This window comes from Thalassospira sp. GB04J01 (assembly GCF_000751115.1).
In the GTDB taxonomy this organism is placed as follows: domain Bacteria; phylum Pseudomonadota; class Alphaproteobacteria; order Rhodospirillales; family Thalassospiraceae; genus Thalassospira; species Thalassospira lucentensis.
Genome location: NZ_CCDX020000013.1, coordinates 1 through 115,343, shown reverse-complemented (window position 1 = coordinate 115,343; position 115,343 = coordinate 1). Strand labels below are relative to the sequence as shown.

Annotated in this window: 107 protein-coding genes, 1 tRNA gene and 1 other RNA gene (1 of these 109 running past the window's edge); 50 read left to right on the top strand and 59 right to left on the bottom strand. The window is 53.3% G+C overall.

Features of this window, described 5'->3' with window-relative positions; genetic code table 11:
- The 3 genes in view from AMM48_RS14375 to AMM48_RS14365 are tightly spaced (at most 50 nt apart) and all read right to left on the bottom strand, a layout consistent with a single transcriptional unit that may run on beyond the window.
- Positions 1-943, bottom strand: partial view of a tripartite tricarboxylate transporter permease gene (locus AMM48_RS14375; RefSeq protein WP_102784591.1) — the 5' portion only. It extends 557 nt beyond the left edge of the window; only the first 943 of its 1,500 coding nucleotides appear in the window; it begins with the start codon at positions 941-943; its stop codon lies off the left edge, out of view.
- Between the two features lie 17 nt (positions 944-960).
- Positions 961-1,491 (bottom strand): tripartite tricarboxylate transporter TctB family protein, encoded by a 531-nt coding sequence (locus AMM48_RS14370; protein WP_102784590.1) that lies wholly within the window; start codon positions 1,489-1,491, stop codon positions 961-963.
- Between the two features lie 50 nt (positions 1,492-1,541).
- The gene (locus tag AMM48_RS14365) at positions 1,542-2,531 is read right to left on the bottom strand and encodes a tripartite tricarboxylate transporter substrate binding protein (protein ID WP_102784589.1); all 990 of its coding nucleotides are present in this window, start codon (positions 2,529-2,531) and stop codon (positions 1,542-1,544) included.
- A gap of 412 nt (positions 2,532-2,943) precedes the next feature.
- Between AMM48_RS14365 and AMM48_RS14360 the strand changes: the two genes are divergently transcribed.
- Positions 2,944-3,849 carry a LysR family transcriptional regulator gene (locus tag AMM48_RS14360; RefSeq protein WP_101301146.1) on the top strand — a complete coding sequence of 302 codons (906 nt, stop codon included), beginning with the start codon at positions 2,944-2,946 and terminating at the stop codon, positions 3,847-3,849.
- Positions 3,850-3,918: 69 nt separating this feature from the next.
- Here the strand turns inward: AMM48_RS14360 and AMM48_RS14355 are convergent, their stop codons facing one another.
- A complete protein-coding gene (locus AMM48_RS14355) occupies positions 3,919-4,551 on the bottom strand; it encodes a LysE family translocator (protein WP_102784588.1) in 633 nt (210 codons plus the stop codon).
- Between the two features lie 50 nt (positions 4,552-4,601).
- On the bottom strand, positions 4,602-5,318 hold the full coding sequence (locus AMM48_RS14350) for a SprT family zinc-dependent metalloprotease (RefSeq protein WP_101301142.1): 717 nt from the start codon (positions 5,316-5,318) through the stop codon (positions 4,602-4,604).
- Positions 5,319-5,617: 299 nt separating this feature from the next.
- Between AMM48_RS14350 and AMM48_RS14345 the strand changes: the two genes are divergently transcribed.
- From AMM48_RS14345 to AMM48_RS14335, 3 genes are all read left to right on the top strand, one after another.
- On the top strand, positions 5,618-6,838 hold the full coding sequence (locus AMM48_RS14345; RefSeq protein ID WP_102784587.1) for an argininosuccinate synthase: 1,221 nt from the start codon (positions 5,618-5,620) through the stop codon (positions 6,836-6,838).
- Positions 6,839-6,970: 132 nt separating this feature from the next.
- Positions 6,971-7,717: a tRNA pseudouridine(38-40) synthase TruA gene (gene truA / locus AMM48_RS14340; RefSeq protein WP_102784586.1), complete on the top strand. Its 747-nt coding sequence runs from the start codon at positions 6,971-6,973 to the stop codon at positions 7,715-7,717.
- Between the two features lie 370 nt (positions 7,718-8,087).
- Positions 8,088-9,791 (top strand): Cache 3/Cache 2 fusion domain-containing protein, encoded by a 1,704-nt coding sequence (locus AMM48_RS14335; RefSeq protein WP_102784585.1) that lies wholly within the window; start codon positions 8,088-8,090, stop codon positions 9,789-9,791.
- Positions 9,792-9,835: 44 nt separating this feature from the next.
- Here the strand turns inward: AMM48_RS14335 and AMM48_RS14330 are convergent, their stop codons facing one another.
- From AMM48_RS14330 to AMM48_RS14315, 4 genes are all read right to left on the bottom strand, one after another.
- Positions 9,836-10,558, bottom strand: coding sequence for an LrgB family protein (locus tag AMM48_RS14330; RefSeq protein ID WP_102784584.1), 723 nt, complete (start codon positions 10,556-10,558; stop codon positions 9,836-9,838).
- Positions 10,558-10,935: a CidA/LrgA family protein gene (locus AMM48_RS14325; protein ID WP_101301129.1), complete on the bottom strand. Its 378-nt coding sequence runs from the start codon at positions 10,933-10,935 to the stop codon at positions 10,558-10,560. The genes AMM48_RS14330 and AMM48_RS14325 overlap by 1 nt, the downstream gene beginning before the upstream one ends.
- Before the next feature lie 246 nt (positions 10,936-11,181).
- Positions 11,182-11,517, bottom strand: coding sequence for an arsenate reductase (glutaredoxin) (arsC, locus tag AMM48_RS14320; RefSeq protein ID WP_102784583.1), 336 nt, complete (start codon positions 11,515-11,517; stop codon positions 11,182-11,184).
- A 68-nt stretch (positions 11,518-11,585) separates the two neighbouring features.
- Positions 11,586-12,302 carry a regulatory protein RecX gene (locus AMM48_RS14315; RefSeq protein WP_102784651.1) on the bottom strand — a complete coding sequence of 239 codons (717 nt, stop codon included), beginning with the start codon at positions 12,300-12,302 and terminating at the stop codon, positions 11,586-11,588.
- Positions 12,303-12,396: 94 nt separating this feature from the next.
- Between AMM48_RS14315 and AMM48_RS14310 the strand changes: the two genes are divergently transcribed.
- The 5 genes from AMM48_RS14310 to AMM48_RS14290 all read left to right on the top strand — a co-directional run bounded on the left by AMM48_RS14310 (position 12,397) and on the right by AMM48_RS14290 (position 17,379).
- Positions 12,397-13,191 (top strand): ABC transporter permease, encoded by a 795-nt coding sequence (locus AMM48_RS14310; RefSeq protein WP_165792299.1) that lies wholly within the window; start codon positions 12,397-12,399, stop codon positions 13,189-13,191.
- Between the two features lie 246 nt (positions 13,192-13,437).
- Entirely contained in the window at positions 13,438-14,595 is a 1,158-nt protein-coding gene (locus AMM48_RS14305; RefSeq protein WP_102784582.1) for an aspartate aminotransferase family protein, read from the top strand.
- 26 nt (positions 14,596-14,621) lie between these two features.
- Positions 14,622-15,539, top strand: coding sequence for an ornithine carbamoyltransferase (gene argF / locus AMM48_RS14300; RefSeq protein WP_102784581.1), 918 nt, complete (start codon positions 14,622-14,624; stop codon positions 15,537-15,539).
- A 161-nt stretch (positions 15,540-15,700) separates the two neighbouring features.
- Positions 15,701-16,660, top strand: a complete 960-nt coding sequence (locus AMM48_RS14295; protein WP_102784580.1) for an Hsp33 family molecular chaperone HslO — start codon at positions 15,701-15,703, stop codon at positions 16,658-16,660.
- Between the two features lie 122 nt (positions 16,661-16,782).
- Positions 16,783-17,379: a hypothetical protein gene (locus AMM48_RS14290; protein ID WP_102784579.1), complete on the top strand. Its 597-nt coding sequence runs from the start codon at positions 16,783-16,785 to the stop codon at positions 17,377-17,379.
- Between the two features lie 90 nt (positions 17,380-17,469).
- On the opposite strand, the gene AMM48_RS14285 is transcribed toward AMM48_RS14290, so the two are convergent.
- The 4 genes from AMM48_RS14285 to acs all read right to left on the bottom strand — a co-directional run bounded on the left by AMM48_RS14285 (position 17,470) and on the right by acs (position 23,522).
- Positions 17,470-18,324 (bottom strand): universal stress protein, encoded by an 855-nt coding sequence (locus AMM48_RS14285; RefSeq protein WP_102784578.1) that lies wholly within the window; start codon positions 18,322-18,324, stop codon positions 17,470-17,472.
- A 31-nt stretch (positions 18,325-18,355) separates the two neighbouring features.
- Entirely contained in the window at positions 18,356-19,873 is a 1,518-nt protein-coding gene (locus tag AMM48_RS14280; protein ID WP_102784577.1) for a SulP family inorganic anion transporter, read from the bottom strand.
- 421 nt (positions 19,874-20,294) lie between these two features.
- On the bottom strand, positions 20,295-21,377 hold the full coding sequence (locus AMM48_RS14275) for a tartrate dehydrogenase (protein WP_102784576.1): 1,083 nt from the start codon (positions 21,375-21,377) through the stop codon (positions 20,295-20,297).
- A 201-nt stretch (positions 21,378-21,578) separates the two neighbouring features.
- Entirely contained in the window at positions 21,579-23,522 is a 1,944-nt protein-coding gene (acs, locus tag AMM48_RS14270; RefSeq protein ID WP_102784575.1) for an acetate--CoA ligase, read from the bottom strand.
- A 505-nt stretch (positions 23,523-24,027) separates the two neighbouring features.
- On the opposite strand from acs, the gene rmuC reads away from it, so the two are divergent.
- Both rmuC and def read left to right on the top strand, forming a co-directional pair.
- Complete coding sequence (gene rmuC / locus AMM48_RS14265) at positions 24,028-25,533, top strand: DNA recombination protein RmuC (RefSeq protein WP_101301102.1); 1,506 nt, start codon at positions 24,028-24,030, stop codon at positions 25,531-25,533.
- 200 nt (positions 25,534-25,733) lie between these two features.
- Positions 25,734-26,252 (top strand): peptide deformylase, encoded by a 519-nt coding sequence (gene def / locus AMM48_RS14260; protein ID WP_022733924.1) that lies wholly within the window; start codon positions 25,734-25,736, stop codon positions 26,250-26,252.
- Positions 26,253-26,290: 38 nt separating this feature from the next.
- On the opposite strand, the gene AMM48_RS14255 is transcribed toward def, so the two are convergent.
- Positions 26,291-26,608, bottom strand: a complete 318-nt coding sequence (locus tag AMM48_RS14255) for an XRE family transcriptional regulator (protein WP_102784574.1) — start codon at positions 26,606-26,608, stop codon at positions 26,291-26,293.
- A 44-nt stretch (positions 26,609-26,652) separates the two neighbouring features.
- Positions 26,653-27,102 (bottom strand): type II toxin-antitoxin system RelE/ParE family toxin, encoded by a 450-nt coding sequence (locus AMM48_RS14250; RefSeq protein WP_244271240.1) that lies wholly within the window; start codon positions 27,100-27,102, stop codon positions 26,653-26,655.
- A 117-nt stretch (positions 27,103-27,219) separates the two neighbouring features.
- Here AMM48_RS14250 and fmt point away from each other — a divergent pair, with 117 nt between their 5' ends.
- Together fmt and AMM48_RS14240 are read left to right on the top strand one after the other, a co-directional pair.
- Positions 27,220-28,146 carry a methionyl-tRNA formyltransferase gene (fmt, locus tag AMM48_RS14245; protein WP_102784649.1) on the top strand — a complete coding sequence of 309 codons (927 nt, stop codon included), beginning with the start codon at positions 27,220-27,222 and terminating at the stop codon, positions 28,144-28,146.
- The gene (locus AMM48_RS14240; RefSeq protein WP_102784573.1) at positions 28,146-28,703 is read left to right on the top strand and encodes a GNAT family N-acetyltransferase; all 558 of its coding nucleotides are present in this window, start codon (positions 28,146-28,148) and stop codon (positions 28,701-28,703) included. The genes fmt and AMM48_RS14240 overlap by 1 nt, the downstream gene beginning before the upstream one ends.
- A gap of 5 nt (positions 28,704-28,708) precedes the next feature.
- Here AMM48_RS14240 and AMM48_RS14235 read toward each other — a convergent pair whose 3' ends face one another.
- Positions 28,709-29,692 carry a LysR family transcriptional regulator gene (locus AMM48_RS14235; RefSeq protein ID WP_102784572.1) on the bottom strand — a complete coding sequence of 328 codons (984 nt, stop codon included), beginning with the start codon at positions 29,690-29,692 and terminating at the stop codon, positions 28,709-28,711.
- A gap of 140 nt (positions 29,693-29,832) precedes the next feature.
- Here AMM48_RS14235 and AMM48_RS14230 point away from each other — a divergent pair, with 140 nt between their 5' ends.
- Positions 29,833-30,015 (top strand): hypothetical protein, encoded by a 183-nt coding sequence (locus AMM48_RS14230; protein ID WP_022733920.1) that lies wholly within the window; start codon positions 29,833-29,835, stop codon positions 30,013-30,015.
- A gap of 209 nt (positions 30,016-30,224) precedes the next feature.
- Here AMM48_RS14230 and AMM48_RS14225 read toward each other — a convergent pair whose 3' ends face one another.
- The 6 genes from AMM48_RS14225 to AMM48_RS14200 form a co-directional block, all read right to left on the bottom strand.
- Positions 30,225-31,532 carry an MFS transporter gene (locus AMM48_RS14225; RefSeq protein WP_102784571.1) on the bottom strand — a complete coding sequence of 436 codons (1,308 nt, stop codon included), beginning with the start codon at positions 31,530-31,532 and terminating at the stop codon, positions 30,225-30,227.
- 181 nt (positions 31,533-31,713) lie between these two features.
- Positions 31,714-33,729: a TRAP transporter permease gene (locus AMM48_RS14220; RefSeq protein ID WP_102784570.1), complete on the bottom strand. Its 2,016-nt coding sequence runs from the start codon at positions 33,727-33,729 to the stop codon at positions 31,714-31,716.
- A gap of 5 nt (positions 33,730-33,734) precedes the next feature.
- On the bottom strand, positions 33,735-34,244 hold the full coding sequence (locus AMM48_RS14215) for a DUF1850 domain-containing protein (protein WP_022733917.1): 510 nt from the start codon (positions 34,242-34,244) through the stop codon (positions 33,735-33,737).
- Positions 34,241-35,206, bottom strand: a complete 966-nt coding sequence (locus AMM48_RS14210) for a TAXI family TRAP transporter solute-binding subunit (protein WP_022733916.1) — start codon at positions 35,204-35,206, stop codon at positions 34,241-34,243. The genes AMM48_RS14215 and AMM48_RS14210 overlap by 4 nt, the downstream gene beginning before the upstream one ends.
- Positions 35,207-35,732: 526 nt before the next feature.
- On the bottom strand, positions 35,733-37,127 hold the full coding sequence (locus AMM48_RS14205; protein WP_244271239.1) for a sigma-54 dependent transcriptional regulator: 1,395 nt from the start codon (positions 37,125-37,127) through the stop codon (positions 35,733-35,735).
- Entirely contained in the window at positions 37,124-38,839 is a 1,716-nt protein-coding gene (locus tag AMM48_RS14200; RefSeq protein WP_102784569.1) for an ATP-binding protein, read from the bottom strand. Before AMM48_RS14200 ends, AMM48_RS14205 begins: the two co-directional genes overlap by 4 nt.
- A 315-nt stretch (positions 38,840-39,154) precedes the next feature.
- Between AMM48_RS14200 and AMM48_RS14195 the strand changes: the two genes are divergently transcribed.
- The 9 genes from AMM48_RS14195 (at position 39,155) to AMM48_RS14155 (ending at position 47,785) form a co-directional block, all read left to right on the top strand.
- Positions 39,155-39,871 carry a response regulator transcription factor gene (locus AMM48_RS14195; protein WP_022733912.1) on the top strand — a complete coding sequence of 239 codons (717 nt, stop codon included), beginning with the start codon at positions 39,155-39,157 and terminating at the stop codon, positions 39,869-39,871.
- 54 nt (positions 39,872-39,925) lie between these two features.
- Positions 39,926-41,578 (top strand): stimulus-sensing domain-containing protein, encoded by a 1,653-nt coding sequence (locus AMM48_RS14190; protein WP_244271238.1) that lies wholly within the window; start codon positions 39,926-39,928, stop codon positions 41,576-41,578.
- Positions 41,579-41,689: 111 nt separating this feature from the next.
- A complete protein-coding gene (locus AMM48_RS14185) occupies positions 41,690-42,130 on the top strand; it encodes an HPr kinase/phosphatase C-terminal domain-containing protein (RefSeq protein WP_102784646.1) in 441 nt (146 codons plus the stop codon).
- Between the two features lie 18 nt (positions 42,131-42,148).
- Positions 42,149-43,105 (top strand): RNase adapter RapZ, encoded by a 957-nt coding sequence (gene rapZ, locus AMM48_RS14180; RefSeq protein ID WP_244271237.1) that lies wholly within the window; start codon positions 42,149-42,151, stop codon positions 43,103-43,105.
- 19 nt (positions 43,106-43,124) lie between these two features.
- Positions 43,125-43,529 carry a PTS sugar transporter subunit IIA gene (locus AMM48_RS14175; RefSeq protein ID WP_022733908.1) on the top strand — a complete coding sequence of 135 codons (405 nt, stop codon included), beginning with the start codon at positions 43,125-43,127 and terminating at the stop codon, positions 43,527-43,529.
- Between the two features lie 75 nt (positions 43,530-43,604).
- Positions 43,605-43,880, top strand: a complete 276-nt coding sequence (locus AMM48_RS14170; protein ID WP_022733907.1) for an HPr family phosphocarrier protein — start codon at positions 43,605-43,607, stop codon at positions 43,878-43,880.
- Between the two features lie 116 nt (positions 43,881-43,996).
- Positions 43,997-45,748 (top strand): phosphoenolpyruvate--protein phosphotransferase, encoded by a 1,752-nt coding sequence (ptsP, locus tag AMM48_RS14165; protein WP_181951578.1) that lies wholly within the window; start codon positions 43,997-43,999, stop codon positions 45,746-45,748.
- 253 nt (positions 45,749-46,001) lie between these two features.
- Positions 46,002-47,297 carry an adenosylhomocysteinase gene (ahcY, locus tag AMM48_RS14160; RefSeq protein WP_102784643.1) on the top strand — a complete coding sequence of 432 codons (1,296 nt, stop codon included), beginning with the start codon at positions 46,002-46,004 and terminating at the stop codon, positions 47,295-47,297.
- A gap of 116 nt (positions 47,298-47,413) precedes the next feature.
- Positions 47,414-47,785 (top strand): 5-carboxymethyl-2-hydroxymuconate isomerase, encoded by a 372-nt coding sequence (locus tag AMM48_RS14155; RefSeq protein WP_102784568.1) that lies wholly within the window; start codon positions 47,414-47,416, stop codon positions 47,783-47,785.
- Between the two features lie 23 nt (positions 47,786-47,808).
- On the opposite strand, the gene AMM48_RS14150 is transcribed toward AMM48_RS14155, so the two are convergent.
- Entirely contained in the window at positions 47,809-48,744 is a 936-nt protein-coding gene (locus AMM48_RS14150; protein ID WP_102784567.1) for a DUF294 nucleotidyltransferase-like domain-containing protein, read from the bottom strand.
- A 178-nt stretch (positions 48,745-48,922) separates the two neighbouring features.
- On the opposite strand from AMM48_RS14150, the gene AMM48_RS14145 reads away from it, so the two are divergent.
- Complete coding sequence (locus AMM48_RS14145; RefSeq protein ID WP_102784566.1) at positions 48,923-49,252, top strand: DHCW motif cupin fold protein; 330 nt, start codon at positions 48,923-48,925, stop codon at positions 49,250-49,252.
- A gap of 3 nt (positions 49,253-49,255) precedes the next feature.
- Here the strand turns inward: AMM48_RS14145 and AMM48_RS14140 are convergent, their stop codons facing one another.
- From AMM48_RS14140 to AMM48_RS14115, 6 genes are all read right to left on the bottom strand, one after another.
- Positions 49,256-50,599 (bottom strand): TrkH family potassium uptake protein, encoded by a 1,344-nt coding sequence (locus tag AMM48_RS14140; RefSeq protein WP_181951577.1) that lies wholly within the window; start codon positions 50,597-50,599, stop codon positions 49,256-49,258.
- A 5-nt stretch (positions 50,600-50,604) separates the two neighbouring features.
- The gene (locus AMM48_RS14135) at positions 50,605-51,270 is read right to left on the bottom strand and encodes a TrkA family potassium uptake protein (protein ID WP_102784565.1); all 666 of its coding nucleotides are present in this window, start codon (positions 51,268-51,270) and stop codon (positions 50,605-50,607) included.
- Positions 51,271-51,361: 91 nt separating this feature from the next.
- Positions 51,362-52,888, bottom strand: a complete 1,527-nt coding sequence (locus AMM48_RS14130; protein WP_102784564.1) for an altronate dehydratase family protein — start codon at positions 52,886-52,888, stop codon at positions 51,362-51,364.
- Between the two features lie 29 nt (positions 52,889-52,917).
- Positions 52,918-54,198 carry a TRAP transporter large permease gene (locus AMM48_RS14125; protein WP_022733898.1) on the bottom strand — a complete coding sequence of 427 codons (1,281 nt, stop codon included), beginning with the start codon at positions 54,196-54,198 and terminating at the stop codon, positions 52,918-52,920.
- The gene (locus tag AMM48_RS14120; RefSeq protein ID WP_022733897.1) at positions 54,198-54,710 is read right to left on the bottom strand and encodes a TRAP transporter small permease; all 513 of its coding nucleotides are present in this window, start codon (positions 54,708-54,710) and stop codon (positions 54,198-54,200) included. The genes AMM48_RS14125 and AMM48_RS14120 overlap by 1 nt, the downstream gene beginning before the upstream one ends.
- A gap of 83 nt (positions 54,711-54,793) precedes the next feature.
- Positions 54,794-55,786 (bottom strand): sialic acid TRAP transporter substrate-binding protein SiaP, encoded by a 993-nt coding sequence (locus tag AMM48_RS14115; RefSeq protein WP_102784563.1) that lies wholly within the window; start codon positions 55,784-55,786, stop codon positions 54,794-54,796.
- A gap of 122 nt (positions 55,787-55,908) precedes the next feature.
- On the opposite strand from AMM48_RS14115, the gene AMM48_RS14110 reads away from it, so the two are divergent.
- A complete protein-coding gene (locus AMM48_RS14110; protein WP_146030414.1) occupies positions 55,909-56,793 on the top strand; it encodes a GntR family transcriptional regulator in 885 nt (294 codons plus the stop codon).
- A gap of 24 nt (positions 56,794-56,817) precedes the next feature.
- Here AMM48_RS14110 and AMM48_RS14105 read toward each other — a convergent pair whose 3' ends face one another.
- Positions 56,818-58,263, bottom strand: a complete 1,446-nt coding sequence (locus AMM48_RS14105; protein ID WP_240626356.1) for an HD domain-containing protein — start codon at positions 58,261-58,263, stop codon at positions 56,818-56,820.
- 76 nt (positions 58,264-58,339) lie between these two features.
- On the opposite strand from AMM48_RS14105, the gene AMM48_RS14100 reads away from it, so the two are divergent.
- Positions 58,340-60,886: a PAS domain-containing sensor histidine kinase gene (locus tag AMM48_RS14100; protein ID WP_244271236.1), complete on the top strand. Its 2,547-nt coding sequence runs from the start codon at positions 58,340-58,342 to the stop codon at positions 60,884-60,886.
- 119 nt (positions 60,887-61,005) lie between these two features.
- Here AMM48_RS14100 and AMM48_RS14095 read toward each other — a convergent pair whose 3' ends face one another.
- Positions 61,006-61,962 carry a D-glycerate dehydrogenase gene (locus AMM48_RS14095; RefSeq protein WP_102784561.1) on the bottom strand — a complete coding sequence of 319 codons (957 nt, stop codon included), beginning with the start codon at positions 61,960-61,962 and terminating at the stop codon, positions 61,006-61,008.
- Between the two features lie 45 nt (positions 61,963-62,007).
- Positions 62,008-62,583 (bottom strand): hypothetical protein, encoded by a 576-nt coding sequence (locus AMM48_RS14090; RefSeq protein WP_101301075.1) that lies wholly within the window; start codon positions 62,581-62,583, stop codon positions 62,008-62,010.
- A gap of 160 nt (positions 62,584-62,743) precedes the next feature.
- Here AMM48_RS14090 and AMM48_RS14085 point away from each other — a divergent pair, with 160 nt between their 5' ends.
- A complete protein-coding gene (locus AMM48_RS14085; protein WP_244271235.1) occupies positions 62,744-63,406 on the top strand; it encodes a hypothetical protein in 663 nt (220 codons plus the stop codon).
- 65 nt (positions 63,407-63,471) lie between these two features.
- Here AMM48_RS14085 and AMM48_RS14080 read toward each other — a convergent pair whose 3' ends face one another.
- From AMM48_RS14080 to AMM48_RS14065, 4 genes are all read right to left on the bottom strand, one after another.
- Entirely contained in the window at positions 63,472-64,953 is a 1,482-nt protein-coding gene (locus AMM48_RS14080; protein WP_102784560.1) for a DUF4139 domain-containing protein, read from the bottom strand.
- Between the two features lie 211 nt (positions 64,954-65,164).
- Positions 65,165-65,731 carry a flagellar assembly protein FliW gene (locus tag AMM48_RS14075; RefSeq protein ID WP_146030413.1) on the bottom strand — a complete coding sequence of 189 codons (567 nt, stop codon included), beginning with the start codon at positions 65,729-65,731 and terminating at the stop codon, positions 65,165-65,167.
- 32 nt (positions 65,732-65,763) lie between these two features.
- Positions 65,764-67,137: an adenylate/guanylate cyclase domain-containing protein gene (locus tag AMM48_RS14070; RefSeq protein WP_102784558.1), complete on the bottom strand. Its 1,374-nt coding sequence runs from the start codon at positions 67,135-67,137 to the stop codon at positions 65,764-65,766.
- Positions 67,121-67,855: a Crp/Fnr family transcriptional regulator gene (locus AMM48_RS14065; protein WP_101301067.1), complete on the bottom strand. Its 735-nt coding sequence runs from the start codon at positions 67,853-67,855 to the stop codon at positions 67,121-67,123. Before AMM48_RS14065 ends, AMM48_RS14070 begins: the two co-directional genes overlap by 17 nt.
- A 387-nt stretch (positions 67,856-68,242) precedes the next feature.
- On the opposite strand from AMM48_RS14065, the gene AMM48_RS14060 reads away from it, so the two are divergent.
- The 7 genes from AMM48_RS14060 (at position 68,243) to aroQ (ending at position 75,091) form a co-directional block, all read left to right on the top strand.
- The gene (locus AMM48_RS14060; protein WP_102784557.1) at positions 68,243-69,268 is read left to right on the top strand and encodes a DctP family TRAP transporter solute-binding subunit; all 1,026 of its coding nucleotides are present in this window, start codon (positions 68,243-68,245) and stop codon (positions 69,266-69,268) included.
- 111 nt (positions 69,269-69,379) lie between these two features.
- The gene (locus AMM48_RS14055; protein ID WP_102784556.1) at positions 69,380-69,862 is read left to right on the top strand and encodes a TRAP transporter small permease; all 483 of its coding nucleotides are present in this window, start codon (positions 69,380-69,382) and stop codon (positions 69,860-69,862) included.
- Complete coding sequence (locus tag AMM48_RS14050) at positions 69,859-71,127, top strand: TRAP transporter large permease (RefSeq protein ID WP_102784555.1); 1,269 nt, start codon at positions 69,859-69,861, stop codon at positions 71,125-71,127. The genes AMM48_RS14055 and AMM48_RS14050 overlap by 4 nt, the downstream gene beginning before the upstream one ends.
- A gap of 11 nt (positions 71,128-71,138) precedes the next feature.
- A complete protein-coding gene (locus AMM48_RS14045; RefSeq protein ID WP_102784554.1) occupies positions 71,139-71,987 on the top strand; it encodes a shikimate dehydrogenase in 849 nt (282 codons plus the stop codon).
- A gap of 9 nt (positions 71,988-71,996) precedes the next feature.
- The gene (locus AMM48_RS14040) at positions 71,997-72,650 is read left to right on the top strand and encodes a GntR family transcriptional regulator (RefSeq protein WP_102784553.1); all 654 of its coding nucleotides are present in this window, start codon (positions 71,997-71,999) and stop codon (positions 72,648-72,650) included.
- 88 nt (positions 72,651-72,738) lie between these two features.
- Positions 72,739-74,616, top strand: coding sequence for a sugar phosphate isomerase/epimerase and 4-hydroxyphenylpyruvate domain-containing protein (locus AMM48_RS14035; RefSeq protein WP_102784552.1), 1,878 nt, complete (start codon positions 72,739-72,741; stop codon positions 74,614-74,616).
- 22 nt (positions 74,617-74,638) lie between these two features.
- Complete coding sequence (gene aroQ / locus AMM48_RS14030; protein ID WP_022733878.1) at positions 74,639-75,091, top strand: type II 3-dehydroquinate dehydratase; 453 nt, start codon at positions 74,639-74,641, stop codon at positions 75,089-75,091.
- Between the two features lie 120 nt (positions 75,092-75,211).
- On the opposite strand, the gene recR is transcribed toward aroQ, so the two are convergent.
- The 4 genes from recR to ffs all read right to left on the bottom strand — a co-directional run bounded on the left by recR (position 75,212) and on the right by ffs (position 78,391).
- Complete coding sequence (gene recR / locus AMM48_RS14025; RefSeq protein ID WP_102784551.1) at positions 75,212-75,805, bottom strand: recombination mediator RecR; 594 nt, start codon at positions 75,803-75,805, stop codon at positions 75,212-75,214.
- Between the two features lie 118 nt (positions 75,806-75,923).
- Positions 75,924-76,247 carry a YbaB/EbfC family nucleoid-associated protein gene (locus AMM48_RS14020; protein ID WP_022733876.1) on the bottom strand — a complete coding sequence of 108 codons (324 nt, stop codon included), beginning with the start codon at positions 76,245-76,247 and terminating at the stop codon, positions 75,924-75,926.
- Positions 76,244-78,139, bottom strand: a complete 1,896-nt coding sequence (locus AMM48_RS14015) for a DNA polymerase III subunit gamma/tau (protein WP_102784550.1) — start codon at positions 78,137-78,139, stop codon at positions 76,244-76,246. The genes AMM48_RS14020 and AMM48_RS14015 overlap by 4 nt, the downstream gene beginning before the upstream one ends.
- Before the next feature lie 157 nt (positions 78,140-78,296).
- Positions 78,297-78,391, bottom strand: an RNA gene (gene ffs, locus AMM48_RS14010) — signal recognition particle sRNA small type.
- 193 nt (positions 78,392-78,584) lie between these two features.
- On the opposite strand from ffs, the gene nudC reads away from it, so the two are divergent.
- Complete coding sequence (gene nudC, locus AMM48_RS14005; RefSeq protein WP_102784549.1) at positions 78,585-79,511, top strand: NAD(+) diphosphatase; 927 nt, start codon at positions 78,585-78,587, stop codon at positions 79,509-79,511.
- Between the two features lie 127 nt (positions 79,512-79,638).
- Positions 79,639-80,403 carry a transporter substrate-binding domain-containing protein gene (locus tag AMM48_RS14000; RefSeq protein WP_102784548.1) on the top strand — a complete coding sequence of 255 codons (765 nt, stop codon included), beginning with the start codon at positions 79,639-79,641 and terminating at the stop codon, positions 80,401-80,403.
- A gap of 52 nt (positions 80,404-80,455) precedes the next feature.
- Here the strand turns inward: AMM48_RS14000 and AMM48_RS13995 are convergent, their stop codons facing one another.
- Both AMM48_RS13995 and AMM48_RS13990 read right to left on the bottom strand, forming a co-directional pair.
- Positions 80,456-80,824 (bottom strand): DUF1636 domain-containing protein, encoded by a 369-nt coding sequence (locus AMM48_RS13995; RefSeq protein WP_102784547.1) that lies wholly within the window; start codon positions 80,822-80,824, stop codon positions 80,456-80,458.
- A 58-nt stretch (positions 80,825-80,882) separates the two neighbouring features.
- Positions 80,883-81,761: a LysR substrate-binding domain-containing protein gene (locus AMM48_RS13990; protein WP_102784546.1), complete on the bottom strand. Its 879-nt coding sequence runs from the start codon at positions 81,759-81,761 to the stop codon at positions 80,883-80,885.
- Positions 81,762-81,904: 143 nt separating this feature from the next.
- Between AMM48_RS13990 and AMM48_RS13985 the strand changes: the two genes are divergently transcribed.
- The gene (locus tag AMM48_RS13985) at positions 81,905-82,513 is read left to right on the top strand and encodes a glutathione S-transferase family protein (protein ID WP_102784640.1); all 609 of its coding nucleotides are present in this window, start codon (positions 81,905-81,907) and stop codon (positions 82,511-82,513) included.
- Positions 82,514-82,637: 124 nt separating this feature from the next.
- On the opposite strand, the gene AMM48_RS13980 is transcribed toward AMM48_RS13985, so the two are convergent.
- Entirely contained in the window at positions 82,638-83,306 is a 669-nt protein-coding gene (locus AMM48_RS13980) for a glutathione S-transferase family protein (protein WP_102784545.1), read from the bottom strand.
- Between the two features lie 166 nt (positions 83,307-83,472).
- On the opposite strand from AMM48_RS13980, the gene AMM48_RS13975 reads away from it, so the two are divergent.
- The gene (locus tag AMM48_RS13975) at positions 83,473-84,186 is read left to right on the top strand and encodes a TetR/AcrR family transcriptional regulator (RefSeq protein ID WP_102784544.1); all 714 of its coding nucleotides are present in this window, start codon (positions 83,473-83,475) and stop codon (positions 84,184-84,186) included.
- Positions 84,187-84,205: 19 nt separating this feature from the next.
- Here AMM48_RS13975 and dapE read toward each other — a convergent pair whose 3' ends face one another.
- The 3 genes from dapE to AMM48_RS13960 all read right to left on the bottom strand — a co-directional run bounded on the left by dapE (position 84,206) and on the right by AMM48_RS13960 (position 87,267).
- Positions 84,206-85,345, bottom strand: coding sequence for a succinyl-diaminopimelate desuccinylase (gene dapE, locus AMM48_RS13970; protein WP_102784543.1), 1,140 nt, complete (start codon positions 85,343-85,345; stop codon positions 84,206-84,208).
- Positions 85,346-85,473: 128 nt separating this feature from the next.
- Positions 85,474-86,319: a 2,3,4,5-tetrahydropyridine-2,6-dicarboxylate N-succinyltransferase gene (gene dapD / locus AMM48_RS13965; RefSeq protein WP_101301039.1), complete on the bottom strand. Its 846-nt coding sequence runs from the start codon at positions 86,317-86,319 to the stop codon at positions 85,474-85,476.
- A 252-nt stretch (positions 86,320-86,571) separates the two neighbouring features.
- On the bottom strand, positions 86,572-87,267 hold the full coding sequence (locus AMM48_RS13960) for a pyrimidine 5'-nucleotidase (protein ID WP_102784542.1): 696 nt from the start codon (positions 87,265-87,267) through the stop codon (positions 86,572-86,574).
- 416 nt (positions 87,268-87,683) lie between these two features.
- On the opposite strand from AMM48_RS13960, the gene AMM48_RS13955 reads away from it, so the two are divergent.
- A complete protein-coding gene (locus AMM48_RS13955) occupies positions 87,684-89,369 on the top strand; it encodes an EAL domain-containing protein (RefSeq protein ID WP_102784541.1) in 1,686 nt (561 codons plus the stop codon).
- 131 nt (positions 89,370-89,500) lie between these two features.
- Here AMM48_RS13955 and AMM48_RS13950 read toward each other — a convergent pair whose 3' ends face one another.
- The 5 genes from AMM48_RS13950 to AMM48_RS13930 all read right to left on the bottom strand — a co-directional run bounded on the left by AMM48_RS13950 (position 89,501) and on the right by AMM48_RS13930 (position 93,922).
- Complete coding sequence (locus tag AMM48_RS13950; protein WP_158246472.1) at positions 89,501-90,346, bottom strand: transporter substrate-binding domain-containing protein; 846 nt, start codon at positions 90,344-90,346, stop codon at positions 89,501-89,503.
- A gap of 342 nt (positions 90,347-90,688) precedes the next feature.
- Entirely contained in the window at positions 90,689-92,314 is a 1,626-nt protein-coding gene (locus tag AMM48_RS13945) for a phosphoenolpyruvate carboxykinase (RefSeq protein WP_102784539.1), read from the bottom strand.
- A 209-nt stretch (positions 92,315-92,523) separates the two neighbouring features.
- Positions 92,524-93,297, bottom strand: coding sequence for a DUF2470 domain-containing protein (locus AMM48_RS13940; RefSeq protein ID WP_102784538.1), 774 nt, complete (start codon positions 93,295-93,297; stop codon positions 92,524-92,526).
- Between the two features lie 80 nt (positions 93,298-93,377).
- The gene (locus AMM48_RS13935) at positions 93,378-93,596 is read right to left on the bottom strand and encodes a DUF1289 domain-containing protein (protein ID WP_102784537.1); all 219 of its coding nucleotides are present in this window, start codon (positions 93,594-93,596) and stop codon (positions 93,378-93,380) included.
- A 128-nt stretch (positions 93,597-93,724) separates the two neighbouring features.
- The gene (locus AMM48_RS13930) at positions 93,725-93,922 is read right to left on the bottom strand and encodes a CsbD family protein (RefSeq protein ID WP_022733855.1); all 198 of its coding nucleotides are present in this window, start codon (positions 93,920-93,922) and stop codon (positions 93,725-93,727) included.
- A 251-nt stretch (positions 93,923-94,173) separates the two neighbouring features.
- Between AMM48_RS13930 and AMM48_RS13925 the strand changes: the two genes are divergently transcribed.
- Positions 94,174-94,794, top strand: a complete 621-nt coding sequence (locus AMM48_RS13925) for an RNA methyltransferase (protein WP_102784536.1) — start codon at positions 94,174-94,176, stop codon at positions 94,792-94,794.
- A 151-nt stretch (positions 94,795-94,945) separates the two neighbouring features.
- Here AMM48_RS13925 and AMM48_RS13920 read toward each other — a convergent pair whose 3' ends face one another.
- The 3 genes from AMM48_RS13920 to AMM48_RS13910 form a co-directional block, all read right to left on the bottom strand.
- Positions 94,946-97,198, bottom strand: a complete 2,253-nt coding sequence (locus tag AMM48_RS13920; RefSeq protein WP_102784535.1) for an anthranilate synthase component I — start codon at positions 97,196-97,198, stop codon at positions 94,946-94,948.
- A 236-nt stretch (positions 97,199-97,434) separates the two neighbouring features.
- Positions 97,435-98,418 carry an ion transporter gene (locus AMM48_RS13915; protein ID WP_102784534.1) on the bottom strand — a complete coding sequence of 328 codons (984 nt, stop codon included), beginning with the start codon at positions 98,416-98,418 and terminating at the stop codon, positions 97,435-97,437.
- A 92-nt stretch (positions 98,419-98,510) separates the two neighbouring features.
- Positions 98,511-99,155 carry a phosphoribosylanthranilate isomerase gene (locus AMM48_RS13910; protein ID WP_102784533.1) on the bottom strand — a complete coding sequence of 215 codons (645 nt, stop codon included), beginning with the start codon at positions 99,153-99,155 and terminating at the stop codon, positions 98,511-98,513.
- 154 nt (positions 99,156-99,309) lie between these two features.
- On the opposite strand from AMM48_RS13910, the gene ubiE reads away from it, so the two are divergent.
- The 3 genes from ubiE to AMM48_RS13895 are packed head-to-tail and all read left to right on the top strand — an operon-like array spanning position 99,310 to position 102,122.
- The gene (ubiE, locus tag AMM48_RS13905; RefSeq protein ID WP_101301703.1) at positions 99,310-100,083 is read left to right on the top strand and encodes a bifunctional demethylmenaquinone methyltransferase/2-methoxy-6-polyprenyl-1,4-benzoquinol methylase UbiE; all 774 of its coding nucleotides are present in this window, start codon (positions 99,310-99,312) and stop codon (positions 100,081-100,083) included.
- A 13-nt stretch (positions 100,084-100,096) separates the two neighbouring features.
- Positions 100,097-101,659 carry a 2-polyprenylphenol 6-hydroxylase gene (ubiB, locus tag AMM48_RS13900; protein WP_022733849.1) on the top strand — a complete coding sequence of 521 codons (1,563 nt, stop codon included), beginning with the start codon at positions 100,097-100,099 and terminating at the stop codon, positions 101,657-101,659.
- 22 nt (positions 101,660-101,681) lie between these two features.
- Entirely contained in the window at positions 101,682-102,122 is a 441-nt protein-coding gene (locus AMM48_RS13895) for a GNAT family N-acetyltransferase (protein ID WP_102784532.1), read from the top strand.
- 122 nt (positions 102,123-102,244) lie between these two features.
- Here the strand turns inward: AMM48_RS13895 and AMM48_RS13890 are convergent, their stop codons facing one another.
- On the bottom strand, positions 102,245-103,903 hold the full coding sequence (locus tag AMM48_RS13890) for a HAMP domain-containing methyl-accepting chemotaxis protein (protein WP_102784531.1): 1,659 nt from the start codon (positions 103,901-103,903) through the stop codon (positions 102,245-102,247).
- A gap of 459 nt (positions 103,904-104,362) precedes the next feature.
- Between AMM48_RS13890 and AMM48_RS13885 the strand changes: the two genes are divergently transcribed.
- From AMM48_RS13885 to AMM48_RS13870, 4 genes are all read left to right on the top strand, one after another.
- Positions 104,363-105,946 (top strand): tetratricopeptide repeat-containing glycosyltransferase family protein, encoded by a 1,584-nt coding sequence (locus AMM48_RS13885; RefSeq protein ID WP_102784530.1) that lies wholly within the window; start codon positions 104,363-104,365, stop codon positions 105,944-105,946.
- Between the two features lie 183 nt (positions 105,947-106,129).
- Positions 106,130-106,606, top strand: a complete 477-nt coding sequence (gene gpt, locus AMM48_RS13880; RefSeq protein ID WP_181951576.1) for a xanthine phosphoribosyltransferase — start codon at positions 106,130-106,132, stop codon at positions 106,604-106,606.
- Positions 106,607-106,669: 63 nt separating this feature from the next.
- Positions 106,670-107,827 (top strand): PQQ-dependent sugar dehydrogenase, encoded by a 1,158-nt coding sequence (locus tag AMM48_RS13875; protein WP_102784529.1) that lies wholly within the window; start codon positions 106,670-106,672, stop codon positions 107,825-107,827.
- Positions 107,828-107,919: 92 nt separating this feature from the next.
- Positions 107,920-107,993: transfer RNA gene (locus tag AMM48_RS13870), tRNA-Gly, on the top strand.
- Between the two features lie 24 nt (positions 107,994-108,017).
- On the opposite strand, the gene AMM48_RS13865 is transcribed toward AMM48_RS13870, so the two are convergent.
- The 3 genes from AMM48_RS13865 to AMM48_RS13855 all read right to left on the bottom strand — a co-directional run bounded on the left by AMM48_RS13865 (position 108,018) and on the right by AMM48_RS13855 (position 109,937).
- Positions 108,018-108,599: a sigma-70 family RNA polymerase sigma factor gene (locus tag AMM48_RS13865; RefSeq protein WP_102784528.1), complete on the bottom strand. Its 582-nt coding sequence runs from the start codon at positions 108,597-108,599 to the stop codon at positions 108,018-108,020.
- Between the two features lie 6 nt (positions 108,600-108,605).
- The gene (locus tag AMM48_RS13860) at positions 108,606-109,064 is read right to left on the bottom strand and encodes an ArsI/CadI family heavy metal resistance metalloenzyme (RefSeq protein WP_102784527.1); all 459 of its coding nucleotides are present in this window, start codon (positions 109,062-109,064) and stop codon (positions 108,606-108,608) included.
- A gap of 147 nt (positions 109,065-109,211) precedes the next feature.
- Positions 109,212-109,937, bottom strand: coding sequence for a thermonuclease family protein (locus AMM48_RS13855; RefSeq protein ID WP_102784638.1), 726 nt, complete (start codon positions 109,935-109,937; stop codon positions 109,212-109,214).
- A gap of 216 nt (positions 109,938-110,153) precedes the next feature.
- On the opposite strand from AMM48_RS13855, the gene AMM48_RS13850 reads away from it, so the two are divergent.
- Both AMM48_RS13850 and AMM48_RS13845 read left to right on the top strand, forming a co-directional pair.
- Positions 110,154-111,611 (top strand): TrkH family potassium uptake protein, encoded by a 1,458-nt coding sequence (locus AMM48_RS13850; RefSeq protein ID WP_240626353.1) that lies wholly within the window; start codon positions 110,154-110,156, stop codon positions 111,609-111,611.
- Positions 111,612-111,822: 211 nt separating this feature from the next.
- A complete protein-coding gene (locus AMM48_RS13845) occupies positions 111,823-112,830 on the top strand; it encodes an aspartate-semialdehyde dehydrogenase (RefSeq protein WP_022733839.1) in 1,008 nt (335 codons plus the stop codon).
- Between the two features lie 86 nt (positions 112,831-112,916).
- Here the strand turns inward: AMM48_RS13845 and AMM48_RS13840 are convergent, their stop codons facing one another.
- A complete protein-coding gene (locus tag AMM48_RS13840; protein WP_244271234.1) occupies positions 112,917-114,350 on the bottom strand; it encodes a sensor domain-containing diguanylate cyclase in 1,434 nt (477 codons plus the stop codon).
- A gap of 571 nt (positions 114,351-114,921) precedes the next feature.
- Here AMM48_RS13840 and AMM48_RS13835 point away from each other — a divergent pair.
- Positions 114,922-115,343: potassium transporter TrkG (locus AMM48_RS13835; protein ID WP_279627492.1), on the top strand; the 422-nt coding region annotated here is incomplete at its 3' end.

Genomic DNA, 115,343 nt, shown 5'->3' with positions numbered 1-115,343 from the left:
GAAGCGGGATCATGGTCGCACCACAGGCACCGTTATTGGCCGATTCTGATGCGGCGATGCCTTCCAGTTCGCCTTCGCCAAACTTGTCACCGTTTTTCGATGTCCGGCGCGCCTCGCTATAGGAGAAAAAGGCCGCCGTTGACGGGCCAATGCCTGGAATGGCGCCAAGGATCACACCAATGACCGACCCCCGGCAAATCGATTTGATCGATCCACGGACTTCCGAAAGGGTCAGGCGGTTATCGCCAAGCTTCATGGCCTGACTGTTGTCTTCCGGGCGGAACACGATCATTTTGATCAGTTCAGGCAGGGCAAACAGGCCAATTAGCACCGGCACCATGCCAAGGCCCGATTTCATGTCCTCGGACAGGGCAAACCGGTAAGACCCATAAATGTCTTCACCAACCGTTGCCAGCAACAGACCAAGACAGGCCGCAATGATGCCCAAAACCAGCGAACGGCCGGAAATACTCGCCACAATGGTCAGCGAAAACGCCATCAGCATAAAGAATTCCGGCGGACCAACGCGCAGCGCAAACATCGCCAAAGGCATGGCCAGGAAGAACAGCGAAATGTTCGAAATAAAGTCGCCGATACAGCTTGAAATCAGCGCCATGTTCAGCGCCTTACCACCTTTGCCCGCACGGGCCAGCGGGTAACCGTCAAGAACGGTGCAGGCTGCTGATGCGGTGCCGGGCGTCTTGATCAGGATGGCGGAAATCGACCCGCCATAGGTTGACCCTTTATAAAGCGCCACCAAAAGCAAAAGACTGGTCACCGGCGGCAGATAAAACGTAAACGGCAGTGCCAAGGTCACAGCCATCGTCCCGGTCATGCCCGGGATGGCGCCGATAATCACGCCCCCCCAAATCCCGGCAAACATCGCCAAGAAGTTCGGTAACGTTGCCACAGACTGGAAGGCGAAAAGCAATTCATTCCACATAACGATGGGGCTTTCGATCAGATCAGGGTTACGAGGTCAGAAAGACTGTTGGAAAACAGCATGCCTTCGGGGAAGGGCGTATGGGTGACTTCGGTAAAAAGCAGATACAGCAAAACCGGGAAAATGATCGTCAGACCAATCATCCAGAACTTGTTGCCGAAATTACCGGTCATCAGGAACAGAATGCCGAGCAAAAGAACGGTTGCGGGCACAAAACCGATCACCGGCAGGCCATAAACAAAGGCGACAAACAGAACCAGCAACAAGGCAAAACGGGTTATGAAAACCTTGTTTCGGTTCACATAGAAACCAAGGCTTGTGACCTGCTCACCGCTGGCTTTGCGCGATTTTGGAAAGGCCAGAACAAGGGCCAGAATGCCCATGACAAGGCCAATCACGGCAACAACGCGCGGCCACATATCAGGTGGCGGGGCAAAGCCGGGAATGAAAGACGGAACCTTCACATAGATCGGGATCAGAACGAACAGGACGATGGCAAAGAATACCGTCGCGACCAGTCCAGCATAGAAATCGCGATTTTGGTTCATGGTTCCGTCTCGCATTTAAGGTCGAAAATTACAGGACGTTAAAAAACGTCTTACTGGATGTAGCCGAACTTTTTGGCCATGCCGTTATAAAGTTCGAACTGGCTTTTGACGTAAGCCGACGGATCGTCATCACCGATGACCGAGGTCGAGCCACGTTTCGCTGCAAGGTCGAGCCACTGTTCGTCGGTTGCAACATTGCCAAGGACTTCGGTCCATTTTGCCACAACATCTTCCGGAAGACCTTTAGGCGCATACAGACCGCTCCAGCCGCCAACCTGACCAGCTTGCGCATAGCCGAGTTCTTTGGCCGTCGGGACGTCCGGCAGGGCTGCCATACGTTTTGGCGAATAGACCATCAGCGGACGCATTTTACCGGCTTCGATGTGGGGCATCAGGGAGCCAGCGGCAATTGCCAGAAAATCAACGTGACCGCCAAGAAGGGCTGCGGCCAAAGCAGAGCCGCCTTTGTATGGCACGAGGGTGGATGCGGTCAGCGGGTCAAGATCAAGATCAGACAGAAGTGCCTGAACCGAGAAGCCATCAATCGCGGTGGGGCCGGATGCGGCATAGGTGGTTGCGCCGTCGCTGTCTTTAATCTTGGCAATCAGATCATCAACGGTCTGGACGTCGGAATTGGCATTCACGGCCAGGATCATCGGGGTCGATTCGAGAATACCCAGGAAGGTGTAATCGTCCCATGCGACCGGGCTGTCTTCGTAGACTGCCGGATACAGCGCCATGCCAACGCGTGACAGCAAAAGGGTGTAACCATCGGGTTTCTGTTCGGTCACGAAACGGGCACCGTTCATGCCGCCATTACCGGTCTTGTTGACAACCACAATCGGCTGATCATCGGTGTAATGACGTGCGGTCTCGGCAAGTGCACGACCTGCCAGATCTGACGCACCACCGGCACCATAAGGCACAACAAGCGTAATGGCTTTTTCAGGATAGGCATCTGCCTGGGCGGTCGAAATCATGGTGGTTGTCGCAAGGATGGCGGCGGCTACGCCGGCTGCTTTTTTGAGCTTTTGAAACATTTTCATGTCTCCCTGGGTGGTGGTGGCAGTATTGCCGGAGAGGCTCAGGACCTATTAATTTGGTTCGAATGGTTGACCGGATTTGTGCGGATACGCGGAGCAAAACCGTAGGAAGATATGCATCTTTCAAGGTTTTGCGACAAAGTAGCCCGTGCAAATCCGGCCAATCCAAAGGACAGACGTTATATTTGCAACCTCCTGCGTCAAACCCCTTGGCCGGGATACCAGCCCGCCCGGCGGGCTTTTCCTTGGATTTCACAAATATAACGTCTGCCATTCCAATCAAATTAATAGGTCCTGAGCCTTGATCTTTTCTTTTTGTATGCACCATCCATAGACAATCCATAACTGTTGGCGCAAAAAATTAATTCCAGTATAACTAATTTACATACTGAAAAAATGAGGCCGTCACATGAACCTGCGCGAGTTGGAAAGCTTCAATGCCTTTATGACCCATGGGTCGGTCACCAAGGCGGCACAGGCAATGAACATCAGCCAGCCAATGGTCAGCCGTTTGCTCAACAGCTTTGAAAAGTCTGTCGGATTTTCCTTGTTCAACCGCAAACGCAATCAACTGGTGCCGACCAATGAGGCCCATCAGTTTCACGTCACTGTCTTGCGGTCGCTAAACTCACTTCATGAAATCGAAACGCAGGCCCGTGCGATTGCCAATGATCAGCTGGGCTCTATCCGCATCGCGGCACAGCCGATTTATGTTGATACCTATCTTCTTGATGTGGTCGCAAAATTCAAACTGGCCCACCCCAATGTCTCGATCAGCATCACCGACACCGGGCTTGAAGGCATGCTTGAAATGGTCACAACCCGGCAATGTGATTTGGGGATTGGCATTACCCTTGATCTGCAGGACCCCAATATGGTGGTTACCCCGCTCGCACAGTCGCGTGCGGTCTGTTTGATGCCGGTGGGGCATCGGCTGGCCGGGTTTGAAACGATTGATATTGATCTTCTGCGCGGCGAACGTTTTGTCGAACTGTCGATCGGCTCACCCTTGCGCACCAAAATCGACTATATTTTCCAGATTGCCGGCTGGCCGCGCAAAATCGCGGTCGAGGCCCGGACCATTCGCACCATTTCACGCCTTGTCGAACGCAATGTCGGAATTGCGGTGATTGACCCGTTTGCCGCCTTGCTGGTCGATGAAACCAAGGTGGTTGCGCGCACCTTAACGCCGGTCATTGACTGGGACGTGGCATTGTTCACCGCATCACGTGAACTGAGCGCGGTCGAGAAAAGCTTCCTTGGATTCTTGCGCGCAGAACTGCCCCATCTGCGTGAAAGCGGATGTGTGGTGTAAAGAATGGTTTACAGTCCGATTTGGGCTGAAGGTTATTATTCATCTAAAATGAATAATACGGATGATTATTCACCCACGCCGATCAAACGCCAGCTTGGCCGCAAGGCCAAGAAACACGCATCCGGTAAAAATCTGAAAGCCGCGCGCCACCCGTTTTGATCGCGACAATATCACACCAAGTTTCCCGGCAAATCCCCCCACCAGACAATTGATCATCGTCCCGCCGATATTGAGAATCAGGCCGAAAATCAAAAACTGTACTAACACCGATCCCCGCGACGCATCGACAAATTGGGGAATGAAGGCCAGCACAAACACGATGATCTTCGGATTGAGCAGATTAACCACAATCCCGTCCCGCCATGCGCGAAAGGTGCTGGAACGCTTGGTTTGCGCCGGGGTAAGGTCCTGATCTCTGGCGCGGAAAGCGCCGATGGCCAACCATACCAGATAGGCAATCCCAGCCCAGCGCAGCACTTCAAGCGCAACCGGATGGGCCGCAACCAGTGCCGCCAGTCCCAACCCGGCCAAAAGCGTATGGATCATCGCACCCGTGGCAATCCCAAGGCTTGCGGCATTCCCGGCACGCGGGCCGGATTTAATCCCCTGTCCCAGACAAAACAGCATGTCATTGCCCGGCGTCATGTTAAGCGCCAGGGCGGTGGGGATAAAAATCGCCAGTGTTTCAATCGGGATCAGCATGGGACGCATCCTGTAAGGACAGTATGGATTGAGTTGGTTAACTTACTCAGTTAGCTTCCGGCACCATATCGATGCAGGGCAGAGCCGTTTCGTTTAAGCCAGTGTTGCTGTTTCTTGGACGGGCCATATAGATCATCCACCACGGCCCAGAACCGCGCACTGTGGTTCAGTTCCTGAAGATGGGCGACCTCGTGGGCGACGACGTAATCCAGCACATCTTCGGGGGCCAGAACGAGTCGCCAGCTAAACGCCAAATTGCCGTTTGACGAACAACTTCCCCAACGGGTGCGGGTGTCTTTAAGCGATATGCGATTGATTTTCTTGCCGATTTGGTCGGCATATTCTTGGGCGCGCGGGGCGATTTCAAGTTTGGCCTGTTTTTTCAGGAAATCGGTCACCCGTCGGTTGGTATGTTCGGGCAATCCCGATACCCAGATCACCCCGGCCTCGGCCCAAACCCCGCGTTTGGCATCAGGGACGGCGCGGATGGCGTGGTCTTCGCCCAGAAACGGAATCCACGCGCCGGGCACGAACTGTACCCGGTCGGGCAAGCGTTGAATGTGGGCCGCTACCCAATCGCTGTGCTGATCCAGCATCGAAAGGGCGACTTTTCGTGAAATTCCGGTGGGCACGACGATTTCGACCCCGTCAAACGCCGGATCAATCCGCAGTTTGAGTCGCGACGCGCGCGCACTGGGCCGTAAACGGACCGGCAGCGGGCCAATTTTGGGCAGGTCTATTTCAGTTTCTTCGGTGTTTTTGAGCATTCGGAGCGGTTTTTTCCAAAAGCGAGGCAATATTTTACGGGTTTTTGCGCCTTTTTGGCACCAAGCCCAATCTTGGGTCTTGCCCCTCACTAGTGTTTTCCTATACTCCGCGCTCAAGGTCTAGGGCTCTTTGTGCAAGATTGAGCAGATTTTGCATAAAGAGCCGTCGGAGCGCCTTACAGGCTTTTCGGGGCCCGACGCAATCAACAGATTGCGTCTATGGCAGGGAACTATGACAGGGAGCCGGGCACGCGTGTGCCATTCCCTGAAGTGTATTGAAAAAGAAAGGCGTCACTGCAATGAGCGATCAGGTCAAAAAGGTGGTGCTTGCCTATTCAGGCGGGCTTGATACCTCCATCATCCTGAAGTGGCTTCGCGAACAGTATAACTGCGAAGTCGTGACCTTCACCGCCGATCTCGGCCAGGGCGAAGAGCTTGAGCCCGCCCGTAAAAAGGCAGAGATGTTCGGTGTGAAGCAAATCTTCATCGAAGATCTGCGCGAAGAATTTGTCCGCGATTACGTCTTCCCGATGTTCCGCGCCAATGCCCTGTATGAAGGTGTCTATCTGCTGGGCACCTCAATCGCGCGCCCGCTGATTGCCAAACGTCAGATCGAAATCGCCAAGGAAGTTGGGGCCGATGCCGTCTCACACGGTGCAACCGGCAAAGGCAACGATCAGGTCCGTTTCGAGCTTGGCTATTATGGCCTGAAGCCCGACGTTAAGGTGATTGCACCTTGGCGTGAGTGGGAATTGAATTCCCGTACCGCACTTCTGGATTTTGCCCGGAAACATCAGATCCCGATTTCGGCTGACAAAGCCGGTGGCGATGAGCCGCCCTATTCGACGGATGCCAACCTTCTGCACATTTCCTACGAAGGCAAGGCGCTCGAAGATCCGTGGACCAAGCCCAACGAAAATATGTTCATGCGCACGGTATCGCCCAAGGATGCACCCGATGCGATCACCACCATCGAAATTGAATTCGAAAAAGGCGATCCGGTTGCCGTCAATGGTGAGCGCATGAGCCCGGCAACCTTGCTGACCAAGCTTAACGACGTAGCGGGCAAGAACGGTATTGGCCGTCTTGATCTGGTTGAAAACCGCTATGTCGGCATGAAATCGCGCGGTGTTTACGAAACCCCGGGCGGCACGATCATGCTCACCGCACACCGTGCGATGGAAAGCATCACGCTGGACCGTAATGCGGGGCACCTTAAAGACGAGCTGATGCCGCGGTATGCCGAAATGATCTATAACGGTTATTGGTGGTCGCCAGAACGTCAGGCCCTCCAGCGCCTGATCGATGATACCCAGCGTTCGGTCAACGGCACGGTGCGCCTTGATCTTTACAAAGGCAACGTCACGGTTACCGGACGTAAATCACCGAACTCGATCTATTCCGAAGAACACGTCACGTTCGAAGCCGACACGGTTTATGACCAGCATGACGCAGAAGGCTTCATTAAGCTCAATGCGCTGCGTCTGCGTCTTGGCTATGGTAATGACGATCTGAAATAATCACGCATTTATTGTGTGAGGATTGGAACGAGGGGTGTCAAAGCCCCTCGTTTTCTTTTATCAGCCCGGATATAACGGGTGCGCGCCGTCCTGAACCGAAGGCTCAGGCGTTCCAACGAGTTTTGAGAGCCCATGCAACGCTATAAATGCACCGTCGAATATGATGGCCGCCCCTATCACGGGTGGCAGTATCAGGACGAAGTGATTTCGGTTCAAAAGGTGTTTGAAACCGCGATCGAGGATTTCGTCGGTGAATTCGTGCGCGTGTATGTATCGGGCCGGACGGACGCCGGGGTGCATGCGCTGGGGCAGGTGGTGCATTTCGATTTACCGAAATATTACCCGGCCGACGCGGTGATGAATGCGATCAACCATTACCTTAAACCGGCCCCGGTCGCGGTAAAGCTGTGCGATGAAGTCTCCGAAGATTTCCATGCGCGGTTTTCATCGAAAAAACGCTACTACATGTATCGCATCATCAATCGCCGGGCTCCGCTGACCTTTGAAGCCGGGCTTGCGTGGGGCGTTTACAAGCCGCTTGATATCGATGCGATGAACGAAGCCGCCCAGCACCTGATTGGCACGTTTGATTTCACCAGTTTCCGCGCCAGCGAATGTCAGGCCAACAGCCCAATCAAGACGCTGGAGAAGCTTGAGGTCACGCGCAGCATCGAAGATCCACTTGAAATCCGCATCCACACCGAAAGCCGGTCGTTCCTGCATCATCAGGTGCGCAACATGGTCGGGACACTGGTTCTGGTTGGCAAAGGAAGCTGGAAGCCGATTAGGGTGAAAAAAGCACTTGAGGCCTGTAACCGTGCGGCGGGCGGCCCGACGGCACCAGCGGATGGGCTGTATTTCGTCAAGGTCGATTACTAGAACCTGCTAGCGTTCATTGGCGGCATCTGTTGGTGGGCGGCATTCAGGTTTTCTGACGTCCCGTTTCCCATAATCCACATCCCCCAAAGATAACTAGATTTGGCGTGCGTCATGTTCTGGCGTATCGGTGTGTCCGGTACGTCGTGCCCATGCCGCTATTTATGCGCAGTGCGGTTTGAGGCAATTGTGCAGGTGCGAACCTATGCAATAGGATAAACGACTATACGCAAAGGTTAATTATGATACTGTATACCTTATAATGGGTTAGGTTCGGGCCTTGATCCTGGCGCTAAGCTATTGATGAAATGTGGACAGAACCATCCACTGTCGATCTTCTGGTTTTGTCCTTGATGGTGATTAGGGAGAGAGCATGTCGAAAAGTTTGGTACTGAAAGTTGCCTTAGCTGCCGTTCTTATTCTTATGAGTGGGATCATTTTGCTGGGCGTGTTGATTATGCAGCGTGTCGATCAACAGGTCGCCAGTGACAGTCTGGCGTCGCAAAAACTCAATCTTCGTGTTGCAGCATTGTTGCTACAGGATGCTAACCCCGACTTTAAAATGGTGATCACCAAGGATGGCGAAACATCCAAACTGGTGATGCCGGAAATCCCTGATTTATCTTCCCACGCCCTGATTGACCGCATTGGCACGGCCACCGGGCAAACGGCAACCGTGTTTGCCTATGTCCCGGCGGAAGAAGATTTTATCCGTGTTTCAACCAACATCATCAAACCCGATGGTACACGTGCTGTCGGCACTATGCTTGGCAAAGGCAGTGCGGCGTACGCGCCGATCATGTCAGGCAAAACGTTCCGCGGTGAAGCGCTTATCCTTGGTACGGAATATGTCACGCAATACAGTCCGATCATGACGCCGGCCGGCGATATTCTGGGCATTTTGTATGTTGGTATTAAAAAGGCAGAAGTCGCCGCTGTTGCCGGTGAGATCGAAGCGCGTATCGCCATTGTTGGTGTGATCATTGCCGTTGTCTCGGCGTTTCTTCTGTTCTTGTTGCTGCGTTGGCAGCTTGGCCCGCTGCGGGTTCTTAGTCAGACGATTTCGCGTTTCGTTGAGCGCGATTTCAGCGAAGAGGTCTCCTTTACCGAGCGCAAGGACGAGATCGGGCTGATTGCCAACGGGTTGGTGCGCTGGCGTGAAACGGCGGCCAAAATCGACGAAGCCGAAGAAGCCCGTGTTGTTGCAGAAAAACGTTCCAAACAGGCAGCGATTGATCAGCGCAACAAATTGGCGGTGGAACTCGAACAGTCTATTGGTCAGATCGTTACATCTGTTCGTGCGGCGACCGGTGGTATGTTGAAATCAACCAACTCGATGCGTGATTCTGCAAATCATTCGGTCAATCAAAGCCAGAAGGTTTCAGAAGCAGCCAATGATTCGGCCCGTAACGTTCAAACGGTTGCCGCGGCAACCGAAGAACTATCGGCATCGATCAGCCAGATCGGCGGTCAGGTCCACGAGTCGACTTCTATCGCCGAGGCTGCGGTGGGTGAGGCATCGCGGGCCAATGAAATGGTCGGCGGTCTTGCCGAGGCGGCCGAACGCATTGGTCAGGTTGTCAGCCTGATTAACGATATCGCATCGCAGACCAACCTTTTGGCCCTGAATGCGACGATTGAAGCCGCACGCGCAGGCGAAGCGGGCAAAGGTTTTGCCGTGGTGGCCCAAGAGGTCAAAAACCTTGCCAATCAGACGGCCAAGGCCACCGATGAAATTGCCCAGCAGATCGGGGCGATTCAGGATGAAACCAAGGTCACGGTGGAGGCCATCGAGAAGGTAACCCAGACAATCTCGTCGATCAGCGGAATTGCCAACGGCATTGCGTCAGCCGTGTCCGAGCAAAACTCGGCCGTCAACGAAATCGCCAACAGTGCAACAAGCGCATCTTCAGGATCGAACGAAGTGGTTGCCAACATCGACGAAATCCATAAAGCCGCCAGCAGCAGCGGTGCTGCGGCGGGCGAACTTGACGCGACCGTTGGTGATCTGGCCAAGCAGATTGATACCCTGCAGGATACTGTTTCAGAGTTTCTGTCTCAGTTGCGTGCAGGTTAAATGACAGGGTCGGGTGGGCTTTGGCTCACCCGACCATCTTTGACTTAGCCAAATATCCAGTGCCACAAAAACGGGATGGTGATGGCGGTTGCCATTGTATTGAGCCCCATCGCCAATCCGGAAAAAGCCCCCGCCGTTTCATTGACCTGAAAGGCGCGCGCGGTTCCGATCCCGTGCGATGCGACGCCCATGGCAAAGCCCCGTGCCCGCCAGTCTTTCAATCGCGCCATATTCATCACCATCGGGCCAATGGTTGCCCCGACAATACCCGTGGCAATGACGCAGACAGCGGTCAGGGCCGGAACGCCACCAATGTTTTCGGCAATGCCCATGGCAACCGGGGTGGTCACCGATTTTGGGGCCAGTGACGCCAGTGTTTCCGGACTTGCGCCCAAAGCCCACGCCAGAAGAACCGTGCTGGCACTGGCCACCAACGATCCGAATAAAACGCCAAAGACAATCACCGGCATGGCGCGTTTAAGCGTTTCGGTTTGACGAAACAGCGGCACGGCCAAGGCAACGGTGGCCGGGCCAAGCAGGAAGTGCACAAACTGTGCGCCTTCGAAATAGGTGGCATAGGGGGTGTCTGTGATCTTGAGAAGAAACGCGATCAGGGCAATGGCAATCACGACCGGATTGCACATGGGGTTGCGGTTGCTTTTCTGATAGAGCCAGAACCCGATGGAATAGGCGACAAGCGTGATGGTTAGTCCGGTCAGCGGTTTGGTCGACAGATAAACCCAAAGCTGTGTGATATCGGTTTCCATTACGATGCATCCTTTGCGCTATCTGGGGTAGATACATCGGTTTGTTTGGGCAGAAGCTTTGACATCAGCATCGCGGTCAGCACGATGGCGAGCAAGGTCGATACAATCAAAGCCGCCGCAATCGGCAGCCAATCGCCCTTAAGCCGGTCAATCTGGGTGACAACGCCGACACCGGCGGGGACAAACAGCAATGAAAAATGGATCAGAAGGTTATCGGCCGCATCGGTCAGGACCTTTGGCGGTTTGCGACTGATCAACAAGCCAAAGAACAACAGCACCAGCCCGATCACCGGACCGGGTACCGGCAGGTCAAACAGTTCCGATATGACTTCGCCAAACAACTGGCAAACAAGTATCAGGGCGAATGCGGCAATCATCAATGGCCTCCCGATAGGTGCGGTTCATTTATGCGTTTCTGAGCCTATGACATAATGGCATTCGGGGTATTAGACTTTTACTAAGAACGAAAAACGCCCGTGCCGAATGGGCACAGGCGTTTTATGTTACGGGTGTTTCCCGGCTTTCTAACAGGGAGCCTGGGCATACATGGATGCCCGCCTTCGCGGGCATGATGTAAAAAGATGACCGGTTTTATGTCGCCGCATGACGCAGCCTGTGACGGATTACAGAATATCGAGCACGTTTTCCGGCGGACGGCCCAGAACGGCCTTGTGGCCATTGACCACAATAGGACGTTCGAGGGCGCGCGGATGGGCGCAAAGCGCCTCGATAAGCTCCTGCCCACGCAGATCGGCAATGCCTTCTTCTTTGGCTTCCTTTTTGCGCAGGATGTCTTCGGGTTTCATGCCGAGCATCTCAATCAGTTCCGACATTTCTTGCGGGGACGGCGGTGTGTCGAGATAAAGAATGACATCGGGTGTGATGCCTTTTTCTTCGATCAGTGCCAGTGTCTGACGCGATTTGGAACAGCGCGGATTGTGATAGATGCGGACCATCATGTCTGGGGTCTCCGTATCAACAGGGATGCAAAAGGATGGATTAGTGATAACCGCCTTTGATCCGGCGATCAAATGCCGTCAATCATCGACAACAGATCATTCAGTTCATCAAGGTCGCTGTTGATGATGCGGGTGGCGGTGTCATAGCCAAATCCCTGTCGGGCGAGGGCGGCCATATCTTTTTCGCGTTTTTCATCGCGGATATCAGGACGTCGCCACGGGCCAAGGCGGCGACGACGGGCATAGGCGGCAGCGGCGGCAATGTTGGGGTCGGTGCCGCGGACCTCGTCATAGGCGGCTTGTTCGGCCTCGGCCTTAAGATCCTTGAGTGCGGTATCAATCTGATCGGATGCGATCCCGCGTGATGACAAGTCAGCCGCAATAACCCGCATGGCTTTGCCCTTGCGAAAAAGCGATCTTGCCCGTCCCTTGGCATAGGCATCATCATTAATAAACCCGGCCTGTTCGCAGGCGGCCAAAACCGACTTCATCCAGTTTTCGGCTTCTTCGGGATCGGTGCCATATTCCGCCGCCGACAGACGTATTTTACCGCGCATCAGTTTTTCAAGCCGGGCACGTGAGGCGGCAAACCGTTCAAGATACCAGGTCGCGTAATTCATCAGATAATCACGCGTGACACGGCGCGGGCGGTTGGCTTCGCGCTGCTTGTCCTTGGCGTTTTGGGTGTTTTTCCGGTTTGAAGTCGAAAAACGGGCATTTCCGACCGGCTTGTTTTCGCCGTCAGACTCCAGGGTTTCCGGGCCTTGGCGCTGTTTTTGTGTCATGTTCGCCATCATGAATGAATACGCACCCTTGCAACAAGTACCCTACTCTCCCTATTTTACCGGCAATTGTCTGCATTTTTCCGAAGGAAATTCTATGAGTGAACTAGCCCCACGTCAGATGGGCGCGGTCAACTGGCTTGGTCTTTGGACGCTGTATGCCAAGGAAGTTCGACGCTTCCTCAATGTGCATCTGCAAACCATTGGCGCGCCGGTTGTGACCAGTCTTCTGTTTCTTGCTGTGTTCCTGCTGGCGCTTGGCCGGGCGGTTGAGACAGTAAATGGCATTGCCTTCGCCACCTTCCTCGCCCCCGGTCTTGTCATGATGACCATGGCGCAAAACGCCTTTGCCAATTCATCAAGTTCGCTGACGATTGCGAAAGTTCAGGGCAATATTGTCGATGTTTTGATGCCGCCATTGTCAGCCGGTGAAATGGTTGCCGGGTTTGCCTTTGGTGCGGTGACCCGTGGTGTGATGGTCGGTGCTGTTACCGCCATTGTCATGGCGTTCTTTGTCGATATCCGCATCCATAACATCTGGGCGATCCTGTATTTCGGGATTTCTGCGTCCTTGATGCTGGCCCTTCTGGGGATTGCGGGCGGCGTCTGGGCCGAGAAGTTCGACCATATCGCCGTGGTCACCAACTTTGTCGTCACTCCGCTGTCGTTCCTGTCAGGCACGTTTTACAGTGCGGACAGCCTGCCCGAAGCGGGGCAGATTCTGGTGCATTTCAACCCGTTTTTCTACATGATTGACGGGTTCCGTTATGGCTTTACCGGCATTTCGGACGGCACCATCATGACAGGCGTTGTTGTGTTGGCAGCGGTCAATGCGTTGCTGTGGTTGCTGTGCTATCGCATGATCAAAAGCGGGTATAAGCTTAAGGCGTAACCACGCCAAACAGCGCGGTCTGGCGCAAAATTCAATCAATCGGGCAGCATCACATCGTGGATGCTGCCCTTTTTCATTTCCATAACCTTTGCCAAATCAGCTTTCTAAGTGCTTTTTGCGACGTTGACAGGCATCATGAATCTCTTGATACTCCCCGGCTTCCCGGTATTCTGCCGGAGCTGACCAAACGGTCAAGAATGTAATTTCTACCCTAATTCGAGGAATGAAAAAGTGATTACTCCCGTCATGCCGACCTACGCGCGGGCCGATCTGGCCTTTGAGAAAGGTGTTGGACCTTATCTCTTTGCGCAGGACGGCCGACGATTCCTTGATTTCGGGTCGGGTATTGCGGTCAATACCCTTGGCCATTCGCACCCGCATCTTGTTAAAGAACTGACCGAACAGGTTGGCAAACTTTGGCATACATCGAACCTGTATCAGATGCCCGGTCAGCAGAAACTGGCCGAACGACTGATTGCCAACAGTTTTGCCGATACGGTTTTCTTCTGTAACTCCGGTGCGGAAGCCAACGAGGCGGGCATCAAGATGCTGCGCCGGTATCAGCATGTGTCGGGCCATGCGCAAAAGAACCGCATATTGGTCGCGACCAATGCGTTTCATGGCCGGACCTTGGGCACGCTGACCGCGGGATATAGCGAAAAGTACCGTGAGGGCTTTGGCCCGATGCCAGACGGTTTTGACCGGGTGGCCTTTGGCAATCTCAATGAATTGCGCAATGGCATTACCGAAAACACCGGCGGTATTTTGCTTGAGCCCATTCAGGGCGAAGGCGGGATTTGCAAGGCGCCTGATGGTTATCTTGAAGGGGTGCGCAAGGCGGCCGACGAGTTTGGCCTGCTTGTGATGTTTGACGAAGTTCAGACTGGTATTGGCCGGACTGGTAAGCTGTTTTGCTATGAATGGTCAGACATGCAGCCCGATATTGTGTCTTCAGCCAAGGGTCTTGGCGGCGGATTCCCGATCGGCGCCCTTTTGGCCAATGAAAAGGCCGCAGCGGCCTTTTCGCCGGGCATGCACGGGACGACCTTTGGCGGCAATCAGCTGGCAACGGCGGCGGCCAATGCGGTGCTTGATGAAGTTCTGAAACCCGGTTTCCTGGACCATGTGCTTGAGATGAGCGGCTTGATCCGTGACGGGCTTGATGCGATTGCGCGCAAGCATCCGGGCTTTATCGACGAAGTACGCGGCAGGGGCCTTCTTTTGGGCATGAAAACGGTGCCAAACAACGGTGAAGTTGTCGCCAAACTGCGTAAGTTGAACCTTTTGACGGTTCCGGCAGGCGACAATGTGGTGCGACTTATACCGCCGCTTAACATCACCAAAACCCATGTTGACGAGGCGCTGACCGCAATTGATGCGTGCGCGGCTGCTCTCGCGCCGTAATGGCGCGCAGTAAGGAAGATTGATTTATGACTGATATTCGCCATTTTCTCGATATCGATGTGCTGCCGTCGGGCACGCTGAACGATATTCTGACCCTTGGGGATTCCGAAAAAGCGGGTAAAGCCCCGTTTGGGGACAAGCCGCTTGCGGGTAAAACTCTGGCCCTTATTTTCGAAAAGCCATCGACCCGTACACGCGTGTCATTTGAAGTCGGTATGCGTCAGCTTGGCGGTGATGTTGTCGTGCTTGATGCCGACAGCAGCCAGCTTGGCCGCGGCGAAACCATTGCCGATACGGCGCGCGTTTTGTCGCGTTTTGTCGATGCGATCATGATCCGTACCACCGATGAATCCAAACTTTTGGAAATGGCGAAATACGCCACGGTGCCGGTGATCAATGGCCTGACCGATCAAAGCCACCCGTGCCAGATCATGGCCGACCTGATGACGATCAAGGAACATAAGGGCCGTCTTGACGGGCTTAAATTTGCCTGGGTCGGGGATGGCAATAACGTGTCGGCATCCTTTATCCATGCCTCGTCGAAATTCGGCTTTTCAATGGATATGGCCTGCCCGGCGGGCTATCGCCCCAATCAGGGGATGATTGAGACCGCCAATGCCGATGGTGGCAAGGTGCGGATGACCGACCTTGATAGTGCGCTGGCCGGTGCTGATGTTGTTGTCACCGATTGCTGGGTTTCGATGGGGGATGAAGATTACGACGCCCGCATGGAAGCATTGGCCCCCTATCAGATCAACGCCAAAACCATGGCGCAGGCCAAGACGGATGCGATTTTCATGCATTGCCTGCCAGCACATCGTAACGAAGAAGTCACCGACGAGGTGATCGACGGACCGCAATCGGTGGTGTTTGACGAAGCAGAAAACCGTCTGCATGCGCAGAAAGGGGTTCTGCTATACTGCTTTAACGGCTTGCCATCCTGAGTAGGCAACCTAAATAAGGCATTACGAATTCGCGAGGGGCAGTTTTGACTGCCCCTTTTGCCATGCTGAGTTATGTATGTGGGCGTTTGATGAAAGCGCCTCGACAATGACGGGCCGAACTTGTTATACGGCCCAAACACGCACAACATCGGAAGCCGAACATGCAGATCGCTGTCGATTTTTGCCAGCCCTTCACGCTGGATCATTCCAACATCCGTGGCCGCTTTACGCGCCTTGGCCCATTGGTGCAGACCATCATTGGTCAGCATAGTTATCCTGCGCTTGCCAACCACCTTTTGGGTGAGATGATTGGCCTTGCGGTGCTGTTGTCGTCGTCGTTGAAATATGACGGGCTGTTTACCCTTCAGACATCGTCGGACGGGCCGATCAGCATGCTGGTGGTCGATGTTGACAGTGAGGGCAATGTACGGGCGTGCCTTCGGGTTGATGAAGACCGCCTCAATACCCTGATCGCCGCCGAAGAAGGCGGGGAAGAGGCCCTTCGTGGGCAGGTTCTTAAACTGATGGGCAACGGGCATATTGCCTTTACGGTCGATCAGGGTGATGAACATGAACGCTATCAGGGTATTGTGTCGCTTGAGGGGGCAACCCTTTCGGAATGTGCAGAGGCCTATTTCCGTCAGTCAGAGCAGCTTGAAACCGCCTTCAAACTTGAAGTTCATCAGGGTGAGGTTGATGCCGACTGGTGGGTTGGGGGATTGTTCCTGCAACGCTTGCCGGTCAGTGCATCTGGCGATGCCGCCACCCCGGAAGAAGGCGAAAAGGTTGCCGAGGACTGGAACAGGTCAAAAATCCTGATGACCAGTGCGACGGAAACCGAACTTGTCGATATTTCACTGTCGGCACATGATTTGATCTGGCGCCTGTTCCATGATGAAGAACCGCGTGTGTTCGAACAGGCGGAATTGCGGTTCAAATGTCGCTGTTCGCGCGAAAAGATCGAAGGTGCGCTTGTGACCTATCCACTCGACGAATTGCTGTCGATGCGCGAAAGTGACAGCGGTGAAGTTGCGGTGTCGTGCCAGTTCTGCAACACGCGCTATGGCTTTAACGAAGCAGACATTCGGGCTTTTAAGGCCGATGACGCGCAAAGTTCATAAAAAGATTACAGCGCATTCGCCTGTCACAGGCTTGCCTTAATCATCACGCAACGTCACCATGGATAACCAAATCCATGGTGACGTTTTTGTATGAGTTTTGAATGACGAGGGAGTTTGATTTCATGAAGGTATTGTCCATCAATGGCATGCGCGCAAGCATTGCCGGTGTCATGGTTGCGCTGCTGGCGGCCTGCACCAGCACGCCGGTGGCAAATTACCCCGATGTCACCTGGCGTCATCTTCAACCGATTGTGTTTGCCGCCGGGCCGGTTGAAAAAGTTGCTGCGTGGGATTCAAAAGTGAATGGCTCCATGGCCAGCAGCCTGCCCTTCAGCCTTGGCAAAATGGCAATGAACTGGCCCGATGACCGTATCCAGACGGCCGGTACCAGCGACATGCTGCGCTATTCCGTGACCGAGGCGTCGATCACGTCAAACGCACTTAAAACGACCAAGGGCATCAAAGGTGCCTTTACCGATGATCAGTCTGAAAATATCGAGCTTAAGGTTGCGGCCAAACTTGAGCTTCTCGATGCCAATGGCGTTCAGAAGGGCGAAGTGCAGGCCATGGCCGCACGGTCGCACACACTTTCAGAATCAATGTCGGTCGCCGAGCGTGAAAAAGCAATTTACGACGAAACAGCCACCTTGCTGATGGACCTTGATCGCGAACTTGAACGTCAGATCAACAGTAACCTTGGACGTTTTCTGGTCCGCTGATTAAGACGCGAAATCCGTTATGTGTGACAAAAGCCCGGCAGGTCATCTGCCGGGCTTTTTATTGTCTGATGATTGTAAAAATGGCCGCTTCTAGCGGAACATCATCACTGGGACATGGCAGGAGCGCACCATTTCGGTGGTGGTGCTGCCGATGATCAGGTTGCGGATGCGTGAATGGCCATAGGCGCCCATGACAAGAAGGTCGATGGCATCGGCTTTGATCCGGTCCTTGATCACGTCTTCGGGTTCGCCTGCGGCGAACTCGGCGTTGACGCTATAGCCTGCGGTGCGCAGGATTTCTGCGGCCTGATCGAGTTTTTCCTGCAGGCTGTCGGTTGATTTGCCAACGCACAGCAAGGTGCAGGGCAAATCGGTAAACAGCTTGCCCGCGGCAATGTGGCGCACAGCCTTCATGGCACTTTCCCCGCCATCAAAGGCGATCAGGAATTTCTCGATCGGTTTGAACGCACGTGATGCCACCAGAACCGGTTTGTGGGCCGCACGGACAACCCGTTCAAGGTTCGATCCCAGATGCAGTTTGGCAAAATCGGCGGCTTCCCCGCGTTTGCCAATCACGATCAAATCGGCATCGCCTTCAAATTCGGCAAGGCTTTCGATCAGGTCGCCGTGGCGCAATTTGGTGCCGACGGTTTTAAGGCCACCTTCCTCAAGCCCGGATTTGGCTTCTTCAAGCAGCAAGCGACCGCGTTTGAGTTCAAGCTTGGCTTTTTGCTCATCGAGATCGGAAAGCTCCTTGAGCAAGGCTGTGCGTGCGCCAAGCTTAAGATTACCACTCAGATCGGCGGGTTCGGAACCCACACCACGCCGGCCCAGAACATGCATCAGGTCAACCGAGGCGCTGGTGCGCTCGGCAACCCAGCGTGTGAGGTCGCAAACGCTTTGCGAATAACCCGATCCGTCAATCAATGCGATCAGATGTGTCATGATCGTTTCCCTTTTCCCTTGCCCTGTGGGCTTAGTGGCCCATCAGGCGTTCAAGCGCGCCGGGCTTATCATGGATGGCCAGTTTATCGACGATTGTTTCACTGGCTTCATTGAGACCGATCAATTCGACTTCGGCCCCTTCACGACGGAATTTCAGCACGACCATGTCAAGGGATGCAACACTTGAAATGTCCCAGATATGGGCGTGGCTGACATCAATCGTGACCTTGTCCAGCGCTTCCTTGAAATCAAAAGCGGCGGTGAAATCATCGGCCGAGGCAAAGAATACCTGACCTTCGACATTGTAGGTTCGGTGTGTTGTGTCTTCTGAAAGGGTACTGGTAACACGGAAAATCTGGGAAATTTTCCAGGCAAAGAAAATGCCCGACAAAAGAACCCCGACCAGAACCCCAATCGCGAGGTTGTGGGTGCCGACAACCGTGATCACCGTGGCCAGCATGACGATGGATGAACTGCGCGGATGTTCTTTGAGGTTCTTGATCGAGGACCAGCTAAATGTGCCGATCGACACCATGATCATGATCGCAACCAGGGCGGCCATCGGAATGATGCTGACGATGTCGCTTAGGACGACGATCATGAACAGCAGGAAAGTTCCGGCCACAAAGGTCGACAACCGACCGCGACCACCGGATTTCACGTTGATCACAGACTGGCCGATCATTGCACACCCGGCCATACCACCGATAAAGCCCGTGGCAGTATTGGCAATACCCTGACCAATGCATTCGCGGTTTTTGTTTGATGATGTATCGGTCAGATCATCGACAATCTGCGCGGTCATCAGGGATTCCAAAAGGCCGACAACCGCAACTGCTGCTGAGTAGGGCAGGATGATCATCAGGGTATCAAGATTAAGCGGAATGTCGGGGATCAGGAAAATCGGAAGGGTAGAGGGCAGTTCACCCATATCACCCACGGTCCGCAAATCAGCATTGATAAACAGCGATATCACCGTCAGGACGATGATACAGACCAATGGCGATGGGATCACTTTGGTGATGCGCGGGAACAGATAAATGATCGCAAGCCCGCCCGCGACCATGGCATAGGTCACCCAGGTAACATTGGTCAGTTCGGGCAATTGCGCCATAAAGATCAGGATCGCCAGCGCATTGACAAAACCGGTCATCACCGATTTTGAGACAAATCGCATGACGTAGCCGAGTTTGAGAATGCCGGCAAAAATCTGTAGCAAACCGGCAAGAACCGTTGCGGCCAGCAGATATTCAAGCCCGTGTTCACGCACCAGCGTGATCATCAGGACCGCGGTGGCTGCCGTGGCGGCCGAAATCATGCCCGGACGTCCGCCGACAATGGCGGTAATCACCGCAATCGAGAAAGAGGCATACAGCCCAACCTTCGGATCGACCCCGGCGATGATCGAAAAGGCGATGGCTTCGGGGATCAGGGCAAGGGCCACGACGATCCCGGCCAGAACATCACCACGGATATTGCCAAACCATTCGGTCCGCAATTGCGGAAGGAAATCGGTGTTCACAGACTTGTCTCCAGTCGAAATTTTCATATTGCCGCGCCATCTGGCGGACAAAAAGCAGATAGAGTTTAGGAATTTGGGTGGGCGGAACGCTGTTTCGTCACTGCCACGCGTGTAACGTCGGCGCTGAAAAAATCAGACCGGTCGCAGGCAGGAATTTATCGAAACAGTTCTTACATCGGCCTAGTGTCCATCAAAGGATAAGCAAGGTTTGCCACATTGCAGCGCCGATTTACTTAAAGCAATTCCAGAACCGACACAACCGGCAATATTAAGACGGGCAGAGATAAGGGGGCTTTCGAACGTAAAAACGGCCCGGCGCAAAAGACCCGAGACCGGTTCTGTGTACTGCCGGTCATCGGCTGGCAGATAAAAAGGCCTGACCCCGACAAGGCGGGATCAGGCTGGATTTTGGCCGGATTTTTTTTGGGGAGGCTTTTATCCGTGCGGCTTAGGCGTTGTCGCGTATGGCTTTGGCAATCGCCTTGCCACACGTGATCGTATCAGCCGAGCCGCCAAGGTCGGCGGTGCGGAGCGTTTCATCCAGCAGTATGTTTTCAATGGCGCGCATGATGGCGTCATGGGCATCGGTATGGCCCAGATGATCAAGCATCATTGCCCCGGACCAGATTTGGCCAATCGGGTTGGCAATGCCCTTACCCGCGATGTCGGGGGCGGACCCATGTACAGGCTCAAACAGGGACGGGAATTTACGTTCCGGGTTGATGTTGCCCGATGGCGCAATGCCGATGGTCCCCGTGCAGGCCGGGCCAAGATCCGACAGAATGTCACCAAACAGGTTGGATGCGACCACCACGTCAAACCGGTCCGGGTTCATGACGAACTGGGCGGTCAGGATATCGATATGGTATTTGTCCCAGCTGACGTCGGGATAGTTTTTCGCCATTTCAACCACCCGTTCATCCCAATAGGGCATGGTGATTGAAATGCCGTTCGATTTGGTTGCTGAGGTCAGATGTTTGCGCGGGCGTTTTTGTGCCAGCTCAAAAGCATATTTCAAAATGCGATCAATCCCGGTGCGTGACATCACCGTTTCCTGAATGACGATTTCTCGGTCCGTGCCGGGATACATCTTGCCCCCGACCGAGGAATATTCGCCTTCGGTGTTTTCGCGCACGACATAGAAATCAATATCACCGGGTTTGCGCCCGGCAAGCGGGGAGGGCACACCGGGCATCAGTTTGGCGGGGCGCAGATTGACATATTGGTCAAAGTCACGCCGGAACTGAATGAGCGATCCCCACAGCGAAATATGGTCCGGCACCGTATCGGGCCAGCCGACCGCGCCAAAGAAAATCGCATCGTGATTGCCAACCTGTGCGCGCCAGTCGTCGGGCATCATCTGCCCGTGCTTTTGATAATAGTCACATGATCCAAATTCGAAGGTATCGAATGTCAGATCGATGCCAAAGACATCTGCGGTGGCCTCAAGAACGCGAATGCCTTCGGGCATGACTTCGGTTCCGATGCCGTCACCTGCGATGACTGCGATTTTGTGGGTGGCACCTGTCATGATGTTTTTCCTCCGTCGTGTTTTTATGGTTTGCCGGGAAATCGGAATGACCTTGATAATTGTGGGGCAGTATTCTCAAGATTGGCGTTTGCGTTCAGCTTAAGCAAGACTTCGTGCAACTGATCAGACCCTAGCCAATTGAAAAAAAGGCCCCCGCTTAAGAACGGAGGCCTTTTGGAACTTTTCGACAGTCCGCTTTGATTAGCGGTTCTGACGGTTATCAATCAGATCATCGACAACACCCGGATCGGCAAGGGTCGATGTATCGCCCAGCTGATCATATTCATTGGCGGCAATCTTGCGCAGGATACGGCGCATGATTTTGCCTGAACGGGTTTTGGGCAAGCCCGGCGACCATTGCAGGTAATCGGGGCTGGCGATCGGGCCAATTTCCTTACGGACCCATTTGACCAGTTCGACCCGCAGTTCTTCGGTCGGTTCCTCGTCGGCATTCAGCGTCACATAGGCATAGATGCCCTGACCCTTAATGTCGTGGGGAACACCCACCACGGCGGCTTCGGCCACCTTGGGATGGGCAACCAGGGCGCTTTCGACCTCGGCGGTGCCCATGCGGTGGCCCGACACGTTGATCACGTCATCAACGCGGCCCGTGATCCAGTAATACCCATCATCATCGCGCCGTGCGCCATCGCCTGTCGTGTAGACATTTGGGAAGGTGCTGAAGTAGGTCTGGATAAACCGTTCATGATCGCCGTACACCGTGCGCATCTGACCCGGCCAGCTATCCTTGATCACAAGGTTGCCATCGGTTGCCCCGGTCAGTTCCTTGCCTTCGGCATCAAGAAGGGCCGGTTCGACACCAAAGAATGGCAAGGTTGCCGAACCCGGTTTAAGATCGGTTACACCGGGCAGTGGCGAAATCAGGATGCCACCGGTTTCGGTTTGCCACCAGGTATCGACAATCGGGCATTTGCCCTTGCCGACATGCTGATTATACCATTCCCAAGCTTCGGGGTTGATTGGCTCGCCGACCGAGCCAAGGATACGAAGCGATGACAGGTCGGCCTTATTGACCCAGCTTTCGCCTTCGCGCATCAGGGCCCGGATCGCGGTCGGTGCGGTATAGAAAATGTTGACCTTGTGCTTTTCGCAGACTTGCCAGAAACGCGATGCGTCCGGATAGCTTGGCACACCTTCAAACATCAGGGTCGTCGCGCCATTGGCAAGCGGACCATAGACGATATAGCTGTGGCCGGTGACCCAGCCAACGTCCGCCGTGCACCAGTAAATATCGCCATCGTGATAATCAAAGACATACTCGTGCGTCATCGACGCATAAACAAGATAACCGCCGGAGGTGTGTAAAACACCCTTCGGCTTGCCGGTTGAGCCCGATGTATAGAGAACAAACAGCGGGTCCTCGGCATTAACCTCGGTCGGCGGGCAATCGGGCGAGGCGGCGGCACAGGCTTCGTGATACCAGACGTCACGCGCGTCGTTCCATGCGACATCTTTGCCGGTGCGTTTAACGACAACCAGCTTTTCAACCGATTTCACGCCGGGATGCGAAAGCGCCTCGTCGGCGTTGCGTTTGAGCGGAACCGCACGGCCGCCACGCAGGCCTTCGTCCGATGTAATCACGACTTTTGCGCCGCAATCTTCAACACGACCGGCAAGGGCTTCGGGTGAGAAGCCACCAAACACGATGGAATGGATCGCGCCAATACGTGCGCAGGCCAGCATCGCAACCGATGCTTCGGGGATCATCGGCAGATAAATGACAACGCGGTCACCTTTGCCCACACCCATCGATTTCAGCGCATTGGCGAAACGGCAGGTGCGTTCATGCAGGTCGCGATAGGTAATATGTTCGGAAACGCTGGGATCATCGCCTTCGAAAATGATGGCGGTCTGATCGCCGCGTTTTTCCAGATGACGGTCAAGACAGTTGGCCGAAACGTTCAGCGTGCCGTCTTCATACCATTTGATGTAAAGGTCGTTGGCGTCAAAGCTGACATTTTTGACTTTGGAATAGGGCTTGATCCAGTCAATGCGCTTGCCGTGTTCGCCCCAGAAACCTTCCGGATCCTCAATCGACTGCTTGTACATAGCGTCGTATTTGGACTTGTCGATCAGGGCGCCCTTTGCGATATCGTCGGGGACGGGATAAACGTTCGCAGACATATGTGGCCTCTTGTTCGTTTCCTGTTGTCTGTGCGTTCGTACCGGACACCTGCCCGCTCGCAGATAGATGTCTTGCATCGATACGATATTCCGGTGCGGTTCAGGGTCAGAACGTTATGCACATCTGGCCGTTCCGTAACGGCCCGTCGGCATGGCAAACCTGATCCTGTCGCTTGGCGCCTATGCTAGTGCGCCGGGGGTCTTGATGGAATACAACTTAAGGCGGGGGGCATTTCACCGAGAAATCGCCAGATTGCCTTGCGAAAGGTCCCGCCCATGTCTTGCCGGGGCTGTCATGAGAACGGTGTTGGCGGGGATGCCCTGGACAATGATCTAAAGCCATATTCCATATATGTCTTTGAAATATAGTCTAATTTTAGACGTTCGCCAGCGCCTGTGCGACAATATTTTCATCTGATCTTTCGGATTATTTTCACGTTGCGTTGTGGATTTGACGGAACAAAACAGATACAAAGAACGCAGATGATAATGAAATGGTGGGACAATGGATCCGATATCTTTGGCCGCAGGGGCTGTTTTGGCTTCTGTGGTGGCGCTCGTATTTGGCGGATTAATGATCAAACGCATCAAAGATGCCGCCGATGCCCAGACAGAGTCGCGCACAGCCCTTGTTTCGTCGCAGCTTGAGCAAACCGAAGCCACACGTCGTGATTTGGCAAGCGAGCTTGCGATCACCCGCGACAAACTGGCCGAGGCGGCGGAAAAACGCGCCATTGCCGAAACCACAGCCCACCGGGTGCCCACCCTTGAAGCCGAGATGAAAGAACTGCGCACTATTCTTGATCAGTGGCGCGAAAAGGGATCGGAACTTGAAACCGCGTTAGAAAAAGAACGCGAAGCCGCAGCAGAGAAGCTTGCGATGCTTGAAGATGCCAAAATCAAGTTGCTTGATAGTTTCAAGGCGCTGTCGTCCGATGCGCTTAAGGTCAATAACGACGAGTTCATGAAGCTTGCGCGCGAAAACTTTTCGCGCATGCAGGAAGGAGCCAAAGGCGACCTTGAAAAGCGTCAGCAGGCAATTGACGGCATGGTCAAACCGATCCGTGAACGGCTTGAGGCATTTGATACCAAGGTCAACGAGCTTGAGAAAAACCGTAAGGAAGCTTACGGCGAGCTGCGCGAGCAGGTCGGCACATTGGTGCAATCGCAAACCAAGCTGACCAAGGAAACGCAGACGTTAAGCTCCGCACTACGCTCAAGTTCGTCGGTCTCGGGGAAATGGGGTGAGTTGCAGCTTCGGCGTATTGTTGAACTGGCCGGGATGCTCAAACATTGCGATTTTGACGAACAGGTGCATTTCAATACCGACGAAGGTGTTCAAAAACCCGACATGGTTATTCACCTGCCGGGCGGGAAAAACATCGTCGTTGATGCCAAGGCGCCGACATCGGCCTATCTTGAGGCGATTGACGAAAAATATGACGATGATCGCCGCGAAGCCTTGATGGGCACCTATGTGACCAATGTGCGTAAGGTGATCTCGGAGCTTTCGAAAAAATCCTATTGGAAATCGGTCGACAGTCCGGAATTCGTTGTGCTGTTCCTGCCCGGTGAAAGCTTCTTTTCAGCCGCCCTTGAACGCGATCCGCGTTTGATCGAAGACAGTTTCCGCGATGGGGTGATTTTGGCGACCCCGACCACCTTGCTTGGGTTGCTGAAAGCCGTGTCATACGGCTGGCGACAGGAAGCCCTGGCGGAAAGTGCGCGCGATATCAGTGAAATCGGCTTGCAGCTTTATGACCGTCTGGCGGCCCTTGCCAAGCATTTCTCATCGATGGGTAAATCGCTTGAAAGCACGGTGAAGCATTACAACAAGACATTGGGATCGTTGGAAGGCTCGGTACTGGTGTCTGCGCGCAAGTTGAAGGAAAAGCACATCGTTTCCGACGACCGCATGATCGAAGAACCTTTGCCGTCAGAAACCCATGTGCGTGAGATCACCAAGATGGAGCTGATTGGTGGTCCGGACGGCGAAACCGACACGGAATAATATGATTACATGATCGGCATATGCCCCCAACCGGCCCCAAAACTGGCGTCGAACATGGCTGATGTCTGTATCGTGCGGGGCAGTTTGCTTGACTTGCGGTCACGGAAACCTTATCTCGAAGCGCGAAATTCGCTATAATCAGATGACGCCCCGGATGGGCATCAGTTTTAGATATCAGTTCGAAATCGGATTACAGACCAATGGCCCTGCGTGAAATTCTTATTGTTCCAGACCCGCGCCTTAAGAAAGAGTGCGAACCGGTCACTGAGGTGAATGATGAGATCAGACAGCTTCTCAGCGACATGCTTGAAACCATGTATGCCGCACCGGGTATCGGTCTGGCAGCGCCGCAGATCGGGGTGATGAAGCGCGTGGTGGTCATGGATGTGTCTGATGACAAGGACAAGCCCGAACCCTTGAAGCTGATCAACCCGGAAATCATCTGGGAATCCGAGGATACTTCGATCTATCAGGAAGGTTGCCTGTCGATTCCGGACCAATATGCTGATGTCGAGCGCCCAATTGAAGTCGGTGTGCGTTATCTTGATGAAAATGGCGAAGAACAGGAAATCGAAGCTGATGGCTTGCTGTCGACCTGTATCCAGCATGAAGTTGATCATCTTGATGGTGTTTTGTTCACCGATTATCTGAGCGCGCTTAAACGCAACATGATCCTGAAAAAGGTTCAGAAACTTCAGAAGACCAAAAAGTCTGCCTAATAGAGAAAATGCCCCAGACTTTCTGTCCGGGGCATTTTTTATGTGTCTGATAAGGCGGTGAGGCGCAGCGGGGTTTTGTGCTCAGGGAATTTTACGGTAAGTTCCAATTCCCCGCCGCAAGCTTCAACGAAGTTCCGTAATGTCGACAAATACATATCTGTCTGTCGTTCCATTTTGGACACGGAAGCTTGCTGAATATTAAGATGATTAGCGATATCTTTTTGCACCAACCCTCTTAGTTTTCGAAGTTTTTCAAGGTTGCTGACTTCTGCAAGGAATGCGTCAGCGCGGGTTTCTATGAGCTCACGGCGTTCTTTGGGGAGCTCTTGTAAAATCTCACCCAGTTTGCGTGCCATTGTCTTTCTTCCTTAGTATTTCAGAGTGTACGAAGTCGTACGTTCTATGATGATAAATAATTGTCGTAACGTTGATCAGCCGTTTTGATTAGTTTCTTGTAAAATCGGCTCTGACTGGTTCCGGCCTTGTTTCCAGCAACCAGAATTACAGCATCGCGCTTGGGGTCAAATGCGAATGCAACCCGCCACACACCGCTTTTGTAGTTGAACCGGAGTTCTTTCATATTGGGGTGTCTAGACCCCTTTAGCGTGTCTACGTAGGGGCGCCCAATAGTTGGTCCACCAACTTCCAATGCGCGGGCCTTTGCCAGCACCTCGTTCTGCATATCCTCATCGAACTGGGTGATGAATTCATGATCGAACTCGTCACAAAAAATGACTGTCCACATTGCAAAGACCTTAAGTAAATCATGATTCTTAAATAATCGACCATGCTGGAAATATTTGATCGCATAGCCTCTGACGAATATAGCCCCTGACGAATTATTCGTCAAGGGCTATATTCTAATTATCTGAAGGTCAAGCTTGGCTTGTCATTTGATCAAGATAGCGCCAAATTGCCGCCAAGCGATCAAAAATACCACCGATATGACGATGAATGGACGCATGACATGACCAAACTGCGCATTGCCTTTATGGGAACCCCGGATTTTGCCCTTGTGGCACTTAAGGATCTGGTAGCCGCCGGTCATGATGTGGTGTGCGTCTATTCACAGCCGCCCCGACCATCAGGGCGCGGACAAAAGGAAACACCAACGCCGGTTCATGCATGGGCGCAAGAACAGGGCATTGAAGTTCGCACACCGGTATCGTTGAAATCCGACGCAGAAAAACAGGCTTTTGCCGATCTTGATCCCGATGTTGCGGTGGTGGCGGCCTATGGGCTTATTTTGCCAAAGGCGATCTTGGATGCGCCGAAATATGGCTGCTTGAACATTCATGCGTCGCTTTTGCCGCGCTGGCGTGGGGCGGCCCCAATCCAGCGCGCCATTCTGGCCGGGGACGCGGCAACCGGGGTGACGATCATGCAGATGGATGTCGGGCTTGATACCGGTGATATGCTGTCGGTTGGCGAAATCCCGATTACGGCGGAAACCTATGCCAATGGTTTGCATGATGATCTGGCGACCCTTGGCGGGACGATGATTGTCGATGCGCTGGCGAAATTGCAAAGCGGTGACCTTGCCCCCGTCAAGCAACCTGAAGAGGGTGTGACCTATGCCGCGAAGCTGGAACGGGCCGAGGCAAAACTTGATTTCAATGACGATGCCAGCGCGCTTGAGCGTAAAATCCGCGCCTTTACCCCATGGCCGGGGGCCTATTTTGAGTTGGGTAAGGAACGGATCAAGGTGCAGGCGGCTGAGGTGACCGATCAGACCGGCCCGGTTGGCGAGATTGTCGATGATAAGCTTTCGATTGCATGTGGAACCGGGGCGCTGCGCCCGACCCGTATTCAGCGTCCCGGTAAAGCGGTGATGGATGCAGACGCGGTGCTGCGTGGCTATGACAAACTTGCCAAGGGTGTGGTGCTGGGCTGATGACCGGGTCTGATATTATCCCCAAACCCGCGGGTGCGATCGCACATATTGCTCTTCGTCCGGCGCGCAATGCCGATGGGGATGGTCTTTCTGATCTGATTGAAGCGGTGTTTGCGCAGTATCCCGGCTGCGTGTTTGATCGGGCGGGCGAATTTCCTGAACTCGACGCCATTGCCGATGATTTTCGGGCGTCACATGGTCGGATGTGGGTGGCTGCGGATCGTGATGGACGTATTTTGGGATGTTTTGGCGTCAAATATGATCCGCCGACACGCGAAGCCGAACTTCACAAGGTTTATCTTGATCAATCCTGTCGCGGGCAGGGCGTTGCCCAGCGTTTGCTGGCAAAGGCGCTGACGTGGCTTGGCGACAAGCATTCCGACTGCGAAACCGTGATGCTGTGGACAGACACACGGTTTGAGGCAGGCCACCGGTTTTATGAAAAATGCGGCTTCGCCCGCACCGGGCAAAACCGCATTCTTGATGATCTTAGCCAATCGTCGGAAATTCAATTTCGGCTTGATTTTGCCACCTACCGCACATTTCTTACGATATAGGCTTCTTACCGCGTCGTATTGTTTTGGATGGCGCGGGTGTCCGGGGTGCCGTCGGGGTTCTTTTTGACCGCACGGGCATCGCGGAAACCAAGCTCCCACGGTGGAACCGGGGTAAATTTTTCGGCCAGAAAATCAACAAAAGCACGGACTTTTGGCGACAGATGGCGTTTGTGCGGATACACCGCCGAAATCCATGCCAGATCGTGGACATATTCGGTCAGAACCGGGGTCAGACGCCCGGCCCGGATATCCTCATGCACCAGATATTCGGCCAGACGCGCCATGCCCAGACCGGCAACGACGGCTTCGTGTAGCACATCGCCATCATTGGCCGAGAATGACCCTTGCGCGCGGAATGACACATGCCCATCAGGGGTATCAAAATGCCAGTCATTGAAACTTTCACGCGATGACAGATGCAGGCAGTTGTGGTTTTCCAACTCTTGCGGTTTGCGCGGGATGCCGTTCTTTTCCAGATATTCCGGTGATGCGACGATCATGCGGCGGTTGACGGCATATTTACGCGCAATCAGGGATGAATCCTCAAGGGCGGACAAGCGAATCGCCAGATCATAGCCATCGTTGACCAGATCGGTGAATTTATCATCGAGTGTCAATTCAATGCGCACATCGGGATAGCGCGCAAGAAATTCCGGGATCAGGGGGACGACCTGCATTTTGGTAAAGGCAACCGATGCATTGATCCGCAAGGTGCCGCGCGGGGCGGCATAAAGCTGGGTGACGACTTCTTCGGCTTCTTCGATCTCGGTCAGGATTGTGCGCGCACGTTCGTAAAAGGCGCGGCCTTCCTCGGTCAGGCTAAGCTGACGGGTGGTGCGCATCAACAAACGTGCGCCAAGCCGGTCTTCCAGACGCGAGATGTATTTTGAAACCGCCGACGGCGACAGGCGCATTGTCCGGGCAGCAGCCGAAAAGCTTCCCTCCTCGACAGCATGGACAAAGATTTCCATTTCAGCAGCGCGATCCATATCTCGACGATCCTATTTATGACGTTCATTCACAAGTAATGTGCATATTGAGGTAATTCTCTTTCCCCGTAAAGAAAATTAGATTGGGTTCATCGAGAGCGACACGGTTGTCGCCCACACCGAAATATCAGGAGGTCATCATGGCCACTTACGAAGAAATCACCACCCGTTACATCTCTGCAACCGAAATCGAAGCAGGCGTACGTAAAGGTCAGCAGCTCCGCGCTGAGTTCGTCGGTTCCTTCTTCCGTAACCTGTTCAAAGGTTCGGATCAGGTTTCGGATGTGAAGCATCCGGCCGGTACCGTCGGCGGTGCTGCCTAATCTACTTAACTTACGACCTTGCTGGTTGAGCGCCGATTGATTTTTCCTCCCCAAGAGGTGCTCCCGCAAGCTGATACTGATTTCTATCTAGCGTCTTCCTCCCAAGTTTTGACGCTGTTTTCCCGACTGGCCCGGTCACTTTTGTGATCCGGGCCATTTTTTTGTTCGGTCGTCAGGATGCTGAATTTTAGTTTTGATTTTGGCGGCGGTTATTCGGCACCCTGTGGATTAACACCGGGCGGCACGTAAAAGCCCGGCCGTTCGGAAATCCACGACATCACACTGACAATCGCCATGCCACCAATCGTCAGTCCCAGCATCACCTCAATCGACATGTCGGCGGCAAACATCCAGCCATAAATCGCCGGCCCCATCGCGGATGCCAGAACCATGATGGCGGTTAATGTGCTGCGCGCCGACCCGATTTCATCAAGTGGCACCAATTCGGGGATGATGGCGGTCCGAAGGGTGGTGGCAAAGCCGGTTGTGATGCCGACCAGCCCCATATAAATCAAAATCATCACCGGATGTGTCCCCAGTGACAGCAACAGCACCCCGATCATCACCGGGATCAGATGCCATGGGAAAAGGCGCCGGGCGGAATATTTGTCAATCAATGGCCCGCTGCCAAAGGCACCAAGCACGGATGTGATGGCAAATACGGTAAAACCGGCGGCAAACCAGCCAAGATCAATGCCCTTGTGGTTGGCAATTGCACCCTGATGGAAAAAAAGCGCAGTCATCACCAGTGGCGGTGTTGCCAGCATCGGCATGCAAAACCAGACATAGACCGAGCGAAACAGGCGTGGATGACCTGTGTCGGCACTGGTTTGGTCTGGTTCGGTTTGCGCCGTATCGGTGAGGCTGTCTGTTTTGTGCGGCGTTGCCGAGTCTTTAGGGGGTTGGGGTGTGGTTTTGCTTGGTGCAGATCGGAACCGTGCATCGGACCGGATCAGCAGGATGGCCAGCGGGATCAGGATCAGAACGATAAACACCCCGGCCGCGCCATAGGTATATCGCCAGCCAAACAGCGCGATCATTGCCAGCAAGGTTGCGGGCAAAATGGCCTCGGCCAGGGGAAAACCAAAACTGGCAATCGCAAGTGCGCGTCCGCGATGGCGGGTAAAATACCGCGCAATGCCGGTCATGCTGACATGGCTCATCAAGCCCTGTCCGGCCAGACGCAAGACAAATAAGGCAGCAATCAACCACCAGACATTGCTGGCGGTGGCAATCATCAGACAGCCAAGGGCCAGCAATCCCATGGTCGCCAAGCTGTAAGACAGGATGTCGACCTTATCGATCCAGCGCCCAACAACCGGCAGGCACAGTGCACTGCCAATCGTAATACCGGCATAGATGTTGGCAAATTCGGTTTCGTTCAGCGCAAGGCTGGCTGAAATGAACGGCACGAAAAGGGCGATCAGGAAGGTCTGCCCAAAGGACGACCCGAAACTGTGCAGCGCGCCAAAGGCAAGCTGCCTTGGGGCTTGGCGAAGCAAAAGAATAAATTGCATGAGGTTTCTAGCAGGAGTTTTGGGGGTGGCGTTTAATAGTATGAGGAAACTATCGCGCGAAAAACGGCCTGTCTACTGCCCTGTCGGGTAGGGGGTGTGGGCCGGTAAACGAAAAATGCCCGCAAACGATAAGCTTGCGGGCATTTTGCCAGATGATTTGTCTGATGATTTTAAAGGCGGTTTAACTCGGCGCAGGCGCCGGTGTTGGACCGTCCTTTTTGCCTTTCCACCAGTTCAGACCGAGAATGGCGAGAAGGACGACCGTCCCGGCAATCTCGGCGGTCAGGTCAGGCCAGAATACACCAACCGTGGCCGGAACAATCAGAACCCGCGAAATGATGTCCATATGGGCAAACAGATAGCCCTCAAGGGCGGCTGCAAAGGCCACAAGACACAAGATCGCGGTGAAACCGGTCCAAAGCACGATTTCAATGGGGCCGCCTTCGATGATTTCCGGGTTAAACACCATGAATGCCGGGATCAGATAGAGGCCCTTGGCAAATTTCCATGCCTGAAAACTGGTTTCCATGGGACTGGCGTTGGCAATTGCGGCCCCCGCAAAGCCCGCCAAGGCAATGGGCGGTGTGACGTTACTGTCCTGCGAGTACCAGAACACCACCAGATGCGCGATCAGAAGCGGAATGCCAAATTCGTTCGACAATGCCGGGCCGACCAGCACGATCAAAACGATGTAGGATGCCGTTACCGGCAAACCCATGCCAAGGATCAGGCTGGCAATCAGCACAAGGATCAGGGCCAGAACAATGTGACCGCCCGAAAACGCGATCATCATTGATGAGAATTTCAGGCCAAGACCGGTCAGGCCGACAACGCCAACGATAATCCCGGCAACCGCACAGGCCATCGAAACGGCAACGGCATTCTTTGCACCAAGCTCAAGGGCGGCGACGGTGATTTTGACGCCATTGGCAAGGGCAGATTTCAGAGCATCGTGGCTCGGTTTTTCGCCCTTTTGCGGGGCGACGATGAAGAACCAAAGCACATAGCGAAGGGCGGCAACCGCCATCACCGATATGATCGCCCAGAACCCGACGCGCATGGGGGAAATGTTCAGGACCAAAAGGTAAATCAGAACCCCAAGCGGCAAAATAAACTGCCAGCCTTCTTTGAGAACCTGTTTCCAATCGGGAAGTTCCGAGACCGGCATGCCGCGCATACCGTTCTTAAGAGCAACGATGTGGACAAACAGATAGACCGTGCCGAGATACAGGATCGCTGGGAAGATCGAGACCATGACGATTTCGAGGTACGGCACCTGCGTATATTCAGAAATCAGGAACGCACCCGCGCCCATCAGCGGCGGGGTAATCTGCCCACCCGTTGATGCCGCAGCTTCGATGCCGCCGGCCTGTGCCGGACGGTAACCAAGCCGCTTCATCAGCGGGATGGTAAAGGCACCTGTGGTGACCACATTGGCAATCGCCGATCCGCTGATCGAGCCCATGCCAGCAGATGCCAGAACGGCGGCCTTTGCCGGGCCACCGGGTTTTTTGCCCGTGGCGGCATAGGCCATATCGATAAAGAACTTACCCGCACCTGTAACTTCAAGGAACGCGCCAAACAGCACGAACATGAAGATATAGGTCGCAGCAACCCCCATCGGCAGGCCGTAAATGCCTTCCTGACCAAGGTAAAGTTGCCCGACAAGGCGATCAACATCCGCCCCGCGATGCGACAAAATACCCGGCAACCATTCGCCGACCCATGGCAGTGCGCCGCGTGGCCCCGACAGGGCATAGACAATCGCGACGATGCCGATAATGGTCATGCCAAGGCCAACCGCACGGCGGCTTGCCTCAAGCACGGTGACGGTTGCGATGATGCCGATGATCAGATCGGTTTCGCTCCAGAACCCGGCGCGATTGAAAATCGCATCGAGATAGAAGGAAAGATAAAAGCCGGTGGTAAAGGCACCCGCGAGGAAGGCGATATCAATAATCCAGCCCAGCACACCACGCTTCTTGTTGCCGCCAAAAATCGGGAACATCAAGAAGGCCAAGAACATGACAAACGCCAGATGGATGCTGCGCTGATAGAACAGGCCAAGCGGTTCGATACCTGCGGCGTACATCTGGAACAAGGAAAGTGCAACGGCGACAACAGAAATTGCCAGCATAACCAGTTTTGGCTGTGGCAGGTTGTCCGCCATGGACGGAAGCGGTGCCGGTTCAGACATGAGACTTATTCCCCGGTATCAAGGCGGATGGTGACACGGGTGTGTTCAGCCATCTTTGAAAGATAGATTTCGTCACCATCATTTGTGACGATGCGATGATCAACAGCAAGGCTTCCGACGCGCAGGGCATAGGCATTGCCCGGCACAGGTTCGTCGATATCCTCAATCCAGTAGCCGCCACCTTTGGCGCTGGTGAGGATTCCACGACCCGGATAATGGCCAAGACCTGCGGCAAAATCGGGTTGGTAGGCACGGTGGAGAACCATTTTTCCCAGATCATCGACATAACAGTCTATCACCCCGTCACCGGTTACCGAATGGTTCCAATAAAGGCACCAGCCGGTTTGGCGTGGGATGGGTGTTCTGGCCAAAACGGTTCCATCGTCCGCAATGACCTTAAGCTGGTCGGTTGCGGTGCCCGGTAGCGTTTCGGTGCGCGGGGACGGGCCCGCACATGCCGACAGAAGAATGGTAAGGGCGGCCAATGCTGGCCGCCCCCAATTTAGCGAAATCATGGATACAGTTTCGGCGGAATCGGTGAACCGGTTTCTTCGTAATAACGAAGCGCACCCGGATGCATCGGAATCGGGGTCGAGTTCAGCGCGAAGTCAACGGTGGTGTCGTTGGCTGCCGGGTGAATCGCAATCAGTTCATCAACCTTGTCAAACAGGGTTTTGGTGATCTGATAGGCGAGGTCTTCGTCCATTTCTGCGTTCACGAACAGGACGTTCGGGGTCGAAACGGTGTTGACCGGTGCTTCAACGCCTTCGTAGATGCCTTTGCGCAGGGCATAAGGTGCGAAGGTTGGTTCTGCATCAAGGGCCGCAACGATTTCTTCGTCGGTCAGCGCAATCAGCTTGATGTCACGCGTGGTTGCGAGGTTGAGGATCGAGCTGGTCGGCGGGCCAACGCTCCAGAAGCCGGCATCGATGTCACCATCGCGGAGCGCATCAGCGGTTTCGTTGAAGTTCAGGCGCTGTTCTTCGATGTCATCATAGGTGATGCCATTGGCTTCAAGCAGGGTTTTGGCCGAAACTTCGGTGCCCGAACCCGGTGCGCCAACAGAAACGCGTTTGCCTTTAAGGTCGGCAAGCGTGTTGATGCCGCTGTCGGCCATCGTCACGATCTGAACAGCATTCGGATAGATCGATGCCAGTGCGCGGACGTTATCAAGTTTGCGGTCTTCGAATTTACCGGTGCCGGTGAAACCCGCATAAACGGTGTCAGCAAGACCGATTGCAATGTCACTGTCGCCACGGGAAATCAGACCCATGTTTTCAACAGATGCGCCGGTTACTTCGGCAACTGCGGTGGAACCATCAACATATTTGGTGATCAGTTCGGCCAAGCCACCACCATACGGATAGTAGGTGCCGCCGGTGCCGCCGGTTGCGATCGAAAGCTGTTGTGCCGATGCGGGTGCAGCGGCGAGAATCATGGCTGCGGCTGCTGCAGAAAGCAGATTACGTAGCTTCATGGTAGTCCTCCCTTAGGTTAACGCGTGGTGCGTCGAGATATTCAAAAGATCATTTCAAAACGATTGATCTTTGGGATCGAAAACGACCCTTTTTCGGGGCCTGTTATTTTTGGATTTCAATCGCGACACCGTGAAATGCTGACATGTTTCGCATGATGTGCGCCAGCCAACGGAACCCTGCCAGAAGGACATGCATCAAAGCATTGTTCAACAGGCAGATCGCTGAAATCTTATGAAAAAAGGTGAAATGCGCAACAGCCAATAACATACCGCCCATTGTGGGCTGGCTGTCAGGTATCCTCCCTTATTTTCGTTATTTTATCATTTTGGTACTCGGATGTGCAATGTGTATGCCAAATAAGAGAATTAAAATTACTGTTATAAATCAATTGCTTGAATTGGGCGAATTTGCCAAATCGGCGAAATCTTGCTGATTTTCCGTATTTGATCGGCGGATTATTGCCGATGTTTGTGCCGCTTGGATGCCGGATGTTGGGGCAAACGATTGATCTGAATGATCTTTGTGCTAGACGATTTTGTCGCGCCGAATGTTCAGCTTTTTCATTTTTTCATTGAGCGTGCGCCGGGGAATATCGAGTTCTTCCATCACCGATTTGACGTTGCCATCGTGACGATCCAGCGCATCGCGGATCAGGCGTTCTTCAAAATGTTTGACCTGATCGGCAAGTGCCAGATCGTTTACAACCGGTTCTGCCAGATCAAAGCCACCTTTAAACAGCCGCTGAAATCTATCTTCGGGGCTGCCGACAAGCAGAACATAGCGTTCCGCGAGGTTTTTGAGTTCACGGACATTGCCCGGCCACTCGTGTTTTTTAAGCTGCCCGATCAAGGATGGTGCTGGTCGGTCGTAGGGGCGTTCAAACCGTTCAGCGGCACGTTCGGCAAAAATATCAAACAGAAGGGCAATGTCATCGGTGCGATCACGCAAAGGGGTTATGGCCAGTTCGAACGTATTGATGCGAAACATCAGGTCTTCGCGAAACTGTCGGGCGGAAACCGCGTCGGTCAGGTTTTCGTTGGTGGCACAAATCAGGCGAAAATCGACTTTAATCGGTGAATTTGATCCGACACGCACGACTTCGCGCTGCTCGATCACGCGTAGCAGTTTGGCCTGAAGGGCGAGTGGCATGCTTGATATCTCGTCGAGAAAAAGCGTGCCTTTGATGGCATGTTCAATCCAGCCAATCCGCTGCCCAGCCGCCCCGGTGAAGGCTCCTTTTTCATGGCCGAACAATTCACTTTCAGCAGTACTTTCCGGGATGGCGGCACAATTGACCGCGACGAACTTTTCATCGCGTCGGTCACTAAGGTCATGAATGGCGCGCGCGACCAGTTCCTTGCCGGTGCCGGTTTCGCCAGAAATCAGAACCGGCACTTCGGTTGCGGCGATATTGGCGATTTCTTCCTTTAGCGCGTACATCTGTTTGCTGTTGCCAATCAGGCGGCCATCAAGGCTGCCACGATGGGCAATCTGTCGGCGCAGTTGGCGGTTTTCAATGACAAGGCGGCGCTTTTCAATCGCGCGTTCGAGGCTTTCGACAATGTCTTTGGGCTCAAACGGTTTTTCAACGAAATCATAGGCGCCGCTTTTCATCGCCTCGACCGCCATGGGCACATCGCCGTGCCCGGTCATCAGGATCACCGGTATGTCGCCATCGGTGGCAAGAACCGATTTGGTGAAACTGATGCCGTCCATTTTGGGCATTTTCACATCGGTCAGAACCACACCGGCGAAATCAGATGTAATATCGCCAAGCGCATCGCGGGCGTCAGCATAGACAGTGACATCAAAATCAGACAGTTCCAGCCATTGCGCCAGCGACACACGCATGGCTTCATCGTCATCAACAATGATGATGTGTGCCTGACTTTTCGGCGGTGTCTGATTGTCGGTCGTCACGATGTTTGTTCCCTAAGCAGTGGCAGGCGGACTTCAAAGCACGCACCACCCGACGTCATGTTATAGGCTTTTATGCTGCCGCCGAAGTCACGCACAATGCCATATGTCACCGAAAGTCCCAACCCGACACCCTGTCCCGGGTCCTTGGTGGTAAAGAACGGATCAAACAGAAGAGCCAGTGCATCATCATCCATGCCCGGTCCGGTGTCGGAAATGCGCATGATTACGTTGGACTCCGCCGTTGTCAGATCAATGCGAAGACGTTTTTTCGGGCTGTCGATCATGGCATCAAGCGCATTGCGAATGATGTTGACGCAAACCTGTTCGATCCGCACCAGATCGGCATGGACCATTAACGGCATGCGAAGTTCATGGCGTTCAAGCTGACAATTTTCCGTTTCCAATTGCGGGCTTAGCAGCTGCAGGGCGTTATCAAGGGCGATCTTAAGGTCAACGGGCTCGAGAACCCCGGTTGATTTGCGCGAAAATGTCTTGAGCTGCCCGGTGATGGCACCCATGCGTTCGGTCAAAGACGAAATTTGCGAAATGTTCTGATCAAGTTGCTCTGTCTTGCCGCGTTCGATCATCAGTTTGGCGCTGGCGCAAAATGTGCGGATGGCGGCAATCGGCTGATTGATTTCATGGGCGATGGCGGCCGACATTTGGCCCAATGCCGCCAGTTTCCCGGCCTGAACCAGTTCGTTTTGTGTGCCGCGCAATTCGTTTTCGGTTTTGCGTCGTTCGGTGATTTCTTCTTCAAGGCGGGTGTTGAGACTTTGAATACGTTCGAATTCAAGGGCTTCGCGTTGGGAGGCCAGTTTTAATTCGCGTTCGCGCAAGAACAGAATGATCAACATGATCAACCCGGATGCAATGATGGTGATCAGCATTACCGTGCCCTGACGGGCGGTGACGTCGCTCATGGAGGTCAGATAGAAAATCCGCCAATCGCTGCCGTCGATTTTCTTTACATCATACAGAAACTGTTCCGACCCAATCGCAAGCGTGCCTTTGCCATCCGAAATCTGCCCGCCGATGTCGAGGCTATTGAGGTCTTCGCCAACATATTGACGGTTGCGTGTAATGCGTTCGCGATCCGCAGCCGACAGAGGCAGCAAGGTGCGGTATTTCCAATCGCCCCGACTGGTCAGTGTAATCACACCATCGGCATCGGCGACAAAGACAACCTCGCCACCGTCCTGCCAGTTCTTTTCCAGCTCGTCGAGTTCCAGTTTGACGACGACAACGCCAATGATCTGATCATTGCGACTTATCGGGGTGGAAATGAAAAGCCCCGCCCGTCCGGTTGTAACACCGATCCCGAAAAAGAAGCCCTCATGCCCGGCAATGGACTGATTGAAATAGGGGCGGAAACTGTAATCTTCGCCGACAAAACTGTCGGCGGTGTTCCAGTTGCTCGACGCAATCGTCATGCCGCGTTGATCAAGAACATAAAGGGCTGCTGCACCCGCCCGGTCATTGACTTTTTCAAGATACAGGCTGGCGGTGTGGGCATTTCCGGTGCCAGCGACGGCATCAATGACCTGATGATGGCGCGACACGACATAGGGTAAATAGCGATACCGGTCGATGGCGGCGCGCAATGAACTGTCATAAAGGGCCAGACGGGCCTGTGCGGTTTTTTCAAGTTCATTGATTGTCAGATTGCCGGTGGAACTGACGGCAAGCCATACCACAAGCCCCGCGATCATGACCCCGGCCAGACTGAGCGTTACGCGGCTATAGGTGCTTAACCAGTAAAAAATGGCTGCCTCCCGGCGGGTCAGGGATCATTTTGGTGTTCGGCGCGTTTGTGATTGATTGGCATGTTCGTTCCGAACGGATGATTGTTATTTGTCCCCGCAGCGGAAAGTCAACTGATACAAGTATGGGCAGGGCTGGCAAAGCCATGAGAGAAGAGGCCTTAATTATGCCTCAGGTGGTTATTTTTTCGCCACATTGGGGTGTAACTTGTATAGTTATGAGAGTTACGAGAAAATTTTATCTGTCCAAAGGGTGAGGTTCAGGTGAGCAAGATCGCACTTGTAGATGACGACCGGAATATCCTGACGTCCGTTTCGATGGCGTTGGAAGAAGAAGGATATGAGGTTCTTACATATTCTGATGGCTCTGAGGCGTTGCACGCCCTGACCAAGGAAGAGCCAGATCTGGCGGTCCTGGATATCAAGATGCCCCGTATGGATGGGCTTGAGCTTTTGACCCATCTGCGCAAGAAAACGCAGATGCCGGTGATCTTCCTGACGTCAAAAGATGACGAGGTTGATGAATTGACCGGCCTTCGTCTGGGCGCGGATGATTATATCAAAAAGCCGTTTTCCCAGCGTTTGCTGATTGAACGGATTCGCACCTTGTTGCGGCGTGCGGAAATCATGCGTGCCGGGGGTGTTCGCCCGAACGGATCGGATGACGTTGTCCAGCGTGGTGACCTTGTGCTTGATCCGTCGCGCCACATGTGCAGCTGGAAAGGCTTGCATGTGAACCTGACTGTGACCGAGTTCCTGCTTATTCAGGCGCTGGCCAAGCATCCGGGGCACGTTAAAAACCGTGATCAGTTGATTGATGCGGCGTACGGCGAACATATCTATGTCGATGACCGTACCATTGACAGTCACATCAAACGCCTGCGTAAGAAATTCCGCGAAACCGATGACGAATTCAAGGAAATCGAAACCTTGTATGGCGTGGGATATCGTTATCGTGACACAGCCACTGTAGCGGGCTGACACCACGTTTTTCGGGCCGGGTTTTTCCCGGCCCGACCAAATTTGCGGGTTTGAATGAGCGACTTTGCCGCCGAAGATAACGACGACCAAACAACGGTCCAGCACGAAACGCGCACAGCACGCATAGAAGAACGTCACGGACTTTTTTCCCCGCTGACGTGGCGTATTCTGGCGGTAAATGCGCTGGCGTTGTTCGTGCTCGTTGCAGGGATATTGTATCTTGGCCGCTACAAGCAGGAATTGATCCATTCCGAGCTTGAGGCGATGGCGGTTCAGGCGGAAATGTATGCCGCAGCCCTTTCCACATCTGCCGTCAGTTCCGGAGATGATGCCACCAATCAGGTGAAGCTTGAAGTTGCGCGTGAAATGGTGCGGCGTCTTGTCGGCATTACCGGTGCGCGCACACGTTTGTTTGCGGTCAATGGCAACCTGATTGCCGATAGCCGCAATATCAAGTCATTTGGGGCAGGCACCATTCAGGCCGAAGAACTTCCCGCACCGGGCGATGACGATTTTTTCGCCGAAGTCATGCGCAATCTGACCGATGGGTTGCTCGCCTTGTTTGAAGGCGATCAGCCCTTGCCGCTTTATGTAGATCCGCCGGTTGCCAGTGCAGCCGATTATCCCGAAGTGCGCGCAGCCCTTGCGGGGTATTCACGCGGGGTTGTCCGGGTGGATGGGCAAGGACGGCGGGTGTTGTCGGTGTCGGTGCCTGTGGCCCGGTTCAAACAGGTTTTGGCATCGGTGATGATGACCAAAAGTGGCGATACAATTGAAACCGCCCTGCATGCCGTGCGGCTGGATATCCTTAAAATCTTTGTCTTTGCCTTTGGGATCACGGTTCTTTTGTCGATCTATCTGGCCGGTGTGATTACACGGCCACTGAACCGGTTGGCGCGCGCGGCCGAGCGGGTCCGGCGCAGCAAAAATCGCCAATTTGCCATTCCTGATTTGTCGGATCGCAACGATGAAATCGGTGATTTGTCGACGACATTGCGCGATATGACCGAAACGCTGTGGGATCGTATGGATGCGATTGAACGGTTTGCTGCCGATGTCGCGCATGAGATTAAAAACCCGCTGACGTCGCTTCGCAGTGCAGTGGAAACTGCAACACGTTTGAAAGACCCGGAACGACAACGCCGACTGATGGAAATCATTGCCGAAGACGTGCAGCGTCTTGATCGACTGATCAGCGATATTTCCGATTATTCGCGGATGGATGCCGAACTGTCGCGGACCGAATCCGAAGAAGTTGATTTGCGTCCGCTTCTGCAAACAATGGGCGAACTTTATAATGCCAACCCCGATGGGCCGCGCATCAAGGTTGCGGTGCCGGAAAATCTTGTCGTTCCCGCCCTTGAAAGCCGATTGACGCAGGTGTTTAGAAACCTGATTTCAAACGCGATTACCTTTACCCCCGAAGGTGGGGAAGTGCGCGTGCGGGCATGGCGGGATAAGAATCAGGCGATCATCACGATCGAAGATGACGGCCCGGGCATTCCGTCGGGCAAGGAAGAAGCGATCTTTAACCGGTTCTATACCGAGCGCCCATCGACCGAGAAATTCGGTCAGCATTCTGGATTGGGGTTATCAATCTCCAAGCGGATTATGTCGGCCCATAATGGCGAACTGAGTGCACAGAATCGGGTGCTTAATGATGAGGTCAAAGGGGCGGTCTTTACCATTCGGTTGCCGCTTGATTGATCTGTGACGGGGCAGAAAACCCTGAGTAATCGGTCATTTATCTATGCGTGTGGATAGGGCCCGGCGTTTGGGGTTTGACAAGGCCGTATGAGCCAAGCATCGTTTTCCATTATGTCCCAAATTCACGCAAATTGTATCCTGATCGGCGCGCATGCTGTTTTGTTGCGCGGGGCATCAGGTGCCGGAAAATCCAGCTTGTCGCTGCGCCTGATGTCAAAGGGGGCTGTGCTTATCTCCGATGACAGAACCGACCTTGTTGCGCGCGACGGGCGGTTGATTGCAAGTTCCCCCTCCCAGATCGCCGGACTGTGCGAAGTGCGTGGGATTGGTGTGGTGCGTGGATTGCCCACCAAACGTGAAGGCGATGTTCGCCTGATCGTCGATATTGTTGATGATCAGGGCGATGTCGAACGCATGCCGGTCCCGGAAACCGAGCTTGTGTGTGGTATTGAAATTTCAAAGTGGAAATTTTGTATATCTGATCTGGCGGTTGAGGCCAAGATTGGGGTAGCTTTGGCGCTCGCAACGGGTCAGATGCAGCTCGAACCCTAAGTTCAACAGGAAACCGCTTTGCAAGAACGTTCAGAAAAATCACCAGAAAATCCGCAAGATCGATCCGATATGCCAGACGGTTTTGCTGCTGATTATACTGATGCCAAAAACCGGCTGGTTCTGGTGACTGGGGTTTCTGGTGCAGGGCGGACGACCTCGCTTAAGATTTTGGAAGATTTCGGGTTTGATGCGGTGGATAACCTGCCGCTTCGATTGTTGCCTGCACTGATTTCCGGGGCCAAGCACCCGGAACAACCCACAGCGATTGGGCTTGATATCCGAACCCGTGATTTTGGTGTTGATCAGTTTGTCAAAATCATTGCCGAGCTTCGCGACCAACAAGGCGTTGATCCGCTTGTGGTTTTCTTGGATGCCGAAACGTCGGTTTTGCAGCGCCGGTTCACCGAAACGCGTCGGCCCCATCCGTTGGCGCATGACCGACCGCTTGTTGATGCGATCGAGCATGAAAAACGCCTGATGGCGCCGATTGCCGCAACGGCGGACATGACCATCGAAACATCGCGCCTGAAATCAGCCGAACTGCGCAAGATCCTGCAAGACCAGTTTCACATCGGTGAAACTGAAGGCATGGCGGTTTTTGTCAAAAGCTTTTCGTTTCGCCAGGGGGTGCCTGCGGAGGCCGATCTGGTTTTTGACGTTCGCTTTCTGCGCAACCCGCACTATGATCCCGAGCTTCGTCTTTTGACGGGGCTGAATAAAGCTGTTGGAAATTACATCGAAGAAGATCCGGATTTCGCCGGATTTGTCGATGGGCTGCGGGCCCTGCTTGAGCCGATTTTGCCGCGCTATGCCCGCGAAGGTAAGAGTTATCTGACCATCGCAATCGGGTGTACGGGCGGCCAACACCGTTCGGTTTATACTGCGCGGATACTAAATGACTGGATTGCCGATCTGGGATATGACGTTCATCTCAGTCATCGTGACAAGCCGGATGAACCGAATTCGGGGGAGTGAAGAAGATGGAGAAAACTGCATGATCGGGATGGTGCTTGTCACCCATGGCGATCTCGCGAAAGAGTTCGTATCTGCCTTGCAGCACGTTGTGGGCGAGCAGGAAAATGTCGAAGCGGTCTGTATTGGACCGGATGACGACATGGAACAACGTCGTGCGGATATTCTGGCCAGTGTCGAAAAAGTCGACAGTGGTAAAGGCGTTGTTTTGTTGACCGACATGTTTGGCGGAACCCCGTCCAATCTGGCGATTTCGATTATGGAACAGGCCCATGTCGAAGTGATCGCAGGGGTAAATTTACCTTTGTTGATTAAGCTGGCATCTGTTCGCGTTGAAGGCACCCTGGCCGAAACGGTCAATGCCGCCCAGGATGCGGGCCGAAAATACATCAATGTCGCATCGCGTTTGCTCAGCGGCGAAGAATAAGACTTAAAACAATAAAATCAGGCCGGACGTGGAAAATGCGTGTCCGGCCAGTGGGGACATACCGCGGGGACATAGATGGCGCAGAAGGAAAAACGCATTTTAACAATCAGTAACCAGCGCGGATTGCATGCCCGTGCTGCGGCGAAATTTGTTAAACTGGCGGGTGAGTTTGAATCGGCGATCATGGTGCGCAACCGTGGTACCGAGGTTTCAGGTGTTTCGATCATGGGGCTTATGATGCTGGCCGCATCCATTGGCACAGAGATTGAGGTCGAGGCTGTCGGACCTGACGCCAAAAAGGCGATTGAAGCCTTAAACGAGCTTGTCGATGACAAGTTTGATGAAGAATAACCGCTTCTTTGCGGTATAAAGAACTGACGGCTTTCAGGAAATAACAAGAACGAGTTGGCAGAAGATCTGGTTTGACAGTTCCCCCAAAAGACCAATCCATATCCGATGAAAACGCAATGGCCGGCCGCCGGATTATAACCGGGCTGGGGGCATCTGGCGGGATTGTGATTGGTCGGGCGTTTGTTCTGGACCGCCAATATATTCAGGTCAGCCGTAAACCGATTGCCGATGATGCCGTTCAGGCCGAAAGCAAACGTCTTCATGATGGCGTTGCACAAAGCATTGATCAGCTCAAGCGTCTGAAATCACAATCTGCCAATGCTGGAAGTGCGGCGTCCGAGGAACTTGGTTTCCTGCTGGATGCCTATGTTCATATGCTGACCGAATCGCGTCTGGTGCGCGGGGCGGAAGAACTGATTGTGTCGCGCAAGCTTAATGCCGTGCATGCGGTCAGTGAAGTCATTGACGTCATTGCCAATCAGTTTTCGGGCATTGATGATCGTTATATCGCCGCACGTGCATCGGACATCCGCGAAGTTGGTTTGCGCCTGATGCGTTGTTTAATCGGGGAAACTGATCGGGCGGCCGACATGGCGCCAACAGGTGCGATCCTGATTGCCGAGGATGTCAGCCCGGCGGACATGGCCCGGTTTGAACCCGGCCAGTTGACCGCCTTTGTCACTGCCCTTGGCGGGGCAGAGGGACATACCGCGATTATGGCGCGCTCACTTGGTATTCCCGCCGTCCTTGGGGCGGCCGATATCATTCGCGGGGTTTCAGGGGGCGACCAGATCATTGTCGATGGGGGGCGCGGTGAAGTCATTCTTGCGCCCACTGATGCCGATATTGCCCATTATACCCAGCGCCGCGAAGATTGGCTGGCGGCGCGCAACAAGCTTGCATCCTTGCGCGATGTGCCGTCTGCGACCCGCGACGGGGTTGATATTGATCTGCACGCCAACATCGAATTGCCAATCGAACTTTCCGCCGCCCTTGAAAACGGCGCAACCGGAATTGGCCTTTTGCGCAGCGAGTTCATGTTTATGAACAAGGATTACCTGCCCGATGAGGACGAACAATACGCAGAACTTGCCGATATCGTAAAACGGATGGATGGCAAGCCCGTCACGATCCGGACTCTTGATATCGGGGGTGAAAAGCTTGCGGTTGCGCTTCAGGCGGATATGGGAACCGGGCCGAACCCGGCCCTTGGCCTGCGCGGTGTTAGGTTGTCGCTGCGCAAACCGGAACTTCTTGAGGCCCAGTTTGGTGCAATTTTGCGTGCGTCCCTTCATGGTAAGGTGCGCGTCCTGATCCCGATGGTGGTCAGTGTTCATGAAATGACGCGCGCACGTCATATCTATGAGGGAGTGGCCAAACGGCTGCGCAAACAGGGCCATGCAATCCCCGATGAGCTGCCGCCACTTGGGGCGATGATTGAAATCCCGGCCGCGGCCATTGCGGTTGATACGCTGGCGCGCGAATGTGATTTCTTTGCCATTGGGACCAATGATTTAACCCAGTATACGCTGGCGATTGACCGTACCGATGATCAGGTGGCGGGTCTTTTTGACCCCTTGCATCCGTCGGTGCTGCGTCTGATCCGCGATGTGATCAAACTGTCAAACGAACGCGGTATTCCGGTCAGTGTCTGCGGTGAAATGGCCGGTGATCCGCGCTATATTCCACTGTTCATCGGGTTTGGGTTGCGCAATCTTTCGATGTCGCCGGTGAATTTGTTGTTGGTTAAGCAACGTCTGCGGCGTCTTGATACGCGCAATTCCAAACATCAGGCGGATCGCGTGATGGAACAATGGGATCAGGCCCGCATCGCCATGATGCTTGATGATTTCAACGATCTGGCCTGATCGAAACTCACGACGGGTTTTATCCTCATACAATTTATGATGATCTTTTGATCTTGCTCGACTTTTGTCGGTCGAAAGCAGGATGTAATTTTGCGCGTTGAAATTTGATGCAAGAAAAGACTTGAAAAAGATATAAAGAAATCTTTATATGTCTTCCATCGCAGTTGAAGAAACGACTGCCAAAGAATTTATCGGCGTAGCTGCAAGACAGATGTCATTGCGGATGCGCAATTTGTGTTTGATTGGAGACGACATGTCGAACTTTACTGATTGCAAGGTCGCAGACATCTCGCTGGCCGGATGGGGCCGCAAGGAAATCGCGATTGCTGAAACCGAAATGCCGGGCCTGATGGCGCTGCGCGAAGAATATGGTGCTGCCCAGCCGCTTGCGGGTGCCCGTATCATCGGTTGCCTGCATATGACCATTCAGACCGCAGTTTTGATCGAGACGCTGACGGCACTTGGCGCGGAAGTTCGCTGGTCTTCATGCAACATCTTCTCAACCCAGGATCAGGCAGCAGCAGCAATGGCGGCGGCTGAAATCCCGGTATTTGCCTGGAAAGGCGAGACCGAGGAAGAATTCTGGTGGTGCATCGAGCAGACCATTACCGGCCCGAACGGCTGGAAACCGAACCTGATCCTTGATGATGGCGGCGACGTTACGCAGCTGATCCACGAAAAATACCCGGAACTTCTCGAAGACATCAAAGGTCTGTCGGAAGAAACCACCACTGGTGTGCATCGCCTTTATGAAATGGCGAAAAAAGGCACCCTTATGGTCCCGGCGATCAACGTCAATGACTCGGTCACCAAATCGAAATTCGACAACCTCTATGGTTGCCGTGAATCACTGGTTGATGGCATCAAACGCGCAACCGACGTCATGGTTGCCGGTAAAATCGGCGTTGTTGCCGGTTTTGGTGATGTTGGCAAAGGTTCGGCTGCGTCGCTTCGCAGTCAGGGTGCCCGCGTTCTTGTGACCGAAATCGATCCGATCTGCGCATTGCAGGCCGCGATGGAAGGTTACGAAGTCACCACGATGGAAGATGCAGCACCGGTTGGCGACATTTTCGTCACCACCACCGGCAACATCGACATCATCACGCTTGACCACATGCGTGCGATGAAAGACCGCGCAATTGTGTGCAACATCGGTCACTTCGATTCCGAAATCCAGATTGGTTCGCTTAAGAACTACAAATGGGACAATGTTAAGCCGCAGGTCGACGAAGTCGAATTCCCGGATGGCAAACGTTTGATCGTTCTGGCCGAAGGTCGTCTGGTGAACCTTGGTTGTGCGACCGGTCACCCGAGCTTTGTAATGTCGGCATCCTTCACCAATCAGGTGCTGGCCCAGATCGAACTTTGGAAAAACTTCGCCAACTACAAAAACGAAGTTTATGTCCTGCCTAAACACCTTGATGAGAAAGTTGCAGCCCTGCACCTTGACCGTCTTGGCGTGAAACTGACCAAGCTGTCGCAGGAACAGGCTGAGTATATCAGCGTGCCGCAGGCGGGTCCGTTCAAGCCGGATCATTATCGTTACTAATTGGTCTTTGCCAATTTGCATCAAAGCCGGTCCGTTTCGTCGGGCCGGCTTTTTTGTGTTCAGCAGGCAAGGTTCCTTGCTAGAAGGAGCAAGCCGCTACCAAAGAGATAGAAATCATGCCCCAGCTTGAAATCGAATATTCTGCCAAACTTCCGATTGCCGATGAGCTGCGCAAGCTCGCGGTTGATCTTCATTATGTCATTGCACGAGAAACTGACGCCGAACTGGCATCATTCAAAACCCGCATATCACCGCTTGAAAATGTTGTGATTGCCGATGGCGATGACAAAAGTGCCATGGTGCATCTTGATATTCGGTTGCTGTCGGGGCGGAGTGAGGCCGTGAAATTTGCCACCGGCGAAGCCGCCCTTGCGGCCCTGTGTGACCGTCTGGAATGGCTGGTCGGGGATTATGCGGTGCAATTTAGTGTCGAGGTCCATGACCTTGATCGGGCGAATTACCACAAGCATGTGACCGAGAAACGTTAAAGCCCAATCCGGGCCGCGTTCGACTACATCAGCAACGCTTCGTGGATCGGGTGATCCGGGCCATAGCGCCCCTTTAAAAGCGTGATCAGTTCGTGTGAGAAGTTTTTGCCTGCATCAAGCAAGGACCGCAATTCGGCATCATTGCGATCATTGGGCCCGACTTTTTCAAGCCGCGCACGCACGTCCGGATCAGACAGTTCGCGCAGGAACCGATCATAAAGGTCGAGTGCCGGAAGGCTTTTTTCGCCAAACACGGTTTGTAGACGGGTGATCGGCGGGAGTTGCAAAAGTTCGGACAGTTTTTCGCGTTTTCCGGTGTAATCACGGTCTGCGGTCTCAGCGGCTGCAATAATGCCGCCAAAATAAAGCATTTTCCGTGAAAAGACGAGTTTTAAACGGCGCGGTGCCCATGCCTTGCTGGCGTCGCCCTCGCGGGTTTTAATTTCAAAATCAACGCTGATGGTGCGGTAATAGCGGATGACGTCATTGACCAAAAAGCGCGCGATTGACTCGCGTGTCACCGTGGTCGTGACGTAATTGGCAATCAGGTCGTCAAAGAATTTACGTTTACCCGCCTCGTTATAGAGCCATTCGCATTCCAGCAAAAACAGTAAGCGCCTGGTGGTGATGGAATTGGTATCACCATCAAGTCCAATCCGGTTCACCAGTTCTTCGGCGGTGATATAAGATGAAAACGGGCCGTTTACCGCCGGTTTCTTGGTGACCATCTTGCCCAGAATATCGGCGACCTCACGGTGCGGGGCTTGGCTTCGTTCGGCTTCGCGCCCGATGATGAAGTAATCAAGGTCGGATTGATCCGATGCTTCGTGCCGTCCATAGGACCCGGTCACAACCACGCAAAAGGTATCGCCATGCAGGCGTTCGGCCAATGCGTCGCGCATTTCCGCCAAACGATGTGCAGAGTAATTTTGGTTGGTTGCGATGGTTGCCGGTAACAAGATGCGGTCAGTCCTTTGGTGCGACTCGTTGATCACCCACTATCTGCCTATAGGGTAAAGATTAATACCGCGTTTAACTGATATGGCGGATGCCTGTTTGAGGTGATTGACCGGGCGGGGGTTGGAGGCATAGTTTGGCGTGGCGTTCCGCCTTACCTTCCTTTTGAAAGATACCCCCATGGATATTGCCAATCTGCGCTTTGGGACCACTGACTGGTCGCGTATTGAGCCGACTGAACATCGCGGTGACACGGGTCTGGCGACATGGCGCACCCAGAAATTTGGTCCGATCCGGGTCCGGATGGTGACATATTCGCCGGGCTATCTTGCTGATCACTGGTGCAGCAAAGGGCATATTTTGTTGTGTCTCGAAGGCGAGTTGGTCACCGAGCTTGAAGATGGCCGGACCTATACCCTGAAACCGGGGATGAGTTATCAGGTGGCCGATAACGCCGAAGCCCACCGGTCATCAACGCAAACCGGTGCGACTTTGTTTGTCGTTGACTGATCTTTAGCCGAGATAGACCTGACTGGCGGGATAGGAAATCCGTGGCGGAATGCGCCGGGCGAGAAAAAAGCCAAGGGTCAGCGGGCCGACACGGCCTATAAACATGATCACCCCGATGATAATGCGCCCGGCGGTGTCAAGCTCGCCGGTCGTGCCGCGCGATAGGCCGACAGTCCCGAATGCGGATGTGACTTCAAACACCAGATCAAGAAAATCGCCATCATGTGAAATGGTGATCAGGAAAATGCCCAGCATGATGACGAAGATGGAAATCATGGTCAGGGCGAGTACCTTCATGACTTCTTCAAGGCCAATGCTGCGCCCAAAGGCATGCAGCTGATTGTGGCGTTTGAAAAAGGCAATGGTCGCCAGAATAAGAACGATAAAGGTGGTGACCTTGATCCCGCCCGCGGTCGATGTGCTGCCTGCCCCGATCACCATCAAAAGCACGAACATCAATGCGGTGGTGTCGTGAATGGCGCCGATATCGACGGTATTGAACCCGGCGGTGCGCGTGGTCAGCCCTTGAAACCAGCTGATTTGCAGTTTGTCGAAAATATTGGGATAGGCGCCAAGCGTGCCGGGATTGTTCCATTCCAGAATGGCAAACACCGCCACCGACCAGATGATCAGAATGGCGGTGCCCGACAGCATTATTTTACTGTGCATTGATAGGCGCTGCCACGTGCGGTGTTGTGACATATCGGAAATGACACTGAACCCGATGCCGCCAATTACCAAAAGACCGGGAATAACCAGATTGACGACCGGGTTGGTGGCCCAGTGGGTCAGGCTGTCGGGCATCAGCGAAAAACCGGCATTGTTAAAAGCCGAAACAGAATGGAAAACTGAAAACCACAGGCCCTTGATAAGGCCAAACTCAGGCACAAAAACCAGAAGCAACAAAGCCGCCCCGATCAGTTCGCAGATCAAAACGACCCGCAGGATGGTTTTGACCAGCCCGACCAGACGATCAAGGGACGTTTGACTAAGATCTTCGCGTAAGTACGTGTGATGGCTAAGCCCGATCGGCAGGCCGAGAACCGATAGGACAAGGGCGGCAAAGGTCATCAACCCCAATCCGCCAAGCTGTACCATGATCAGGATGGCAACCTGACCAAACAGGGTGAAGTTTGTGCCGGTATCAACCACCGAGAGCCCGGTGACCGTGACCGCAGATGTGGCAGTAAACAAGGCGTCAGAAAAGGTCGTTGGTGTGGTGACCGAAATCGGTAACGACAGAACAACTGCCCCGATCAGGATAAGGGCAAGATAAAGAACCGACAGCAAAAGCGGCGGTGGAATGCGGATCGGCGTTCCGGGGCGGTTCGGAAAAAAGATTTGCATGTTTCTTAGACGCCGTCGCTGAATTTGCGCAGGTTTTCACGGCGTCCGAGTATCAGAAGCCTGTCGCCTTCTGCGATGGTGACGGCACCTGAGTCACAGCTTACGAAATCCGATCCGCGTGACAGGCCAAGACAGCGCAGCTCATAGGTTTTTTCCAGATCAAGGGAATTGACCGTTTTTCCATGCAGTGAGTCGGGCGTTTGAAAATTGATGACATGCATGCCGTTGCCAAGGCTCAGGTAATCGCGAACCGCGGGATTGTGAAGTTTCTGGGCGATGTGCTGACCGATTTCCTGTTCGGGCAGGATAACGCGATCAGGTTCCAGTTTTGTCAGGATACGGTGATGGGTCTTGTTGATCGCCTTGACCCAGACGGTTTTCACGCCAAGCATTTTGACATTCATCGTACAGAGAATGTTGGCTTCCAGGTCTTCGCCAATCGCAATCAAGGCCACATCAAATTTATCGACCCCGGCCTCGCGAAGGGCTTCTTCATCCCGGCCATCGGCAATGACGGCTTCTGACAGGGTATCAGACAGGGCGGCCACCGATTTTTCGTTGATATCAATGCCCATGACGTGATTGCCATACCGCACCAGATCAGAGGCAACCGTACTGCCCACGGTGCCAAGCCCGATGATCACGAAAGTCCGATTGTGGTTCCGGGCCATGTCCGCAGTGTCCTTTTTAACCGATGTGGGTTTATGCCCGCGATGCTACGCCGGGGCATGGATATCAGTCAAACAGGCAAGCAATATCGTCCTACATCACAGCGCCGATTTGCCACGGGACGAATTCGGCATTGCCAAAGCCAAGGGCTTCGCTTTTGCTTTCGGTTCCTGATGCGACGCGCAGGAACATTTCGAATATTTCATGGCCTTTGTCTTCGATGGTGACATTTCCGTCGGCAATGTCACCGCAATTGATGTCCATGTCTTCGTGCATGTTTTCATACATCGCCGTGTTGGTCGAAAGCTTGATGCACGGGCTTGGAATATATCCCGATACCGATCCGCGACCGGTGGTAAAGGCGATCAGGGTCGCGCCACTGGCGATTTGGCCGGTCACCGAACAGGGGTCATAGCCGGGACTGTCCATAAAGACAAAGCCCTTCTTGTCGATGATCTGGCCGAACTGATAAACGTCAGTCAGCGGTGCGGTGCCACCTTTGGCAACGGCCCCCAGTGATTTTTCCAGAATGGTTGTCAGACCGCCACGTTTGTTGCCGGGCGATGGGTTGTTGTTCATTTCACCGCCGCGCACAGACGTATAGTTTTCCCACCAGTTGATCCGATCAACCAGTTTCTGTCCGACTTCGACGCTTATGGCGCGTCGGGTCAGAAGATGTTCTGCGCCATAGATTTCCGGTGTTTCCGATAAAATGGTGGTGCCACCCTGCCGGACCAGAAGGTCCGAAGCATATCCAAGGGCGGGGTTGGCAGTGATGCCGGAATATCCGTCCGACCCGCCACATTGTAACCCAACGACCAGTTCCGATGCCGGGACACGCACGCGTTTAACCGTATTGGCACGAAGGGCGAGGTCGCGCAGGATATCCACACCACGTTCGACGGTTTGGCGCGTGCCGCCACTGTTTTGAATGGTCATGTAATGGAAGTTGCCATCATGACGCAGTTTTTCCGCCCCGACCAAATCTTCGACCTGCATGGCTTCGCACCCCAGCCCGACAAGCAAGATGCCGCCAAAGTTCGGATGTTTGGCGTAACCTGATAAGGTGCGAAACAGGGTGTCATAGCCTTCGTCGTGGCGGCCCATGCCACAGCCGCTGCCATGGACGATGGGCACAATGCCATCGACATTTTCAAGTTCGGCAAACCAGCTGGTTTTTTCCGCCTGCTCGGCCATGAAGCGCGCGACACTGCCCGAACAATTTACCGAGGTCAGCACACCGATATAGTTGCGGGTGCCAAACCGTCCGTCACTGCGCGGATAGCCCATAAAGAATTTCTGCTCGGTGGCCGCCGGCAGTGCTGCGATATCCTTGGCAAAGTCATAGTCCTGGCGATGGTCGCTCATGCCGATATTGTGGGTATGAACATGATCGCCCGGCGCAATATCGGTGGTGGCCGCCCCGATAATCTGACCATAGCGCAGCACCGGGTCGCCAGCCGCAATCGGGCGGGTGGCGATTTTGTGCCCGCGTGTGACCGGTGCATTCAAGAGAACCCCACTTTGGGAAAGCCGGGCACCCTTGGCCAGATTACCGAGCGCAATTTCAACATTGTCGCCGGGGTGCAACAGAATGCTGTCTGGGGATGAAGTGGTCATGTGCTTTGGCCTCTGTCTTGATGGGTGGATTACTGCCGATACAGAAGATCGGGCAGGAACAGGGTTATGGACGGCACAAAGGTCAGAAGCAGCAGCACCGCGATCAGCGGCACGAGAAACGGCATGGTTGCCTTTGCGCATTGCTCAAACGGTACGGATGACACCTTGGAAAGCACATAAAGCACCATGCCGATGGGCGGTGTTAAAAGCCCGATCATCAAGTTCAGGATCACGATGATCCCAAGGTGGACCGGATCGATGCCAAGCTGCATCGAAATTGGCAGAAGCACCGGGACCAGAATTGAAATCGCGGCAATCGTTTCCATAAACAGACCGACCACCAGAACAATCAGCGTGATGATCAAAAGGATCAGGGTTTTGTCCTGGGTCAGGGCAAGAAGCGTTTCGGAAAACACGACAGCGGCCTGATTGGCGGCAAGAATCCATGCAAAGACACTGGCCGTGCCGACGATCAACATGATCGATGCCGTGGTTTCGATGGTTTCGACAGATACGCGCACCAGTTTTTTCCAGCTGAGCGTGCGATAGACCAGCATGCCGAGAACAATGGCATAGCTTGCCGCACACACAGCAGCCTCGGTCGGGGTAAAGATCCCCGATGCAATACCGCCTACAATGATAACCGGGGTTAATAATGGCAGGAAAGCGGTCTGGAACGTCGATCCAACCAGCTTTGGGCTAAAGGCGACATCGCGTGGGTAGTTGCGTTTGCGCGCTATCCACCAGACCATCACCATCAAGGATGCGGCCATCAAAAGTCCGGGAATGATCCCGGCCACAAACAGCTCACCGATGGAAACCGATGCCATCACCCCGAAAATCACAAGTGGCAGGGATGGGGGAATGATCGGGCCGATGGTCGAGGAGGCAGCCGTAATGCCAACCGAAAAGTCGTCATCATATCCTGCATCGCGCATGGCTTTGATTTCAATGGCGCCGAGCCCCCCCGCATCGGCGACCGCCGCACCCGACATGCCGGCAAACACAATACTGGCGCCGATATTAACATGCCCCAGTCCACCATGGGACCAGCCGACAAGCGCACGGGCAAAGGCGAAAATACGGCTTGTGATCCCCGCAGAATTCATCAACCCACCGGCCAGAATAAAGAATGGAATGGCCAGCAGCGGGAAACTGTTCATGCCATTGATCATGTTATGAAGCAGCACAACCGACGGCATGCCTTCGATCAGGATATAAATGAGCGATGAAAGGCCAAGCGCAACGGCAATCGGGACACGAACAGCAATAAAAACAGCCAGCGATATCAAAAGGATAAGGAAGCTCATCAGGGTTTACTCCGCAGCAGCACATAAATCTGCCGCACGTGGACGGCGACAAGCACACCAAGGGCGACCATGATCAACCCGTAGAAGTAATATTTGGGAAATGGGAGGGAGACCATTTTCTGATAGGAGGTTTTGGTCATCAGTTCGTTTAGCGAATAGATAGCAAACCCAAAGAACCCGGCCGAAAGGGTAAGGGCGATGATTTTAAGCCGTGGCAGGGCCCGACCGGCCAGTTTGTCGATGATTTCAAGCCGGATGTGGCTGTCGACGAGCTGACATTTCACCGCCCCGACAAAGGCCACCAGAATAAGCAGATAGCGCGCGATTTCTTCGGTCCATGCAAGGGAGTCATTGAGCACGTAGCGGGTAAAGAATTGCAGGAATACGGTCACGAACAGAGCACAGAAAATCAGGAGCGCGGGAATATCGGCCCATGTGAGTTTGAGGCTGGCATGTGTGTCGGCCTCTTGCTGTTCCTGTTCGGTAAAAAGATCCCCGTTAATGTCGGACATATGTGTCTCCGTCGGAAATCGAACATGGCGCAACCGGGGGAAACAAAATTCCCCCGGCTGGAAGCTGTGCAAAGTTAGGCTGGTTATCCTTTGATGGCTTCTAGGCGCTCAAAGATTTCTGGATCCCACGGCATGTCGTCGCTTTTCAGGCGCGGGGCGATGACATCAATGAAAGGACCACGGTCGACTTCATTAACCGTAACACCCTGTTCACGGAACCAGTCGGCCAACTCATTTTCGTTTTTCACGATTTCATTGGATGCGCCGATACCGGCTTCCTGAAGGGTTTCAAGCAGAACTTTGCCGTCTTCATCCCCCAGTTTGTCCATGGTGGAAGGCGACACCAGCATGATCAACGAGTTGATGATGTGGCCGGTCAGATTGATGTTCGACTGCACTTCATAGAATTTCTTGAACTTAATGGTCGGAAGCGGGTTTTCCTGTGCATCAACAACACCCTGTTGCAGAGCAAGATACACTTCGGAAAAGGCCATTGGCGTTGGGTTAGCACCGGTTTCCTTGGGGAACATCTGATAGGCCGGGGCATTTGGGGTGCGGATTTTAAGACCCTTCATATCGGCCGGTGTCAGGATCGGCTTGTTCGAGGTCACATGACGTGCGCCGTAATAAACCAGCCCGGCGATCTCATTGCCGGTGACACTGGTATATTCTTTCGACAGTTCGGCAAACAGGTCCGAGTTGGTGTAGTTCAACCAGTGTTCGTAACCGCGCAGCGTAAAGGGATAATCGGAGATCGAAATCGGTGGGTATGTCTGCCCGAGATAGGCGACACCGGTATAGATGATGTCGATTGAACCGAGGGTCAGCGCCTCGTTGATGGCGGCTTCCTTGCCGAGCTGGGATGCCGGGAAGACTTCGATCTTATAGCGGCCATCGGTACGTTCGGCGAACAGCTCGGATGCTTTTAAAGCCGCACGGTGATACGGGGTATCGACCTCATAGACGTGGCCGAATTTCAGGACTTCTTGCGCGCTGGAATTTTTGGGCATTCCGGCAAGGGCAACAAGGGCCGTCAGGCCCATGACGGTGCCACGGATGAGTTTCCGGGTGAACATTGTAACCTCCATGATTTTGAACTCTTTTTTTGTTCTATTTTCGGTTTCATCTTAGGGAACAGTTGCCATCCATCTCAACTGTCTTTAATGCTTAAAAAACACTTTAAAAGACAGTTGTCGCCGTGGCCCGTTCAGACCGAAAATTCAAGACCAGCTTCAACACATGGCTCGACAGTGTATCGATCGGGAATTCTCCTGATACGATATCGGGTTTGGCGCGATTGCTGGTTGTGAGCCGGACTTTGGCGCGCCGCGTTTTGGAACGCGCAATCGAGATTAACCTGATTTCATCAAACAGTTTTCCGATTGTATTATTGCGCCAACCTCAGAAGTCCGATTACTTTTCGATTTCAGAAATCAGAAGCCTTGAAGAGCGGCTTGAGACCGATTTCATGATGTGGCTGAAAGACGCGCAACCAGCCCCGGGGAGCCGTCTGAGCGAGGCGGCTCTGGCACGGCGGTTCGGCGTTTCAAATACTGCCATCCGTGAATTTCTGATTGGGCTGAGCCGGGTTGGTTTTATCCGCAAGGAGCCACAACGCAGCTGGATCCTTGAAGGCTTCACCGAGCAATATGCGCTGGAGCTTCATGAAGTCCGCAGGATGTTTGAATGTCGCGCGATCCGTGCAATTTTTGACATTCCCGAAGATGCACCATTTTGGGGGAAACTGTTGCGGCTGCGTCAGGAACACGTTCAATTACGCAGTGAAATCGATACGCGTTTTACCGAGTTTTCAGAGCTTGATACCCGTTTTCACCGGACCTTGAATGCTGCCGCTGGAAACCGGTTTATGGATGGCTTTCAGGATTCAATATCGGTGATTTTCCATTTTCACTATCGCTGGTCGAAGAAGAACCAGGTCGGGCGCAATGGATTTGCGGTGGAAGAGCATCTTGAGATTATCGATGCGATCCTCAGACAGGATCAAGGTGCTGCGACCGCAGCACTTGAACGGCATTTGGAAACAGCCCACCACACATTTCTTGCATCTTTACAGCGCGATTAGGTGAGGTCATTGGCCTGGATGATCCTAATCAAACAGGCTGGCCGCAGCAGCCTGTTGAGCCGGGTCGGTCAGGCTGCCGACACGGCGCAGGAACGAATTTTTTTCTTCGTAATAGCGTTTTGACAGGTCGGCGAAGCATTTCACATCGACATCTGCGTTGATGTGGAATTCGCGCTTGGGCACCTTGGTTTTGTTGTCTTCAAGAATAGCGGCGGCGGCACTGAATTTGTTCTGATCAACCGCATCAACAACCCCGTCGAGCTCAATCCGGTTTTTCAGACTGAACAGGAATTTTTTAAAGGTCGGGTGGCGTTGCAAGAACGCCTTTTCGGTCAACAGGAAGTCATCGGCGGCAAAGTCCGGGGCATTATTGACGACAAATTCGCGGCATAAATGGTCGGTGGCAAAGCACATCGGGCCAAAAATGAAATTGCGATAGATGTCTTCTTTAAGCTGCCAGAACTTATCAAGCCGTTTGAGCGATTCGTCATCAAGTTTGACGGCGGCTTCAAGCAGTAAGCGCGGATGACAATGGACATAGTTCGGATGGACGTACGTCTTGGTCCGGCTGATGCCCTCCAGCGTGTCGATATTGACCGGCCCGGACAAAAGGCTGGCATGCGGGTGGGTCGATTTTTTCGACAGAAGCGCAATCACTTCGTCGGGATCAACGCCATGTTTGACCAGCAGATGATTGACCGAAAGGTCGAGCTGGACCTCGCCGGTGATGATCTGATTGGTCAGTTGATGGTGATTGCGGTTGAACCGCCGGGCAAATTCCGGTTCCAGCGTATGGGAAAACGGACCATGGCCAATATCATGTAACAGGGCGGCCGCACCGAGAAGGTCGCGATCAGCCTCCGACAAATCCATCAAGCGGCAATATTGCTGCGACAGCAGGGCCACGCCAATGGTGTGATCATAGCGCGAATGACGGATATTGGCCGGACGTCCATTGGGGTGGAACAGATAATCAATGGCCCCCAAAAACGAGATTTCGCGCAACCGTTCAAAGGCGTGCGATGCAATCAGCTTTTTGTGTAGCGGACGGTCAAAGGCCGAGGCGATCTGGGATCGTTTGAAATGGTAATTATACTGCGGTGCATCGCGAAACAGCAGTTCCCATTCGGCGATATCTGCGGCATTGAAATTGGTGTCAAACAGGTCGCGAATTTCCGGTCCGGCATCCTTGGAAGCCTTGAGCGCGGCGGATTCCTTCTGTGACGCGGCAGGCTTTGCCTCCGCGTGCTTCGCAAAAAGATCTAGCTGCGGTTTTAGACTCATATTCGGGACGGGTACGCTGTATCTGTTGTTAACGACGACACCGCAGACATAGCCCGATTCATACGCCATGTCATCGCGGTTTTTCCATGGGATGACCCCGTGAAATGCGGCTCCAGCCAAGGCTGTTGCTGCAATGATGCGAAACGGTGGTAAAAGCACCCCGTTTTCACCATAATAATAGCTCATAAACACAAACGGTTAACAACACGTGACACGGCAGGCATCCGATCAAGCTTCTGATCAAGTTCGGCGAAAGGAACAGGTGAAGGTATTTTTGCGCAAATATCCCGGATTTCGGCTGTCGACGGTCTGGCAGTGGGCGTGCGGTGCGCTGACCATGCTTGTTGTTTCGACGCAACTTCATGCGCAGGATAAATTTCGACTTGATAATGCCCCGGCGATTGTATCGGAACCGGATGGCAATGCCGGTATTGGTGCGACGATTTTTGGCAGCCTTGCGGGGTTAAGCGACCGCGACTGGCTGGTGGTTGGGTTGGCGGCGTTTATTGGTGCGGCGATTGCAGCCTGGGTTGGCTGGCGACTGTCACTGCGCATGCGCCGCCATCTTGAAGAAGTCGAAGATCACGAACATGAACTGGCCGGTGAAACAGAACTTTTCACCCAGCTTTTATTTGCCGGTCCGGATCCGGTTTATTACTGGAGCCATACAGGATTTGCTGAGGGTGCAAGCCCGGGGTTAAAGCGGGCCTTTAGCCTTGGCGCGGATGGACGTTTTCCCGATTTGCTTGATCAATTACGCGATGAGGATGCCAAGCTCCTTAAGGAACGGGTGCGCGGCCTTAAAACCGGGCATGAACGGTTTGAACAGTGGGTGAACACCCTTGATGAGCGCAAATACCATGTGACGGGGATGTCGGCGCGCAAGGACCGGTCGGCTGATGTGTTGGCACACGGATTATGGTTCCGTGATGAAACCCGCCATACCCGTGAACGCGAAAACCAGTTTGGTGATTTTCAGGTTCTTAAACATGAGGTTTCCGGACTTCGGTTGTTACTTGATAGCTTGCCGTTCCCTGTCTGGCGGCGTGACAATGAATTGCGGCTGATTGATTGCAATGCGGCTTATGCCGATGCGGTTGAGCGGTCCAGCATCGAGGACGTGCTTGAAAATCAGGCGGAAATTGGTGCAGGCATCATTCCCGATCACGGGCGTTCGCTTGCCGCATCGGTTCAGCGCAATGGCGAGGACCTGACACGTGACTATCACGTGGTTATTCGAGGTGATCGCAAATTGCTGCGCATTACTGAAATGCTGTCACAAAACCCCGATGCGTCGGATGAACTGATCGGGTTTGCGATTGATTGCACATCGGTTGAAGAATTGCAGTCCGATCTTTCGCGTCATATTCGCGCACATGCCGAAGTTCTCGAAAACCTCGGAACGGCAATTGCGGTTTACGGCGGGGACAAGGGGCTTATTTTCTTTAACACCGCCTTTACCAAGCTTTGGGATCTTGATGACGAATGGCTGTGGTCCGAACCGACCCATGATGATGTTTTGCGGCGCTTGCGCGATGAACGTAAATTGCCCGAAGTCACCGATTTCAACCAGTTCCGCAATACTGAAAATCAACGGTTTACCGATCTTCTGAAATCAGAAGAAGACCTGATGCATTTGCCAAATGGCATGACGTTGCGCCGGTTTACATCACCCCATCCGTTTGGCGGGCTGATGTTTGTTTATGAAGATGTCACTGACAAACTGGTGCTGGAAAGCAGCTATAACACCCTGATTGCGGTTCAGCGTGAAACGCTTGAAAGCCTGCATGAAGCGGTTGGCGTGATCAGTGGGGATGGTCGTTTGCGGCTGCACAATCATGGTTTTGCCGATCTTTGGGGGCTTGATCCGGCGTTTCTTGATGCCGCCCCGCATCTGGCCGAGGTGGTTGAAAAGTCGCGTGAATACTGGCGTGAACGCGATGACTGGGACAAATTCAAAAGCCGGATGGTGGCCCGCATTACCAACCACGAACCGATGAATGGGCGGCTTGAGCGGTCTGATAATTCCATTGTCGATTTTGCCATTGTGCCGTTGCCCGATGGGGCGGTGATGATGTCCTATATTGATGTTACCGATACCATTCGGGTCGAACGTGCGCTGCGCGAACGCAACGAGGCGCTGCGCACTGCCGATCAGATGAAATCAGACTTCATTTCCACCGTATCGCGTGAACTGACCAAGCCACTTGATCATATTAATGGCGAGTCGGATCGATTGATCCCGCATCTAAACGGCAATGTTGCCCGGTCGGTTGAAACCATCCGGTCCGAAGCCCAAAGCATGCTGGCCCTCGTCGATGATATGCGCGATCTGGCGACCCTTGGATCGGGGCAGGTTGCCCTTGAACTGGATACGGTTGATCCTAGGCGTTTGCTACGCTCACTCGAAGCGCTGACCCGTGCGCGGTTAGCCGAACTTAATGTGTCACTCAGGCTTTATTGTTCGCGCAATATTGGCTGGATGGTGGCCGATGAACGCCGGTTGAAACAGGCACTGTTCATCCTTGTAACCAACGTTCTGCGATCCGCCCCCGAAGGCAGTGAAGTTTCGGTCATGGCGCGCCGGCGTGGCGAAGATATTGAAATTTCGATATCGCTTTCCGATGAAGCCCCGCAACCAATGCTGTTCGAAGGTCTGCGCGACGGCGAAAGCCCGTCCGCACGGCGTGCCCTTGGTATGGCGATGGTAAGGGCGGTGGTTGAAATTCACGGTGGCCGGGTGAAAATCAGCCGTGATGGCCGCGAAATCGCCTGTATCCTGCCCGCGGGTGAAGAAAGCGACCTTTGATCCGTTGTGCCTGCTTGCGGCCAGCGGGTAACGGTTACGTGGGGTTATGCGTGTCCCAATGAAAAAGGCGCCGAATTTTGACGCCTTTGGTTTTGTGTCGTGATGTTCTTTAAGTCCGGTTACACCGTAAACGGCACATCCTTGCCCGCAACGAAAGCATCAATGTTATCAAGGGCGCGGAAGCCCATGGCATTGCGGGTTTCAACCGTTGCTGACCCCAGATGCGGCAAAAGAAACGTATTGGTCAGATCGCGATAAGCCGGTTCGATATTCGGTTCACCGGCAAAGACATCGAGGCCCGCCGCCGTCAGCTTACCCGATTTAAGGGCGGCAATCAGATCGCCATCATTGACCACATCGCCACGTGCGGTATTCACAATGATTGCACCGTCTGGCAGTTTGGCAATGAAGTCGGCATTGACCATGCCCTTGGTTTCCGGGGTTGATGGGCAATGCAGTGACAGAAAATCACAGTGGGGCAGCAGATCATCCATGCTGCTGTGATAGGTCGCACCCTGTTCCTGATCGGCGGGCAATTGGTGGCGGTTGAAATAATGAATATCCATATCAAAGCCACGCGCACGTTTGGCAACCGCCTGTCCGATGCGGCCCATACCGATAATGCCCAGTTTCTTGCCAGTGACCTGTGTGCCCATCAAATGGGTCGGACGCCAGCTTGACCATGTGTCATTGCGGACTTCGGCTTCGCCTTCGCTGGCGCGGCGTGCGGCACCGAGAATCAGAAGCCACGCAATATCGGCGGTGGCATCGGTTAGAACGCCCGGTGTATTGCCAATGATCACGCCCTTTTTGCGGGCTGCTGACAGATCAATATGATCGGTCCCGACCGAGAAGGTGGCGATGATTTTGACACTGTCTGGCAAGGCGTCAAAAAACGCCGCATCAATCGGATCACCAACCGATACAAGGGCGGCATCTGCACCATGACACAGGGTCAGAATTTCATTGCGCGACAGCGGATCGTCATCTTCCTGCGTTCGGATGTCATAGTGTTCCGCAGCCCGTTTCGCGACGGCGTCGGGCAGTCGGCGGGTGACGGCAAGAACCGGTTTCATGTGTGTTTCTCCCTAATGAGGATGATTTTTTTGCGGTTTATGTTTTTAGAATAACTGTCCAAGTGCCAGTCGGATACCGATGGATGTGATCACCATGGATAACAGGAAATCGGCCATGACAATCGCACTGGCCGTCGGGATCGGAACAGACAGGGTCAAACGCGCGATATAAACGCCGTAGACCAGCATCGCGATGACCGCGACCATGACAAATCCGCCCGGTCCCAGCATGGGGAACAAAACGCCCAGCAACAGTGCGACAAGATACACCGCCATTTGCAGGACGCTTGACCAGTTATAGACCGTGATAAAGCCGATATATCGTTCGGTGCGCCCCAGGATTGGCATCACTTGGTACATCAAGACCGGAAATGCTAGCCATTTAATGACATAGGCAACAACTTCGACGGTCATATAGCGTCCGACCGGGAAATCTTCCGGTGCGTCAAGCAAATCATGCCAGCGTAAAAAGGCAAAAGCCGGGAATACGATGATGGCGGCCAAAAAGGATCGCCAAAATCCGTTTAGGGAAAAATCAAAAAATGTCAGCCCGTTGGCATCGCCACGGGCAATGCGCCAAGTGCCGTAAAGGGCACGCAGGGTTTCACTCGACATGTTCATGCGGGGCTGTTTTCCGACTGTGGGGCAAATGTAAAAACAGATTATGTATCAGGCCGTTCATGGTCCGCAAACAGCTTATCGCTGATTGACCCTCCTTCACAAGGCACCTTGCCCGAACGTCTTTGCGTGTAACACCGGTATTGGGCGGTGGGGCGCGAAAATGAGACAGCAAACACGGGGTGGCGGGAAAAACATGCAGGACAAATCAGACGAATATGCGTTGCGTTTGTCCTTCATTGAGGCGACAGAACCCGGATCCCTGACTTTGGCAAGGTTGTATCTGGAGATGGCGACCAGTCAGCATCACAGCAAACGGGACTATGCCCTGAGCTTGTTTGATAAGGCCGATCAGCTTTTTGCCAGTCATTTACCGAAGGCACGCGATGCGGCGATTGCCGGATTATCGCTTAGCCTGAACAACCGCGCGGCCCTTGAGCTAGATGCAGGGCAATGGGAATGGGCGATAGATGCGGCGTCTCAGGCAGTTGCACTGCGTCGGGATCGGTTGAACGGTTGTGTCGGACGCAAGGATGATCTGGAACGACTGGATCTTGGCTATTCACTCGCGGCACTGGTTTTGGCCATGCGCGGTGCGGGCCAACTGGATTTGGCACGCGATGCGGCGGGTGAGGCGATCCGTATCCTTGGCCGGTTTGCCGGGATGAATGATCAGGAAGCTTTTGTCTTGCTGACCAAACTGATTTGTATCTATGCCGAATTGTGTGATGACACCGGTCAGGTTCCCGATGCAGCGTTGCTGTTGCCATTGGCAAAGGCGTTTTACAACAGCAAACGACCACAGGGCCAAGACGCGCCGTTGTGACGGCAAGCGGGGCCCTTCAATAAGATCAAGGCGCAACCTTGTATGTCAGGTTGCGCCTTGATGGCTTAATTGATGCTGCTGACCGACCAGCTGACGGTGACTTCCTGATTGGCCGGGACGTCGATGTCCCAACGGATCAGGCCGGGCTGCACAAGGACATGCTTGTGGTTTTCGGCATTAACGACCCAGTCACTTGGCATGTTTTCGTAAATTGTGATCGTTTCTGCACGCGAACTGGTGTTGCTGATTTTCCATTCCAAATCAGCCGTGACTGCGTCGGGCATGTTTGGGCGTGCCTTACGGGTAAAGGACGTCACATGGCGCGTACCCGAAACATCACTGGCCTTACCAAGACGAAGGGTGGCTTCGCGTTCTACCGGGGTCAGCGACAGGTTATCTTCACCGACAAAGCGGGTGTCGCCCGATGTGCTGTTGGCAAAAATACGCACAACGCCATCTGGCCACGGGCTTTGATTATCCGCCCCGCCTTTGTTGGTGATCTTGATTTCAAGATCAGGGCGGACAAAGTCCGGTTCGCCATTTTGGCCCATGTTATAAGCATTGCTTGAGCCATTGAAAATGGCGCGACGGGTGACTGGCAGGGATTGTTTGTCAATCAACGGCAAGATCACGGTATCACCATCTTGCATCGAAAGTCCGTCAAACGGGCCATAGACATGCAGGTTTTCAAAACTTTCGCGGTCCGGTGCGGCACCAGTTGAATCGGCCATGGCCGACATCATCATTTCATTGCGGGCCGCCTTGGCAACCGGCATTGGTGCCTGGCTGACCCGGTTGGGATCACCGGCCACCAGACGCAATTGCGCATCATCGAACGCCGCCCCGGATTGATTGGTTACCCGTGCAATGGCCGACAGTGTCAGGTTGTTGGCCTCACTGTCATAGTGCCCGACATAGGATGTATTCCAGCCAATCCCGCCCAGAAGATAGGCCATCGAAAGATGATCAAGGGCCGATGTGGTGGCAATTTCAGCTTCGATTGATGGATCGGGGGAAAAGCCATCGGGCAGCTTGCTGATGATGATCTGATGGATCGGCACCTGTTCAATTCCGGCATCGGTTTGCACCAGCGCCATGCCCGACAGGGACAGCAAGGTGCCTTCAATCAGGTCATCATCGCGACGAATGATGACTTCTTTGCCGATCTGATTGCGCAGAAGGGCGGTGATGGCGTCTGCACCATTCATCGAATTGCGAAGCGACGTCCAGACGAGGTCGCTGTTGTTGGGGGTGCCGATCAGAAACGAGTCATCCATCACCGTGGGCGCAAGACCATCAATCTGAAGGATGCTTTGCCCTTCGGGGATGTCGGCGGTGCGCTGTTCGGCAATCATAGCCAGATTGCCGGGATAGACGCTGAGCTGCAATTTTGTCCGGTTGCTGGCCGAAACGGGAATTGATGTATTGAGCTTGGTGCGGTTTTCAGACGCTTCTTGCGCGCGTGCGGCCTCGATATCTGGACCAAAAAAAACAGCCGTACCCAAAAGTGCGGCCAGTGCAAAACGGTTTCGCAGTGTTACAGACATTCCCGATCCCTTGTCCGGTTAATGTGATTTCATTCATGCCACTTTCACGCGAAAACATGGCAGGATCAAGGAAGGGAATGGGCCAACCGAAATTTGTTCTCAGCTGGTTGGTGGCGGCTGGGGTATTGCAAAGTTCGAGCAAAAAGGCGCAATGATGCTGGGCTCTTAGATTGAGCCATAGCAGAACAAGCGTTAAGCCGATTTACGGTGTCTATTTTACAACGTGATGGAAGTCATAATGTCCGGCTTCGGGCAGGTGGTGTTGGTAGGCGGACTGACGTTCCGTATCAATGATAATTGGTGCGCGCAGATTGACGGACATGGACACATCGCCGTTATCTTCGGGCTTGTGCAGAGTGACAATCAAAAGCACAGCGCCGTCATTCTTTTTGATGCCGTGGATGGTGAAGGCCTGTTCAAGGTGTTCCGGGTTAATTGTATCGCTGTCCATATTGTAGGGGGCAACGATAAAGGCCAGTTCCGGTTCGGTCAGGCATTGCATCAGGAGAAAGCTACTTGCGCCGTCTCCGGGGAAGTTTGCCAAGGCAAAGACATTATGGTCAGGAAAGCCTTTTAGTCCCGCAGGGAAATAAATGGCTTTGTCCCATTCAAATTCGCGTTCACCAAACAGGGTTGTTAACCTTACAGAAGACGGTACCGCTTCAGGTGCCGGGGGAGTCGTTTCTGTGGGTGTGGCCATCACTTCCTCCTGCTGATCAGTTGTCAGCACATGTGCATGAGATAAAACGCATTTTGGGGCTGTATTGCCCGATTTCAAGGCTTTATTGCAATAACGGCTATGGAATTTAGCTAGTTTTCAAGATCACGGTGAAACAGAACAGGTATTGGGTCACTAAATCCTTTTACCCGAATGGATTCATGCTGTTGATAATGACGCAATAAAACAGATCCTGAAACGGAACTTTCGTTGCGTATCTGATTGGCGAAACTTTCACTCATGACAGTGTCGGTCTCAAGCTTGCGGGTTGCACGTTCAAGCCGGGCAGCAAGATTGACAGTTGCCCCGATTACAGCAGGGGTTACCGCTTCGCGCTGTCCGATGTCACCCACAACGGCGGGGCCAAAATTAAGCCCGACACCAATCCGGAGCGGTAAGCCGTCATCTGCGGGTTCGCGGGCTTGCCATTCAGAAACCTGCGACACGATGGCCTGACTTGCGCACAGGGCATTTGATGCGGGGCACGGGAGGTCATCAAAGGCGGCAAAGCTGGCCATCACCGCATCACCGATATATTTTTCGACAATTCCGCCATAGGCACCGATCTGTGTGGTGGCGATCTGGTGAAACTGGTTGAGGAATTTCATGACGTCTTGCGGGTCGCGTTTTTCGGCAAAGCCGGAAAACCCGATAATATCGGCAAACATGATGACGCATTCACGGCGTTCGCCAACCCGTATGGGTTCATCGCGATCGGCAAGGCGGTCGGCAAGGGCGACGGGGAAGTAACGCGCCAGATTGCCATGTGCGCGTTCGGCGGCAGCAAATTGGTTGATCAACACGCGTAAGCGCGAAACCATTACCGCACAGGCCAACGTAAACACGACAACAATGACCACTTGTTCGGCCAAGGCAGAGATATCGACAAACTCCGGCAGATTGTAAGTGTCGATCAGTTCCTGCTTTGTCGGGTTCCAGTCGTCGCCAAAATGCTGGGAAATAATGACGCCGGGGCGATGCATCAGCCAGACGATTGCCGTAATCCACGCCATCAACAGCCAAAAACCGAACCACAGGATCAGTCGCGGCGAAAATGTCATGATGACAAGCGCCATCATGATCATTGAAAAGACAACGCCACGGTCACGCACCACAAAGCCATACAGCCACGCGGGATGATTGGTGAGCGGATTAAGGGGATCGGGCACCACCGATATATAAACAATCAGTCCGGCATCAATGACTGCCAAAAGATACAGCAGCCATACCCATTTTCCGCCGCGTGCTGCGACCAGAAGTTGAATGAAAACACCGGGAATGAACCAGCCGAGAACCTCAAGCAGGGTATAAAGCGTTCCGGTCGGAGAATCTGGTTTGCTGAACAAAAGCAGGATGAAGGCCAGCATGCAGATGCGCAAAAACGCAACAAGGATCAGTCCGCGCTTTTCTTCGCGTGCGACAAGCTGGTCAAACAGTGAGAGTGTGGGGTCAGTTCTTGATTGCATCAGCAAGAAGCTGTTTGAGCCCGTCGGCATCCTTGATCACCAGACGTCCGTCACGGCGCGTGATCATGTCGCGCTTTTCAAGTTCACGCAGTTTCTTGTTCACCGCTTCGCGCGTCACACCAAGCATCAGGCCAAGCTCCTGCTGTGACAGCGGAAGGGCAATACGAATGCCTTCGGGGTCCGGGCCGCCATGGCGTTCGGCAAGCCACAGGATGCGTTTGATCAGGCGCGCCATAAGATCAAGGAAGTTGGCATCTTCGAGCAGATCACTGACCCACCGCAAACGACGACACAGAAGTGCCGTGATATGGCGGCGCAAAGGTGCTTCGCGGTCAAATATTTCAAAGAAGGCATCACGCGAAATGAACAGGAAGCGTGTTGGACCAACGGCGCGTGCGGTTGCGGTGCGCGGTTCGCCGTCCAAAAGGGCGATTTCGCCAAACACCGCACCTGGGGCAAGCACGTTCAAAACGATTTCCTTGCCGGTTTCCGACACCGATGAAATGCGAACCTTGCCGGCTTCGACAGCATAAAGGCCGTCTGCCGCAGCCCCCTTTTCAAACAGCAACTGACCGTCTTCAAGGCGGCGCACAGTGGCCTGAGCAGACAGTTGTTCAAGTAGTTCAGGATCAAGATCCTCAAACAGGAAGCTGCCCGCCAGAATACGCGAGGCAATTTTTGCAAGCTGGGGTGATGTGGGGCCGGTGAGAGTGTTCACAGAATTCACTTTGGAAATGGTTTTATATCAGAGTTCATCGGATCAATTTCACAGTTAAACTAGCACAAATACAGGAATTTACAGCAAGCAGTTTTCGAGAGGCATGTTATTGGCGTGATTGTCGAAATGATCCTGTTGCATTTGCCGAGCCGATTCGCATTTCCATCCTTAAATTCCAATCTCTAATCGGCAACCTTGATGAGGGTTTTGATCATCGGTTCTGTGTTGTTTGACGGGGTAAACGGCTGTTTTTGATGAAAATATAGAATGTTTGACAAAATCTCCTATATTTTTTAAATTATCCTAATTCCGAAAAGAGGCCGCAAAACAACAAGATTGTTTGAAGCAACCAAGGTCTACGGAATTTTGTTTAATCGGGAGGACGTAATGAAGATGATTTCCAAGGGTGCCCTTTTTGGTGCCGTTTCTATGGCTGCTGCGTCATTTGGGTTTTCAGCGCATGCTGCTGACGTAACGCTGAACTTTGCCCACGTTGATCCGGCAGAGTGGACCACCTCGAAAAAAGGTGCCGCGTCGCAGGTCTTTAAAAACATTGTCGAAGCAGAATCCGGTGGCCGTATTGAGGTTGCCCTGTTCCCCGCCGGTTCGCTTGGCGGTGAAACTGACCTTTTGCAAAATACCCAGGACGGCACGCTGGCCATGTCGATGGTTTCAGGTCCGTTTTCAAAGGTTTGCCCAGAGGCAGCCGTCCTTGATGTGCCGTATATTTTCCCGAATGCCAATGTGGCATGGAGCGTACTGGATGGTGATTTCGGCAAGGAACTTGCCGCACATTGTCTGGAGAAAACCGGCCTGCGCACCTTGGCTTATGGTGAAACTGGTTTCCGTAACTTTACCAACTCCAAACGTGCTGTTGCCCAGCCGTCGGATATGGAAGGTCTGAAAATTCGTGTCATGACCGTCCCGCTGTTTGTTGAGATGGTCAAGGCACTTGGTGGTGAGCCAACCCCGATCCCGTGGCCGGAAGTTCCGACCGCCCTTACCACCGGTACGGTTGATGGTCAGGAAAATCCGATCAGCGTGATCTATGCCAACAAATTCTACGAAATGCAGAAGTACCTCACACTTGATCGTCACGTTTATGGCACCGACTTTATTGTCGTAAATGAAGCGATTTATCAGGATCTGTCCGAAGCAGATCAGGCGCTTCTGCGTCGTGCTGCGGGTGTTGCATCAAACGTTGGCCGTGCAATTCAGCAGTTCAATTCCGCAGAAGGCGTTGCCAAACTGGCAGAGGAAGGCATGGAAGTGACCACGCCGACCGCAGAGCAGCTCAAAGCGTTCCGTGATGCAGCTCAGCCGGCTGTGATCGAATGGCTTTCGGGTCAGATTGATGCGCAGTGGATTGAAAAGCTGCAGGCCGCTGTTACCAAAGCAGAAGCCTCGATGTAATCGGTTTTGGCGGACCGGGTGTTTCTCCTTTGAGCCTGGTCCGTCCTTTTCTCCCGCCACCATGCTTTTTCTAAAAGCATTCCGTTGTCCGCGATGATCCGGGGGACCCCCATGCAACGCGTCGAAATTGCGTTTATGCGTTTGCTCGCCGGACTTTCGGGGATCAGTATCCTCGTTGTTTTTGGCGTTGTTTTTGCTGGCAGTGTGAGCCGTTACCTATTTTCCGCCCCCCTGCAATGGAGCGAGGAGGTCGCAAAATATGCGATGATCTATGGCTGCATGTTTGGCGTTGCCTATGCCTATTTGCAGGGCAAACAGATTACTTTCAGCATTGTCATTGATACCGTTCCCGAGAAGTTCCGGCGCAAGCTCAGTTTGCTGGTTGATGTCGCCACATTGGTGCTGGGCGGCATCCTTGCCTATGCCGGGCTGATTTTTGCCGGAAAACGTGGTGGGATTGTCGCATCTGGTATTGGCATTCAAATGTATTGGGCGCAGATCGCGATTACCGTTGGCGGTATCTGTCTCGTGATCGCAGCTATTTTACGCATTATTTCGTTCTTTAAGGCCGTGCCGACCGGGGGTGAAGCATGATTACCGGCGTTACCCTGCTTGTTTTACTGGCGATTGGCGCACCGGTCGCATTTGCTATTGCACTTGGTATTGCCGCCTATATCGGGTCTGGCACCTTTAGCATCGATTTGCTCCCCCAACGCATTTTCGCTGGCATGGATAGTTTTACCATTCTGGCGATCCCGCTATTCGTGCTGGCCGGTGAACTGATGAATGCCAGCGGCATTACATCGCGTGTGATCAATCTGGCCAATGCGTTGGTCGGTCATGCCAAGGCCGGACTGGCGCAGGTCAATATCTGGTCATCAGTGATCTTTGCCGGGCTTTCCGGGTCGGCAGTGGCCGATACCTCGGCAATCGGGCGTATCTTTATTCCGTCGATGGAAAAGGAAGGTTATCCGCGTGACTTTGCCGCCGCCCTTACGGCAGCATCTTCGGTGATTGGCCCGATCATTCCGCCCAGCATTCCCGTGATCATCTATGCGCTGATCACAAGCAACGTATCGGTACCGGCCTTGTTTCTTGCCGGGATCGTGCCGGGCTTGCTGCTGGCGATTGCGTTGTCGGTTTATGTACGATTCTTTGTAAAGAATTACGCCACCCCGCGCGAACGGATGAATTTCCGTGAAAAGTTGAGTGCGCTTTGGAATGGTGTGATCCCGCTTTTCATGCCGGTCTTTGTGATTGGTTCGATCCTTGCGGGGATCGTGACACCGACCGAAGCAGCCAGCTTTGCCGTTTTCTATGCACTGATTGTCGGCTTGTTTGTGTTCCGTGAACTCAAACCGGGCGACCTTCCGGGCATATTTTCCGGTGCGATGCGTGATTCTTCGAGCATCCTGATCATTATGGGAACGGTGGCTGCGGCCAACTGGTTTATGACATTTGCCGGTATCCCACAGGCGGTCAGCCAGTTTGTTCTGGGCTATGTCGACAGCCCGGCGATGTTCCTGATCCTGATCAATCTGATGTTACTGGTGGTTGGTCTTGCTCTTGAGGGCATTGCAGCGATGCTGGTGCTGGTGCCGATCCTGCATCCGATTGCACTGAGCCTTGGCATTGATCCGACCCATTTTGGCATCATTGTTATTTTCAATCTGATGATTGGCCTGATCACACCGCCGATGGGCTTGTGCCTGTTTGTTGCCGATGCGATTGCAGGTGTTGGCATGGCCCGAATGATCAAGGCGATCATGCCATTCTTCCTTGTTGAATTGTTTGTGTTGCTGGTCATCACATTTGTTCCGGGCATTGTCACCTTCTTGCCGGAACTGTTTGGATTTTAGGATACCGTCCCATGTTGAAACTCGGTCTTATCGGTAAAGGCATTTCACGCAGCCAGTCGGCCCGACTGCACGTGTTGCTGGGCCGTATGTGCGGGATGGATGTTAGTTACGACTATCTCGACAGCGATCAGATTGAGGATTTCGATCTGATCAAACAGCTGACCACATGCGCGGAAACCGGCTATGCGGGGGTTAATGTCACCCATCCGTATAAAACCAGTGCCCGCAAACTGGTCACACCGCGTAAACGTCTGCCAGCAGCCCTTGGTGCTGTGAATACGGTTGTGTTTCGCGAAGATGGCTGGCGCGGGGACAATACCGACTTTGTTGGCTTTATGCGCGGCTATAAAAAGCAGTTCGGGGATGCAAAGCCGGGAACGGTTTTACAGCTTGGTGCGGGTGGTGTTGGCCTTGCAACCGCGTTTGGTCTGCGTGGGTTGGGGGCGGATAAAATCCTGGTCCATGACAAGGACATCGCGCGTGGCGAAGAACTGGTTGCGACGTTAACAGCGGCGGATGTGCAGGCCGAATTTGTCGGGGCAGAAAACCTGTCAGATGCGGTGCGCAGTGCCGATGGCCTGATCAATTGTACGCCGATCGGTATGAACCAGTATCCGGGGTGTCCGTTTGACGTCGACTTGCTGGGCGGTCAGAAATGGGCGTTCGATGCGGTTTATACCCCGGTCGAGACGGCGTTCCTGCGCACAGCGACGAAATCGGGGATTGAGGTCATGACCGGCTTTGAACTCTTCTTCTTTCAGGGTATTGAAGCATTCGAGGTTTTCAGCGGGGCGGAAATTGATGCCGATGCTGCAAGACAGGATTATTTCAATGCCTATCCCGAGGCATTGACCGGTTAGGGGAACACGATGAGCAGCAGCACAGTTGCCGAAACGGTCTATAACGAAATTCGCGATGATATTCTGTATGGCGAGTTACAGCCCGGCGTGAAGCTTAAGCTTGATGCCCTGCGCGAACGTTATAACGCCGGGGTCAATACGCTGCGCGAAGTGCTAAATCGCCTTGTCGCATCGGGATTTGTCTTTGTCGAAGGCCAGAAGGGGTTTCGTGTTGTCGAAACATCGCCGTCCAATTTCAAGGAGTTGACGTCGATGCGGCTGCTACTTGAATGCGAAGGTCTGGCCGCCTCGATCAAACAAGGGGATGTCGAGTGGGAAGCCCGCGTTGCCGGTGCCCATCACAAGCTCTCGGCTGTTGAAAAGCAGATGCTTTCCGAAGAAAGCCGCGAACTTACGGTCCGCTGGAGCCAGTATGACCGCGAGTTTCATCAGGCGTTGATATCGGCGTGCGGATCGGATCTGCACATGCGGCTGCACCGCGAAATTTTCGATCAATTCCGCCGGTATGTGGTGATCGAGCTTAAGACGCATGGCTTTCGCGCCAATGACATTATCGACGAGCATCGCGCGATTTATGACCTCGCGCTGGCGCGTGACCTTGATGGCGCGATTGCAAAACTGACCGACCATATCGAAACCTACCGGCGTCGTCCGCAGGATTAAACTGGCAGTGCGTCGTCACGGCGCATCACGTTTTAAATCCTTGCGGTGAATGACCCGGTGCCTCACACGTGCATCCCGGAGGGATAATATGCTGACCTCGATCGCAACAGTTTCGCTGTCTGGTGATCTTCAGGAAAAACTCGATGCCATTGCCGCAGCCGGTTTTGACGGTGTCGAGATTTTTGAAAACGATCTTCTGTCCTTTGACGGATCGCCGGCCGATGTTGGCAAGACCATCCGCGATCTTGGCCTCAAGCTGGTGACGTTTCAGCCGTTCCGCGATTTTGAAGGTATGCCCGAACCCCAGCGCACCCGTGCGTTTGAGCGGGCCGAGCGCAAGTTTGACCTGATGGAAGAACTTGGGACTGATCTTTTGATGGTCTGTTCGAACGTATCGCCCCAATCACTGGGCGGCCTTGATCGTGCGGCAAAGGATCTGGCCGAACTTGGCGACCGGGCTGCCAAGCGTGGACTTCGAATCGCGTTCGAAGCCCTGTCATGGGGCAAGCATATCAGTGATTATCGCGACAGCTGGGAAGTTGTGCGCCGGGCCAATCATCCCAATGTCGGTCTGGTGCTTGATACTTTCCACATCATCGCGCGCAAGGTGCCACTTGATGCGATTTCATCGATCCCCGGTGACAAAATTTTTCTGGTTCAGGTCGCCGATGCGCCGACCCTTGAAATGGATCCGCTATCCTGGAGCCGCCATTTCCGGTGTTTCCCGGGGCAGGGCGATTTCCCGCTGGGTGACTTCATGCGCAATCTTGCCATGACCGGCTATGACGGGCCGCTATCCCTTGAAATCTTCAACGATCAGTTCCGGTCCAGTTCGACCAAGACTGTCGCGAAGGATGGTCTGCGGTCGTTGATCTATCTTGGCGATGGGGTTGAAGGCGTTAAGGTCGGTGAAAAGGCCGCCATTCTGCCGCCCAAGGCGCATGCCAAGGAAGTCGCCTTTGTCGAGTTCGCGGTCGAGGAAGATACCGCAGAAAAATTGGCAAATCTGTTTGTCGGGCTCGGATTTGAAAAGCGCGGCAGCCACAAATCAAAGGCCGTGAGTTGGTGGAAGCAGGGCGATATCAACCTTGTGATCAACTGCGACAAGGACGGGTTCGCGCATTCCTATAATATCGTGCATGGCCCGTCGGTCTGTGCGGTCGGGCTTAAGGTTGATGATGCGAAGGCAACCCTTGATCGGGCGCAATCCTTGCTGGCGGCACCGTTTAGTCAGGCGGTTGGCGAGGGCGAAATTGAAATGCCAGCCATCCGCGGTGTTGGTGGCAGTCTGGTCTATTTCCTTGATGACCATAGCGAACTTTCGCGTATCTGGGATGTCGAGTTTGATTGTGACCAACCAGCGACGACAGACAGTGCAAAAGCAAAACTGCGCGCTGTCGATCATGTTTCCTATTCGATGCAATATGAGGAAATGTTGGCCTGGGTTCTGTATTTCACTTCGATCTTTGATCTGGGGAAAATGCCAACTCTTGATATTCCTGATCCCGGCGGGCTTGTGCAAAGTCAGGTGGTGCAAAGCGATGCGTTGCGCTTGATCCTGAACGGGTCGCAAAGCCCCAATACTCAGCATTCCCAGTTCTTAAACGAGTTCTTTGGGAGTGGGGTTCAGCATCTGGCATTTTCAAGCGATGATATCTTTGAAACCGTTGCTTTCTGTCAGAAGAACGGTGTTGAAATTTTACCGATCCCTGAAAACTACTATGATGACATCGAAGCCCGTTTCGGGCTTGAGCCACAATTGCTTGACCGGTTGCGCGCGGGTAATATTCTATATGACCGCGACGACGAAGGTGAATATTATCAGGCCTATACCAAGACCTTTGCCAACCGTTTCTTCTTTGAACTGGTGGAGCGTCGGGCGTATCGTGGGTTCGGGGCGGCCAATGCACCGATCAGGCTGGCGTCCCAGACACGGATGAACCGTCGCAGCGACGGTGCGAAATAAAATTGGATTCAGGGGAATACACATGAGCGTGCCGGAAATTCTTGTCATCAATGGACCGAACCTGAATCTGCTTGGGCAACGCCAGCCAGAGATTTATGGCTATGACACGCTGCAAACCATCGAAACAAAATGTGCGGCCCTGGCCAAGGATTTGAATGTCACTGTGCGGTTCGGCCAGTCGAACCACGAAGGTGCGATCATTGATCTGATCCACGAAGCCCGTGAAAAATCGGCCGCGATCATTATCAATGCCGGGGCTTATACCCATACATCGGCAGCCATTCATGATGCGCTAAAAACCTTCGATGGCTATATCATCGAGCTGCATATATCCAACCCGCATGCGCGCGAAGAGTTTCGACATAAAAGCTGGATCAGCCCGGTGGCTGATGCGGTGATGGCCGGTGCGGGTGCCTATGGATATGAATTGGCAACTCGTTTGGCGGCTGAAAAAACTTCAGGGTCTAAATCCTGATTTTATAAGGATTTTGATGGATCTGTGGTTTGAATAATCACGCCTCAACCCAAATAGTATTCGAAAGGCAGCATGGGGTGCTGCCTTTTTTTATTGGAATACACAACGGTGTGGTGGCTGTTAAACCACGCTACGCGACCGAAGGGCTGCGGCCAGCGTGCCGTCATCAAGATAATCAAGTTCGCCCCCAACCGGCACGCCATGAGCAAGGCGGGTGACCTTGACCCCGGTTTCGATCAGGCGTTCGGTGATGTAATGTGCCGTGGTTTGACCATCAACCGTGGCATTGGTCGCAAGGATGACTTCGGTCACCGCATCCGCACGGGCCCGGTTGATCAACTGATCAATCTTCAGGTCATCCGGGCCAACCCCATCAAGTGGCGATAACGTTCCGCCAAGGACATGGTATTGCCCCTTGAAAGATGCACCGCGTTCCAGCGCCCAAAGGTCTTGGACTTCCTCGACAACGCAAATCATGTCGGGGCCCCGGTTATAGTCGGCACAGATGTGACAGGGATCGGTGACATCGATATTGCCGCAATTGCTGCAGGTGGTCATGGCATCCGCCGTCGCACGCAGGGAATCGGCCAGCGGGAGCATCAGCATTTCGGGTTTTTTAAGCATCTGCAACACCGCCCGGCGTGCGGATCGCGGGCCAAGACCCGGTAGACGCGACAGAAGTTTAATCAGATTTTCGATTTCCCGTCCGGTCATCGTGACCCCGTTCTTAATGCAACATGCTTTAGCTTGTATCAAAAACAAAGGGCGGCGCAATGCCACCCTTCATTTTGCGCGATGAATGCGCGAAATTCTTAAATGATCCAACGTCAGATCAGAATGGAAGCTTGAAACCTTCGGGCAGGTTCATGCCGCCGGTGACGTCTTTCATCTTTTCCTGAACCGCGGCTTCGACTTTGACCTTGGCATCGTTATAGGCAGCGACAATCAGGTCTTCGAGAACCTCGGTGTCGTTGGGGTCGACAATGCTTTTATCAAGCGAAAGGCCGCGCATTTCGCCTTTGCCATTGAGCATTACCTTGACCATGCCCGCACCGGACTGGCCTTCGATTTCAAGTTCAACCAGACCTTCTTGCATGTCCTGCATTTTGGACTGCATTTGCTGGGCCTGTTTGAGCATCCCTGCAAGATTCTTCATAGCTCGTCGTCTCCTTCGAGATAAAACGCATCGTCATATACTGAACCGCTTTCGTCCTCTTCACCGGTGGTTTCTTCTTGGCCGGGTGGTAGGTGGACGGCAACGATTTTGGCTTTGGGTAAACCTTCAATGATCGCCTTGACCAGCGGGTCGTGCGAGGCATCCGCCTTGCGCTGCTCAAGGGCTTCGAGTTCCTGTTCCTTTAACGTCGGCGCACCTTCTTCACGTTCCGAAACACTGACAAGCCACCGTTGCCCCGTAAGGCTATTCATCGCCTTGATCAGTTGTGTCGATAGGTCGGAACGCGCACCGCGTGCCGGGCGAAATTCGATCCGGCCCGGCTCAAACTTCACCAGATGCATATAGTTTTTGACCTGCATGGCGATGCCGGTTGTTTCGCGGTCCTTTGCCAGAAGGTCGGCGACCTCGACAAAGCTTTCGGGCATTTTGGCGTAAACCGGCTGTTCAACCTGTTCAGGGGCGCCAAGCGGGTCGGGGCGACTTTGCGCCACCGCAGCGGCACTGCTGCCGCCGCCATTAACGACCTGCATGCGTGGACCGGGACCACCGCCGTTACCGCCGCCACCACCTTGTGGTGCGTTCGCACCGGTGTTGGCCATGTCGCTGCGAAGTTTTTTGATCAGATCACCGGGCGATGGCATTTCCGCAGCATAGGCCAGCCGGATCAGGATCATTTCAGCCGCCTGAATGGGCGAGGGTGCAATCCGGGTTTCTTCAAGTCCCTTAAGCAGCATCTGCCAAGCACGGGTTAATTGCGGCATGGCAAGCTTGGCAGCAATTTCCTTACCGCGTTCACGCTCGATCTGGGACACGCCGGGATCATTGGCAGCATCGGGCGACAGTTTTACACGGGTCAACCAATGGGTCAGATCCAGCATGTCTTGCAACATCACTGCCGGATCACCGCCAAGGGCGTATTGCGCGCTTAGCAGTTCAAGTGCTTCGTTGATTTCACCCTTCATGGTGAAGTCAAACAGATCGAAAATACGTGACCGGTCCGAAAGACCCAGCATATCACGCACTTGCTGTGTTGTGACTTTGCCTGCCCCGTGCGAAATTGCTTGATCAAGAAGGCTCATGCCATCACGGACAGAACCATCTGCTGCACGCGCAATCAGGGCGACGGCTTCTTCTTCGATGTCAGCATGTTCCAGCCCGGCAATGCGGGTGTAATGCGCGCTTAGTTCGTCGATCTGAACACGGCGCAGATCAAACCGCTGACAGCGTGACAGGACAGTGATCGGAATTTTGCGGATTTCGGTGGTGGCAAAGATGAATTTCACATGCTCTGGCGGCTCTTCGAGCGTTTTGAGAAGCGCGTTGAACGCACTTTTCGACAGCATGTGCACTTCATCGATGATGTATATCTTGTAACGTGCCGAGGTCGGGCGATATCGCACACCTTCGATCAGTTCGCGAATGTCATCAACACCGGTACGGGACGCCGCATCCATTTCCAAAACATCGACATGGCGGTCTTCGGCAATCGCGCGGCAATGTTCGCAGACACCGCATGGTTCGATGGTCGGGCCACCGTTGCCATCTGGTCCAATGCAGTTCAGCGCGCGCGCAATGATACGTGCGGTGGTGGTTTTACCAATCCCGCGCACCCCGGTCAGAACAAATGCATGGGCAAGACGTCCACTTTCAAGGGCGTTTGAAAGCGTCTTGACCATCGGGCCATGACCGATCAGCTCATCAAAGGTTTTCGGGCGGTATTTAAGCGCCAGAACCTGATATTCGCTTTTCGGGGCCACGGCCTTGGTTGCACTGGCTGCCGGTGCGGCATCACTAGGCGATGTCGCTGCGTCCGGCGCAGGGGCTTCACCTTCGGGCGTATCTTGGCTGGCGGTCTCGATCTGATCCGTCATTCATCCGGTCCGACATATTGTAAACTGGATTGGTTTTAGCAGTTTCAGTCCCGCATGGGAAAGGCCAAGTGGGAAATTTCCCACACAAAACCACATCATGCCTGACGGGGTCAGTTGCATAGAGGATCGGCGACATTCAAAGGGGAGAGATAAAAGGGTGAGAGACTGAACCGCGACCCGGAAAAACTCGTTACGGCTGCTACCTTCCGGTCCTGACCGGGTTGGCGAGCGGTCCGTCCGCAGCCAGCCTCTCGCCCCCTATATCGCGCAGCAGACAGTAAAACGCAAGTGTTGGCTTGGATTTTTTCGATCCTCGCGCAATCGTGGCTTTTTACCGGGCTGCCAGCGCGCTAATGTCGGGCACCGTTGCCCCGGAAAATACCGCCCGGACAGCAGCTTGCCTGCGATGTCGGTTGGTAAATGGAATTTAAGGATACGCGATCTTATGGACAGGCTGTTTTACGAATCCGTTGATCTTGATCGTGATGCGGTGCTGCGAAAGTCAGTAAACTGGCGACAGAGTCTGCTGGTCGAAGACTCGTTACGTATTTTGATCTGCTATGACGGTGATCCGCTTTTTGCCTGGCCCGAAGACATGGATGCGCATGAGCTTGTGGTGATTGGTGGTTTGGCAATCCGGCATCTGGACGTCGATCTTGAGGCCGCCCAATGGATTTATCTTGGACGCGATGGCAATGGCCCCGTGATGGCCGTGGATATTGCATCGGTGATTTCGGATCGGGAAGAAGCCGTGCGCCGCCTTGGTGGCGGGTTTGGCGATATGCGGACCCGTATGGCGGCTCTTTCAAGTGACGAGGCCGCCCTTGCGGCACAGGCGCGCGCCCTTTTTAACTGGCATCGCGGGCATCAGTTCTGTGGGGCATGTGGCCATGCGAACCGTGTTGCCGAGGCTGGTTATCGTCTTGAATGTAGCAATCCTGATTGTGGAAAATCGCATTTCCCGCGCACGGATCCAGCTGTCATCATGCTGATTCATCACGAAGATCACGTTCTTTTGGCCCGGTCACCGCAATTTCTGCCCAACATGGTTTCGGTTTTGGCAGGATTTGTCGAACCCGGTGAAACGCTTGAGCAGGCGGTGGCGCGTGAGGTTTATGAAGAGGTTGGTATTCGCGTCAAGCGCCCCAAATATGTCGCATCCCAGCCTTGGCCGTTTCCCGGATCATTGATGCTGGGGTTTGTCGCAGAGGCGGAAACCACAGATATCACCATTGATCAGGATGAAATCGAATTTGCCATGTGGGTGCATCGTGATGAGGTCCCGAACCTGCCAGGAAAGGGCATAAATTTGCCGCGTCCAATTTCTATTGCACGCTACCTTCTGGAAAACTGGCAGGACCGCCGTATATAAAAGGGACGCGTCATGCGCCTGCGCGGTGGCCAAATGGTTGGGTCGCCGGGGGCGTACGGTTCATTGATCCGAGAATAGCGGGAAAGATGTAGTGGCAGCTTTTCGAATAATTCGACATTTTTGCATCATGCTTGCAGCACTTCTGGCGGCGTTTTTTACCGATGGCGGTGCACCGGCAAAGGCGGCGGAGCCAGTTACGGTTAAAGTCGGTGCGTATGAATACGGTGTTGTTTATTATTTCGAAAATGGCAAACCAAACGGCATGGTTCCATTGCTGATCGGGCTTCTGAACGGGTTGCAGGACGACTATGAGTTTCAGCTTGTCGAAACGTCGTCACGCAGGCGCTATAAGGCTCTGGTGGATGGGGATGTTGATCTTCTGTTGCTCGAAAGTGCGCAATGGGACTGGCAGGACTACGCTGTGCAATTCTCTGACAAGATCGTCACAGAGAAAGATGTTTATGTAACCCAAAGCAGCACGGCGAAAACAGATGATCCCTTTGCCGATGTAACCAACCAATCGATTCTTTGCGTGCTGGGGTTCCATTACGGCTTTGCCAAGTTCAACTCTGATCCGGAATTCCTGAAACAATCTTATGATGTGTTGCTGCGCTATAACGAAAAGGAAGTCCTGAACGGTGTTTTGGCCCGCGAAGCGCCAATCGGCATTGTTTCAGCAGGTTTTCTTGCACGTGAATTGGCGGCAACTCCGGGACTGGGTGACCTTATTACCGTCGGTGTGCAACCCGATGCCATGTATGACCTTGTGTCGGTCATTGCGGATCAATCGGTCATTTCTGTTGCTGATTTTAATCAGATGATTGAAAAATTGCAGGCAACCGGTGAGGTGCAGCGCCTTTGGCAGGAACTTCATGCCAACACGTCGGGTTAAATCCTGCTGAAATTTGATACGGTGGGAAAATTTCCGTTCCTGATATGGCGGGTTAATCCAGCGGCGGAATGCGGGCGATGACATTGCGGCGCAGGCTGTCGGGGCGTTCACGCCATGCGACAATGCCGTTGTCACTTTCGCTATATCGGGTCGCAAGATCGCATAGATCCTCGATCATGGTGTCGGGATCAACGTTGCCATAGACATACCCCCATTTCGCTGCACCGCTAAAGGCAACCGAACAGCCAGACTTGCAGTTGGTCAAACATTCCGCCGGGTGCAGGTCAAAGGGTACATCACGTTCGGCACAGGCGGTTTTTACCCGTTCAAACAGAACCTTGCCGTCGCGGGGGTCACTTTGGCCGTCGGCGGCGGAAAAGGTGCAGGTGACACAAATGTTCAGGCGTGGTTTGGTGGTCATTGGGGCAATCTTTGTTGATCAATGTATGGGCGTATAGGTGTGATGGCGCGGCATCCAATCAGCTTGCGGCCTGTCTGGTCAAGTCATCATCCAGATTTCGGTTGAGATAATCCTGTATCACGATGGCAAGTTGCCGATCGACCAGCGGATGGGATGCTTCGGCAAGCATCAAGGCAACCCCGACTGCCGGAAGGGGCGGGAAACCATCACGGGCCTCAAGAACCTGAAATTCATCGGTGACACTGGCCGCGGCAAGTGTTGCAACACCAAGCCCGTCGCGTACCAGATGCAACAGGGACGCGGCCTGTCGGGATGTGGCAAACAGGGTATAGGGCCGATCCGCTTTTGAAATGGCATCAAGCGCCCAAGCATGAAACTTGCAATCCTCGGCAGGTAAAACCAATGGCAAGGGATCAAGTTCATGCTGTTTGTGGATTGGTGATGTGACCCAGACGCCGGGTTCATGACGCAGGAAATATCCTTCTTCGCCGGTTTCAGACCGGCTAATGATCGACAGGTCCAATTCCCCCTGATCCAGCATCCGGCGCAGAAGGATCGTCGGGTTGACCGAAATAAAGAATTTTGCGGCGGGGTGGGCTTTCTGGATACCGCGCAGGACCAGCGGCAGGATTTTCTGCGCATAGTCATCCGGGCAGCCAATGCGGATTGGACGTGATGCATCCTGTGTTCGCAACTTGCCCATGGCCTCGTCCTGAAGCGACAAGATACGCCGGGCATATCCGACAAAGGTGATGCCATCCGGGGTTAAAAGAACATTCCGACCGTCCCGTTCAAACAGTTTGTTATCGACCAGTTCTTCAAGCCGTTTCATCTGCATGGAAAAGGCCGATGGCGTGCGGCCAATCCGGTCAGCAGCGCGGTTAAAGCTGCCTGATTCGGCAAAGGCGACAAAGCTGCGCAGTAGGTCAGAATCCATAATGGCCTCTATGATCAGAATGATTGATCAATGAAATTGAACAGTTGCGTCAAAACTATTCGATTGTTTGCCAATCATCCAGCCGCAAATATCAAACCCGGCCGGCCAATGCTTTTCACGCATGTGCCACAAGGACATTTACAATGATTTTGAACGATTATTTGCTTTCGGGAAACGGCTACAAGGTTCGTTTGCTGCTGTCGATGATGGGAACGGCGTTTGACTATGTCGAACGCGACATCATGAAAGGGGAAACCCGGACACCAGAATACCTGGAAAAGATCAATCCAAACGGCAAGATCCCGGCGCTTGTTCTGGATGACGGTCGGGTTTTGGCTGAAAGCAACGCGATCCTCACCTATCTGGCCGAGGGAACGAACTTCGTGCCAGATGACCGTTTTGAGCGTGCGGAAATGATGGGGTGGTTGTTCTTTGAACAGTACGACCATGAACCCAATATTGCGGTGCTGATTTCCTGGTATGAGATCAAGGGGTTACCGGAAAATGCCGATATTCTGGCGCCAATGAAGCAGGCCGGGGCCAAACGCGCGCTTGATCTGATGGAAAAACGTCTTTCGGGGCATAATTGGCTGGTGGGGGATGCTCTGAGCATCGCTGACATCTCGCTATACGCCTATACCCATCGCGCAGAGCTCGGAAAAATCAGTCTGTCGGGGTATCCGGGCATCCGGGCGTGGCTTGAACGCATAGAAGCTTTGCCGGGGTACATCCCCATCACATGGACGCCATAGATCATCAGTAAGAAGCAGCCGCCACAGACCGCAGGGGCCAACATGCTTGGAGGAATGTGTGTCTGCGGCGGCTGAAAAGCCCTTGTGCGATTAAGGGGAAACACAAGGGCGGCGATAAAACAGATCAGGCGGATTTCAGAATCTGATCTGGCAACAACGGGTCGGTTTGGGCGGCGGAACTTCGGGCCTTGAAACGCGTAAAGGCGGTTTTCACATTCGGGGCATTCGTAATCATCTCTGGCCCGCCGGGCATGGCATAGAGGTAATGGAGCATCGGCATGATCATCATGTCGGGGATGGTAAAGCGGTCGCCAAAAAGCCAGCCATCGACGTAAGCATCATCTAGAACCCCAAGGTCGTGGGCAATAAGATCGCCCATCTGCTTCATGCGCACGGCAAAGCCCGGATCGTGGCGCTGTTTGGTGTCGGCAAAAACCATTGGGATAACGAAATTCCTGATAATGTTTTGATCAAGCCGGGTCATGGCAAGACTGATCCACTGGTTCATCACGGCGATTTTTTCTGTATGAACCGGGCGTAAAAGTGGGCCTGAAAATGTGTCGTCGATATACCGGCAGATGGCCGCTGTTTCATACAAAACCAACTTTCCATGGACCAAAACAGGCACCTTGCCAAACGGATTGCGATTGGAGACCTCTGGCGTTGGGGACTGTCCGGGAAGTTGCACATTCCGAGTGCTGAACTCAAACGGGATTTCTTTTTCGATGCACGCGATGCGGGCCGTGCGCGTCAAGCTGCTGCGGGGCATTCCGATGATCATCAATTCAGACATGCTGTCTTCCTTTGCTGCGATGTTTCCCGTCACCCGGATCGGGGTGAACAGAGAATTGAACTTGCAGACAGGATCAACGAGGACATAATATGTTCAAGAACATATTATCAGGATGTGTCATTGTTTTTGTATCGGTCGCAAAACCACGTTCAAACGGATCTGACAAATGCCCTACAGTCCCGCCCACAAACCCAAAACCCGTATTCGCATCCTGAATGCGGCAACGGCCCTGTTTAAAAAGAACGGGTTTGAGAACGTGACAATTGATCAGGTCATGGCCGAGGCGGGGCTAACGCGCGGTGGGTTTTATGCGCATTTCGAAAACAAGGAAGACCTGTTTGTTGCCTGCGTTGAAAACGGCATGTCGCTTTTATCCTCGCCAATACTGGCAAAGCTGCGCAAAGCGGAACGGGCCGGTGGGGATTGGGTGACATCCTTTGCCGAGCTGTATCTGTCGCGGGTGCACATTGAAAATCCGGAACTGGGCTGTGCATTGCCAACCCTTTCTGCCGAAGTCTCCCGATCCGGGGTTCGTGCACAGGAAGCTTTTTCAAAACTGATCAATCAGGCATCTGAAAAACTGGCATGGAAGCTGGCAAAAGAAGACGACGTGCCGGGCATTGATCGCCACATCAACCTCGAATCAGATCAGAAATTGCGCAATGTGCCAGTTCAATACGAACAGGATGCCATCGCGATGTTGGCCATGATGGTTGGGGCTGTTGTTCTAAGCCGTGCGGTTGATGATGAAACTGCCGACAAGGTTCTGGCGGCAACACGCGACAGTATCCCGAACTTTCGCCATAAAACGGATGAGACGGACGGCGCGGACAACGTCGGGTCAGGAAAAGGTCCGGTTGCCGTCGCTCAGTCGTCTTAGCCAGTCATCAGGTCAGAAATCAGTCAAAGAAGCCGTCAAGAATCTCGCCATAGATGGCGACAAGGTTTTCAATATCCTCGACCATCGCATGTTCATCAACTTTGTGCATGCTTTGACCGACAAGGCCAAACTCCGCGACCTCGCAATACTTCTGAATGAAACGGGCATCGGATGTGCCGCCAGTGGTGCTCATCTCCGGGCGCTTGCCCGTGATTTTTTCCGATGAATCGGCAATCAGTGTCGCCAGCTTTCCCGGATTAGACAGGAATGCGTCGCCAGAGATTTTCACCCTTAGCTCATGCGCGCCAGCATGCTCGGCGCAGACATCCTTGATCCATTTTTCAAGATCGACACCGGTGTGCTGATCGTTGAAGCGGATGTTAAAGGCAGCACTGACTTTCGCCGGAACAACATTGGTTGCACTGTTACCAGCGTCAATGGTGGTGACTTCAAGATTGCTGGGTTGGAAATGATCGGTGCCCTGATCAAGCGCGCGGGCATTAAGAACATCAAGGGTTTTGATCATGCGCGGCACCGGATTGTCCGCCAGATGCGGATAGGCAACATGACCCTGTGCGCCGTACACCGTGAGCCAGCCGGTGATTGATCCACGACGGCCAATTTTCATCATTTCGCCGAGATATTTCGGGTTGGTCGGTTCCCCCACCAGACAGGTATCAAACTTTTCGCCCTGCTGATCGCACCATTCAATCAGCCTGACCGTGCCATTGAAAGCATCGGCTTCTTCGTCACCGGTGATCAGGAAACTGATGGATTCGTCAAAATCCGGATGTGAGGCCAGAAACGCATCTACCCCGCCGACAAAGCAGGCAATGCCGGTTTTCATATCAACTGCACCACGCCCAAATAGACGACCGTCTTTGACCTCGCCGCCAAACGGATCGACGGTCCATGCGTCAAGATCACCTGCGGGCACAACATCGGTATGCCCGGCAAAACAGAAATTGCGCCCTTTGGTGCCTAGGCGGGCATACAAGTTGTCAATCGCATCACTGCCATTGCCGTCAAACACCTTGCGTTTACAGTCAAAGCCACGCGCTTCAAGTGCCTTTTGCAGAACGTCAAGTGCGCCTGCATCGGCCGGGGTGACAGATGGGCAACGGATCAGGGACTGGGCAAGTTCAAGGGCGACGGACATCTGGTCTTCTCTTGGTTAATCAGTGAAACGATGCAATGTTTCACGTGGAACATTTGGCGAACAAAAAGAGGCAGAACACATCAATTGTTCTGCCTCTTATAAATCATACGGTCTTGTGGTGACAGAAATCAGTCACGCAGCAATTCGTTGATCGAGGTTTTCGAGCGGGTCTTTTCATCAACACGTTTGATGATCACCGCGCAATACAGGCTTGGCCCCGGCGTGCCATCTGGAAGTGGCTTGCCAGCAATGCTGCCCGGAACCACAACCGAATAGGCAGGGACGCGACCGACAAAGGTTTCGCCGGTGGTGCGGTCGATGATTTTGGTTGATGCGCCGATGAAGACACCCATCGAAATGACAGCACCTTCTTCGACGATGACACCTTCGACAATTTCCGAACGAGCGCCGATGAAGGCGTTGTCTTCTATGATGACCGGACCAGCTTGCAGCGGTTCAAGAACCCCACCGATGCCCGCACCACCTGAAAGGTGAACGTTTTTGCCAATTTGTGCGCACGAACCAACGGTGGCCCAAGTATCGACCATGACGCCAGTATCAACATAGGCGCCAAGGTTAACAAAGCTTGGCATCAGAACGGTGCCCGGTGCGACATAAGCCGAACGGCGCACGATGCTGCCTGGAACGGCGCGGAACCCGGCTTCTTTAAACTCGGCTTCACCCCAACCGTCAAATTTCGACGGGACTTTGTCCCACCAGTTGGTGTTTTCGCCCGGACCACCTGCGATGGTGGTCATGTCATTGAGACGGAAAGACAGCAGAACCGCCTTTTTCGCCCACTGATTGACGACCCATTTTCCGTCAACCTTTTCGGCAACACGCAGTTCACCGCGATCCATAGCACCCAGCGTCTGGTCAACGGCTTTGCGGATTTCGCCCTGTGTGGCGGAGCTGATTTCGTCGCGGTTTTCCCAAGCGACGTTAATCACGCCTTCAAGTTCAGTTCTGTTCATTTTTCGGAGGTCCTTGCGGTCAGCCTTAAATCTGTCGAGCGGAGAATGGTCAAAGCAGGCCTTGAAGTCAACTCCGCCAGTTTACGTAGAAGAGCCTGTTTCGGGCCGCGTTCCGATCATGATCCGTACAGCAAAAAGCAATAAACGAAGACGGGGCGAATCTCAACGTTGTAACGGTTACAAATCATGCACTTTGTCGCACTTGTACTGTGTGCTGGAAAATGATGGGCGATTGCGGTGGCGAAACGGGGGTTAGGACCCGTTGGCAAGGGTCCGCAAGAAACCAACAATATCGTCGGTTTGGTGATCAATTCTTGGATCGTCACGTCCTGCCTGCGCCCATTCAAGGTCGGTATGAACCCAAACGGTTGTCATGCCCATTTCCTTGGCGGGCAGCAGATTTTTCGCCATGTCTTCAAAATAGACAGCCTTGCCCGGATCAATGCCATCGCGTGCGAGAAGCAGGTCATAGGGGGCCTGCTCCGGTTTGGGAATGTATTGCGCATCGACAATGTCAAAGATCGTTTCAAACCGGTCAGCAATGCCAAGGCGTTCCATCACCCGTTCGGCGTGACCGCGCGATGCATTGGTGAAAATAAGTTTGCGCCCGGGCAAATCATCAAGTGCGGCCGCCAGATCGGGTGCGGGTGCGACAACCGAAACATCGATGTCATGAACTTTGCTTAGGTAATCCGCCGGGTCAATTTCATGCTCCGTCATAAGCCCGCGCAATGTCGTACCATAGCGATGGAAATAGTCCTTCTGTACCCGGTATGCCTCATCAGGTTCGAGTGACAGCGTGTCGCGGACATAATGTCCGATCAAGGTAGAAACCTGTGCGAACAGGTTGCAGGCTGCCGGATAAAGCGTGTTGTCGAGATCAAAGATCAAAACCGATCCCGCATCCATGCGTGGCAGGTCCGAGCGGGGTTTCAGGGGCGACGTCATTATCAGCGGGCCTCATGGCATATGGTGTGATTGCAAATAGCGTGTGGTTTCTTTTAAGCGATCAGCCCGATCTTGCAAACCATCACACCAAATAATGCAATCAGGCATTGTAGATATGCGAAATGCGCAACCATTTATGGCTCGAATTAACGGGCACAGGGGTTTAAAACCCACCGCGAGACCAAAGATATATGGAATATTTGTCGTAAAGGTGCCGGTGCATTAACGGGCCTTTGTTTCTTACTTGTGGGAAAATTCTACACTTAATACCCGTTAGAATGGGAAATCTCGCCGATGTAAAACCCTTGTTAACACCAATGGGAAGATCATCAGTGAAAGCCGTTTTGACGCGGGCGATGTTTTCGAATTCGGGGGATGGGAAATGTCGGTATTTCTGAGCAGCGTAAGAGGACGCTTTGGATAAGCTTATAAAGGCTCGTACCGCCGAACTTCGAAATGAACGCAATCGCTTTGCAGCACTTGCGTTCGTCTGGGGTGACATCCTTCTGGAACTGGATGGCGATTTTCGGATCGTTTTTGCATCCGGTGCTTCTGACGGCATTCTGGGGCGTCGGCCGCAACAATTGTCGGGTCATCTTTTCCACAGCCTTCTGGCTAAACAGTTTCAGCCGCTGGTGACTGAAATGCTTCAGGTTGCGCGCAGACGTGGGCGCATGGACAATATTCAGGTCCGGTTTGTGCATCCTGACGAACAACTCAGCCCCCCGGTTTCCATGAGTGGCTATTTCCTGCCCGATCTTGGGGATCATTTCTTTGTCGCACTTCGGGTTGCGATCAATGCATTGCCGGCCGATGTCGCTCGGTCGATCAAACGCGATCACGCAACGGGCCTTTTGGACGAAGAAAGCCTGTCAAAGGTGGTGACCGAGCGCCTTGTTGCGCAACGCGAAACCGGAACCGAACATAAATTTACGCTGATGACCCTGAATGCGTTTGATCCGTTGTGCAAACGCATGGAACAGATTGAACGCGATGAACTTCTGGCAAGTGTCGGGGCGTTTTTGCGGGCCCATTCTGTCGCCGGTGATACCGCAGGTCGACTTGCCAGCAACCAGTTTGGCATGCTTCATCGTCCGGACGTGCGGATTGGCGAACTTGAGCAACGCATTGCCGACTGTGCGCGGGACGCCGACCCCAAAGGTGTCGGAATTGAAGTCAGCTCATCGGTGACGGATTTCACGGCTGAACTGATCCCGCCAGGCGACTTGGCGCGCGGCGTTTTATATTCCATCCGACGGTTTTGTGACCGTCAAGAACACGGGTTTACGTTTTCGCGGCTTATGGGGCAGGCCAACAATCTGGTCAATGACACCTTTTCTGCGATGCATGACTTTGGTGCGCGCGTTGATCGATTGAAATTTGACGCGGCCTATCAGCCTATTGTGCGCCTGCCCTCGGCCGAAATTCATCATTTCGAAGTTCTGGTCCGGTTCTATGACGACGATGGGAAATTGATCCCGACCCAGCAACTGATTACGTTCGCCGAACAGGTTAATATGGTCCATCGTCTTGACTTGGCGATGATGCGTCGAACCATAAAATGGATCAGAACGCAGCTTGATCTTGGGTTAACTGTGCGGGTTGCGGTGAATGTTTCCGGCCATTCGTTGGAAAACCCGGATTTTTGCCGGTCGGCCATTGCGCTTTTTGAACGCAATCGCGATGCGCTTGGTCAGTTGATGATCGAGATTACCGAAACATCGGAAATCACCGACATTGATGGTGCTGCCAAATGGATCAGCCGGTTCCGCGAATTCGGGATTGAAATTTGTCTGGATGATTTTGGGACCGGGGCGTCCAACTTCCGGTATCTCAGCGCGCTTGAGGTCGATTATGTCAAGATTGACGGTGAGTCTATTCGCCAATCGATGAAATCAGGGAAGGGGCAGGCCTTTATGCGCTCATTGGTCGATTTGTGTCACTCGATCGATGTCGAAGTTGTGGGCGAGATGATTGAAACCGATGAAATGCGTGAATTGATCACCAAGGCTGGTTTTGATTTTGCACAAGGTTATTTGTTTGGCAAACCCGAAGCCGACATCAGCCTGTATTGGCGCGATGCCAAAACACCGCGGCAATAGTATGGGGCTGGCATGGTTTTCGCCCCTGAGGTTGCCATGCCCGCGCTTCATCTTTGATGGCTATACAGGGCAATTGTTCGTCTGACAGCAAGTAACTTGCGGGCGGTATGGTCGAAGGGTCAAATCACGCTTTACCGGTTAAATGTTGGCCCATCCGGCTTGGCGCCGGATGAAATCCCGTATTTCCCCAAGATTTTATCATAAGTGCCGTTTTCCCGAATGATCTTCAGACCAATGTTGAGCTGTTCAAGAAGCTCGTCGGCATTTTGGGTGTGGCGTGTGATGCAGGAATAGTACGGGCTTGTTGAAATGACTTTTGATTTAATGTCGACGGTTTCCGGGCGCCTTTTCTGCAATTCATGCATGGCGTATTCAACGGGTGGCTTGAAGGACAAGACAGCATCCAGTCGGCGCGAAAGCATCAGATTTAGCAGGGTTTCTTCGTCGTGGGCGGTGATGACATCCAAGTTTGCGTTGCGTGCAGTGACTTCCGTGCTGTACCCGCTGACCACGCCGATGGTCATGTTCCGGGCATCTTCAAGCGTTGTGATGGTGTCGAGAATTTCCGACCGGGTTGTAAAAAGCGCGATCTCTTCCTGGCCGAGTGGGTCGGAAAACAAAAAGTCGGTTTCGCGCTCTTTTAGGTAGCTGCACGAACACAAACCATCGACCAAACCAGCCTCAGCAAGGAAATAAGCCCGTTTCCAAGGATAAAACGGCGTTATCAGCGTCAAATTCCGGGTTGCGAATGCAGAACGCAGGACTTCAACGTCATAGCCTGGTCTGGCGGTGTCGTCGGCGATCTTCGCGGGTGGGAAATGGTTGCAGGCCAGTGTGACCGTCGTTTGATCACCGGGCGGCGAGATGAGCGTGTTTTGCGCCGTTGCCGGTGTCAGGTGGTGCAAGACAAGCAAACAGCCCAGAACACCAGTGCGAAAAGCCAAGCGCAAAATATGTGCAGGTAAATGAGCGGTCACAATATGCTCTGATCCTGATTTCGAGGGGCATTAAGAGTTGAGTGGAGATGCGATGGTAGCATGCCAATTGCCAAGACGAAGTGCTCCTATGGTCTAGGGGCAGGAGCTATGCATTAAATGTGTTCTGCGGCAGCCAGTTTATATCTGGGGACGAGTTCTCCGGAGGAAATTCTATGCCTTCCAGGGAACAGCTGCACTCATCTGACATAAGTTGGCTGGTGTCCAAAGGGTTTCGATGAAAAGATTGAAACCGAGCACAATGGATGAATAGGTCTGATCCGAAGTATCACAAAGAAAAGGCCGGTGCGCAGCACCGGCCTTTTGTCTTGATCGGATCAGCAATTATTCAGCGGCTTTGACTTCTGCGCTGTTGCGGATCGAAGCTTCGCGTACATCGTTGGTGACATGTTCTTCGAACTTGGTGAAGTTCTTTTCAAACAGGCTGGTTAGATTTGAAGCTGCCTTGTCATAGGCTGCCTTGTCTTTCCAGCTGTCACGCGGGTTAAGTACTTCTGCCGGGATGTCGCCACATGCGGTCGGATATGCCAGACCGAAATAGGGATCGGTTGCAAACTCGGCATTTTCCAGATCACCGTTGAGCGCCGCATTCAAAAGGCCACGGGTATAGCCAATCTTCATGCGTGAACCAACGCCATAGGCGCCACCCGACCAACCGGTATTGACCAGCCAGCAGTTTGCACCATGTTTTTCCATCAGTTCACCAAGAAGCTTGGCATAGACCGACGGATGGCGCGGCATGAACGGCGCACCAAAGCATGCAGAGAATGCAGCGGTTGGTTCCTTGACACCTTTTTCGGTGCCGGCAACCTTTGCAGTGTAACCCGACAGGAAGTGATACATCGCCTGTGCGGAAGACAGTTTTGCAATTGGGGGCAGAACGCCAAAGGCATCACAGGTCAGCATGATGATGTTTTTGGGGTGACCACCACGACCATTTTCCGATGCATTCGGAATGAAGTCGATCGGATAGGAAGACCGGGTGTTTTCGGTGTGACGGGCGTCGTCGAGGTCAAGCACGCGCGATTGCTTGTTCATCACAACGTTTTCAAGAACGGTCCCGAAACGCTCGGTGGTGGCATGGATTTCCGGTTCAGCTTCTTTGGAAAGCTTGATCACCTTGGCATAGCAGCCGCCTTCAAAGTTAAAGACGCCGTCATCGCCCCAGCCATGTTCATCGTCCCCGATCAGGGTACGTGATGCATCGGCCGACAGGGTGGTTTTGCCGGTTCCCGACAGGCCAAAGAATATGGCGGTGTCGCCGTCCTTGCCCATGTTGGCCGAACAATGCATCGGCAGGACGCCCTTGGCCGGAAGGATATGGTTGAGAACAGAGAAGATCGATTTCTTCATTTCGCCAGCATACCAAGTGCCGCCGATGATCACCATTTTGCGTTCAAAGCTGACCATGACGAAAACGTCGGAACGGGTTCCGTCGACTTCTGGGTCGGCCTGAAGGCCCGGCGCATGCAGAATGGTGAATTCGGGGGAGAAATCACGCAGTTCTTCTTTTTGCGGCTGGATAAACATGTTGCGTGCAAAAAGGTTGTGCCATGCATTTTCGTTGATCACACGTACCGGCAGGCGGAAACGCGGGTCTGATCCGGCAAAGCAGTCTTGTACGAAAAGTTCGGTGCCCTGGAAGTAGGCGCGCACTTTTTGATACAGGCGCTCGAATACTTCGGGGCTGACCGGGCGATTTACATCGCCCCAGTCAATGTCACTTTTGGTGCTTTCTTCTTCAACGACAAAGCGGTCCAGCGGGGAACGGCCGGTATGTTCGCCGGTCAGTGCGACAAATGCGCCACCTTTGGCGATTTTGCCTTCGTTGCGACGGATCGCATGTTCGTAAAGGCCAGCAGCGTCAAGGTTCCAGTGAACGGCGCCAAGGTTCTTGAGGCCATGGGTTTCAAGGCCTACACGGCTGACAACGGGTCCTGATTGCAGCACGAATCTCTCCTGGTGGGAAATTGAATTTGGGGGTTAAATTTCAATTCTACACAAAGAATTGTGGGTAACTCTTTGCATCGAGACATATTGTTACAAAGGTGTCTTAAAAGCAACCGGTCCTTTTGCCCAATACCAAGGAAAACGTAGGGTTTTTTGCGTTTATGAAAATTCTTTGTTCAGACCCGATAATTAAATCTTCACAAACCAAATCATGCCTTGAAGTCGCGCGATTTCTTGCACATTTCGACCAAAATCTCGCGCGCGTCACCGGGGTTTCGGATGGTTTTCGGGAACTCGATTCTGATATTAGAAGACTCGGGGTGTTCGACCGCTAAATCCATGCCGTCGCAGTCAATTGCAATCATCTTCCAGCCGAGGTCTTTGGGGTGATCGGTGTAATGGCCGACAATATCGCCAATGGCATCAAGGTGGTCGGCATTCATATGGTCGATAATGCTGTTATGACCGGTTATGAGTGCAGAGCAGTCATCAATGATGAATTGCGCACCAGACAACCGACGCTGTTTGCCAAACCCACCCACCCAGTAGGCTGCTTCCACCGCGATCCGGTAAAATCCGAAATCGCCAAAGTCGGCGTATTGCGCCGCATCCGGGTTGGCAAGAAGGTATCGTGCGCGCGTTGTCTCAGCGCCGTCTTGTACAGCGCGGCCAAACAGGGTCAGGCGGGGATTGTCGGTTTCAATTGCGATTGAATGGTCATCGGTGGCGCGAGAACCCGTGAAAAGCAATGACAGCCTGTTATCGGACTTTAAGTGACGGGTGTGATCTGCAAGATCTGAAATCAGCAAGATCGGGGTGCCATCAACATCAATTGCGGGGACCACCATCGATGCCACTGGCCAGCCATCATCTACTTGCTTATGCCCAACGGCGCTGGTGGCAAGGACCGCCGAGCGGGAATATCGGCATATTCGGCGCAGATCAGATGCCGACGCGATTTGTTTGGTCCCATCATCTGCCATCGTCTGAATCCTTGAATAAAGATAGAATTTCCCGTGCGACCACGTCCAACGAGGGCATCAAACAACCCGAAGGGTGTTCTTCAGTATTGGGCCGTTTCTGGGGGGGTGGAAGTGCTTTTTGCGCTGGCGGGGTTGCTGTTGGTTCGTCGTTTTGTGATTTGGGAAATGATGCGTTTTTTACCGCCATCACTCAATCCCATCCACGACCCGATTTCTTCGCCCGTACGGAAACAGCCGGCACAATAACCGGTTTTGGCATCAAGCACACAGACTCCGGTGCAGGGGGATTTGACGGGCATGGATTTCCTGATTGCTGCGGTTGATACTTAACGGACCGGCAATAAAAAACAGTTTCGCCCCCATCGATCAAGCATGAAGCGATCAATGGGGGCGTTTTGGTCGGGTGGGGTTTCTGTCTGGACAGATATCACAGACGCGAGAACCAGTTGCTGACTTGGCGTTCTGCTTCTTCGCGTTCAACGCCGTATCTTTCCTGAACACGGCCGATCAATTTGTCCTGCTGACCATCGACCTGGTCAACATCGTCGTCGGTTAGGCGTCCCCATTCGCTTTTGACATTGCCTTTGACTTGTTTCCAGCGTCCGGCGATTTGATCCCAATTCATTTGGTATCTCCTGCGTTGTTCGTGAGTTTGCCAGTGTTTAAGGCCTTCAAGTGCCTTTGGTGTTTTCACCTTCTACAAACTAAAACGGCTGGGCGGAGGACATGTTCCAGAAACCTTTGGGTATGACGCCCTGACAGATTGTCGTTTCGGGCGGGTTGCTTGCCTTCTTTTGCCCATGGGGGTATAGCCCGTTCCATTGTTTTTATCGGAGTTGTTCTCGCACGGGACCAACGTGCGGCACGGAGGAAGATATGCGCGGCTATTTCGGGATTGGAATTGAAGGGGCAAGCAAGCCTTTGAATGTGGGCACCCTGTTTCGTTCCGCCCATGCCTTTGGTGCGAGCTTTGCCTTTACGGTGGATGCGGACTTTCGCAAGGAACGTTCAAACATTACCGATACGTCGAAGTCCGGCGAACAGATGCCGTATTATCATTTCCCCAATCACGATAACTTCTTCCTGCCGACCGGATGTCGGATGGTCGGGATCGAACTGACCCCTGATGCGATTGAGCTACCAAGTTTCAAGCATCCATCGCAGGCGGCCTATATCCTGGGTCCGGAACGCGGCAATCTGTCGCAGGGTATGCAGGACAAATGTGATTTCATCATCAAAATCCCGATGAGCTTTTGCGTGAATGTCGCGATTGCCGCCAATATCGTGATGTATGACCGTTTGATCAGCCTTGGCCGTTTTGCCCCGCGTCCGGTGCGGGCTGGTGCGCCGACTGAACCCAAGCCCGAAGGTCAATATGGTGGCTGGATTTCGCGCACGCGTGAAAAACGCAAAGGCGATCCTGAACAATTCCGCAAGGCCCCGCCGCCCGATTACAGTGTGATCGACGGGGAACTTGACGACGAAGACGACGCATAAGCCGGCCATTTCGGTTTTGATAAAAAAGCAACGACCGTGAGGGAGGGGCACGGCCGTTGCTGTATCTGACCTGTGGTTTGACGCGTCATTTAGCAGGGGGGGCTTTGACGCCGCACAGGTCAGGTGCGTGGGGGTTGATGCATTTTGTCTGTTAGGCGGCCTTTACGTCTGATGTTTTGGGTGTGCTGTTGTCGTCGGTTTCGTCAATATTCTCGTCATCCTCGTTGGGCAAATGGCCCTGTGGATTGCGCAGAAGGTTGGCAATCATGCGCATCCCGACATCACCCTGCAGGGTCAGCAGGCTTTCGGGATGAAATTGCACCGCACTGATCGGCAGGACTTTATGGCGCACTCCCATGATGACGCCATCGTCACTTTGAGCGGTTACCCGAAGATCGCCGGGCAGTTCATCTGCATTGGCAAATAACGAGTGATACCGCCCGACCTCGATGTCATCTGGTAATCCTTCAAACAGCGGATCGGTTGTATCGAGTTTCACCTTTGACGGTTTGCCATGCATCGGTGTGACAAGTTGACCCAATGATCCGCCGAAAAATTCAACAATCCCCTGCAGACCAAGACAAACGCCAAAGACCGGAAGACCTGCGGCCAAGGCACGTTCAATGCTGTCGCGCAGATGATAGTCATCGGGGCGGCCCGGACCGGGCGACAGGAACACCAGATCAGGTTTGAAATCATCAAATGCCTCATCCGGGAAGCCGGGGCGCAGGGTCAGGGTCTCCGCCCCGGCCGCGCGGATATAGCTTGCAAGGTTTTGTACAAAGCTGTCTTCGTGATCAATCAAAAGCACACGTTTGCCAATACCCGATACCGCCGGATCAATGGTGATCTCATCCTTGGCGTCACGGGTGACGGCATCAATCATTGCTGATGCCTTGAGCACGGTTTCGTCTTCTTCTGCCTCGGACACGCTGTCATAGAGTAACGTCGCACCAGCGCGGACTTCGGCGATACCCTGCTTGAGGCGCACGGTGCGCAACGTCAGTCCGGTATTGAGGTCGCCATTACACAGAACCGCCCCAATCGCCCCGCCGTACCATGCCCGCGAACTGCGTTCGACCGCCTCGATATGTTTCATGGCGGCACGTTTGGGTGCCCCGGTCACAGTGACCGCCCAGCAATGGGTCAGAAACGCATCAAGTGCATCGAACCCGTCGCGCAGACGGCCTTCGACATGATCAACCGTGTGGATCAGGCGCGAATACATTTCGATTTGACGGCGGCCCAGAATGCGGATGCTGCCCGGTTTGCAGACACGGGCCTTATCATTGCGGTCAACATCGGTGCACATGGTCAGTTCCGACTCATCCTTGGTCGAATTGAGCAATGTACGGATGTTTTCGGCATCCTCAATCGCATCACGACCGCGCGCAATCGTGCCTGATATTGGACAGGTTTCAATGCGTTGACCATTGACCCGGACATACATTTCCGGCGACGCACCAATCAGATGTTCGCCGTCGCCCAGATTGATCAAAAACCCGTACGGCGCGGGGTTGCGGCGTTTCAGACGGCGGAAGATTTCAGAGGGTGCGGTGGCGCAAGGGGTTCTGAAAACGCGGCTTGGGACAACTTCAAACAGTTCACCGCGAGCAAAGCGTGGTTTTGTTTCATCGACAATGGCAGCGTATTCGCCGGGTTTCATGTCGTTTTCAACAACGGCATTGTTGCCGCGTGACGGGGGGTGAGCCTGTGAAGCGCGTTCCAGCCCAACCGTGCTGTGACCATCCGGGGTGATGAATTCATATTCGATTTTGGTGGCCACGCGCGATGCATGGTCGACCGTAATCAGGCGATCGGGCAGGAACAGATGGATGTCCTTATGATCGGCGGGGCGATCCTGGGTCAGATTGATCTGTTCGAAATGAAGCGCGATGTCATAGCCAAATGCCCCGTATAGGCCAAGGCGTTCATCCCCCTTATGCGCAAAGAGATCACGCAGGGCACGTACCACGGAAAACAGACTTGGTTGTTGGCTGCGCTGTTCTTCGGGGAACCAGGATGCCGGGGTTTTGACGTAGCCATAAAGCCCGTCGTCACCGTCGGTCACACCTTCAATGTGCGGGTGATTGCCCAAGGTGTTGGAAATGATATCAAGGAGAACCCGGCCACGATCATTGAGGGCCCGGATGGCAAAGCCGCGTTCGCGCCCGGTAATTTCAAGCGGCGGGGTGTCAAATCCCATGTCCCAACGTGAATAGCGCCCCGGGAACTCATAGCTTGAAGACAGCAAAACGCCTTTGGTCTGATCAAGTGCGTCAATCAGGCCTTCGGTGGCGTTTTCATAGGTAATGGTGGTCATCCGACGAATGACAGAGATGCCACCATCGGTGGTATATCGATATTCGCTGCTGTTTTCTGTTTCCGAGATCGGGGTGGTCACGTTGTTTACTCCTGTGTTGGCCTTCGCCGCAGGAGGATCGTGATCATCAGAAAAAGAAAAGAAGTCTGAAAACACAAAGCCGCCTGCAAGAATGAGGCGGCCGATTGTTTTAGGGCATGTTTTTTGGCCACCCGCTTATGCGAGCCACCACCAACGATTTGCAATAAGGATCGGGTTCATGCCGTGTGTTTTCATGCCACAAAACATGAGCGCAAAAAATTCGGGCGTCAAGGCTTTTACGCCGGAGGGTTTGTTTCCGCGTCTTTTAGTTCAAGTTGCAGGGGGTGATGACAATGTGGACAGGTCAGAATTTCGTCGCTTTCGGTACGATGGACATCGCGAATGTCTTCGACAATTGATTGGGCCTGCTCGTCGCTGATGCCAAGGTCTTCTTGATGGGATTTCAGTTTGTTGCGCACCCGGTCGGTCAGGCGTTTGCCCAGCAATTGTCGGGTTGCCTGATGGCGATAGGCGGTTTCACGCCGGCGCAATTCACTGTTAAAGGCCGATGCCAATATACCGGCCGGAACAGCAACAATACCAATCCCGGTCAGCGAAATGATACTGGCAAGGAATTTACCAAACGGCGTGATCGGAACGACGTCGCCATACCCGACAGTGGCAAGGGTAATCACGCTCCAGTACAGCGCATCAATCAGATTGCCGAACGCATCGGGCTGAGCCTGATGTTCGGCAATGTAAATCGCCCCGGCACTGAACACCAGCATACAGGCAAGGGCGGCACTGGCGGCGCCAAAGATGCCTGCTTGCTGACGAAATACCAGCAACATCAATTCCAGCCCGGTGGAATAACGGGTGAATTTCAACAGTCGTAACAATCGCACGATACGAACGAAGCGCAGATCAATGGATGTAAATATCCACAGGATAATCGGCAGAATGGCAATCAGGTCAATCAGCGCCATCGGCGTCAACATATAGCGTAAACGCGCCCAAGAGCCGGAAAAGTGGGGGTCGTCGGGGGCGGACCAAACGCGCAAGGCGTATTCGATGGTAAAGATCAGGGTACACACGCCTTCGATGACGGCAAATGCGATGAAATAACGATCAGCAAACTCGTCGACCGAGTCAAAAATCACCGACACAACGTTGATGATGATCGCACTGGCCAAGACCAGATGAACAATCAAGGATAGACGCGACTTCCGGTCTACACCGTGAAGCAATGTCTGTACCTGTGATCTGAATGTCTTTTTCATCGGCGCGTATCCAACTGGCAACTCTTGATGATCGTGCCCGGTGATCTTCGCGCCAATCGTTTCAGAAAAGGTTAAGCATAGACCCCAAGGGGTTAGTAGCCCTTGGCCGCATGGATGAAGTCGGCAATCTTACGCGCATCCTTCACACCCTTTGTCTTTTCGACACCCGATGAAACATCCGCCCATGGTGCGCCGGAAATTTTGATGGCCTCGGCAACATTATCGGGGTTAAGGCCACCGGCCAGCATCCAGTCGCTTTTGAAATGGCGTCCGGTTAACAACGTCCAGTCAAAGGACACCGCATTTCCACCCGGAAGGACGCTGTCCTTGGGTGGTTTGGCATCAAACAACAGGAAATCAGCAATGCCGTCATAGTCAGACTGGGCTTTGTCGATGTCGTCTGCGGTACTGACAGAGATTGCCTTCATGACTTTCAGGCCAAAGCGTTGCTTGACCTCGGTCACACGTTCGGGGCTTTCTTTGCCGTGCAGTTGAATGACGTCAAGATTGCCGGCCTCAATTGCGGTTTGCAGGGCCTCGTCACCGGCTTCAACAAACAGACCTACCTTGAGGATGCTGTTGGGGACCTGTTTGGTCAGGGTGGTGGCCCCTTTGAGCGATATATGGCGCGGGCTTGGTGGGAAAAAGACATAACCCAAGGCATCTGCCCCGGCACTCATGGCCGCAATCAGGGCGTCTTCGCTGTTGATCCCGCAGATTTTTACCATGCAACTCATTGGGGCATCCTGTCTTGTCGTCACGCAATTCATAAGGGGGCATCTTAGCACCCATGCTTTCCATTAGCAGAAAGCACCGTAGTCCAACAGGATATTTACAATTTTACGTGGCTTTGCACTGGCAGGAATGCCTTTGCTGCGCTATTTTCCGCCCATGAGCAAGAATACAGACCCTGCCGCGGGCGAAAACGGCGAAAACACAACCCACTTTGGTTTTCGGGATGTCCCTGAAAACCAGAAGGCATCTATGGTGCGCGAGGTTTTCGACACTGTCGCGTCCAAATATGACTTGATGAACGATCTGATGAGCGGCGGCGTTCACCGTCTGTGGAAAGACTCGTTCATTAACGAGCTAAAGCCGCGCCCGGGCATGAAATTGCTCGACGTTGCCGGTGGGACGGGTGATATCGCGTTTCGGTTCCTCAAAAACGGTGGCGGGGCGGTTACGGTCTGTGACATCAACTATGAAATGTTGCATGTCGGACGCGACCGTGCGGCGGATCACGGCATCTTGCAAAACATCAACTGGACCGTTGGTGACGCGCAAAAATTGCCGCTCCCCGATCAGTCGGTTGATGCCTATACAATTGCCTTTGGCATTCGCAATGTGACCCGCATTACCGAAGCCCTTTCAGAAGCCTACCGGGTATTGCGTCCGGGTGGGAAGTTTCAGTGTCTTGAATTTTCCAAGGTTGTCGTGCCGGGCTTTGATAAGCTTTATGATACCTACTCGTTCAAGCTTCTGCCAGAAATTGGTCGGATGATTGCGGGCAACCGCGAGGCATATCAGTATCTTGCCGAAAGTATTCGCCAATTTCCTGATCAAGAAACTTTTGCGTCGATGATCCGTGATGCCGGGTTTGAGCGGGTGAAATATCGCAATCTGTCGGGTGGAATTGCTGCAATCCATTCCGGCTGGCGGGTTTGAGGAACAGTAACGAATGATCCGGTTTGTTCGGAACAGTTTTCGCCTGCTTGGCATGGCACGGACCTTGGCGCGCCATGATGCGCTGTTTCCGTTGGCCCTTGTCCCGGGTGGCAAACTACTTGCCTTTTTTGCCCGCCTGACAGCACCCTTTTCACGCCGATCAGATTTGCCGCCGGGACGCCGTCTTGCGCGTGCTTTGGAAGAACTTGGTCCGGCCTTTATCAAGCTTGGACAAACGCTTGCTACCAGATCCGATCTGATCGGGGATGATGTGGCTGCTGATCTATCTTCCTTGCAGGATCGTCTGCCGCCATTTTCAGTAAAAATTGCCAAGCGCATCATCACCGAACAACTGGCCGAACCGTTCGATGTTTTGTTTGATCAGTTTGATGATGAGCCGGTTGCAGCGGCGTCAATTGCGCAGGTGCATTTTGCCACCACGCCCGATGGGCGCGAAGTGGCGGTTAAGGTTCTGCGCCCGGATATCAAGGTGCGCTTTGCCCGTGATCTTGATCTGTTTTACTGGGTTGCAGAGATCGTCGAGCTTACGCAGCCGCGTTTGCGTCGTCTGAAACCAATTGAAACAGTCAAGGCGCTGGAAGACAGCGTTCATCTTGAAATGGATCTGCGTTTTGAAGCGGCGGCGGCCTCGGAATTTCGTGATAATTTCGACAGTGACCCGACCTATTACATTCCCCAGATTGATTGGGAACGGACCGCCGAACATGTCATGACCATGGAGCGGGTCAAAGGGGTTCGGATCGATAATGTCGAAGCCCTTGACCGTATGGGGGTTGATCGTTCGGCCTTGCTGGCAAAGGCTGCAGGTGCCTTTTTTCAGCAAGTATTCCGTGACGGTTTTTTCCACGCCGACATGCATCCGGGCAATTTGTTTGTTGACGAAACCGGACAGGTCAGCGTCGTTGACTTCGGTATTATGGGCCGTGTCGATAAACAGACACGCCTGTATCTGGCCGAGATGCTTTTGGGCTTTTTGACCCGCGATTATCATCGTGTGGCGGAAGTCCATTTTGAAGCCGGTTACGTTCCGCGCAACCAGTCGCTTGAAAATTTCCAGCAGGCCTGTCGTTCGATTGGCGAGCCGATTTTGGGCAAGGAACTGGCCGATATTTCGGTTGGGCGTTTGCTGGGGCAACTGTTTCAGGTCACCGAACAATTTGGCATGGAAACCCAGCCACAGTTGTTGATGTTGCAGAAAACCATGATCGTTGCCGAGGGGCTTTCGCGCATTCTTAGCCCGAATGAGAATATGTGGGAATTGTCCCGGCCATTGATCGAGGAATGGATGCGCGAGAACCTTGGTCCGGAAGCCAAGATCAAGGAAGCGACCCTGCAGGCCGGTTCGATGTTGCGTCGGTTGCCGCGTGTGCTTGAAGCTGCAGAACAGGCGTCTTCGGTCTTTACCGATCAGGGACTTCGCCTGCATCCTGATACGATTGCCGCCATGCGTGGAAAAGCGTCAAATGGTCAGGGCAAAAGCAATGGGTTTTCGCGCCATACCTTAATTCTTTGGGTGGCGATTGCCGCATTGGGTGCGGCAGTTTTCCTAAAATAATATTTAAAACAGGACGTATCTGATGGCTGAGCAAGAGTGCATGGTGGAAATCAGCACGGACCGTGCGCGTATTGACCATGCTTATTGCTATCACGTGATCGCCAATTCCTATTGGGGTGGTGGGCGCACACGCGGCGAGTTTGATAAATCCGTTGAAATGTCGGTTCCGGTTGGGGCCTATTGCGATGATAAGCAGGTCGGGTTCGCCCGGGTGGTCAGTGATTTGATCGCGATTGCCTATGTCGCGGACGTTTTTGTTGACCCCGATTACCGTCGGCGGGGTATTGCGGCAAAGATGATTGATGCCTTGCATGCGCACCGTGATTTGGCGCGGGTAAAACGCTGGCTTCTGGCGACCCATGATATGCAGCCGTTGTATCGACAGCATGGGTATGAAGACCTTGATGACCTTATGATGATGCGTGTTGATGAAGGGGCTAAAAGCCGAAAACCATTGCGATAGCGGTGGGGTTCACTGATGGTCTAGCGAGATGATCGCCACGTTGCCAAGAATAAGCAGGACACAAAAGAAAACGCCGCCTCGGTCAAGCCGGGCGGCGGTTTCTTTTTAATGCAGATATTTGGTTAGCTTTCGCGAACCTCGGCAAGGAAGTTGCCAACTTCGTCGCGCAGCGTACCCGATTGGGTGTTGAGCTTATCAGAAGCGCCAAGCACCTGATGTGCTGCCTCCCCGGTTTGACGGGCGGCAGCTTGCATCTCGTGGATATGGTTGGTGACTTCCTGCGTGCTTTGAACAGCCTGCTGAACTGAGTTTGAAATCTCGGTGGTTGCCTGACCTTGTTCTTGCACAGCCGCCGCAACTTCGGTGGCGATTTCGTTTAAGTTGGAAATGATGCTGGTGATGCCATCAATGGCACCGACGGCGTCCTGTGTTGATCCCTGAATGCCGGAAATCTGTGCCGAGATATCCTCGGTCGCACGCGCAGTCTGGTTGGCAAGGTTTTTGACTTCGTTGGCGACCACGGCAAAGCCCTTGCCAGCATCACCGGCACGCGCGGCTTCGATCGTTGCATTCAGGGCCAGAAGGTTGGTTTGTTCGGCGATGGCCTGAATGATTTGGACGACTTCACCGACTTTCTGTGCCGAAACATCAAGTCCCTGCACCATTTGGTTCACGCGGTTGGCTTCGGTGCTGGCGTTTGCTGTGATGTTGGATGTTTCATTCACCCGTGCGCTGATGTCGCGAATGGACATCGCAAGTTGTTCGGCCGCACTGGCCACAGTTTCAACACTGTGATTGGCTTGTTCAACTGCGGCGACAACGGCCTGAGATCCGGCTTCGTTTTGCTGAACGGCCGCGACCATGGTTTGGGCAACTTGTTGCATTTCACCCGAAGCACCCGAAACACCGTCAACAACCCCCATGACGGTTTGTTCGAACCGTCCGGCAAGGCCCGCCATGGCGTCCCGACGGTTGGCTTCTGATTTTGCACGTTCTTCTTCGCGCTCATGATCAAGCTGGGCAACGCGTTTGGCATTTTCCTTAAAGATTTCGACCGATGAGGCCATCTCACCGATTTCATCGTTGCGGCGACTGCCCGGAACATTGATATCAAGGTTGCCGTCAGCAAGGGCCGCCATCGCGCCATTGATCTTCACCATCGGGATCAAAATCTGGTGGCGCAAAACGAACCATGTGACGCCCAGAAGGACAATCAGGATGGCGGTGGCAAGGGCCAGTTGGACAATGACGGCCTGTTTGACCTCGGCATTGACGCGATCAAGGTTCCAGGCCGTGACCAGCATGCCACGATACATGTCAGCGTCGCGACGTTTGGAATATTTTGTGATCGGGGATGCGACGATAACAGCATCGTCAGAAATAAAGCTGATGACTTCCTTATTCTCGATTTGCTCAAGATAAGGTTCGATCAAAGCAGTCAGGTCATGTTTGGGAAGGGTTTCGGACTGGTAGCTACCGATTGCATCGCCATTGGGATTGATCGCAGACAGTGTTGCCAGCTGTGAACCTTCTTTGTCGGTGATCTTGCGAAATTCTTTTTCGACGGATGCCCCATCCATCGCGATAAATCCGGGCTGAACGGCGGTCGACAGCATTTCGGTTTTTTCGACCGATTCATTGTACATGATTTCAATCATGGCATTGCGCTGTGACACGGTCTGAATGGTCATCATTGCGCCAAATCCGACGACCAGCAATGCAACAATAACGAGAATAACTTTACGTCCGACAGATGTGCCGGATCTTTTTAGTTCGGCCATTTAAGGTCTCCCGTCCTTTGAAGCCATTTAAACCCAGTTTCCCCAAATACCCGGTCAGCTGTGTCGTTTCCGGTGACGACTGTTCTTGCTGATCGGTTTTGTGGCCAATTGTTGTTCAGGCTTGCACCCACTGAACCAATCGACTTTTTTTGTTGCCTGCCGTGGGGCAGGAAGGCGTCACACGTTCTCGTGCAACGGTTGTTCTTAATCAAAAAGCTACTCTAAAGGATCACATTATCGAAACAATAATCGATGGTTTTGGCGATAATTCGGTTTGGGGGAATTCAATTGGATAAATCCACTCAATCAGGCGGTATTTTTTGGTAAAATATACTAGGGTGCTCATATGTACGGGGCTGTCGACTCGGTTTGATGTGAATTGGCGGCACCTTAAGCGAGGCTTGCTTGTGCAAAAGCAATGGGTCCAGATTGGTCATGATCTGGGGCGGGGGAACGTAGATGGCTAAAACCAGTACAACAACAAAGAAACGGGCGACTAAGAAAACGTCGAAAAGCCCGACCAGTCGGAAACCGGCACAACCGAAAAAAACAGTATCAGAAGAAACAGCGGTGGTTCAGACCACGCTGTCACCGGTCCCCGATGTTCAGACCGTGCAAAAGGCGGTGCAGAATGGCAAGAAAAATGACCCTGAAACGGCGTTAGTGCAAAAGCGTCGTGTTGTGAATGATCTGTTCCAACGTGGGCTTGCGGCCCATCAGGCTGGTCAAATTGATGATGCCATCCGTCTTTACAGTGCAGCCTTGCGTCAGAACCCCGACCAGCCAGACGTTTGGAATAACCTTGGTGTGGCGCTGCGACGGAGCAAACGGTTTGCAGCGGCCCTGATTGCTTATCGCCGGGCGGCGGATCTGCGCCCGGAAAATGCCGGGCTATGGTCGAATATGGGCAACTGCCTGCGTGAAATGATGCGCTTTGACGAAGCACTCGCCGCCCATAAAAAGGCGATTGAGCTTGATGATACAATCAAGTCGCATACGTTTAATACTGGTCTTGTATATCGTGATTTGAATAAGTTTTCAGAAGCACTTGGCTACTTCAACCGTGCATTGGCGATGGACCCGGAGTATGTCGATGCCAATTGGGACAGTGCGCTCGCACATCTGGCGTTGGGGGATTACGCCAAGGGATGGGCGGGGTATGAAACCCGCCGCCAACTGGCCGACAATCCTATCCGTCCTCTCGACAGTGCGCCAGAATGGGATGGCAAAGGCGATTTGCGCGGTAAACGGTTGTTACTGCGTGCCGAACAGGGGTTTGGCGACATGATCCAGTTTGCCCGGTTCATTCCGTTGGTTGCCAAACGTGCGGCGCATATCATTGTCGAGTGCCGTAAGGAACTGATGCCGATCATGCGCACGGTATCAGGGGTTGGAGCCGTGGTTGAAAAGGGGCGTGCATTACCGGAATTTGATCTGCATGTGCCACTGCTGAGCCTGCCACATGTTTTGGGCATTGGCGAAGCCGACCTGAAAAAGATTTCCGCTGATCCGTATCTGTCTCCGCCCAAAGGAAAGCATGTGCGTTTGGCGCCCCCGACGGGCACGGTGCTTAAGGTTGGGTTGATTTGGGCGGGTAAGCTTAATCCCCGTGACCGTTCCTGCCCGCTTGATACGCTGCTTCCGATCCTGTCGGCCAAAGGTGCCGCGTTTTACAGTTTTCAAGTCGATGATCGCCGCGCGGATATTGAAAAAATCGGCGTCACGGCCTTTGTCACTGACCTTGGCGATCACATCCATGATTTCGGCGACAGTGCTGCCTTGATGCAGGCGATGGACCTGATCATCAGTATCGACAGTGCACCGGCCCACTTGGCGGGCGCAATGGGAATTCCGGTCTGGATGCTGCAACTTTACACAACGGATTGGCGTTGGTTGGTTGATCGCGCTGATAGCCCTTGGTACCCGTCCATGCGCATTTATCGCCAACAAAAGCCCGCAGATTGGTCTACGCCAGTTGAAAAGCTGTCAGCAGATTTTTCCACGTTATTGCAGGCGAGAAAGAATGCGCCTGGCGCAAACTAACTGCGACAATGCATGTTTGTCGGTCTTGTGACAGATGAAGAAAACAGCGAAAACTTGCCATACACGCAGACTAGGCGTAGGTAAGCGCCTTAATTTTGTAGATAGCAGACCTTAATGGTGTGTCGTCGATTACGATCTGAATAAACCCGTTTTGGCCAACAGATCTGGCGCAGGAGAATTCTTGTGAGCGAAGCTTATAACAAAGGTTTCCCGGTTTCCTGGGAACAGATGCATAGAGACGCACGTGCCTTGGCGTGGCGTCTTTTGGAACAGGGCCCGTATAAGGGCATTATTGCGATTACCCGTGGTGGTCTGGTGCCCGCCGCAATCATCGCACGCGAACTTGATATTCGCTTGATTGATACCGTTTGTATTCGCAGTTACTCTGACAAGAGCCGCGGTGATCTGGAATGGCTTAAGGGCATCGACGGTGACGGCACCGAAATGCTGATCATTGATGATCTTGTCGATACCGGCAAAACCGCCAAGGCTGTTCGCGAAAAACTGCCCAAAGCGCATTTCGCAACTGTTTATGCCAAGCCGCTTGGCCGTGAAGTCGTCGACAGCTTTGTGACGGAAGTATCCCAGGATACGTGGATTTACTTCCCGTGGGATATGGAATTGTCGGTTAACGCCCCGATTTCCGAACGCGCCCGCTAATCGGCTTTTGAAAGGTATCCGTATTACCTTGTAGCTGGTTGGCCCAGACAAGGAGAATACAGGATGCGCACAGAATTACGCCCGGTTTTCCATCGTCATGCCCGTCTTGCGGCCCGGTGGGCCGGGCGTTTGTGTTTTGGCGTTCTGGTCTTCGGTGTTGCGGGACTCGCAACCACCGAATCATCGGCACAACAGGTATCGGAACGGGTTGCCCGGACACAGTCACTTTTGTCCGGTGAGGCCGGATATCGATTGTCGGTGTTTGCCGAAGTACGTAACGCGCGCACAATGGCCGTGGCACCGGAACTGGGAGGTGTTTTTGTCGGTACCCGTGGTTCCAACCTGTATTTCGTGCGCGATGCAGATGAGGATGGGATTGGTGAAGAGGTCAATCTGATTGCGGATGATTTCAAACAGGCCAACGGCATTGCCTATCGGCCAGGTACCCTGTTTGTAGCCGATCAGCACCGGATTGTGTCTTATGACCTCAGTGGGTTTGATGGCACAAAGCTTAGTCGTCCGCGTCTTTTATTTACCAATCTTCCGGATAAAAGCCATCACGGTTGGCGTTATGCCGCACTGTCACCTGATGGGGATCGTTTGTTTGTTGCAGTTGGCGCGCCGTGTAATATCTGCAAGGTCAGTGGCCTTGAAGGCACAATCATTTCCATTCCGGTGAATGGTGGTGCACCGCAAGTTTATGCAAGCGGCATTCGAAATTCGGTTGGTTTGACGTTCCATCCCGATACAGGTGACCTTTGGTTCACCGATAATGGTGGGGACCGACTAGGCGACGACATCCCGCGAGAAGAGCTTAATCATGCTACAGGGCCAGGGGAGTTCTTTGGATATCCATGGTATGCGGGCAGTGACACAAGAAGCCCGCAATTTGACGATGAGGCGGTGCCGCACGAGGTTACCTTCCCGGCATTTACCTTTAACGCCCATAATGCGCCACTTGGTTTTGCGTTTGATGATGGTGATGCGCTTGTGGCGCTGCATGGTTCGTGGAACCGGACCATTCCAGATGGGTATAAGGTCGTTCGGGTTGAGTTTCGCAATGGCAAACCAAGCGTCGAGAATCCGTTCTTAAGTGGGTTCTTACGCAGCAACGGTGAAGTTGTCGGCCGTCCGGTGGATGTGAAGCATTATGTGGACGGATCGATCTTGATCTCGGACGATCATACAGGTGCGATCTGGCGAATGATGCCTGAAGGGTGATCATGGCGCCAAGCCCCGTAAATTAATTGATTGGGCTGGATGCGATGTTCTTGCATCGCCCGACAAAGACGGCTATAAAACGCCCCGCTCAAGCGGGTGTAGTTCAATGGTAGAACGGCAGCTTCCCAAGCTGCATACGAGGGTTCGATTCCCTTCACCCGCTCCAAGCTTTCCACCGTCACTTTCTGTATTAGTTTGTCGCGCAGGTCTTATTGCTTTGGCATGTGTTGTCACAGCCATCTGACGTGCCATCGGGACAGCATGCTATCAGGCGGTTTCGCAAACGTTTGCGGGCACGTTGAACGCGTGACTTAACCGTGGGCAATCTGATCGCATGACGTGCGGAAAACTCTGTTTGACGGGTTCGTTTCAGGTCAATCTCGGTCAGTATCTTTTGGTCGTCATCGTCCATGCCTGAAATAATATCTGACAGGCATGCGCTTAGATCGGCTTCATCAGGCTGTGTATCGACCGGGATCATTTCAGCGTGTCCATACCATGTTGGATCACTTTGAAGATTGTTGGTTGTGGAGCGTTTGCGACTTTGTCGGCGATAAAAATCAACGATTTTGCTGCGCGCGACAGCGTAGACCCAAGCGGACGGATTACTTGCAGTACTAAGCGTTGACTGGGTGCGGATGATCGCTTCAAGGATGTCGGAAACGACATCCTCTACCTCATTGACAGGGACGCGGGTTTGGACAAACCGGTGCAGGCCCCTTTGAAGGGCCTGCCAGTCAGCGGAACTATGGTGTGAGGATGCGAATTTCATTACTCTTTACGCACAACATACCTGATTGGGGTTTGATGCCTTCTTTGGTTGTTGGTCACAACAACCGGCCATCGACGAATTTGTATTCTTTGTTCCGTCTTTGGGATCGTCATCAAGGATACGATACCATTCCCATGACAATCCGTCTGGTTCCGTCGTCCAGAACTTATCTTGTTTGGCGTGGCAACACCCGGTTTGAGTAACCTCACTTGTTGCAATATCACTGTTGGTGAGACGCGCTGCGGTTTGAGAAAATTCGTCCACAGTTTCGCATTCAACCCCAATGTGGTTGAGGTTCTCTGGTGCGTTGGCGTTTTCAAACAAAACAAGTTTTAGCGGCGGATGAGTAATTTCAAAATTAGCATAGCCGTCACGTTGTTTGTGGACCGAGGTTGCGAACATATCGCTATAAAACGCAATTGCGCGATCAAGGTTTTGAACGTTCAGGGCAAGTTGCAGGCGCATTGTGTGTCTCCTATGACATCGATGTAATATCTAGGAAGACGCAAGCCCCAGCAGAAGGATGCAGAGGGATTCAAATTTCCGGAAAAATTTGAAAGAGTACACTTGAAGACTGTGCACTGGTATTGGCCCGTCAGGACAAGGTGCGGCTTATGGTGCAGGTGCCAGATAGACGAGGTTTTTGTCGCGCGCTTCTTCATCGCTGCAAATCTTGATGCTGTCTTCTTTGGCGGTGCTATCGGCGAAACGGGGATCAAGGGGCCCGATATAATTGTTTGCCCCCTCGGTCCTATAAAGGCAGTGGCCATTTTCACCATCAAGGCGTTTACCGTCACGCCATTTTTCAGGGGCGATTATATCGCCACCATGGATACCGATTTTCGCATTGTCGGCTTCGGTCGATAGGCTGTCATAGCGGTGTGAATAGCCCGGTATCGGCAGGGCTTCGCCGTCGGTGATCATGGCCGCAGCCACGTCTCGTTCGCCAATGCCACATTCAACAATGGGGAAATCACCTTCTTTTTCTGAACGTTCCGGGTCACCGGGCCAGCATTGGACGGTGAAGGGGGCCATGGCGAAATATTTGCGCAATTGCATGGCCGATGACATGCCACAATCCTGGAAAGTGCCATTATGACGGCACTGTTGGCCGAGTTCAGGAGCATCCATTCCTGCGATGTCGGCAACTTTGCCGTTTATCATGATCGTATCGCCATCAATCACCTGTATGTCCCGGCCTTCGGCCTCTAGTGCCATTTCGCCGGTCTTTGCAATTTTGTCCCCGGCGGCGTGAACCGGTTTATCCTGCAGGTAAACGGCAAGCGCAAATAATGCGGGTACGGCAATCAAGACAATCAGGTGGGAAAAGCGTTTCAAGCAAACCTCGGTATGTTGGCAACTGTGGGGCAGACCCCAAGTATCGCAAGGATGGCACATCAGACAGATCAACAGAACATCTAAAAACAACGGCGAAATAATGACCTTGATGGACTGATGCGATGTCATTCCGCCAGGTCTTATCCAATAACCGGATGCATTTACGGACGTTTGGCGCTACAAGCGGATTTTGGTCCAGCTGTCAGGGAAGCGGCTTTGTTTCGTCTGCAACCGATCTTTTTCGTCGTCGGGGTCATGGTTATTATCATCGGTGTTTCGATGTTGGTGCCGGCGGCCGTGGATTTGTATTACGGAAATCCCGACTGGAGAATTTTTGCGCAAGCCTCGATGACCACCATCGGTTTGGGCGGAATGGCGTGCCTTGCCTGTCGATCCGATATCGGGCCACGCGTGACATCACGCCAGGGCTATGTCCTGACTGTCGTGTCATGGATTGCGGTCAGCCTGACCGGGGCGTTGCCACTGTGGTATTCATCGCTTGATATCAGCTTTTGTGACGCGGTGTTTGAAACGGTTTCCGGTCTGACAACAACCGGATCGACGGTTTTGTCTGGCCTTGATCAAATGCCACCGGGTTTGCTGGTGTGGCGTTCGATCATGCAATGGCTTGGCGGGATCGGGATCATTGTTACCGCATTAGCACTTTTGCCGATGATGCGTGTTGGCGGGATGCAGCTTTTCCAGATGGAAAGTTCGGACCGTTCAGAAAAACTCAGCCCGCGCATACGCGACATGTGCATGCAGATTGTGCTGATTTATGTCTCGCTGAGCGTCATCTGCATGTTGCTTTACCGGTTCTTTGGCATGACATGGTTCGATGCCATCAACCACGGCATGACGACCCTTGCGACGGGGGGCTATTCGACGTCGGATATGTCTTTTGCAAAGTTCGATTCCAACCTGGCCCTGCATTGGGTCGGGGTTGTTTTCATGTGTGCGGGGGCCCTGCCCTTTACCGCCTATGCGGTTTTGATCCGTAAACGCAAAATTGGCGCGATCATTGGCAATCAGCAGATCAAGCTGTTTGGCCTGATCATCACGGTCTTTACCCTGCTTTTGACATTCCGGCTGGCCCAGATTTCAGATGACAGCATTTTCCGGTCACTGACCATGGCGGCCTTTAACCTTGTGTCGGTGATTACAACGACGGGGTTTGCGTCGGGTGATTATCTGTTGTGGGGGCCAGCAGCGGTGATGCTGTTTTTCTTTGCAACTTTTATTGGTGGGTGTTCGGGGTCGACAGCGGGCGGGTTCAAGATGTTCCGCCTGTATGTGATTTTTACCGGGCTTCAGGCGCATTTCATGCGGTTGCGCAGCCCATCAGCGGTCGTGGTCAGTCGTATTGATCGCCATGAGATCACCTCGGACATTTTCAATGCTGTGACGGTGTATGTCTGTCTTTTGGCGTTGAGCTATATGGTGGTAACGGTCGCACTTGGGTTGACCGGGCTTGATCTGATCACGTCGATGAGTGCGGCGGCAACAGCACTTGCCAACGTTGGCCCGGGACTTGGCAATATTATCGGACCGGCAGGCAACTTCCAGTCTCTGCCCGATTCGGCTAAATGGATTCTGGATGTTGCGATGATCCTGGGCCGGCTGGAGTTTGAAACTCTGCTGGTGCTCTTGATGCCGTCCTTCTGGCGCGACTAGGTTTTAACCGGCGATTTTCGCCGTCTGACCTTAAATATGTCGTGGAACAATCCGATCAGCATCACGTTCTATACCAGACATCTCCGCAGCATATGTGCGATGCGGCAAGGTAGATTTGCCTTCGCTTGATAAATCCCTATAATGCGCGGCCCGCGATGGATCGCGGTGGTCGAATATGACAGCAATTTTTATACGAGGTTAGACAATTATTATGAGTGCCGAAAATCTCCATGTCGGTGTAATCGGCGCAACCGGTGCGGTTGGCGTCGAGCTGATCAACGTTATGTTTGATCGTAACTTCCCTGTAGGTGAACTCACCCTGTTCGCGTCCGAGCGTTCCGCAGGCAAGACCGTGGAGACTAAGTTCGGCACTAAGACCGTCGCGCTGTTTTCTGTCGAAGAAGCCAAACAGTGTGACATTGTCTTCCTCGCTGTTTCGGGTGATTTTGCCAAGGAATATGGGCCGAAAATTGCCGAAGGTGCGTTGGTGATTGATAACTCCTCGGCATTCCGTTTGAATGACGATGTTCCGCTGATCGTGCCGGAAATCAATGGTCATCTTGCCAAGACAGCAAAGCTGATTGCGAACCCAAATTGCACCACGGCGATTGCCGCGGTGGCACTTTGGCCGCTGCATCAGGCGTTTGGCTTGAAGAAAGTCATCGTTTCAACCTATCAGGCCGCTTCGGGTTCCGGGCAGCCGGGTATGAACGAACTGCGTGAGGGGCTTGCTGCGGGTTTGGCAGGTAAGCCGATCCCCGCTGAGGTGTTTTCTTCGCCGCTGGCGTTCAACGTCATTCCGCACATCGATACCTTCCAGGAAAATGGCTACACGCGCGAAGAAATGAAGGTAACCTGGGAAACCCGAAAAATCTTTGGCACGCCTGATCTGCCAATTTCATGCACGGCAGTGCGTATCCCGACGGAGCGTACTCATTCCGAGTCCATCGTGATTGAAACCGAAAAGGTTGTGACCCCTGATGCGGCGCGTGAAGTGCTGGCGAAAGCCAAGGGTGTGAAGCTTGTTGACGATCCTGCCAACAACAAATACCCGATGCCGTTGACCGCGACGGAACAGTATGACGTCGAGGTGGGTCGTATCCGTACGAACCTGATCTTTGGCGATCATGGTCTGGAACTGTTTGTGGCCGGTGATCAGCTGCTTAAAGGTGCGGCTTTGAATGCTGTCCAGATCGCCGAAGCATCGATTGCTGACTAAGCCAACAGGTTTGGACGAGAATGCAAAACGGCCCCGATATTTCGGGGCCGTTTTTTCGATTTAGATCGCCTAGCGGATCAGCCAAATCATGCCAACGAAATATGATCCGGGCCAGTCGCCTTGGCCGTGTAAAGCGCATTGTCGACCCGCATCATCAAGGTATCGATGTCTTCGCCATCGCGATATTCGGTGACACCGGCACTGATGGTCATGGTGATTTCTTCACGACCGAACCGGATGGGTGAATTGCGGACGTGATCGGCCAGGTCGCGTGCCTTGGTCAGCGCGTCCTGTCGATCCATCTCCGGGAATAAAATAACAAACTCGTCACCACCCCAGCGACAAACAATATCAGACTCCCGCACGGCGGTCCGAATATTGGTCAGGACCTCACGCAGGACTGCATCCCCGCCCGGATGGCCATAAGCATCATTGATGCCCTTGAAGTCATCAAGATCGAAAGTCATCACCGACAGCGGTTTTGTCTGGCGTTTGCAGCTTTTCCGTGTGGTGTCAAAAAGCATGTCAAACACTTGCCGGTTATAGCTGCCTGTCAGTTTGTCGCGTGATGCCAGTTCTTCAAGGCGGTTCTGATAATTTCGAATTGTCAGATAGGCGGCGAGCCCGACGATAACTGTAATCAGAAGTGAAATGGCAATATTGATCAGCAGCGTGTTCTGGATACGCTCATTCGCGACAAAATCGTTTTGTTCAACGATCAGAAGCCAGCCAAATTCAGGCACCAGGCGGCTGTTGACGAAGTAAGTTACGCCGTCTTCCTCATATGAAATCGACGACCCGGGGGCGGTCAAAATTTGAGTTGCGTGATAGCGCATGCCACGACGTTCATGGAGCGAATTCGCAGTTCCAAAACCACTTCCGTTAAGGGTCACTTTGCCTTCGCGGTCTACGAAATAGATCGTGCGACCGTATCGCTTTTGGTAGGTTTCAATCAGGTTTGTGACCGCTGTCAGGGACAATCCGACGCCTGTGACGCCGATGACATTCCCATCGTAATCACGTACCTGATAGTTGACGAAAATGGTCAAGCGGGACCGGTCGACGGTATCGCTGTCGATATTGACTTCATAGGGTTTGATGTCGTCGCGCGCCTGAAAATACCAAACGTCGGCTGGGTCTTCTTCACTGATTTTTTTGATGACCCCGCTCGGGTGGTAATAATTGCGGGTTTTTTCGGAGATGAAATACGACGTAATCGTATCGTAGCGGTTTTGGATTTCACCCAGATACTTGATGATCTTGTCGTTATCCTGTTCACCCGCCAACGCCCAGTCGCGGACAAATGTGTCATGCGCCATCAGCGATGAAATGAAAATCGGCTGCAGAAGATCGCGCTGTATTTCGGAATAAATGTTGTCGCTGGTAAGGGGCAATGTGGTTTCGGAAATCTGTTCTTCAACAGATTCTCGCGCAACATGGAAACTGACAAAACTTGTCGTCAGAAAACCGGTCGCCAGCAGGAGACACAGGACAATTGCGAAGTATAATTTCTTTCCCAAAATGGAAAGCCCCCAAAGAAAGCAATGGCTTGTGCCGCCGTTAATTTGTTCTCTGCGGCAAATTTGACGTTTGTAATGTAGGGCAAATTAAACACGATTGCATCGTCCGAATTGGTTCGGCTTCTCGATTGTCGTTCGGGTGGAACATGGGGATGCGAAAAACTACCCGGTCAGTCAATTGGGCTCAGATCCTCGTGATTTTAAATGATATGCGGTTAATTGCGATCAGTATCGGAAAATAATGGCTTTGCTGTCATGATGCGATCAATAGTCTTTGCCTGCCGGATGCCTGATCGGGCAATCGTCAGTACAATGGTGATCAGACGTGAAGTCAAACCAGAAAACGGCTGTTTCCTGCGCATGGTTGCGCTTTCAGATCCAAAAGACATGACTGAAAAGGTCTGGACTTTCTTCCCGCATGTGCCAAGAATTCCGCAGCATGTGACGAAGAGGGTACATCACAGTCGCAATTTCGGGTATGCAGTGCTCTGGCAAGATACAACAGCAAAGACATCAGGCCGTCCTGCCCACGAGGTAGAACAGCGCGGTAAACATGCCAAGAGGCGTTTCATTGATCGATTTCCGTCCCATTCTTTTCATCATTGGCATTCTGCTTTGTACGCTGGCAGTGGGTATGTTCGTTCCTGCACTGGTTGATCTTTATTATGGTCAGTCGGATTGGCTCGTGTTTTCGGCGGCATCCTTTGTGTCGCTGTTCGTGGGCGGCGCGCTGATCATGATGAACCGGATGGAGAACCTGAAAATCAACTCGCGTCAGGCCTTTATCCTGACGACATTAAGTTGGCTGGTTCTCACGGCGGCATCGGCCCTGCCATTTGCTTTTTCTGATCTTGATATGTCCTACACCGACGCATTTTTTGAAGCGATGTCAGGCATTTCAACCACGGGATCGACGGTGATTGTCGGTCTTGATACCGCACCGCAAGGGATTTTGTTGTGGCGTGCACTTTTGCAATGGCTTGGCGGGATCGG

Excerpts from the sequence above, each read along its gene's own strand:
- AMM48_RS14370 (WP_102784590.1), bottom strand. The coding sequence starts at position 1,491 with ATGAACCAAAATCGCGATTTCTATGCTGGACTGGTCGCGACGGTATTC.
- AMM48_RS14365 (WP_102784589.1), bottom strand. The coding sequence starts at position 2,531 with ATGTTTCAAAAGCTCAAAAAAGCAGCCGGCGTAGCCGCCGCCATCCTT.
- AMM48_RS14360 (WP_101301146.1), top strand. The coding sequence starts at position 2,944 with ATGAACCTGCGCGAGTTGGAAAGCTTCAATGCCTTTATGACCCATGGG.
- AMM48_RS14355 (WP_102784588.1), bottom strand. The coding sequence starts at position 4,551 with ATGCTGATCCCGATTGAAACACTGGCGATTTTTATCCCCACCGCCCTG.
- AMM48_RS14350 (WP_101301142.1), bottom strand. The coding sequence starts at position 5,318 with ATGCTCAAAAACACCGAAGAAACTGAAATAGACCTGCCCAAAATTGGC.
- AMM48_RS14345 (WP_102784587.1), top strand. The coding sequence starts at position 5,618 with ATGAGCGATCAGGTCAAAAAGGTGGTGCTTGCCTATTCAGGCGGGCTT.
- truA (WP_102784586.1), top strand. The coding sequence starts at position 6,971 with ATGCAACGCTATAAATGCACCGTCGAATATGATGGCCGCCCCTATCAC.
- AMM48_RS14335 (WP_102784585.1), top strand. The coding sequence starts at position 8,088 with ATGTCGAAAAGTTTGGTACTGAAAGTTGCCTTAGCTGCCGTTCTTATT.
- AMM48_RS14330 (WP_102784584.1), bottom strand. The coding sequence starts at position 10,558 with ATGGAAACCGATATCACACAGCTTTGGGTTTATCTGTCGACCAAACCG.
- AMM48_RS14325 (WP_101301129.1), bottom strand. The coding sequence starts at position 10,935 with ATGATTGCCGCATTCGCCCTGATACTTGTTTGCCAGTTGTTTGGCGAA.
- arsC (WP_102784583.1), bottom strand. The coding sequence starts at position 11,517 with ATGATGGTCCGCATCTATCACAATCCGCGCTGTTCCAAATCGCGTCAG.
- AMM48_RS14315 (WP_102784651.1), bottom strand. The coding sequence starts at position 12,302 with ATGACACAAAAACAGCGCCAAGGCCCGGAAACCCTGGAGTCTGACGGC.
- AMM48_RS14310 (WP_165792299.1), top strand. The coding sequence starts at position 12,397 with ATGAGTGAACTAGCCCCACGTCAGATGGGCGCGGTCAACTGGCTTGGT.
- AMM48_RS14305 (WP_102784582.1), top strand. The coding sequence starts at position 13,438 with ATGCCGACCTACGCGCGGGCCGATCTGGCCTTTGAGAAAGGTGTTGGA.
- argF (WP_102784581.1), top strand. The coding sequence starts at position 14,622 with ATGACTGATATTCGCCATTTTCTCGATATCGATGTGCTGCCGTCGGGC.
- AMM48_RS14295 (WP_102784580.1), top strand. The coding sequence starts at position 15,701 with ATGCAGATCGCTGTCGATTTTTGCCAGCCCTTCACGCTGGATCATTCC.
- AMM48_RS14290 (WP_102784579.1), top strand. The coding sequence starts at position 16,783 with ATGAAGGTATTGTCCATCAATGGCATGCGCGCAAGCATTGCCGGTGTC.
- AMM48_RS14285 (WP_102784578.1), bottom strand. The coding sequence starts at position 18,324 with ATGACACATCTGATCGCATTGATTGACGGATCGGGTTATTCGCAAAGC.
- AMM48_RS14280 (WP_102784577.1), bottom strand. The coding sequence starts at position 19,873 with ATGAAAATTTCGACTGGAGACAAGTCTGTGAACACCGATTTCCTTCCG.
- AMM48_RS14275 (WP_102784576.1), bottom strand. The coding sequence starts at position 21,377 with ATGACAGGTGCCACCCACAAAATCGCAGTCATCGCAGGTGACGGCATC.
- acs (WP_102784575.1), bottom strand. The coding sequence starts at position 23,522 with ATGTCTGCGAACGTTTATCCCGTCCCCGACGATATCGCAAAGGGCGCC.
- rmuC (WP_101301102.1), top strand. The coding sequence starts at position 24,028 with ATGGATCCGATATCTTTGGCCGCAGGGGCTGTTTTGGCTTCTGTGGTG.
- def (WP_022733924.1), top strand. The coding sequence starts at position 25,734 with ATGGCCCTGCGTGAAATTCTTATTGTTCCAGACCCGCGCCTTAAGAAA.
- AMM48_RS14255 (WP_102784574.1), bottom strand. The coding sequence starts at position 26,608 with ATGGCACGCAAACTGGGTGAGATTTTACAAGAGCTCCCCAAAGAACGC.
- fmt (WP_102784649.1), top strand. The coding sequence starts at position 27,220 with ATGACCAAACTGCGCATTGCCTTTATGGGAACCCCGGATTTTGCCCTT.
- AMM48_RS14240 (WP_102784573.1), top strand. The coding sequence starts at position 28,146 with ATGACCGGGTCTGATATTATCCCCAAACCCGCGGGTGCGATCGCACAT.
- AMM48_RS14235 (WP_102784572.1), bottom strand. The coding sequence starts at position 29,692 with ATGGATCGCGCTGCTGAAATGGAAATCTTTGTCCATGCTGTCGAGGAG.
- AMM48_RS14230 (WP_022733920.1), top strand. The coding sequence starts at position 29,833 with ATGGCCACTTACGAAGAAATCACCACCCGTTACATCTCTGCAACCGAA.
- AMM48_RS14225 (WP_102784571.1), bottom strand. The coding sequence starts at position 31,532 with ATGCAATTTATTCTTTTGCTTCGCCAAGCCCCAAGGCAGCTTGCCTTT.
- AMM48_RS14220 (WP_102784570.1), bottom strand. The coding sequence starts at position 33,729 with ATGTCTGAACCGGCACCGCTTCCGTCCATGGCGGACAACCTGCCACAG.
- AMM48_RS14215 (WP_022733917.1), bottom strand. The coding sequence starts at position 34,244 with ATGATTTCGCTAAATTGGGGGCGGCCAGCATTGGCCGCCCTTACCATT.
- AMM48_RS14210 (WP_022733916.1), bottom strand. The coding sequence starts at position 35,206 with ATGAAGCTACGTAATCTGCTTTCTGCAGCAGCCGCAGCCATGATTCTC.
- AMM48_RS14200 (WP_102784569.1), bottom strand. The coding sequence starts at position 38,839 with ATGATCGCGGGGCTTGTGGTATGGCTTGCCGTCAGTTCCACCGGCAAT.
- AMM48_RS14190 (WP_244271238.1), top strand. The coding sequence starts at position 39,926 with ATGAGCGACTTTGCCGCCGAAGATAACGACGACCAAACAACGGTCCAG.
- AMM48_RS14185 (WP_102784646.1), top strand. The coding sequence starts at position 41,690 with ATGTCCCAAATTCACGCAAATTGTATCCTGATCGGCGCGCATGCTGTT.
- AMM48_RS14175 (WP_022733908.1), top strand. The coding sequence starts at position 43,125 with ATGATCGGGATGGTGCTTGTCACCCATGGCGATCTCGCGAAAGAGTTC.
- AMM48_RS14170 (WP_022733907.1), top strand. The coding sequence starts at position 43,605 with ATGGCGCAGAAGGAAAAACGCATTTTAACAATCAGTAACCAGCGCGGA.
- ptsP (WP_181951578.1), top strand. The coding sequence starts at position 43,997 with ATGGCCGGCCGCCGGATTATAACCGGGCTGGGGGCATCTGGCGGGATT.
- ahcY (WP_102784643.1), top strand. The coding sequence starts at position 46,002 with ATGTCGAACTTTACTGATTGCAAGGTCGCAGACATCTCGCTGGCCGGA.
- AMM48_RS14155 (WP_102784568.1), top strand. The coding sequence starts at position 47,414 with ATGCCCCAGCTTGAAATCGAATATTCTGCCAAACTTCCGATTGCCGAT.
- AMM48_RS14145 (WP_102784566.1), top strand. The coding sequence starts at position 48,923 with ATGGATATTGCCAATCTGCGCTTTGGGACCACTGACTGGTCGCGTATT.
- AMM48_RS14140 (WP_181951577.1), bottom strand. The coding sequence starts at position 50,599 with ATGCAAATCTTTTTTCCGAACCGCCCCGGAACGCCGATCCGCATTCCA.
- AMM48_RS14135 (WP_102784565.1), bottom strand. The coding sequence starts at position 51,270 with ATGGCCCGGAACCACAATCGGACTTTCGTGATCATCGGGCTTGGCACC.
- AMM48_RS14130 (WP_102784564.1), bottom strand. The coding sequence starts at position 52,888 with ATGACCACTTCATCCCCAGACAGCATTCTGTTGCACCCCGGCGACAAT.
- AMM48_RS14125 (WP_022733898.1), bottom strand. The coding sequence starts at position 54,198 with ATGAGCTTCCTTATCCTTTTGATATCGCTGGCTGTTTTTATTGCTGTT.
- AMM48_RS14120 (WP_022733897.1), bottom strand. The coding sequence starts at position 54,710 with ATGTCCGACATTAACGGGGATCTTTTTACCGAACAGGAACAGCAAGAG.
- AMM48_RS14115 (WP_102784563.1), bottom strand. The coding sequence starts at position 55,786 with ATGTTCACCCGGAAACTCATCCGTGGCACCGTCATGGGCCTGACGGCC.
- AMM48_RS14105 (WP_240626356.1), bottom strand. The coding sequence starts at position 58,263 with ATGAGCTATTATTATGGTGAAAACGGGGTGCTTTTACCACCGTTTCGC.
- AMM48_RS14095 (WP_102784561.1), bottom strand. The coding sequence starts at position 61,962 with ATGAAACCGGTTCTTGCCGTCACCCGCCGACTGCCCGACGCCGTCGCG.
- AMM48_RS14090 (WP_101301075.1), bottom strand. The coding sequence starts at position 62,583 with ATGAACATGTCGAGTGAAACCCTGCGTGCCCTTTACGGCACTTGGCGC.
- AMM48_RS14085 (WP_244271235.1), top strand. The coding sequence starts at position 62,744 with ATGAGACAGCAAACACGGGGTGGCGGGAAAAACATGCAGGACAAATCA.
- AMM48_RS14080 (WP_102784560.1), bottom strand. The coding sequence starts at position 64,953 with ATGTCTGTAACACTGCGAAACCGTTTTGCACTGGCCGCACTTTTGGGT.
- AMM48_RS14070 (WP_102784558.1), bottom strand. The coding sequence starts at position 67,137 with ATGCAATCAAGAACTGACCCCACACTCTCACTGTTTGACCAGCTTGTC.
- AMM48_RS14060 (WP_102784557.1), top strand. The coding sequence starts at position 68,243 with ATGAAGATGATTTCCAAGGGTGCCCTTTTTGGTGCCGTTTCTATGGCT.
- AMM48_RS14055 (WP_102784556.1), top strand. The coding sequence starts at position 69,380 with ATGCAACGCGTCGAAATTGCGTTTATGCGTTTGCTCGCCGGACTTTCG.
- AMM48_RS14050 (WP_102784555.1), top strand. The coding sequence starts at position 69,859 with ATGATTACCGGCGTTACCCTGCTTGTTTTACTGGCGATTGGCGCACCG.
- AMM48_RS14045 (WP_102784554.1), top strand. The coding sequence starts at position 71,139 with ATGTTGAAACTCGGTCTTATCGGTAAAGGCATTTCACGCAGCCAGTCG.
- AMM48_RS14040 (WP_102784553.1), top strand. The coding sequence starts at position 71,997 with ATGAGCAGCAGCACAGTTGCCGAAACGGTCTATAACGAAATTCGCGAT.
- AMM48_RS14035 (WP_102784552.1), top strand. The coding sequence starts at position 72,739 with ATGCTGACCTCGATCGCAACAGTTTCGCTGTCTGGTGATCTTCAGGAA.
- aroQ (WP_022733878.1), top strand. The coding sequence starts at position 74,639 with ATGAGCGTGCCGGAAATTCTTGTCATCAATGGACCGAACCTGAATCTG.
- recR (WP_102784551.1), bottom strand. The coding sequence starts at position 75,805 with ATGACCGGACGGGAAATCGAAAATCTGATTAAACTTCTGTCGCGTCTA.
- AMM48_RS14020 (WP_022733876.1), bottom strand. The coding sequence starts at position 76,247 with ATGAAGAATCTTGCAGGGATGCTCAAACAGGCCCAGCAAATGCAGTCC.
- AMM48_RS14015 (WP_102784550.1), bottom strand. The coding sequence starts at position 78,139 with ATGACGGATCAGATCGAGACCGCCAGCCAAGATACGCCCGAAGGTGAA.
- nudC (WP_102784549.1), top strand. The coding sequence starts at position 78,585 with ATGGACAGGCTGTTTTACGAATCCGTTGATCTTGATCGTGATGCGGTG.
- AMM48_RS14000 (WP_102784548.1), top strand. The coding sequence starts at position 79,639 with ATGCTTGCAGCACTTCTGGCGGCGTTTTTTACCGATGGCGGTGCACCG.
- AMM48_RS13995 (WP_102784547.1), bottom strand. The coding sequence starts at position 80,824 with ATGACCACCAAACCACGCCTGAACATTTGTGTCACCTGCACCTTTTCC.
- AMM48_RS13990 (WP_102784546.1), bottom strand. The coding sequence starts at position 81,761 with ATGGATTCTGACCTACTGCGCAGCTTTGTCGCCTTTGCCGAATCAGGC.
- AMM48_RS13985 (WP_102784640.1), top strand. The coding sequence starts at position 81,905 with ATGATTTTGAACGATTATTTGCTTTCGGGAAACGGCTACAAGGTTCGT.
- AMM48_RS13980 (WP_102784545.1), bottom strand. The coding sequence starts at position 83,306 with ATGTCTGAATTGATGATCATCGGAATGCCCCGCAGCAGCTTGACGCGC.
- AMM48_RS13975 (WP_102784544.1), top strand. The coding sequence starts at position 83,473 with ATGCCCTACAGTCCCGCCCACAAACCCAAAACCCGTATTCGCATCCTG.
- dapE (WP_102784543.1), bottom strand. The coding sequence starts at position 85,345 with ATGTCCGTCGCCCTTGAACTTGCCCAGTCCCTGATCCGTTGCCCATCT.
- dapD (WP_101301039.1), bottom strand. The coding sequence starts at position 86,319 with ATGAACAGAACTGAACTTGAAGGCGTGATTAACGTCGCTTGGGAAAAC.
- AMM48_RS13960 (WP_102784542.1), bottom strand. The coding sequence starts at position 87,267 with ATGACGTCGCCCCTGAAACCCCGCTCGGACCTGCCACGCATGGATGCG.
- AMM48_RS13940 (WP_102784538.1), bottom strand. The coding sequence starts at position 93,297 with ATGGCAGATGATGGGACCAAACAAATCGCGTCGGCATCTGATCTGCGC.
- AMM48_RS13935 (WP_102784537.1), bottom strand. The coding sequence starts at position 93,596 with ATGCCCGTCAAATCCCCCTGCACCGGAGTCTGTGTGCTTGATGCCAAA.
- AMM48_RS13930 (WP_022733855.1), bottom strand. The coding sequence starts at position 93,922 with ATGAATTGGGATCAAATCGCCGGACGCTGGAAACAAGTCAAAGGCAAT.
- AMM48_RS13925 (WP_102784536.1), top strand. The coding sequence starts at position 94,174 with ATGCGCGGCTATTTCGGGATTGGAATTGAAGGGGCAAGCAAGCCTTTG.
- AMM48_RS13915 (WP_102784534.1), bottom strand. The coding sequence starts at position 98,418 with ATGAAAAAGACATTCAGATCACAGGTACAGACATTGCTTCACGGTGTA.
- AMM48_RS13910 (WP_102784533.1), bottom strand. The coding sequence starts at position 99,155 with ATGAGTTGCATGGTAAAAATCTGCGGGATCAACAGCGAAGACGCCCTG.
- ubiE (WP_101301703.1), top strand. The coding sequence starts at position 99,310 with ATGAGCAAGAATACAGACCCTGCCGCGGGCGAAAACGGCGAAAACACA.
- ubiB (WP_022733849.1), top strand. The coding sequence starts at position 100,097 with ATGATCCGGTTTGTTCGGAACAGTTTTCGCCTGCTTGGCATGGCACGG.
- AMM48_RS13895 (WP_102784532.1), top strand. The coding sequence starts at position 101,682 with ATGGCTGAGCAAGAGTGCATGGTGGAAATCAGCACGGACCGTGCGCGT.
- AMM48_RS13890 (WP_102784531.1), bottom strand. The coding sequence starts at position 103,903 with ATGGCCGAACTAAAAAGATCCGGCACATCTGTCGGACGTAAAGTTATT.
- AMM48_RS13885 (WP_102784530.1), top strand. The coding sequence starts at position 104,363 with ATGGCTAAAACCAGTACAACAACAAAGAAACGGGCGACTAAGAAAACG.
- AMM48_RS13875 (WP_102784529.1), top strand. The coding sequence starts at position 106,670 with ATGCGCACAGAATTACGCCCGGTTTTCCATCGTCATGCCCGTCTTGCG.
- AMM48_RS13865 (WP_102784528.1), bottom strand. The coding sequence starts at position 108,599 with ATGAAATTCGCATCCTCACACCATAGTTCCGCTGACTGGCAGGCCCTT.
- AMM48_RS13860 (WP_102784527.1), bottom strand. The coding sequence starts at position 109,064 with ATGCGCCTGCAACTTGCCCTGAACGTTCAAAACCTTGATCGCGCAATT.
- AMM48_RS13845 (WP_022733839.1), top strand. The coding sequence starts at position 111,823 with ATGAGTGCCGAAAATCTCCATGTCGGTGTAATCGGCGCAACCGGTGCG.